The 115,343-nt window shown below is 39.7% G+C and carries 75 protein-coding genes and 41 pseudogenes (2 of these 116 running past the window's edge); 58 read left to right on the forward strand and 58 right to left on the reverse strand.

Features of this window, described 5'->3' with window-relative positions; genetic code table 11:
• The 5 genes and pseudogenes from E3U36_RS08790 to E3U36_RS08810 all read left to right on the forward strand — a co-directional run.
• Window positions 1-217: the 3' end of an IS5 family transposase gene (locus E3U36_RS08790; RefSeq protein WP_180816277.1), read on the forward strand. 707 nt of this gene lie to the left of the window's left edge; only the last 217 of its 924 coding nucleotides appear in the window; its start codon lies off the left edge, out of view; it ends in the stop codon at window positions 215-217.
• Window positions 218-270: 53 nt separating this feature from the next.
• Window positions 271-564: pseudogene (pstA, locus tag E3U36_RS08795) on the forward strand (phosphate ABC transporter permease PstA); the annotation flags it as partial.
• Between the two features lie 38 nt (window positions 565-602).
• Complete coding sequence (gene pstB, locus E3U36_RS08800) at window positions 603-1,379, forward strand: phosphate ABC transporter ATP-binding protein PstB (RefSeq protein ID WP_180817602.1); 777 nt, start codon at window positions 603-605, stop codon at window positions 1,377-1,379.
• Window positions 1,380-1,393: 14 nt separating this feature from the next.
• On the forward strand, window positions 1,394-2,113 hold the full coding sequence (gene phoU / locus E3U36_RS08805) for a phosphate signaling complex protein PhoU (RefSeq protein ID WP_180816278.1): 720 nt from the start codon (window positions 1,394-1,396) through the stop codon (window positions 2,111-2,113).
• 163 nt (window positions 2,114-2,276) lie between these two features.
• Window positions 2,277-3,111: pseudogene (locus E3U36_RS08810) on the forward strand (transporter substrate-binding domain-containing protein).
• An 82-nt stretch (window positions 3,112-3,193) separates the two neighbouring features.
• Here E3U36_RS08810 and E3U36_RS08815 read toward each other — a convergent pair.
• A pseudogene (locus tag E3U36_RS08815) lies at window positions 3,194-4,117 on the reverse strand (IS5 family transposase).
• A gap of 119 nt (window positions 4,118-4,236) precedes the next feature.
• On the opposite strand from E3U36_RS08815, the pseudogene E3U36_RS08820 reads away from it, so the two are divergent.
• From E3U36_RS08820 to hemN, 7 genes and pseudogenes are all read left to right on the forward strand, one after another.
• A pseudogene (locus tag E3U36_RS08820) lies at window positions 4,237-4,973 on the forward strand (amino acid ABC transporter permease).
• 1 nt (window position 4,974) lies between these two features.
• Window positions 4,975-5,709 (forward strand): annotated as a pseudogene (locus tag E3U36_RS08825) (amino acid ABC transporter permease).
• Window positions 5,710-5,940: 231 nt separating this feature from the next.
• Window positions 5,941-7,269 carry an NCS2 family permease gene (locus E3U36_RS08830; protein ID WP_180816280.1) on the forward strand — a complete coding sequence of 443 codons (1,329 nt, stop codon included), beginning with the start codon at window positions 5,941-5,943 and terminating at the stop codon, window positions 7,267-7,269.
• 267 nt (window positions 7,270-7,536) lie between these two features.
• The gene (locus E3U36_RS13265; RefSeq protein ID WP_180817603.1) at window positions 7,537-7,731 is read left to right on the forward strand and encodes a GTPase-activating protein; all 195 of its coding nucleotides are present in this window, start codon (window positions 7,537-7,539) and stop codon (window positions 7,729-7,731) included.
• Between the two features lie 85 nt (window positions 7,732-7,816).
• On the forward strand, window positions 7,817-8,740 hold the full coding sequence (locus E3U36_RS08840) for an IS5 family transposase (RefSeq protein WP_180815966.1): 924 nt from the start codon (window positions 7,817-7,819) through the stop codon (window positions 8,738-8,740).
• 61 nt (window positions 8,741-8,801) lie between these two features.
• Window positions 8,802-8,999, forward strand: a complete 198-nt coding sequence (locus E3U36_RS08845) for a GTPase-activating protein (protein WP_238337437.1) — start codon at window positions 8,802-8,804, stop codon at window positions 8,997-8,999.
• A gap of 268 nt (window positions 9,000-9,267) precedes the next feature.
• Window positions 9,268-10,641 carry an oxygen-independent coproporphyrinogen III oxidase gene (gene hemN, locus E3U36_RS08850; protein WP_180816281.1) on the forward strand — a complete coding sequence of 458 codons (1,374 nt, stop codon included), beginning with the start codon at window positions 9,268-9,270 and terminating at the stop codon, window positions 10,639-10,641.
• A 45-nt stretch (window positions 10,642-10,686) separates the two neighbouring features.
• Here the strand turns inward: hemN and glnG are convergent.
• The 5 genes and pseudogenes from glnG to E3U36_RS08875 all read right to left on the reverse strand — a co-directional run.
• Window positions 10,687-12,114, reverse strand: a pseudogene (glnG, locus tag E3U36_RS08855) (nitrogen regulation protein NR(I)).
• Window positions 12,115-12,123: 9 nt separating this feature from the next.
• Window positions 12,124-13,163 (reverse strand): annotated as a pseudogene (gene glnL, locus E3U36_RS08860) (nitrogen regulation protein NR(II)).
• Between the two features lie 148 nt (window positions 13,164-13,311).
• Complete coding sequence (gene glnA / locus E3U36_RS08865; RefSeq protein WP_180816282.1) at window positions 13,312-14,721, reverse strand: glutamate--ammonia ligase; 1,410 nt, start codon at window positions 14,719-14,721, stop codon at window positions 13,312-13,314.
• Between the two features lie 380 nt (window positions 14,722-15,101).
• Window positions 15,102-16,025 (reverse strand): annotated as a pseudogene (locus E3U36_RS08870) (IS5 family transposase).
• 69 nt (window positions 16,026-16,094) lie between these two features.
• Window positions 16,095-16,583: pseudogene (locus tag E3U36_RS08875) on the reverse strand (DUF3748 domain-containing protein); the annotation flags it as partial.
• 134 nt (window positions 16,584-16,717) lie between these two features.
• On the opposite strand from E3U36_RS08875, the gene E3U36_RS08880 reads away from it, so the two are divergent.
• Window positions 16,718-17,347 (forward strand): trimeric intracellular cation channel family protein, encoded by a 630-nt coding sequence (locus E3U36_RS08880; RefSeq protein WP_180816283.1) that lies wholly within the window; start codon window positions 16,718-16,720, stop codon window positions 17,345-17,347.
• Window positions 17,348-17,380: 33 nt separating this feature from the next.
• Here E3U36_RS08880 and E3U36_RS08885 read toward each other — a convergent pair whose 3' ends face one another.
• The 3 genes and pseudogenes from E3U36_RS08885 to E3U36_RS12760 form a co-directional block, all read right to left on the reverse strand.
• Window positions 17,381-17,677, reverse strand: a complete 297-nt coding sequence (locus E3U36_RS08885; protein WP_180816284.1) for a hypothetical protein — start codon at window positions 17,675-17,677, stop codon at window positions 17,381-17,383.
• Between the two features lie 12 nt (window positions 17,678-17,689).
• Window positions 17,690-18,178, reverse strand: coding sequence for a hypothetical protein (locus E3U36_RS12755; RefSeq protein WP_238337557.1), 489 nt, complete (start codon window positions 18,176-18,178; stop codon window positions 17,690-17,692).
• Window positions 18,152-19,006: pseudogene (locus E3U36_RS12760) on the reverse strand (NAD-dependent DNA ligase LigB); the annotation flags it as partial. The gene E3U36_RS12755 and the pseudogene E3U36_RS12760, both read right to left, overlap by 27 nt.
• A gap of 84 nt (window positions 19,007-19,090) precedes the next feature.
• On the opposite strand from E3U36_RS12760, the gene E3U36_RS08900 reads away from it, so the two are divergent.
• From E3U36_RS08900 to recG, 6 genes are all read left to right on the forward strand, one after another.
• Entirely contained in the window at window positions 19,091-20,014 is a 924-nt protein-coding gene (locus tag E3U36_RS08900) for an IS5 family transposase (RefSeq protein WP_180816287.1), read from the forward strand.
• A gap of 452 nt (window positions 20,015-20,466) precedes the next feature.
• Complete coding sequence (gmk, locus tag E3U36_RS08905; RefSeq protein WP_180816288.1) at window positions 20,467-21,090, forward strand: guanylate kinase; 624 nt, start codon at window positions 20,467-20,469, stop codon at window positions 21,088-21,090.
• Window positions 21,091-21,141: 51 nt separating this feature from the next.
• On the forward strand, window positions 21,142-21,417 hold the full coding sequence (rpoZ, locus tag E3U36_RS08910) for a DNA-directed RNA polymerase subunit omega (protein ID WP_180816289.1): 276 nt from the start codon (window positions 21,142-21,144) through the stop codon (window positions 21,415-21,417).
• Between the two features lie 19 nt (window positions 21,418-21,436).
• Window positions 21,437-23,554 (forward strand): bifunctional GTP diphosphokinase/guanosine-3',5'-bis pyrophosphate 3'-pyrophosphohydrolase, encoded by a 2,118-nt coding sequence (spoT, locus tag E3U36_RS08915; RefSeq protein WP_180816290.1) that lies wholly within the window; start codon window positions 21,437-21,439, stop codon window positions 23,552-23,554.
• Between the two features lie 3 nt (window positions 23,555-23,557).
• The gene (gene trmH, locus E3U36_RS08920) at window positions 23,558-24,277 is read left to right on the forward strand and encodes a tRNA (guanosine(18)-2'-O)-methyltransferase TrmH (RefSeq protein ID WP_180816291.1); all 720 of its coding nucleotides are present in this window, start codon (window positions 23,558-23,560) and stop codon (window positions 24,275-24,277) included.
• Between the two features lie 4 nt (window positions 24,278-24,281).
• Window positions 24,282-26,363, forward strand: a complete 2,082-nt coding sequence (gene recG / locus E3U36_RS08925; RefSeq protein WP_180817605.1) for an ATP-dependent DNA helicase RecG — start codon at window positions 24,282-24,284, stop codon at window positions 26,361-26,363.
• Between the two features lie 73 nt (window positions 26,364-26,436).
• On the opposite strand, the pseudogene gltS reads toward recG, so the two are convergent.
• The 3 genes and pseudogenes from gltS to E3U36_RS13005 form a co-directional block, all read right to left on the reverse strand.
• Window positions 26,437-27,216: pseudogene (gltS, locus tag E3U36_RS08930) on the reverse strand (sodium/glutamate symporter); the annotation flags it as partial.
• Window positions 27,217-27,295: 79 nt separating this feature from the next.
• Window positions 27,296-28,219, reverse strand: coding sequence for an IS5 family transposase (locus E3U36_RS08935; protein WP_180816293.1), 924 nt, complete (start codon window positions 28,217-28,219; stop codon window positions 27,296-27,298).
• 300 nt (window positions 28,220-28,519) lie between these two features.
• Window positions 28,520-28,642 carry a hypothetical protein gene (locus E3U36_RS13005; RefSeq protein ID WP_255479074.1) on the reverse strand — a complete coding sequence of 41 codons (123 nt, stop codon included), beginning with the start codon at window positions 28,640-28,642 and terminating at the stop codon, window positions 28,520-28,522.
• Between E3U36_RS13005 and E3U36_RS08940 the strand changes: the two genes are divergently transcribed.
• Complete coding sequence (locus tag E3U36_RS08940; protein WP_180816122.1) at window positions 28,636-29,559, forward strand: IS5 family transposase; 924 nt, start codon at window positions 28,636-28,638, stop codon at window positions 29,557-29,559. The genes E3U36_RS13005 and E3U36_RS08940 overlap by 7 nt on opposite strands.
• Before the next feature lie 118 nt (window positions 29,560-29,677).
• Window positions 29,678-31,258: pseudogene (locus E3U36_RS08945) on the forward strand (Na/Pi cotransporter family protein); the annotation flags it as partial.
• Between the two features lie 94 nt (window positions 31,259-31,352).
• On the opposite strand, the gene E3U36_RS08950 reads toward E3U36_RS08945, so the two are convergent.
• Window positions 31,353-32,375: an IS5 family transposase gene (locus tag E3U36_RS08950; protein WP_180816294.1), complete on the reverse strand. Its 1,023-nt coding sequence runs from the start codon at window positions 32,373-32,375 to the stop codon at window positions 31,353-31,355.
• Here E3U36_RS08950 and E3U36_RS13010 point away from each other — a divergent pair.
• The gene (locus tag E3U36_RS13010) at window positions 32,369-32,491 is read left to right on the forward strand and encodes a hypothetical protein (protein WP_255479074.1); all 123 of its coding nucleotides are present in this window, start codon (window positions 32,369-32,371) and stop codon (window positions 32,489-32,491) included. The two genes, E3U36_RS08950 and E3U36_RS13010, sit on opposite strands and share 7 nt — an antisense overlap.
• A gap of 300 nt (window positions 32,492-32,791) precedes the next feature.
• Window positions 32,792-33,715: an IS5 family transposase gene (locus tag E3U36_RS08955; RefSeq protein ID WP_180816295.1), complete on the forward strand. Its 924-nt coding sequence runs from the start codon at window positions 32,792-32,794 to the stop codon at window positions 33,713-33,715.
• A 295-nt stretch (window positions 33,716-34,010) separates the two neighbouring features.
• Here E3U36_RS08955 and rsmC read toward each other — a convergent pair whose 3' ends face one another.
• The 6 genes and pseudogenes from rsmC to pepQ all read right to left on the reverse strand — a co-directional run bounded on the left by rsmC (window position 34,011) and on the right by pepQ (window position 40,360).
• Window positions 34,011-35,027, reverse strand: coding sequence for a 16S rRNA (guanine(1207)-N(2))-methyltransferase RsmC (gene rsmC / locus E3U36_RS08960; protein WP_180816296.1), 1,017 nt, complete (start codon window positions 35,025-35,027; stop codon window positions 34,011-34,013).
• Between the two features lie 310 nt (window positions 35,028-35,337).
• Window positions 35,338-36,261, reverse strand: a pseudogene (locus E3U36_RS08965) (IS5 family transposase).
• A 118-nt stretch (window positions 36,262-36,379) separates the two neighbouring features.
• Window positions 36,380-36,907 carry a menaquinone-dependent protoporphyrinogen IX dehydrogenase gene (gene hemG, locus E3U36_RS08970; RefSeq protein WP_180816297.1) on the reverse strand — a complete coding sequence of 176 codons (528 nt, stop codon included), beginning with the start codon at window positions 36,905-36,907 and terminating at the stop codon, window positions 36,380-36,382.
• Window positions 36,908-36,934: 27 nt separating this feature from the next.
• Window positions 36,935-38,386, reverse strand: coding sequence for a Trk system potassium transporter TrkH (gene trkH, locus E3U36_RS08975; RefSeq protein ID WP_180816298.1), 1,452 nt, complete (start codon window positions 38,384-38,386; stop codon window positions 36,935-36,937).
• Window positions 38,387-38,416: 30 nt separating this feature from the next.
• Window positions 38,417-39,028, reverse strand: a pseudogene (locus E3U36_RS08980) (IMPACT family protein).
• Window positions 39,028-40,360: pseudogene (gene pepQ, locus E3U36_RS08985) on the reverse strand (Xaa-Pro dipeptidase). Before pepQ ends, E3U36_RS08980 begins: the two co-directional pseudogenes overlap by 1 nt.
• 269 nt (window positions 40,361-40,629) lie before the next feature.
• Here pepQ and fadB point away from each other — a divergent pair.
• Window positions 40,630-42,878 (forward strand): annotated as a pseudogene (gene fadB / locus E3U36_RS08990) (fatty acid oxidation complex subunit alpha FadB).
• Here fadB and E3U36_RS08995 read toward each other — a convergent pair.
• On the reverse strand, window positions 42,865-43,788 hold the full coding sequence (locus E3U36_RS08995; protein WP_180816299.1) for an IS5 family transposase: 924 nt from the start codon (window positions 43,786-43,788) through the stop codon (window positions 42,865-42,867). The pseudogene fadB and the gene E3U36_RS08995 overlap by 14 nt on opposite strands.
• Window positions 43,789-44,464: 676 nt before the next feature.
• Between E3U36_RS08995 and rsmE the strand changes: the two are divergent.
• The 4 genes and pseudogenes from rsmE (at window position 44,465) to ruvX (ending at window position 47,349) form a co-directional block, all read left to right on the forward strand.
• A pseudogene (rsmE, locus tag E3U36_RS09005) lies at window positions 44,465-45,198 on the forward strand (16S rRNA (uracil(1498)-N(3))-methyltransferase).
• Window positions 45,199-45,207: 9 nt separating this feature from the next.
• The gene (gene gshB, locus E3U36_RS09010) at window positions 45,208-46,173 is read left to right on the forward strand and encodes a glutathione synthase (protein ID WP_180816300.1); all 966 of its coding nucleotides are present in this window, start codon (window positions 45,208-45,210) and stop codon (window positions 46,171-46,173) included.
• 193 nt (window positions 46,174-46,366) lie between these two features.
• Window positions 46,367-46,930 carry a YqgE/AlgH family protein gene (locus E3U36_RS09015; protein ID WP_180816301.1) on the forward strand — a complete coding sequence of 188 codons (564 nt, stop codon included), beginning with the start codon at window positions 46,367-46,369 and terminating at the stop codon, window positions 46,928-46,930.
• A complete protein-coding gene (gene ruvX, locus E3U36_RS09020) occupies window positions 46,930-47,349 on the forward strand; it encodes a Holliday junction resolvase RuvX (protein ID WP_180816302.1) in 420 nt (139 codons plus the stop codon). Before E3U36_RS09015 ends, ruvX begins: the two co-directional genes overlap by 1 nt.
• A 54-nt stretch (window positions 47,350-47,403) precedes the next feature.
• Here the strand turns inward: ruvX and E3U36_RS12765 are convergent, their stop codons facing one another.
• The gene (locus E3U36_RS12765) at window positions 47,404-47,619 is read right to left on the reverse strand and encodes a hypothetical protein (protein WP_238337438.1); all 216 of its coding nucleotides are present in this window, start codon (window positions 47,617-47,619) and stop codon (window positions 47,404-47,406) included.
• On the opposite strand from E3U36_RS12765, the pseudogene E3U36_RS09025 reads away from it, so the two are divergent.
• The 5 genes and pseudogenes from E3U36_RS09025 (at window position 47,512) to hemW (ending at window position 51,357) form a co-directional block, all read left to right on the forward strand.
• Window positions 47,512-48,150 (forward strand): annotated as a pseudogene (locus E3U36_RS09025) (YggS family pyridoxal phosphate-dependent enzyme). The gene E3U36_RS12765 and the pseudogene E3U36_RS09025 overlap by 108 nt on opposite strands.
• Before the next feature lie 45 nt (window positions 48,151-48,195).
• Window positions 48,196-49,017: a pyrroline-5-carboxylate reductase gene (gene proC / locus E3U36_RS09030; protein WP_180817607.1), complete on the forward strand. Its 822-nt coding sequence runs from the start codon at window positions 48,196-48,198 to the stop codon at window positions 49,015-49,017.
• Between the two features lie 17 nt (window positions 49,018-49,034).
• A complete protein-coding gene (locus tag E3U36_RS09035) occupies window positions 49,035-49,622 on the forward strand; it encodes a YggT family protein (protein ID WP_180816303.1) in 588 nt (195 codons plus the stop codon).
• Window positions 49,623-49,637: 15 nt separating this feature from the next.
• Window positions 49,638-50,231 carry an RdgB/HAM1 family non-canonical purine NTP pyrophosphatase gene (gene rdgB, locus E3U36_RS09040; protein WP_180816304.1) on the forward strand — a complete coding sequence of 198 codons (594 nt, stop codon included), beginning with the start codon at window positions 49,638-49,640 and terminating at the stop codon, window positions 50,229-50,231.
• A complete protein-coding gene (gene hemW, locus E3U36_RS09045; protein WP_180816305.1) occupies window positions 50,224-51,357 on the forward strand; it encodes a radical SAM family heme chaperone HemW in 1,134 nt (377 codons plus the stop codon). The genes rdgB and hemW overlap by 8 nt, the downstream gene beginning before the upstream one ends.
• A gap of 65 nt (window positions 51,358-51,422) precedes the next feature.
• Here the strand turns inward: hemW and E3U36_RS09050 are convergent, their stop codons facing one another.
• The 5 genes and pseudogenes from E3U36_RS09050 to kefG form a co-directional block, all read right to left on the reverse strand.
• The gene (locus tag E3U36_RS09050; protein WP_180816306.1) at window positions 51,423-51,692 is read right to left on the reverse strand and encodes a hypothetical protein; all 270 of its coding nucleotides are present in this window, start codon (window positions 51,690-51,692) and stop codon (window positions 51,423-51,425) included.
• Between the two features lie 33 nt (window positions 51,693-51,725).
• Window positions 51,726-52,475, reverse strand: a complete 750-nt coding sequence (locus E3U36_RS09055) for a T3SS effector SopD family protein (RefSeq protein WP_180816307.1) — start codon at window positions 52,473-52,475, stop codon at window positions 51,726-51,728.
• Between the two features lie 425 nt (window positions 52,476-52,900).
• On the reverse strand, window positions 52,901-53,854 hold the full coding sequence (locus E3U36_RS09060; protein WP_369412938.1) for an IS5 family transposase: 954 nt from the start codon (window positions 53,852-53,854) through the stop codon (window positions 52,901-52,903).
• Window positions 53,855-53,924: 70 nt separating this feature from the next.
• Window positions 53,925-54,818: pseudogene (locus E3U36_RS09065) on the reverse strand (monovalent cation:proton antiporter-2 (CPA2) family protein); the annotation flags it as partial.
• Between the two features lie 2 nt (window positions 54,819-54,820).
• A complete protein-coding gene (kefG, locus tag E3U36_RS09070) occupies window positions 54,821-55,369 on the reverse strand; it encodes a glutathione-regulated potassium-efflux system ancillary protein KefG (RefSeq protein ID WP_180817608.1) in 549 nt (182 codons plus the stop codon).
• Window positions 55,370-55,485: 116 nt separating this feature from the next.
• Between kefG and E3U36_RS09075 the strand changes: the two genes are divergently transcribed.
• Window positions 55,486-57,420 (forward strand): ABC transporter ATP-binding protein, encoded by a 1,935-nt coding sequence (locus tag E3U36_RS09075; RefSeq protein WP_180816308.1) that lies wholly within the window; start codon window positions 55,486-55,488, stop codon window positions 57,418-57,420.
• Window positions 57,421-57,518: 98 nt separating this feature from the next.
• On the opposite strand, the gene E3U36_RS09080 is transcribed toward E3U36_RS09075, so the two are convergent.
• A complete protein-coding gene (locus tag E3U36_RS09080; RefSeq protein WP_180816309.1) occupies window positions 57,519-58,382 on the reverse strand; it encodes an SIS domain-containing protein in 864 nt (287 codons plus the stop codon).
• A 258-nt stretch (window positions 58,383-58,640) separates the two neighbouring features.
• On the opposite strand from E3U36_RS09080, the pseudogene murQ reads away from it, so the two are divergent.
• Window positions 58,641-59,551, forward strand: a pseudogene (murQ, locus tag E3U36_RS09085) (N-acetylmuramic acid 6-phosphate etherase).
• A gap of 24 nt (window positions 59,552-59,575) precedes the next feature.
• Window positions 59,576-61,038 (forward strand): annotated as a pseudogene (gene murP / locus E3U36_RS09090) (PTS N-acetylmuramic acid transporter subunit IIBC).
• A 31-nt stretch (window positions 61,039-61,069) separates the two neighbouring features.
• Here murP and E3U36_RS09095 read toward each other — a convergent pair.
• Window positions 61,070-61,672, reverse strand: coding sequence for a LysE family translocator (locus tag E3U36_RS09095; RefSeq protein WP_180816310.1), 603 nt, complete (start codon window positions 61,670-61,672; stop codon window positions 61,070-61,072).
• Window positions 61,673-61,772: 100 nt separating this feature from the next.
• Between E3U36_RS09095 and E3U36_RS09100 the strand changes: the two genes are divergently transcribed.
• From E3U36_RS09100 to E3U36_RS09110, 3 genes and pseudogenes are all read left to right on the forward strand, one after another.
• The gene (locus E3U36_RS09100) at window positions 61,773-62,747 is read left to right on the forward strand and encodes a hydrolase (protein ID WP_180816311.1); all 975 of its coding nucleotides are present in this window, start codon (window positions 61,773-61,775) and stop codon (window positions 62,745-62,747) included.
• Between the two features lie 3 nt (window positions 62,748-62,750).
• Entirely contained in the window at window positions 62,751-62,969 is a 219-nt protein-coding gene (locus tag E3U36_RS09105; RefSeq protein WP_180816312.1) for a YheU family protein, read from the forward strand.
• Between the two features lie 99 nt (window positions 62,970-63,068).
• Window positions 63,069-63,785, forward strand: a pseudogene (locus E3U36_RS09110) (phosphoribulokinase); the annotation flags it as partial.
• Between the two features lie 53 nt (window positions 63,786-63,838).
• On the opposite strand, the gene E3U36_RS09115 reads toward E3U36_RS09110, so the two are convergent.
• Window positions 63,839-64,762, reverse strand: coding sequence for an IS5 family transposase (locus E3U36_RS09115; RefSeq protein ID WP_180816314.1), 924 nt, complete (start codon window positions 64,760-64,762; stop codon window positions 63,839-63,841).
• A gap of 75 nt (window positions 64,763-64,837) precedes the next feature.
• Between E3U36_RS09115 and E3U36_RS12770 the strand changes: the two are divergent.
• Window positions 64,838-65,014, forward strand: a pseudogene (locus E3U36_RS12770) (phosphoribulokinase); the annotation flags it as partial.
• A gap of 547 nt (window positions 65,015-65,561) precedes the next feature.
• Entirely contained in the window at window positions 65,562-66,194 is a 633-nt protein-coding gene (gene crp / locus E3U36_RS09125; RefSeq protein ID WP_180816316.1) for a cAMP-activated global transcriptional regulator CRP, read from the forward strand.
• A 316-nt stretch (window positions 66,195-66,510) separates the two neighbouring features.
• Here the strand turns inward: crp and E3U36_RS09130 are convergent.
• The 4 genes and pseudogenes from E3U36_RS09130 to E3U36_RS13015 all read right to left on the reverse strand — a co-directional run bounded on the left by E3U36_RS09130 (window position 66,511) and on the right by E3U36_RS13015 (window position 68,979).
• Window positions 66,511-67,388 (reverse strand): annotated as a pseudogene (locus tag E3U36_RS09130) (IS5 family transposase).
• Window positions 67,389-67,465: 77 nt separating this feature from the next.
• Window positions 67,466-67,816 carry a DUF488 domain-containing protein gene (locus E3U36_RS09135; protein WP_238337439.1) on the reverse strand — a complete coding sequence of 117 codons (351 nt, stop codon included), beginning with the start codon at window positions 67,814-67,816 and terminating at the stop codon, window positions 67,466-67,468.
• Between the two features lie 190 nt (window positions 67,817-68,006).
• Complete coding sequence (locus E3U36_RS09140) at window positions 68,007-68,582, reverse strand: aminodeoxychorismate synthase component II (protein ID WP_180816317.1); 576 nt, start codon at window positions 68,580-68,582, stop codon at window positions 68,007-68,009.
• A 268-nt stretch (window positions 68,583-68,850) separates the two neighbouring features.
• The gene (locus tag E3U36_RS13015; protein ID WP_255479075.1) at window positions 68,851-68,979 is read right to left on the reverse strand and encodes a hypothetical protein; all 129 of its coding nucleotides are present in this window, start codon (window positions 68,977-68,979) and stop codon (window positions 68,851-68,853) included.
• Here E3U36_RS13015 and E3U36_RS09145 point away from each other — a divergent pair.
• On the forward strand, window positions 68,973-69,896 hold the full coding sequence (locus E3U36_RS09145) for an IS5 family transposase (RefSeq protein WP_180816318.1): 924 nt from the start codon (window positions 68,973-68,975) through the stop codon (window positions 69,894-69,896). The genes E3U36_RS13015 and E3U36_RS09145 overlap by 7 nt on opposite strands.
• A gap of 271 nt (window positions 69,897-70,167) precedes the next feature.
• On the opposite strand, the gene E3U36_RS09150 is transcribed toward E3U36_RS09145, so the two are convergent.
• Window positions 70,168-70,887, reverse strand: a complete 720-nt coding sequence (locus tag E3U36_RS09150) for a M10 family metallopeptidase C-terminal domain-containing protein (RefSeq protein WP_180816319.1) — start codon at window positions 70,885-70,887, stop codon at window positions 70,168-70,170.
• Window positions 70,888-70,982: 95 nt separating this feature from the next.
• Here E3U36_RS09150 and E3U36_RS12775 point away from each other — a divergent pair, with 95 nt between their 5' ends.
• Window positions 70,983-71,141 (forward strand): hypothetical protein, encoded by a 159-nt coding sequence (locus E3U36_RS12775; RefSeq protein ID WP_238337440.1) that lies wholly within the window; start codon window positions 70,983-70,985, stop codon window positions 71,139-71,141.
• Window positions 71,142-71,227: 86 nt separating this feature from the next.
• Here the strand turns inward: E3U36_RS12775 and icd are convergent, their stop codons facing one another.
• On the reverse strand, window positions 71,228-72,478 hold the full coding sequence (icd, locus tag E3U36_RS09155) for an NADP-dependent isocitrate dehydrogenase (RefSeq protein ID WP_180816320.1): 1,251 nt from the start codon (window positions 72,476-72,478) through the stop codon (window positions 71,228-71,230).
• Window positions 72,479-72,617: 139 nt separating this feature from the next.
• On the opposite strand from icd, the gene rluE reads away from it, so the two are divergent.
• The 6 genes and pseudogenes from rluE to E3U36_RS09185 all read left to right on the forward strand — a co-directional run.
• Window positions 72,618-73,247: a 23S rRNA pseudouridine(2457) synthase RluE gene (rluE, locus tag E3U36_RS09160; RefSeq protein ID WP_180816321.1), complete on the forward strand. Its 630-nt coding sequence runs from the start codon at window positions 72,618-72,620 to the stop codon at window positions 73,245-73,247.
• A pseudogene (locus E3U36_RS09165) lies at window positions 73,240-73,682 on the forward strand (NUDIX domain-containing protein). Before rluE ends, E3U36_RS09165 begins: the two are co-directional and overlap by 8 nt.
• Before the next feature lie 89 nt (window positions 73,683-73,771).
• Entirely contained in the window at window positions 73,772-74,881 is a 1,110-nt protein-coding gene (gene mnmA, locus E3U36_RS09170; protein WP_180816322.1) for a tRNA 2-thiouridine(34) synthase MnmA, read from the forward strand.
• Complete coding sequence (gene hflD / locus E3U36_RS09175; RefSeq protein ID WP_180816323.1) at window positions 74,878-75,504, forward strand: high frequency lysogenization protein HflD; 627 nt, start codon at window positions 74,878-74,880, stop codon at window positions 75,502-75,504. The genes mnmA and hflD overlap by 4 nt, the downstream gene beginning before the upstream one ends.
• Before the next feature lie 21 nt (window positions 75,505-75,525).
• A complete protein-coding gene (gene purB / locus E3U36_RS09180; RefSeq protein WP_180816324.1) occupies window positions 75,526-76,896 on the forward strand; it encodes an adenylosuccinate lyase in 1,371 nt (456 codons plus the stop codon).
• A 175-nt stretch (window positions 76,897-77,071) separates the two neighbouring features.
• Window positions 77,072-77,326: pseudogene (locus E3U36_RS09185) on the forward strand (response regulator); the annotation flags it as partial.
• A gap of 24 nt (window positions 77,327-77,350) precedes the next feature.
• On the opposite strand, the pseudogene E3U36_RS09190 reads toward E3U36_RS09185, so the two are convergent.
• Window positions 77,351-77,716: pseudogene (locus E3U36_RS09190) on the reverse strand (winged helix-turn-helix domain-containing protein); the annotation flags it as partial.
• Window positions 77,717-77,746: 30 nt separating this feature from the next.
• Here E3U36_RS09190 and E3U36_RS09195 point away from each other — a divergent pair.
• Window positions 77,747-79,106 (forward strand): annotated as a pseudogene (locus E3U36_RS09195) (ATP-binding protein).
• A 59-nt stretch (window positions 79,107-79,165) separates the two neighbouring features.
• Window positions 79,166-80,293, forward strand: a pseudogene (locus tag E3U36_RS09200) (ribosomal protein uL16 3-hydroxylase).
• 74 nt (window positions 80,294-80,367) lie between these two features.
• Here E3U36_RS09200 and pepT read toward each other — a convergent pair.
• The 5 genes and pseudogenes from pepT to lolC form a co-directional block, all read right to left on the reverse strand.
• Window positions 80,368-81,618: pseudogene (gene pepT / locus E3U36_RS09205) on the reverse strand (peptidase T).
• Between the two features lie 107 nt (window positions 81,619-81,725).
• Window positions 81,726-82,547, reverse strand: a pseudogene (cobB, locus tag E3U36_RS09210) (Sir2 family NAD+-dependent deacetylase).
• A 92-nt stretch (window positions 82,548-82,639) separates the two neighbouring features.
• Entirely contained in the window at window positions 82,640-83,887 is a 1,248-nt protein-coding gene (gene lolE / locus E3U36_RS09215) for a lipoprotein-releasing ABC transporter permease subunit LolE (RefSeq protein WP_180816325.1), read from the reverse strand.
• A gap of 2 nt (window positions 83,888-83,889) precedes the next feature.
• Window positions 83,890-84,594, reverse strand: coding sequence for a lipoprotein-releasing ABC transporter ATP-binding protein LolD (gene lolD, locus E3U36_RS09220; RefSeq protein WP_180816326.1), 705 nt, complete (start codon window positions 84,592-84,594; stop codon window positions 83,890-83,892).
• Window positions 84,587-85,789 carry a lipoprotein-releasing ABC transporter permease subunit LolC gene (lolC, locus tag E3U36_RS09225; protein ID WP_180816327.1) on the reverse strand — a complete coding sequence of 401 codons (1,203 nt, stop codon included), beginning with the start codon at window positions 85,787-85,789 and terminating at the stop codon, window positions 84,587-84,589. The genes lolD and lolC overlap by 8 nt, the downstream gene beginning before the upstream one ends.
• Window positions 85,790-85,984: 195 nt before the next feature.
• Here lolC and mfd point away from each other — a divergent pair.
• Window positions 85,985-89,423, forward strand: a pseudogene (mfd, locus tag E3U36_RS09230) (transcription-repair coupling factor).
• Window positions 89,424-89,508: 85 nt separating this feature from the next.
• On the opposite strand, the gene E3U36_RS09235 reads toward mfd, so the two are convergent.
• Window positions 89,509-90,813 (reverse strand): NAD(P)/FAD-dependent oxidoreductase, encoded by a 1,305-nt coding sequence (locus E3U36_RS09235; protein WP_180816328.1) that lies wholly within the window; start codon window positions 90,811-90,813, stop codon window positions 89,509-89,511.
• A gap of 357 nt (window positions 90,814-91,170) precedes the next feature.
• Window positions 91,171-92,025, reverse strand: a pseudogene (locus E3U36_RS09240) (IS5 family transposase).
• A gap of 212 nt (window positions 92,026-92,237) precedes the next feature.
• Here E3U36_RS09240 and E3U36_RS09245 point away from each other — a divergent pair.
• Window positions 92,238-92,534: pseudogene (locus E3U36_RS09245) on the forward strand (helix-turn-helix domain-containing protein); the annotation flags it as partial.
• Between the two features lie 54 nt (window positions 92,535-92,588).
• Here E3U36_RS09245 and E3U36_RS12780 read toward each other — a convergent pair.
• From E3U36_RS12780 to E3U36_RS09255, 3 genes and pseudogenes are all read right to left on the reverse strand, one after another.
• Entirely contained in the window at window positions 92,589-92,999 is a 411-nt protein-coding gene (locus E3U36_RS12780; RefSeq protein WP_238337441.1) for a transposase, read from the reverse strand.
• Window positions 92,974-93,228, reverse strand: a pseudogene (locus E3U36_RS12785) (transposase); the annotation flags it as partial. The gene E3U36_RS12780 and the pseudogene E3U36_RS12785, both read right to left, overlap by 26 nt.
• A 64-nt stretch (window positions 93,229-93,292) precedes the next feature.
• Window positions 93,293-93,781 carry a hypothetical protein gene (locus tag E3U36_RS09255; RefSeq protein ID WP_180816330.1) on the reverse strand — a complete coding sequence of 163 codons (489 nt, stop codon included), beginning with the start codon at window positions 93,779-93,781 and terminating at the stop codon, window positions 93,293-93,295.
• Between E3U36_RS09255 and E3U36_RS09260 the strand changes: the two are divergent.
• Window positions 93,775-94,629: pseudogene (locus E3U36_RS09260) on the forward strand (IS5 family transposase). The gene E3U36_RS09255 and the pseudogene E3U36_RS09260 sit on opposite strands and share 7 nt — an antisense overlap.
• A 45-nt stretch (window positions 94,630-94,674) precedes the next feature.
• Here the strand turns inward: E3U36_RS09260 and E3U36_RS09265 are convergent.
• Together E3U36_RS09265 and glyA are read right to left on the reverse strand one after the other, a co-directional pair.
• Window positions 94,675-95,688, reverse strand: coding sequence for a 3-phenylpropionate MFS transporter (locus tag E3U36_RS09265; protein WP_238337443.1), 1,014 nt, complete (start codon window positions 95,686-95,688; stop codon window positions 94,675-94,677).
• Window positions 95,689-95,829: 141 nt separating this feature from the next.
• Complete coding sequence (glyA, locus tag E3U36_RS09270; RefSeq protein ID WP_180816331.1) at window positions 95,830-97,083, reverse strand: serine hydroxymethyltransferase; 1,254 nt, start codon at window positions 97,081-97,083, stop codon at window positions 95,830-95,832.
• Window positions 97,084-97,371: 288 nt separating this feature from the next.
• Between glyA and hmpA the strand changes: the two are divergent.
• Window positions 97,372-98,584 (forward strand): annotated as a pseudogene (gene hmpA / locus E3U36_RS09275) (NO-inducible flavohemoprotein).
• Between the two features lie 109 nt (window positions 98,585-98,693).
• On the opposite strand, the pseudogene glnB reads toward hmpA, so the two are convergent.
• The 6 genes and pseudogenes from glnB to purL form a co-directional block, all read right to left on the reverse strand.
• Window positions 98,694-99,033: pseudogene (glnB, locus tag E3U36_RS09280) on the reverse strand (nitrogen regulatory protein P-II).
• 15 nt (window positions 99,034-99,048) lie between these two features.
• Entirely contained in the window at window positions 99,049-100,671 is a 1,623-nt protein-coding gene (locus E3U36_RS09285) for an NAD+ synthase (protein WP_180816332.1), read from the reverse strand.
• 29 nt (window positions 100,672-100,700) lie between these two features.
• Entirely contained in the window at window positions 100,701-102,038 is a 1,338-nt protein-coding gene (glrR, locus tag E3U36_RS09290) for a two-component system response regulator GlrR (RefSeq protein ID WP_180816333.1), read from the reverse strand.
• Window positions 102,035-102,880, reverse strand: a complete 846-nt coding sequence (gene qseG, locus E3U36_RS09295; protein ID WP_180816334.1) for a two-component system QseEF-associated lipoprotein QseG — start codon at window positions 102,878-102,880, stop codon at window positions 102,035-102,037. The genes glrR and qseG overlap by 4 nt, the downstream gene beginning before the upstream one ends.
• Window positions 102,880-104,319, reverse strand: a complete 1,440-nt coding sequence (locus E3U36_RS09300; RefSeq protein ID WP_180816335.1) for a sensor histidine kinase — start codon at window positions 104,317-104,319, stop codon at window positions 102,880-102,882. The genes qseG and E3U36_RS09300 overlap by 1 nt, the downstream gene beginning before the upstream one ends.
• Before the next feature lie 868 nt (window positions 104,320-105,187).
• A pseudogene (gene purL / locus E3U36_RS09305) lies at window positions 105,188-109,076 on the reverse strand (phosphoribosylformylglycinamidine synthase).
• 266 nt (window positions 109,077-109,342) lie between these two features.
• Between purL and mltF the strand changes: the two are divergent.
• A complete protein-coding gene (gene mltF / locus E3U36_RS09310; RefSeq protein ID WP_180816336.1) occupies window positions 109,343-110,794 on the forward strand; it encodes a membrane-bound lytic murein transglycosylase MltF in 1,452 nt (483 codons plus the stop codon).
• Between the two features lie 31 nt (window positions 110,795-110,825).
• On the opposite strand, the gene tadA is transcribed toward mltF, so the two are convergent.
• Complete coding sequence (gene tadA, locus E3U36_RS09315) at window positions 110,826-111,308, reverse strand: tRNA adenosine(34) deaminase TadA (protein WP_180816337.1); 483 nt, start codon at window positions 111,306-111,308, stop codon at window positions 110,826-110,828.
• Between the two features lie 291 nt (window positions 111,309-111,599).
• Here tadA and E3U36_RS09320 point away from each other — a divergent pair, with 291 nt between their 5' ends.
• Together E3U36_RS09320 and E3U36_RS09325 are read left to right on the forward strand one after the other, a co-directional pair.
• Window positions 111,600-111,959, forward strand: a complete 360-nt coding sequence (locus tag E3U36_RS09320; RefSeq protein WP_180816338.1) for a hypothetical protein — start codon at window positions 111,600-111,602, stop codon at window positions 111,957-111,959.
• 173 nt (window positions 111,960-112,132) lie between these two features.
• Window positions 112,133-113,035 (forward strand): phosphoethanolamine transferase, encoded by a 903-nt coding sequence (locus E3U36_RS09325; protein ID WP_180816339.1) that lies wholly within the window; start codon window positions 112,133-112,135, stop codon window positions 113,033-113,035.
• A 314-nt stretch (window positions 113,036-113,349) separates the two neighbouring features.
• Here the strand turns inward: E3U36_RS09325 and E3U36_RS09330 are convergent.
• The 3 genes and pseudogenes from E3U36_RS09330 to arcB all read right to left on the reverse strand — a co-directional run.
• Window positions 113,350-114,273 (reverse strand): annotated as a pseudogene (locus E3U36_RS09330) (IS5 family transposase).
• A gap of 120 nt (window positions 114,274-114,393) precedes the next feature.
• Window positions 114,394-115,053 carry an isoprenoid biosynthesis glyoxalase ElbB gene (gene elbB, locus E3U36_RS09335; RefSeq protein ID WP_180817610.1) on the reverse strand — a complete coding sequence of 220 codons (660 nt, stop codon included), beginning with the start codon at window positions 115,051-115,053 and terminating at the stop codon, window positions 114,394-114,396.
• Between the two features lie 237 nt (window positions 115,054-115,290).
• Window positions 115,291-115,343 (reverse strand): annotated as a pseudogene (gene arcB / locus E3U36_RS09340) (aerobic respiration two-component sensor histidine kinase ArcB) (it continues 2,175 nt past the right edge of the window).

The raw sequence follows: 115,343 nt of genomic DNA on the forward strand, positions 1-115,343 counted from the left end.
TCAGCGTCTGAGCAGGAGTAATGATATGTGGAAAAAGAAAGTGGGTTATCACCGGCGTTCAGTGGCAGAAACAGCAATGTTCCGCATAAAAACTTTGCTGGGTGGCCATCTGAGGATGCGTGACTATGAGGCTCAGGTAGGTGAAGCAATGGCGATGGTCAAAGCGCTGAACCGTATGACGTTGTTGGGTATACCACACAGCGTCAGGATCGGATAACAGGTGTAGCAGAGGGAGCCATCCTGGCGGCTAATTCTGATTTATTCAACAAAGCCTCAATTACCTTAAAAGCGTCTGTTTCAGGGATTATTACCGGAGTATTACTCGCCATTGCGAGAATTGCTGGTGAGACTGCGCCTTTGTTGTTTACTTCACTTTCCAATCAGTTCTGGAGTACAGATCTCAGTGAACCGATTGCTAATCTTCCAGTAACCATATTTAAATTTGCGATGAGTCCATTCTCAGAATGGCAGCAATTGGCTTGGGCAGGTGTTTTATTGATTACTTTATGTGTTTTGTTAATCAATATCTTAGCGCGTGTATTATTTGCCAAGAAAAAATATTAGTTCTTTAGTAACAGATGACAAACTTAAGAGACAAATTGATGATTAAAGTTAATGACATGGCAGAAGGTAAAATTCAAGTTCGTGACTTGAATTTCTACTATGGCAAATTCCATGCGCTAAAAAACATTTCATTAAATATTGCAGAGAATAAGGTAACGGCTTTTATTGGTCCTTCAGGCTGTGGTAAATCTACCCTGTTACGTACATTTAATAAGATGTTTGCGCTTTATACTGAGCAGTATGCTGAAGGTAAAATTTTGGTGGATGGCACTAATATTTTGACCGATGAACAAGATATTGCGTTATTGCGCGCCAGAGTAGGTATGGTTTTTCAAAAACCAACACCATTTCCGATGTCAATCTATGACAATATTGCTTTTGGGGTGCGTTTATTTGAAAAACTTTCTCGCGCTGAAATAGATGAACGTGTTCAATGGGCGTTAACTAAAGCTGCCTTTTGGGATGAAACGAAAGATAAACTTTCGCATAGTGGCTATAGTTTATCAGGCGGTCAGCAGCAACGGTTGTGCATTGCTCGTGGCATCGCGATCCGGCCAGAAATATTACTATTAGATGAGCCTTGTTCAGCACTTGACCCTATCTCAACAGGACGTATTGAAGAGTTGATAAGTGAACTGAAATCGGAATATACCGTGGTAATGGTCACACATAATATGCAGCAAGCCGCACGTTGCTCCGACTATACAGCATTTATGTATTTAGGTGAGCTGATTGAATTTAATAATACAGATACTTTGTTTACCACACCTACAGTAAAACAGACTGAGGATTATATTACTGGCCGCTACGGTTAATATAGGGTATTATAATGGATAATCTAAATTACAACAAACATATTTCTGGCCAGTTTAATGCTGAGTTGGAGCATATTCGCACTGAATTAATGAAAATGGGTGGGTTGGTAGAAGAGCAACTTAAAAATGCCATTGAAGCTTTACATAACCAAGATCAGAATTTGGCAAAAAAAGTGATAGAGGATGATCAAAAAGTCAATATTATGGACGTGGCGATTGATGAGGCTTGTGTGCGCATTATTGCTAAGCGGCAACCGACTGCCAGTGATTTACGTTTAATTATGGCGATTTCAAAAACCATTGCTGAGCTTGAACGTATTGGTGATGTTGCTGATAAGATTTGTGAGGTTGCGTTGGAAAAGTTTTCTGAGCAACATCAATCGTTACTTGTTAGTCTGGAAGCTTTAGGCGGGCATACTATTCAAATGTTACATAATGTGTTGGATGCATTTGCCCGTATGGATCTGGATGCGGCAATTGGCGTTTATCTTGAAGATAAAAAGGTTGATGAAGAGTATGAAGGTATTGTTCGCCAACTGATGACTTATATGATGGAAGATCCTCGCACGATTCCTAGTGTATTAACAGCGTTGTTTTGTGCGCGCTCTATTGAGCGAATAGGTGATCGTTGCCAAAACATTTGTGAATTTATTTTCTATTATTTAAAAGGGCAAGATTTCCGGCATTTAGGTGGGGATTTTGTAGAAAAAATGCTAACTAAGGGTGGTCATTAACGCGCATTTCAGCGATTATTGAATGATTATTTTTAGCTCATGGTTATTCCTTTTTGGAATAACCATAGATTTTTATATTATTTCATGTTCTAACTGTGAATTGATAATTTGACTCTAATAAACATAAATATACAAAAATTTGACAGTACAAGGTAATAGTGAAATGAAATTCAATCTTATTGCAACTGTATTATCTGTCACATTAGCATTGGTTACCGGGTTGGCAAAAGCAGATAAATTGGAAAGTATCAAAAAAGCCGGTGTGGATCCGTATTGCTGTTTTTGATAGTAATCCTCCCTTTGGTTTTATTGATGTTAAAACTAAAAAATTGGTGGGTTATGATATTGATATTGATATTGCAGAAGCGATTGCTAAAGATTTTGGTGTTAAATTAGTATTGCGTCCAACTAATCCAGCGAATCGAATACCGCTATTGACAGCAGGTAAAGTGGATCTGATTGGTGCTAATTTTACCATCACCAACGAACGTGCTAAACAAGTTGAGTTTTCAATTCCTGATTTTGCTACTGGGCAGAAATTTATCGCACGTATTGGGGTATTAAAAATGGCTGATGATATTATTCCTTTGCGTATCGGTGCAGATAAAGGAACCGTGCAGGAAATTACTCTACGTGAACGATATCCTAATACTAAAGTAATATCTTACGATGACACCCCGCCGCTTGCTTTTGCTGCATTACGAAATGGTAATGTACAAGCTATTACGCCAGATGATGCCAAACTGATTGGTGTATTGGGTAACTTACCGGCAAAAATTAAAGCAGATTATGAGATCTCACCTTTTAGTCTTACACGTGAATATCAGGCATTAGCAGCGGCTAAAGGTGAAACGAATTTGATTAAAGCGGTAAATAATACTTTATTGAAATTAGAAAAAAATGGTCAGGCAGAAATAATTTATAATCGTTGGTTTGGTCCAGAAACTAAAGCAGCACTACCTCGTGGTGATTTTAAATTTGCACCATTAGAAAAGTAAAAAGATATTATTTTTAATAAAAATACGGCTTTGTTGAATAAATCAGAATTAGCCGCCAGGATGGCTACCTCTGCTACAGCTGTTATCCGATCCTGACGCTGTGTGGCATACCCAACAACGTCATACGGTTCAGCGCTTTGACCATCGCCATTGCTTCACCTACCTGAGCCTCATAGTCACGCAGCCTCAGATGGCCACCCAGCAAAGTTTTTATGCGGAACATCGCTGTTTCTGCCACTGAACGCCGGTGATAACCCACTTTCTTTTTCCACATATCATTACTCCTGCTCAGACGCTGATTCGCCACCGCATGGTTACGTTCATGGTACTTGTCCGGCCAGTATTTCGCTCCGCTTCGCGGCGGGATAAGGGGCCTGATTTTCTTTCTTAGCAACGCATCGTGGCAGTAACAGGCGTGATAAGCACCGTCTGCTGACACTTCCCTGATTTTCCGGTGGGTTTGGTTAATCAGGCCCGGCAGTGCCTGCGCATCTGTCGTTCCGCTGAGCGATAAGTCGGCACAGATAATCTCATGATTCACACTGTCTGCTGCCAGATGAAGCTTGCGCCACACTCTTCGTCTGTCAGCCCCATGCTGCCTAACTTTCCATTCACCTTCGCCAAAGACCTTCAGACCGGTACTGTCGATGACCAGATGCGAGATTTCACCACGCGTTGGCGTTTTTATGCTGATGTTGACGCTCTTTGCTCGTCTGCTGACCAGCGAGTAATCCGGACAGCACAGCGGCTAAGACATGAGTTTAAAAATCGAATCAACGAAGCCCTGTAATGCCCGTAGCGACAGGTTAAACACACGCTTCATCATCAGGACAGTGGTAACAGCCATATCGCTGTAGTAAAGCGGCCGGCCACGACCTTCAGGCGAAGAACTGTCAGTCCATCCAGCGATGGCCGACTCATCAAGCCAGACCGTCAGGGAACCGCGTTGTCTGAGTGCCTTGTTGTACGCGGGCCAGTTGGTAATTTTAAACTTTTGCTTTGCCATGGGGACCTGATGTTGAAACGAATTTAGCGATCAGCTCCGCCAATCACCTAAAAGTTCGATTTATTCAACAAAGCCTAAAAATACCTAAATGAGTGCTTCATCATAAATAGGTTGCATAAATGTTTGAACATTTTTTCTCTAGCCAGCTATTAACCCCTGAATATCTTGATTGGATTTGGCAGGGCTTGCTCATTACTATTTGGATCTCATTTTGTGCCATAGTCGCCTCAACCCTGCTAGGGTTTGTGGTCGTTGCTGCTATAGATAGCCATACCGTATTTTTGCGTTGGTTAGCAATTAGTTATATTTCACTATTTCGTAATACGCCATTATTAATACAGCTTTTTTTTGGTACTTTGCTGCTGGAACGATATTACCAGAATCAGTTATGCAATGGCTAAATACACCACATCAGCTGGCTATTCTCGATATTAATCTCGCATGGCCATCATTTGAATTTTTGGCAGGTGTGATTGGCTTAACTCTCTAATCTACGCCTTTTATTGCTGAAGAATTAAGAGCCGGTATTTATGGTGTAAAGCAAGGACAAAAATTTGCTGCATTAGCATTAGGTTTATCTGGCTGGCAATCCATGCGTTATGTGGTTTTACCCCAAGCGCTAAAAATCGCAATGTCGCCTTTATTGGGGCAGTATATGAATATTGTAAAAAATTCTTCCCTAACTATGGCAATTGGTGTTGCGGAGCTTTCTTATGTTGCTCGTCAGATTGAAAGTCAAAGTTTACAAACCTTTACGGCGTTTGGTGTGGCGACAATTCTTTATATTGCCATTATTGCCCTGATGGAAGCTTGGGGACAATGGCGTCAGCAGCGTCTATTAATAAAGGGATATTAACATGGATTTTACAGTGATTGCTGAAAATTGGCGCTATCTGTTATTTGGTACATTTCCTGATGGCCCTTTAGAAGGTGCAGCACTGACTCTGTTAATAAGTTTATTAGCAGGAATTATCTCTATTTTTCTCGGTATTGCTGGTGGAATTTCATTGGCGATGTTAAATGGTTGGTCGGCAAATTTACTGGCAGCTGTGTTAGGTTTTTTTCGGGCTATACCTGTCATCATGTTAATTTTCTGGAGTTACTTTTTATTACCTGTTTTACTAGGTACGGATATTCCTGAATTGACGACCGTAATTTGTGCTTTAGCTTTGATCACATCAGCTTATTTAGCCCATGGAGTAAAAGCAGGTATTTTGGCTATAGGTCAAGGGCAATGGCAAGCGGGGATGTCGCTAGGTTTTACCCGTTGGGCGGTATTGTGGAATATTATATTGCCACAAGCGTTACGGATTATGATCCCCTCTTTTATTAATCAGTGGATTGCATTAATTAAAGATACTTCATTGGCTTATATTGTGGGAGTGGCAGAATTATCATTTTTAGCCACTCAAATAAATAATCGAGAAATAATTTATCCAATGGAAATTTTTCTATTTGTTGCTTGAATCTATTTCATTATGTGTTTTTCACTTGAGCTGATAGCAAATCAAATCTTACGTCGTTTAGAAAAAAATCGGTCGTCACAGGCTCTATTATCAGGCAAGCAACCAAATCAGTTGGTTTGTTTCTAGTGCCTTTTTAGAGGTAAGTGAAAGATTGGTAACATGAGTGGTTGATTCGTTGGTATTTATATCACTCTCTTTTTGATTCCACGAAGCCTTATTTCAACGTAATGACTGTGTTGAATATTCATTCGCATAATTATGTCAGATATTGTTTTCCTTTTTCTGTTTTATAATTAACTATTTGGATTAATTTTATTGTAGGATGGAGCAAAAAAACTTTTTTATTAGGCTAAATATATGAACAAAACAGATCCGATCAGACGACAGAGTCTGCTTCAGCGCATGTTTAAATTACATGAACATGGCACGACAGTTCGAACAGAAATCATTGCCGGATTGACGACGTTTTTGACAATGGTTTATATCGTTTTTGTTAACCCACAAATTCTATCAATGGCGGGAATGGATATTAAAGCTGTTTTTGTCACTACCTGCCTGGTTGCAGCGTTAGGTAGTATTATGATGGGGCTCGTCGCCAATTTACCGGTTGCTGTTGCTCCTGCGATGGGATTAAATGCCTTTTTTGCTTTTGTCGTTGTTGGTGCTATGGGCTATTCCTGGCAAGTGGCTATGGGAGCAATTTTCTGGGGAGCAGTTGGTTTATTTCTTTTAACACTTTTTCATATTCGCTACTGGATCATTGCGCATATCCCTTTAAGCTTACGGGTTGGTATTACCAGTGGTATTGGTTTATTTATTGCCATGATGGGATTGAAAAATGCTGGCATAATTGTTGCTAATCCAGATACCTTGGTGGCGATTGGTAATTTTTCTCAATCGAATGTGTTATTGGGGATCTTGGTATTTTTTATCATTGTCGTGTTAGCGGCGCGCAATATTCATGCTGCGGTGCTTGTTTCTATTGTGATCACCACGCTGATTGGGATGATTATCGGTGATGTCCAATATAATGGTGTTTTTGCGCTACCACCTAGCATCATGACGGTTGTTGGACATGTTGATATGATTGTCTCATTAGATATTGGTTTGTCTGGCATTATTTTCTCTTTCATGCTGATTAACCTGTTTGATTCTTCAGGAACCTTAATTGGTGTTACCGATAAAGCGGGTTTGGCTGATAAGACAGGTAAATTTCCGCAGATGAAACAGGCGCTTTATGTTGATAGTTTAAGTTCGGTCGCAGGCAGCGCAATGGGAACATCTTCAGTAACTGCCTATATTGAAAGTAGTTCTGGAGTTGCGATAGGTGGACGTACTGGATTAACCGCAATTGTGGTTGGCGCGCTATTTTTATTAACAATTTTTATTTCACCGCTAGCTAATATGGTACCCGTCTATGCAACAGCTGGTGCACTGATCTATGTTGGTGTCTTAATGACATCGAGTATAACACGTGTTGCGTGGCATGATTTAACCGAGTCAGTACCCGCTTTTATCACAGCGGTTATGATGCCTTTTAGTTTTTCCATCACTGAAGGTATCGCGTTAGGTTTTATTGCTTACTGTGTCAGGAAAATAGGAACAGGACGGTGGCGTGAAATTGGTTTGGCAGTCGTTATTGTTTCGCTGTTATTTATTGCAAAAATTATTTTGGTTGATGTGTAATAGCATTGATAAATAACTGAATAATTTATTTACATTACTTCGATAATTATTATATCGAAGTTTTTATTTATTCTAATTTTACCGTATCTAGTATAAGTCATCCACATATCATATTATTGTGTTAAATATAGAATTGAAAATCAGCAATGAGAGAAAACCCGTTATGTCGGAGCATAAGAAAAAAGCAGCTAATAAGATGAAAAAAAATCGTGAATAGCTAAACTTAGCCAGTCGTGAACGAAAAAAACAGAAAAAAAGCACGGCCATATAGAAGGTAGTCGTTATCAAGAAAGATCTAATGCACAAAATAACAATTATCCATCAATGGATAAAGATCCGCGCATTGGTAGTAAGAAACCGATCCCTCTACTCATAGATGCTAAAGAAGAAAAAGCCTTAAATACCAACAAGCAAAAAATAAACAAGGTAGAAAAATCAATATTATCACCCGCAGAAGAGTAGGTATTATTGGGGCTTTGTTGAATAAATCGAACTTTTAGGTGATTGGCGGAGCTGATCGCTAAATTCGTTTCAACATCAGGTCCCCATGGCAAAGCAAAAGTTTAAAATTACCAACTGGCCCGCGTACAACAAGGCACTCAGACAACGCGGTTCCCTGACGGTCTGGCTTGATGAGTCGGCCATCGCTGGATGGACTGACAGTTCTTCGCCTGAAGGTCGTGGCCGGCCGCTTTACTACAGCGATATGGCTGTTACCACTGTCCTGATGATGAAGCGTGTGTTTAACCTGTCGCTCCGGGCATTACAGGGCTTCGTTGATTCGATTTTTAAACTCATGTCTTTGCCGCTGTGCTGTCCGGACTACTCGCTGGTCAGCAGACGAGCAAAGAGCGTCAACATCAGCATAAAAACGCCAACGCGTGGTGAAATCTCGCATCTGGTCATCGACAGTACCGGTCTGAAGGTCTTTGGCGAAGGTGAATGGAAAGTCAGGCAGCATGGGGCTGACAGACGAAGAGTGTGGCGCAAGCTTCATCTGGCAGCAGACAGTGTGACTCATGAGATTATCTGTGCCGACTTATCGCTCAGCGGAACGACAGATGCGCAGGCACTGCCGGGCCTGATTAACCAAACCCACCGGAAAATCAGGGAAGTGTCAGCAGACGGTGCTTATGACGCCTGTTACTGCCACGATGCGTTGCTAAGAAAGAAAATCAGGCCCCTTATCCCGCCGCGAAGCGGAGCGAAATACTGGCCGGATAAGTACCATGAACGTAACCATGCGGTGGCGAATCAGCGTCTGAGCAGGAGTAATGATATGTGGAAAAAGAAAGTGGGTTATCACCGGCGTTCAGTGGCAGAAACAGCGATGTTCCGCATAAAAACTTTGCTGGGTGGCCATCTGAGCCTGCGTGACTATGAGGCTCAGGTAGGTGAAGCAATGGCGATGGTCAAAGCGCTGAACCGTATGACGTTGTTGGGTATGCCACACAGCGTCAGGATCGGATAACAGCTGTAGCAGAGGGAGCCATCCTGGCGGCTAATTCTGATTTATTCAACAAAGCCTATTATTGGAAAATGATGAACGTCTGGCCCCGTTATTAACTGATCTTGAAGAAGGTAAAACATTGGCCAAAGATGAAATGACTTATGTCGATAGTAAATTGGATCGCATTGATACTTTACTAAAAATAGTTGGTATTGAGCTTGATGACGAAGAAGATGATGATAAACCAGATGATATTATGCGGCTTTTAAAAGGGAAGTAAGCATTGTTTGTTTCAACTATTTAATAGTAAAAATGGGTGTTACTGCCTAATAAAATAGTAATATTTATTACTGATTAATCATAAATAATTTATTAATAATTATCTTTGATTATCAATATTACTGATCTTAAATAGTTTGATTAATTGGATGATTATTCCATTTACATCATCTTATGATAATATCTCATCAGTTAAGATAGTGGCAGCAAATACAGTAATGTGAGTCTGGCTATAAGATAGCAGATAGTTATTATTGAAGGATAAAAATATGTCAGAGCAGGGTATTATTTGGGATCTTTCCCTCATTCAAAAATATAACTATGCTGGGCCCAGATATACCTCTTATCCTACTGCGTTAGAATTTAATCAACACTACAGTGATAGTGATTTTGCTATTGCTGCCAGTCGCTATCCTGACAGACCGCTGTCTCTTTATGTACACATTACGTTTTGTCATAAACTGTGCTATGTCTGTGGCTGTAATAAGTTGGTTACTCGTCATAAACATAAAGTAGATAACTATCTGCTGATTTTAGCAAAAGAGATCATAGAACAAGCGAAATTATTTACTAATCGTACTGTTACCCAAATGCACTGGGGCGGTGGGACACCAACCTATTTGAGTAAATCCCAGATCAGCCAACTATTGGCAATGTTGAAATCACAGTTTCATTTTGCCACTGATGCCGAAATATCAATTGAAATTGATCCGCGAGAAATAGAATTGGATGTTATTGATCACTTGCGCTACGAGGGTTTTAACCGCTTGAGTATGGGCGTACAGGATTTTAATAAACAGGTACAGCATTTAGTTAACCGCCAGCAGGATGAAGATTTTATTTTCGCTTTGATTCAACGAGCCAGAGGCACGGGGTTTATTTCTACCAGTATCGATTTGATTTATGGTTTACCGAAACAGACAGCGGAAACGTTTGCTTTTACTTTAGAGCGAGTATTAGCCCTTTCGCCTGATCGTTTAAGTGTGTTTAATTATGCCCATTTACCGGCTCTCTTTGCTGCACAACGCAAAATAAAACCGCAAGATTTACCGACAGCGGAACAAAAACTGGCTATTTTGCAGCAAACGATTTTCACCTTAACACAAAATGGTTATCAATTTATTGGTATGGATCATTTTGCTAAACCTAACGACGAACTGGCTATTGCACAACGTAATGGGGTTTTACATCGTAATTTTCAGGGCTATACCACTCAGCAAAACTGTGATCTACTCGGACTTGGCGTGTCAGTAATTAGCATGTTAGGCGATCATTATGCACAAAATCAAAAAGATTTAAGCGCCTACTATCAGGCCATTGAAAATCATCAACATGCATTGTGGAAAGGTTTATCTTTGACACAGGATGACTGTATTCGACGTGATGTCATCAAAACTTTGATCTGCAATTTTCATTTAGATTATGGTCAAATTGAAGATTGCTATCAGATTGATTTTAAAAATTACTTTTCTGCAGATTTACAGTTATTACAACCGATGATAGCAGATGGTTTGGTGATTGTTGGTCAAAGACAGCTACAAATTACCCCTAAAGTCCGATTATTAATTCGTAATATATGTATGTGTTTTGATATTTATTTGCGCAACACAATGCGTCAATGCCAATTTTCACGTGTGATTTAGTTGGTTACAGAGAATAGTCTAGCTGTACATTTCAGCTCTTTTTTACTACTCGATACCAAATTCTTTCAATTTACGCGTAATAGTATTTCTCCCCCAGCCGAGTAAGCGAGCGGCTTCTTGTTTATGGCCTTTGGTATGGATTAAAGCGCATGCAAGCATTGTACGTTCCATCTGCGGTAAAACTTCCTGTAGTAAATTCTGTTTATTATTTTCGAGGGCGGTTTTTGTCCAATTGGCAAGTGGATCAAGCCATATTTCGTTATTTGCCGCAGGTTTCTTTTTAGGCGAATAGAGAAATTGTTGATTTTGTTGCAAATCGCTTGGCAGATCTTGCGGCAATATCACTTGGCTGGAAGACATAACTGTAAGCCAACGACAGACGTTTTCTAACTGGCGTACATTACCCGTCCAAGGTAAAGACATTAAGATAATTTCTGTCTGTGGTGCCAAAATTTTGATCTCGACGCCAAGTTCTTGTGCTGTTTGGCGTAAAAAATGGCTGGCCAAATGTGGAATATCTGCAGTCCGTTCACGCAATGGTGGAAGCGGAATGCGGATCACATTGAGGCGATGAAAGAGATCTTCTCTAAATTTTCCTTCTTGTACTAGTTGCTCAAGGCATTGATGGGTTGCGGCAATAATACGGACATCAACTTTAATCGGTGTATAACCACCAACCCGATAAAACTGGCCTTCTGCCAATACGCGTAAAAGGCGAGTTTGTATATCAAGTGGCATGTCACCAATTTCATCGAGGAAAAGTGAACCACCATGCGCTTGCTCGAAGCGCCCTTGCCTGACCTGACTGGCGCCAGTAAAAGCGCCTTTTTCATGGCCAAATAACTCAGATTCAATCAGATCTTTAGGGATAGCCGCCATATTTAACGCAATAAAAGGCCCTGCTGCTTTAGGACTATGGCGATGAAGTGCATCCGCAATTAACTCTTTACCAGTGCCTGACTCACCATTAATAAGTACACTAATCGAGGAGCGGGATAAGCGACCGATAATTCGATAAACTTCCTGCATGGCTGGTGCTTCACCAATAATCTTGGTGACAGGAGCGGCCGAAAAAGAATTTGATCCACGACTCGATTGTTGATTGCGATAATAATTAAGTGCGCGTTCAACCAACGATATCGTTTCGTCAATATCAAAAGGTTTTGGCAAATAATCAAAAGCACCTTGTTGATAGGCATTAACTGCGGTATTGAGATCTGAATGGGCAGTCATAATAATAATCGGTAATTTAGGATGACTTTGTTTAAGTCTTGTCAGTAATTATAATCCATCGTTTTCTGGCATATGGATATCAGAGATTAAAACATCCGGACAGGTTTTCTCTAATGCAGTCAGTACACTTTGAATATCTTCAAAACTGCGACATTCCATGTTGGCATTATTTAACGCTCGTTCTAAAACCCAACGAATGGCATTATCATCATCAATGATCCACACCGTAACTTTTTGCATATCAGTTACCTAATTCTTAATAGGAAGATAAATCGAAAATTGTGTATCGCCAGTCCAACTGGAAAATTCGATCCTGCCAGCATGCTGATCAATAATATTTTGTGCAATTGAGAGTCCTAAACCATTGCCACCTTTACGATGACTGACCCTTGGATAAAACAGCGTGTCTTGTATTTGTGACGGGATGCCTGGACCATTATCTTCAATATCGATCCGGGCAGCAAGTCGATACGTTTTTCCATGTAATGTCACTCGAAATGCGGTGCGAGTCCGTATAATCAAGGTTCCGCCGTTTTCTTCCATTGCTTGTATCGCGTTTTGGCTTAAATTGAGTAATACCTGTTCAATTTGTTCCGGATAGTGTGCAAATTCAGGTAAACTGGGATCATAGTCTTTTATTAGTTTAATATTTTCCGGTAGTGTCAGTGATATTAAATGGTAAGTACGCTCAACAACTTGATGAATATTCTGTTTTGTTTTTGCGCCAGGATGTTGGGGTCCAAGTAGACGATCAACTAAATTACGCAAGCGATCGGCTTGCTCAATAATAACTTGGGTATATTCCAACTGATTAGAATTAGAAAGGGTTTTGCCTAACAGCTGAGCTGCTCCACGTAAACCACCTAATGGATTTTTTATCTCATGAGCTAAGGTACGGATTAACTCACGTGATGCGCTTTGTAATGATTGTTCTTGATCTAAACGGCGATGGTGATTGACTGGCGAAAATTCTAACAAAATAAAGCATGGTGAAATGGGCTGCGCACTGATAGTCACGATATAAGAGTGATTATTAATAACCAGAGTAACGTCATTATCGGTAAAGCTTAGATTTGTTTTTATTTTTTTTGCATTAAATCCATATTAAGCGAACAATAATCAAACAGTACTGGTAGCGGTGTACCTAGTAATTTTCTTGGGCTAGCTAAAAAAAATTGGCGGCTAGCATGATTAGCGTAATGGATAATGAGTTCATTATCGAGTAATAGAATATTATGCAATAAACAATCTAAAATATGATCGCCAATTGGTAAATTATCAATTTTCACTTGGTCTTACTCCTGCACCTTTTTAGTGCATATTAACATATTTGAGTATAAACCAAGAGTTTTTGTTCAATTTTCATGCAAAAAAACCTCATCAAAAGATGAGGTAAATATTACAATACAACAAAAATACTCAGCGGAGAATGGCTTATCAAACGCTGTAGTATATTTCGAACTCTAATGGGTGAGGTGCCATCCGAATACGTTGAACATCACCTTTTAATAAATTGATATAAGCATCGATCGTTTCATCAGTAAATACTTCACCCCGTTTCAAAAACTCCCGATCAGCATCCAATGCCTGTAGTGCTTCTTCCAGTGAACTGGCAACGGTTGGGATCTCTTGTGCTTCTTCTGCTGGTAAATCATATAAATTTTTGTCCATCGCTTCACCCGGATGAATTTTATTAATAATTCCATCGAGACCTGCCATCAATTGTGACGCAAAGGCTAAGTACGGATTGGCAGCCGGGTCTGGGAAACGAACCTCAATACGCGATGCCCTAGGATTAGCAATGATTGGAATGCGAATAGAAGCTGAACGATTACGTGCGGAGTAAGCCAACATTACAGGTGCTTCAAAACCTGGCACCAGACGTTTATAAGAGTTGGTGGTTGGATTAGTAAAGGCATTTAAAGCTCGCGCATGTTTAATAATACCTCCAATATAATAAAGTGCCATTTCAGATAACCCGCCATATTTATCACCGGCAAACAAGTTGCTGCCATTTTTTTCCAGTGACATATGACAGTGCATACCAGAGCCATTATCACCCACTAGTGGTTTTGGCATAAATGTTGCTGTTTTACCAAAAGAATGGGCAATATTGTGCACCACGTATTTGTATATTTGTGTTTCATCGGCCTTTTTAGTCATGGTATTAAAACGGGTAGCAACCTCGTTTTGGCCTGCGGTGGCAACTTCATGGTGGTGTGCTTCAACAATTAATCCCATTTTCTCCATGGTGGAACACATAGCGGAGCGCATATTTTGTGAAGAGTCGACGGGAGGGACAGGAAAATAACCACCTTTAACGCTTGGCCGATGACCTTTATTACCATCTTCATAATGTGCGCCAGAATTCCAGGCTGCTTCAACATCATCGATATGATAATAAGCACCAGAAATATTGTTACCAAAGCGAATATCGTCAAACACAAAGAATTCAGGTTCAGGTCCAAATAATATCGTATCTGCAATACCGCTACTACGTAAGAAATTTTCGGCGCGTTTAGAAATTGAACGAGGATCTCGTTCGTAGCCCTGATGAGTGTGGGGCTCTAGGATATCACAGTGAATAATTATGGTTGAATCACTAAAAAAAGGATCTAATACTGCCGTCTCAGGATCAGGCATAAGCATCATATCTGACTCATTAATTCCTTTCCAACCGGCAATTGACGAACCGTCAAACATTTTACCTTCTTCAAAGAAATCTTGGTTAATTTTGTGAGCAGGGATAGTGATATGCTGTTCTTTACCTCTGGTATCGGTAAAGCGTAGATCAATATATTTAACATGGTGCTCTTTGATCATGGATAAAACATGCTCAACAGACATAAAGATTCTCCTGATTGGATCCTATTTTGAACATAGCGCCAAAAAGTTTTACTATAGTTAATTATTATGCGAAAATCATGCCAAATTTTTATAACTGATAATAGATGCTTTTTTAATGATTTATTAGTAAATAATCATAAATCGAATAATAAACTGCACCATTATTGTGCAAAGCGGATGCTATTAAAGCACAATCATGGTGCGGTAGTCGAAAAAAGATAGAGCTGGTCTTATTTTATTCCCAATTTAGTAGTTTATTTTTTCAAGCAAAAATGGGATATCATTTGTGAAAGTAATTCAATTGTCGGTTTTATATATTTAAGTGGCTTTGTTGAATAAATCAGAATTAGCCGACAGGATGGCTCCCTCTGCTACAGCTGTTATCCGATCCTGACGCTGTGTGGCATACCCAACAACGTCATACGGTTCATCGCTTTGACCATCGCCATTGCTTCACCTACCTGTGCCTCATAGTCACGCAGCCTCAGATGGCCACCCAGCAAAGTTTTTATGCGGAACATCGCTGTTTCTGCCACTGAACGCCAGTGATAACCCACTTTCTTTTTCCACATATCATTACTCCTGCTCAGACGCTGATTCGCCACCGCATGGTTACGTTCATGGTACTTGTCCGGCCAGTATTTCGCTCCGCTTCGCGGCGGGATAAGGGGCCTGATTTTCTTTCTTAGCAACGCATCTTGGCAGGAACAGGCGTCATAAGCACCGTCTGCTGACACTTCCGTGATTTTCCGGTGGGTTTGGTTAATCAGGCCCGGCAGTGCCTGCGCATCTGTCGTTCCGCTGAGCGATAAGTCGGCACAGATAATCTCATGATTCACACTGTCTGCTGCCAGATGAAGCTTGCGCCACACTCTTCGTCTGTCAGCCCCATGCTGCCTGACTTTCCATTCACCTTCGCCAAAGACCTTCAGACCGGTACTGTCGATGACCAGATGCGAGATTTCACCACGCGTTGGCGTTTTTATGCTGATGTTGACGCTCTTTGCTCGTCTGCTGACCAGCGAGTAGTCCGGACAGCACAGCGGCTAAGACATGAGTTTAAAAATCGAATCAACGAAGCCCTGTAATGCCCGGAGCGACAGGTTAAACACACGCTTCATCATCAGGACAGTGGTAACAGCCATATCGCTGTAGTAAAGCGGCCGGCCACGACCTTCAGGCGAAGAACTGTCAGTCCATCCAGCGATGGCCGACTCATCAAGCCAGACCGTCAGGGAACCGCGTTGTCTGAGTGCCTTGTTGTACGCGGGCCAGTTGGTAATTTTAAACTTTTGCTTTGCCATGGGACCTGATGTTGAAACGAATTTAGCCATCAGCTCCGCCAATCACCTAAAAGTTCGATTTATTCAACAAAGCCCCGGATCATACTCATGCATCACGTGATCATTATAGGTAAAACTCAGCCTGCTATTATCTGAACTAAAGACATGGACATGCGTGCCTCCTCTCAATGCACCTGCTAAAAAAGGAGGCGTAATACACATGGCCTAAATATTTTCTGTAATATTAGGGGCCATATCGTTGACAATTACACCTCGACGATGATGAAAATCGGAATGCCAATTTTTATCGGGATTTTCCGGGTCATGAATAAAAGCATATCTGGGTGGATTTTCACTACTTACCGTAACAACACCAACATACGCGCCATTTTTCGCGCCATAGATCTGTTTTTGTTGTTGCGTGTTAATATTAACTGTTTCTATCGTTAACCTAGTAAAAGAGGCACTATTTGGCAGTACATCAAAAACTAGCCACTGGCTATCTGATGTCCATACGTTTATATTTGTCAATTGATGATTACGTTTATCCAAAGTAATCTGCTGTTCTTGATAAAACATTTTATTATCCGCACTCTTTTATGGTGAACGATAAAAAATAATATAATTCTGTGAGCATGACAAAAATATTAGTCAATACTTTATTTTTATAATACAACTTTAAACCTTAAGGGTTATCGTATCTAAAAATCATTATGTTACTTAGCATACTTTATATCATTGGTATTACAGCTGAAGCTATGACAGGTGCTTTAGCCGCAGGCCGTCGTAAGATGGATGTTTTCGGTGTTATTATTATTGCATCAGCAACCGCAATTGGCGGCGGTTCTGTACGCGATATTTTATTAGGAAACTATCCTCTTGGTTGGGTTAAACATCCTGAATATATTGTCATTGTTGCTTGTGCGGCAGTGGCAGTTATAGTTATTACTATCTGGCTGGCGCCAATGATGAAACATTTACGACGTTTATTTTTAATTTTGGATGCGATTGGTCTTATTGTCTTTTCCATTATTGGCGCTCAAATAGCGCTCGATATGAATTATAGTTATATTATTGCCGCTATTGCAGCCGTCGTCACGGGTGTTTTCGGTGGCGTACTGCGCGATATGTTATGTAATACAATTCCGATGGTTTTTCAAAAAGAGATATACGCTGGCATCTCCTTTGCTACAGCATGGCTTTATATCGGATTAATACTACATACTCCACTACCTAAAGATATGGTTATTATCATCACCTTAATCGCTGGTTTAACCGCACGTCTACTTGCCATTCGTTATCGATTAGGATTACCAGTATTCAATTATGAACATAATGATTAAGATCTACATATATCTAATTAAATCAGTAACTTTTTACTTAAACTGATTATCATTGGTAAATCCATTTATATTAATTTGGCGCAAAATTTTTACAAGCTGTTTAACATCTTTATGCTCAATAAACTGCGCTAACTTTTTCTGTTGTTTACGAGATAAAATATCACTATTTATCTCTTTAGATGATAAATCATCCCAACAGGTTATTTTGCTAAAAAGCTTTTCTGGTAAAGGAACTCCAAGCCCTTTTAACCAATTAGAAAAAGGCTGTTTTTGAGCTGATAAAAATTGTTGATAAATAGATTTTCCTTTAATGGCGTTAAACATTGCCACTTCATTGATTTGTTACAGGGTTAAAGTAGCCCAATCTATTAAATTGGTTATTTTTCCAGCTCTTATTAATTCTAACCAGCCTTTTTCATTGATCCCTTGCATTTTAAGCTGTTTTGCCAACCAAACTAAGCGAGCAACAAATTGACTTTCGCATCTCATTGAGTAATAGAAGCAGCTTAATGGATGATAATTTTTTTGCTCTGGTACGGACAGCATTTTCTGCTGTTTAATTCGCCAAACAATTTTGTCAAATTTCTGGATCACATGACCAGATAATGATATTTGTATCGTGTCTCCAGGCAAAATTTTCATCCCTTGCCAACGGTTTAATGACCCCATACTAATATGCAGGATCTGTTTTCCATCAATTTCCACGGGTAAAACAACAATGACAGGATTGATTTTTCCGGTTCTGCCTATATTAAATTTAACGGTTTTAACTTGAGCAACCTTATGTGGTGTCGGATATTTCCAGGCAACAGACCAGTTATTTATGCCCACTTGCAAATATTGGCCTAAAGTATAGGGGAGTTGTTTTAATACAATACCATCTGTTGCAAAAGGCATTGGTTGATTGTAATAATAGCGTTGCCACTGTGTAATTTGATCAACACTACTGACCAAATGAGAATAGCGTTTCGTTAACGGAAAACCCCAACTTTCTAATTGTTCAAATTGTGTTTGCATATTCGATGGCCCATTAGGCCAACTCCAAACAAATATTCCAATTTGTTTCTCTTGTAGAACCAATAAATTTTTTCGCATTAACCAGCCGGCAACTTTGTTACGAGCATTAGCGCCACCCATAATGGCTTGTTAGTGACCAGACTGATACCAAAATAGTTCACCTTGTAATATTAATTGAGAGGCATGATTTGGGATTTTTTTGGGAATTGCGGGCAGAAAATCAGCTTTTTTAGACCAATCAATCCCTTCTACACCATTACCCCGACTAATTAATGCAGCCAATTTACCCTTTCGATAAACCAATGTAACAGACACACCATCGACTTTAGGTTGTAAACAAACTTCATAACGACCCGCTATCCATCTAGCGACTTCATCAACGGTTATCTTTTTTAAGCCAGTATGAGCAACTGGATGAACTTTTCTTCCTTTAACGGGTAAAGAAAGCGAATGAATTTTATCTATCGGCTGATGAAGGCAATTTGACCAATGTTTCCATAACGCATAAATTTGATCATAAGTTTCATCATTAACCAAACTTTGACCATTAATATAATATGCTTTATTCCATCTTTTTAATTTTGAATTAACTGCTGTAATTTCCCTATGCAAAACTAATTCAGGCCAATCAGGGCATTGCATGCTTTTCGCGGCTTTGTTGAATAAATCGAACTTTTAGGTGATTGGCGGAGCTGATCGCTAAATTCGTTTCAACATCAGGTCCCCATGTCAAAGCAAAAGTTTAAAATTACCAACTGGCCCGCGTACAACAAGGCACTCAGACAACGCGGTTCCCTGACGGTCTGGCTTGATGAGTCGGCCATCGCTGGATGGACTGACAGTTCTTCGCCTGAAGGTCGTGGCCGGCCGCTTTACTACAGCGATATGGCTGTTACCACTGTCCTGATGATGAAGCGTGTGTTTAACCTGTCGCTCCGGGCATTACAGGGCTTCGTTGATTCGATTTTTAAACTCATGTCTTTGCCGCTGTGCTGTCCGGACTACTCGCTGGTCAGCAGACGAGCAAAGAGCGTCAACATCAGCATAAAAACGCCAACGCGTGGTGAAATCTCGCATCTGGTCATCGACAGTACCGTTCTGAAGGTCTTTGGCGAAGGTGAAAGGAAAGTCAGGCAGCATGGGGCTGACAGACGAAGAGTGTGGCGCAAGCTTCATCTGGCAGCAGACAGTGTGACTCATGAGATTATCTGTGCCGACTTATCGCTCAACGGAACGACAGATGAGCAGGCACTGCCGGGCCTGATTAACCAAACCCACCGGAAAATCAGGGAAGTGTCAGCAGACGGTGCTTATGACGCCTGTTACCGCCACGATGCGTTGCTAAGAAAGAAAATCAGGCCCCTTATCCCGCCGCGAAGCGGAGCGAAATACTGGCCGGACAAGTACCATGAACGTAACCATGCGGTGGCGAATCAGCGTCTGAGCAGGAGTAATGATATGTGGAAAAAGAAAGTGGGTTATCACTGGCGTTCAGTGGCAGAAACAGCGATGTTCCGCATAAAAACTTTGCTGGGTGGCCATCTGAGGCTGCGTGACTATGAGGCTCAGGTAGGTGAAGCAATGGCGATGGTCAAAGCGCTGAACCGTATGACGTTGTTGGGTATGCCACACAGCGTCAGGATCGGATAACAGGTGTAGCAGAGGGAGCCATCCTGGCGGCTAATTCTGATTTATTCAACAAAGCCGCTTTTCGCTATTGATGAGTTTATATTTAGCAAAATCAATAATAAAAAAAAGCTCTGACGATAGTAGACTGAAATTAAAATAAAAGATCTCATAATCAGCAGCATCCATGCATAAATTTAATCATCTATTTATTTCATTCACGAAAAATACTTTCAATATACAATTCCCATGATTGGGAAGTAGTAAATAGAAAATAATTATGAAGATATTTATGAATCATTTTTTCTCAAAGCACTTTGCAAAAATGGTAATTATTTTCAAAAATAATTCAGATCTTTCATTAAAAATGTTACTAAAGCTGTATGTTACTGATTGCATGTGTATACTATTCAAGAGCTTTTGTACTTTTTAAAAAATTTTTATTAATTAATTAGCCTATTAATCAAGAAATCATCATGATCCAAGGAACGTTATATATCGTGTCTGCCCCAAGTGGTGCAGGTAAATCGAGTCTTATTCAGGCTTTATTAAAAACTCAGCCTTTATATGACACACAAGTTTCTATTTCGCATACCACTAGAGCGATACGCCCTGGTGAAAAAAACGGTGAACATTACTATTTCATTACTGAAAGCAAATTTCAGCAAATGATTGAGCATAATTATTTTCTTGAATATGCCTGCGTTTTCGGCAATTATTATGGAACTTCCCGGGCAGTTATTGAAAAAATTATTAATAGCGGTGTCGATGTATTTTTAGATATTGATTGGCAAGGCGCACTGCATATTCGCCAAAAAATGCCTTCCGCTCGCACTATTTTTATCTTACCGCCTTCTAAAAATGAGTTACTACGCCGGTTACGTGGTCGCGGGCAAGATAGCGAAGAAACGATTAACCAGCGGATGGCACACGCGGTCGCTGAAATAAAACATTATAACGAATATGATTACATTATTGTTAATGATGATTTCAATACTGCATTGGGAGATTTACAATCTATTATTCGATCTGAGCGTCTACGTTTAGAACGTCAGATTCAGCGACATAATACTTTAATTAATAAATTATTGGCAGACTGAGTAAAGGTTCAGTATTATATCCGGTCATTTCTTTATCTTTGGAGTCATATTATGGCACGTGTAACAGTTCAAAATGCAGTAGAAAAAATTGGTAATCGTTTCGACTTGGTTTTAGTGGCGGCACGGCGTGCGCGTCAATTACAAATTAATGGTAAAAATCCTTTAGTTAAAGAAGAAAACGATAAGGTCACTGTTATTTCACTGCGCGAAATAGAATCAGGGTTGATTAATGCTCAAATTCTTGATGTCCGCGAACGTCAAGAACAGCATGAGCAAGAGGCGGCAGAAATGCAAGCAGTGTCCGCTATTGCTGAAGGTCGTCGTTAACTGAAAAGGTAGGCCTGCCTTGTACCTGTTTGAAAGCCTCAATCAAATCGTTCAGGACTATCTGCCAAAAGAGCATATATCGTTACTGAAACAAGCTTATCTTGTCGCCCGGGAGGCACATGAAGGCCAAACCCGTTCAAGTGGTGAACCTTATATTACCCATCCAGTCGCGGTGGCATGCATTTTAGCGGAAATGCGTTTAGATCATGAAACATTAATGGCCGCATTATTACACGACATTATCGAGGATACCCCGACAACTTTTCAGGATATAAAACAGCTTTTTGGTAAAACCGTTGCTGGCCTGGTTGAAGGGGTATCAAAACTCGACAAACTCAATTTTCGTGATAAAAAAGAAGCTCAAGCAGAAAATTTTCGCAAAATGATTATGGCCATGGTGCAAGATATCCGTGTCATTTTAATCAAACTCGCCGATCGAACGCACAATATGTGTACTTTAGGTTCCCTTCGTGCTGATAAGCGCCGCCGAATCGCGAGAGAAACATTAGAAATTTATAGCCCGCTGGCACATCGTCTTGGTATTCATAATCTCAAAACTGAATTGGAAGAACTAGGCTTTGAAGCGTTCTATCCCAATCGCTACCGAGTTATTAAAGAGGTTGTAAAAGCCGCTCGTGGTAACCGAAAAGAGATGATACAAAAAATCTTGGCAGAAATTGAAGGTCGATTATTGGAAGCCAAGATCCCTTGCCGAGTATGTGGTCGAGAAAAACATCTCTATTCAATATATCGCAAAATGCACCTGAAAGAGCAACGCTTCCACTCAATTATGGATATTTATGCCTTTCGGATTATTGTTAAAGACGTTGATACATGTTATAGCGTTCTTGGGCAGGTACATAGTTTATATAATCCTCGGCCAGGGCGAGTGAAAGATTATATTGCGATCCCAAAAGCAAATGGCTATCAATCTTTACATACATCAATGATTGGCCCACATGGCGTACCTATTGAAGTACAAATTCGTACCGAAGATATGGATCAAATGGCAGAAATGGGTGTCGCTGCTCACTGGGCATATAAAGAACAAGGAGAATCTAGCACAACCGCTCAAATGAGAGCACAACGCTGGATGCAAAGCCTATTAGAACTTCAACAAAGTGCAGGTAATTCTTTTGAATTCATCGAAAGTGTAAAATCAGATCTTTTTCCTGACGAAATCTATGTTTTTACCCCCGAAGGTAGAATTGTCGAATTGCCTACTGGCGCAACCCCAGTTGATTTCGCCTATGCTGTTCATACCGATATAGGTCATGCTTGTGTTGGAGCCCGCGTAGATCGCCAACCCTATCCTTTGTCTCAATCGTTAAATACCGGGCAAACCATAGAAATTATTACCGCACCTGGCGCAAGGCCAAACGCAGCTTGGTTGAATTTCGTTGTTAGTTCCAAAGCCAGAGCAAAAATACGCCAATTACTTCAAAACGTTAAACGAGAAGATTCAATTAGTTTAGGCCGCCGTTTACTAAACCACGCTTTAGGCAATGGCAACAAACTGGGCGATATTCCGCAAGAGAATATCAATAAAGAATTAGTAAGAATGAAACTTCACTCAATTGATGATTTGCTCGCTGAAGTTGGCCTTGGCAATACCATGAGTGTCGTTGTAGCGCATAATTTGTTAGGTAATGCTAGTATAAATAACGTTATCACAGATAATAGTGATAGCCGTAGTAAACTACCAATCAAAGGAGCAGAAGGGGTATTAATTACCTTTGCTAAATGTTGTCGCCCTATCCCCGGTGATCCGATTGTTGCTCATATTAGCCCTGGTAAAGGTTTAGTTATACACCATGAGTCTTGCCGTAATATTCGAGGCTATCAAAAAGAGCCTGAGAAATTTATGCAAGTAGAGTGGGATGAGGGCGTTAATAACAACTTCATTGCTGAAATTAAAGTCGATATGATCAATCACCAAGGGGCATTAGCTAATTTAACAGCAGCAATTAATAGTGCAAATTCTAGTATTCAAAGTATGAATATCGAAGAGAAAGACGGGCGTGTCTACTGCGCATTTATTCGCTTAACCGCTAAGGATCGTATTCAATTAGCTAATATTATGAAAAAAATCCGTATCATGCCTGATGTCTTACGCATCAGCCGTAACCGGAACTAAGTTATGAATTCAAAACGTTATGCTCGCATTCGTCAAGTGATCGCCATGCGCCAACCTGATCTGACGGTTTGTCTTGAAAATGTTCATAAACCACATAATATTTCTGCCGTGATCCGTACCGCTGATGCGGTTGGAATACCACAAATTCATACAATCTGGTGTAAAAATAACAGCAAAAGCTTATCTGCAGCAGCAGCCGGCAGTAATCATTGGGTAAAAGTAAGGACTCATGCCTCTATTGAACATGCAATTTCTACCTGTAAAGCTGCGGGCATGCAAATCTTAGCCGCTCATCTTACCAACCAAGCGATCGATTTTCGTCAAATAGATTATAATCAAACTACCTGTATCATCTTGGGACAAGAGCGAGCGGGCATTTCCAAACAAGCTCTCGCACTGGCTGATCACAATATTCATATTCCGATGATGGGTATGGTACAGTCATTAAATGTCTCTGTGGCTTCTGCTTTAATTCTTTATGAAGCGCAACGGCAAAGACAAAATGCCAATATGTATGACAGCCTTTTTAGTCAGCTATCAGAAGAAGAGCAACAGGCGTGGCTTTTTGAGGGCGGTTATCCGGTATTAGCCACCGTTTCAAAACATAAAGGACTTCCCCGACCACTAATTAATGAACATGGCGAAATTGTTGCCAGTGATGCATGGTGGGCAGCTATGCAATCGTCTAAAGTACCAGGTAAAAAACGCACTCTGGAGAACTAACCGCATGAGGGGGAAATTACTTGATGCTATTCCATTAACATCATTAAACGGTGTTGGTGAAACGCAAGCAGAAAAGCTCAATAAAATGGGACTTCGTACTATCCAAGATCTCCTCTTTCACCTACCTTTGCGTTATGAAGATCAAACTCAGCTTTATGCGATTAGTGAAGTTCAACCGGGTAACTCTGTGACTGTAAGCGGCGAAATATTACAAACTAAAATCGCATTTGGACGTAAGCGAATGATGACCAGCCAAATTAGTGATGGCTCAGGAACATTAACCCTGCGGTTTTTTAACTTTTCTACCGCTATGAAAAATAGTCTGGCAGTCGGCAAATACGTCGTCGCTTATGGTGAAATCCGGCGAGGTAATTTAGGACCAGAAATTATTCATCCCGAATATAAAATAAAACCTAATGCCGAACATATTGAGTTACAAAATACATTAACACCCATTTATCCAACAACTGAAGGGATACGTCAGATAACTTTACGCAAACTTATTGCTCAAGCGTTAACGCTACTTGATACTTGTGCGATCAATGAGTTGATCCCGACGCCATTTAATCGAGGATTGATAAGTTTACCACAGGCTATTCAAACACTTCATCGCCCGCCGCCCGATATCCCTCTGGATCTACTGGAAAAGGGTAAGCATCCGGCGCAACGTAGATTAATATTTGAAGAGTTATTAGCCCATCAACTAAGTATGCTAACGGTTCGGAGTGAAACACAACAATTTTCCGCCCAGCCATTACCAGCAGAAGAAAAATTAAAACATCAATTACTGGCACGGTTACCTTATTCTCCAACCAAAGCCCAACAACGAGTTGTCAGTGAAATTGAAGCAGATCTGGCTAAAACAAGCCCTATGATCCGTTTAGTGCAAGGCGATGTTGGTTCAGGTAAAACATTAGTGGCGCTCTTTGCCGCAATTCGTGCTATCGCACATGGTAAACAAGCAGCACTCATGGCACCTACCGAATTATTAGCAGAACAGCATGCCAATACTTTTCGCCAATGGCTAGAACCACTTGGTATCCAAGTAGGTTGGTTATCAGGAAAACAGAAAGGAAAATCCAGACTGAGTCAACAAAAAGCGATTGCTCAGGGTGAAGTCGCAATGATAATTGGTACTCATGCCATTTTTCAACAACAAGTCGAATTCAACGCCTTAGCATTAGTGATCATTGATGAACAACATCGCTTTGGTGTACATCAACGTCTGGCGCTATGGGAAAAAGGTCAGCAACACGGCATTTATCCTCATCAGCTAATCATGACAGCAACGCCGATCCCACGTACGCTCGCGATGACAGCTTATGCGGATCTGGATAATTCAATCATTGATGAACTACCTCCAGGCAGAACTCCTGTCACAACAGTTGCCATTCCTGACACCCGCCGCAATGAAGTTATTCAACGAGTAAAACAGGCCTGCCAGATAGAAAAACGACAAGTTTATTGGGTATGTACATTAATTGATGACTCTGACGTGCTTGAAGCACAAGCCGCTCAAGCAACACAAGAAGAACTAACGCGCCTATTGCCTGAATTAAATATTGGTTTAGTTCATGGACGGATGAAATCGGTAGAAAAACAAAACGTGAGGGCAGATTTTACTGCCAATCAACTACAACTATTAGTCGCAACGACAGTTATCGAAGTGGGTGTCGATGTGCCAAACGCCAGTTTGATGATTATTGAAAATCCAGAGCGTTTAGGGCTTGCTCAGTTACATCAATTAAGAGGCCGGGTTGGCCGGGGGAGCATTGCCTCACATTGTGTTTTACTATATAAAACCCCACTCACTTACGCGACTAAATTACGTTTACAGGTACTTAGAGATAGCAATGATGGTTTTATCATTGCGCAAAAAGACTTGGAAATTCGTGGTCCAGGAGAGTTGTTAGGTACTCGTCAAACAGGAAATGCAGAATTCAAAGTGGCTGATTTAATGCGCGATCAAGACCTATTGCCTGAAATAAGAAATATCGCCCAATATTTGCAACAACATTATCCCAATCAAACCAATGCGCTGATTGAACGTTGGTTACCTGAACGTTCACAATATAGCAACGCTTGAGTTAATTAACGATTACTTGCTAAGGCAAAAACCGCTAAATATTAGCGGCTCAGTTATATTAATTACATTTCTACTATCCATTCATTATTGGCGTTGAAAAAATAGGTAGCCATAGATAAAATTTAATCACTAATGCATTAATAATATCGATAAAGAAAGCACCAACTATTGGTACCACAAGAAAAGCCAAATGAGAAGGACCACACCTTTCTGTTACAGCTTGCATATTAGCAATTGCTGACGGCGTTGCCCCTAAGCCAACACCACAATGACCGGCTGCGAGGACTGCAGCATCATAATTTTTACCCATAACTGGAAAGGTAACAAAAATAGCATAAAAACCCATCACAATCGCTTGTATTATCAAAATGATGAGCATTGGTATGGCTAACGAAGCAAGTTCCCATAGTTTTAAACTCATTAATGCCATCGCCAAAAAAAGTGACAAACTAACATTACCTAAAACTGAAACCGCGCGATCAAATACGCGGTAGAAACCAACCCAGGATAAGCTATTACTGAAAATCACTCCGGTAAATAAAACACAAACAAAAGTAGGTAAAGTAAACTGATAACTGTCCAATAGCCATTGCGAAACCAATTTACCCACCACCATACAAATCGCAATCATGGCTAATGTTTCTATTAACACTAAAGAACTTATTACTCGTCCAGTTTGTGGCTTTTCAAATGCCATAGGAGTTTCTTTATCATCCTCTGAATTTTGGCTTACTGCTGGTGTTTTCATATTACGAACCAAGAAGCGCGCTATCGGGCCGCCAATCAATCCACCAAATACTAAACCAAATGTTGCACAAGCCATCGCAACTTCAGTTGCACTCTGAAAACCATAAGATAGTTTTTAAGAGTATTTTGGGCTTTGTTGAATAAATCAGAATTAGCCGCCAGGATGGCTCCCTCTGCTACAGCTGTTATCCGATCCTGACGCTGTGTGGCATACCCAACAACGTCATACGGTTCAGCGCTTTGACCATCGCCATTGCTTCACCTACCTGAGCCTCATAGTCACGCCGGCTCAGATGGCCACCCAGCAAAGTTTTTATGCGGAACATCGCTGTTTCTGCCACTGAACGCCGTTGATAACCCACTTTCTTTTTCCACATATCATTACTCCTGCTCAGACGCTGATTCGCCACCGCATGGTTACGTTCATGGTGCTTGTCCGGCCAGTATTTCGCTCCGCTTCGCGGCGGGATAAGGGGCCTGATTTTCTTTCTTAGCAACGCATCGTGGCAGTAACAGGCGTCATAAGCACCGTCTGCTGACACTTCCGTGATTTTCCGGTGGGTTTGGTTAATCAGGCCCGGCAGTGCCTGCGCATCTGTCGTTCCGCTGAGCGATAAGTCGGCACAGATAATCTCATGAGTCACACTGTCTGCTGCCAGATGAAGCTTGCGCCACACTCTTCGTCTGTCAGCCCCATGCTGCCTGACTTTCCATTCACCTTCGCCAAAGACCTTCAGACCGGTACTGTCGATGACCAGATGCGAGATTTCACCACGCGTTGGCGTTTTTATGCTGATGTTGACGCTCTTTGCTCGTCTGCTGACCAGCGAGTAGTCCGGACAGCACAGCGGCAAAGACATGAGTTTAAAAATCGAATCAACGAAGCCCTGTAATGCCCGGAGCGACAGGTTAAACACACGCTTCATCATCAGGACAGTGGTAACAGCCATATCGCTGTAGTAAAGCGGCCGGCCACGACCTTCAGGCGAAGAACAGTCAGTCCATCCAGCGATGGCCGACTCATCAAGCCAGACCGTCAGGGAACCGCGTTGTCTGAGTGCCTTGTTGTACGCGGGCCAGTTGGTAATTTTAAACTTTTGCTTTGCCATGGGGACCTGATGTTGAAACGAATTTAGCGATCAGCTCCGCCAATCACCTAAAAGTTCGATTTATTCAACAAAGCCGTTTTTTTGTGGAAAGAAAACATCAACCATAAACTAAGCTCACAAATTATTATATTTATGGTGAAAATTGACGAAGTGTTTTATATTAAATTTATTCTATGAAATTTTATGAAAAACACTTAATCAAAATATCAAATAATTTTGATGAAAACTATATTTTAGTAAAAAATAAGATAAATAATGAAAAAAGATTATTTGAAGAAACTGACCATTATAAAAAAATAATTAATAATAGAAAATTAACAGAAATCGATTTAGATGAAAATGGCTTTGTTGAATAAATCGAACTTTTAGGTGATTGGCGGAGCTGATCGCTAAATTCGTTTCAACATCAGGTCCCCATGGCAAAGCAAAAGTTTAAAATTACCAACTGGCCCGCGTACAACAAGGCACTCAGACAACGCGGTTCCCTGACGGTCTGGCTTGATGAGTCGGCCATCGCTGGATGGACTGACAGTTCTTCGCCTGAAGGTCGTGGCCGGCCGCTTTACTACAGCGATATGGCTGTTACCACTGTCCTGATGATGAAGCGTGTGTTTAACCTGTCGCTCCGGGCATTACAGGGCTTCGTTGATTCGATTTTTAAACTCATGTCTTTGCCGCTGTGCTGTCCGGACTACTCGCTGGTCAGCAGACGAGCAAAGAGCGTCAACATCAGCATAAAAACGCCAACGCGTGGTGAAATCTCGCATCTGGTCATCGACAGTACCGGTCTGAAGGTCTTTGGCGAAGGTGAATGGAAAGTCAGGCAGCATGGGGCTGACAGACGAAGAGTGTGGCGCAAGCTTCATCTGGCAGCAGACAGTGTGAATCATGAGATTATCTGTGCCGACTTATCGCTCAGCGGAACGACAGATGCGCAGGCACTGCCGGGCCTTATTAACCAAACCCACCGGAAAATCAGGGAAGTGTCAGCAGACGGTGCTTATGACGCCTGTTACTGCCACGATGCGTTGCTAAGAAAGAAAATCAGGCCCCTTATCCCGCCGCGAAGCGGAGCGAAATACTGGCCGGACAAGTACCATGAACGTAACCATGCGGTGGCGAATCAGCGTCTGAGCAGGAGTAATGATATGTGGAAAAAGAAAGTGGGTTATCACCGGCGTTCAGTGGCAGAAACAGCGATGTTCCGCATAAAAACTTTGCTGGGTGGCCATCTGAGGCTGCGTGACTATGAGGCTCAGGTAGGTGAAGCAATGGCGATGGTCAAAGCGCTGAACCGTATGACGTTGTTGGGTATGCCACACAGCGTCAGGATCGGATAACAGCTGTAGCAGAGGGAGCCATCCTGGCGGCTAATTCTGATTTATTCAACAAAGCCAATTAGTTGTAGACAAATAGCATGGATAATTAATGTTAACATTAATTGAATTATTATGATCAGTGGCTTTATTGGTATGGGGCACATATATTGTCCGAACTGGTCTTATGCGAGTTTTCGGTAGCGATTTACGCCGAATATTAGGCAAAAGTATCGGTAAAAAATCGCGCGCATTTTTGGCGGGTATTGGTGTCACTGCTTTAGTACAAAGTAGTAATGCGACGGCATTATTAGTTATTTCTTTTGTGACACAAGGGTTAATTTCTATCACGCCAGCTATGGTTATTATGTTGGGTGCTGACGTCGGTACTGCGATAATGGCCCGGGTGTTAACTTTTGATTTGGCATGGTTATAACCATTGTTAATTTTATTTGGTGTTATTACTTTTCTTAGTCAGAAAAAAATCGTTCTGGTCAATTAGGGCGAGTTGCGATTGGCCTAGGTCTGATTGTATTAGCTTTAAAGCTTATTGTTGGTTCAGCAACACCAATTACTCATGCATCCGCTATCCAAGCAATTTTTACCTCTTTAAGCGGTGATACCATTTTAGCACTACTAGTTGGTGCGGTATTTGCTATGTTCACCTATTCCAGTCTGGCAGCGGTTTTGTTGACAGCAACATTAAGTGTAGCCGGACTCGTACCGCTTTATATTAGCTTCTCGATTGTTATTGGCTCTAATATCGGTAGTGGTTTATTAGCTATGATAGGTAGTAGCCAGCAAAGAGGATCGGCACGGCAAGTGGCTTTAGGCAGTTTATTATTCAAGCTTATTGGTGCAATAATGATTGTACCCTGGATTAAACCATTAGCTGCTTGGATTGGTCATTATAATTTTAATGCCTCTGAAGTGGTGATCTATTTTCATGTATTTTATAATTTACTGCGTTGTTTAGTAATGCTGCCATTTGTCGAATTCATGTCGCGTTTATGCCAACGTCTTATTCCTATTTCCCCTGTAGAGGTCGAGGTTTTTGCACCTCGTTATTTAGACAAAGCGGCGTTGGAGACACCGTCATTAGCGATTGCCAATGCGGTAAGAGAGACACTACGTATGGGGGATATTGTTGAGCAAATGGTTCAACGTTTGGCTGAAAGTTCTAAAGGGCAATAAAATACAGCGGCGTTATATTGTACACCTGGAAGAAGAGATCGATATGCTACATAGTAGTATTAAACTCTATTTGGCTCAAATTCAGCAAAATCAACTAGGGGAAGCTGCTTCTCGTCGCTGGGCTGAAATTATTGATATTGCTTTGAATTTACAGCAATCAGCCACCATCATTAATCGTATGGCAACAGAAGTGGTTAAAAAAATATTTGATAAGCAACATTTTTTCTCCCCTGCCGGTACTAAAGAACTGAATACTCTTATGGAACGATTACAAAATAATTTGAGTTTAGCTATGTCGGTATTCGTATCTGGAGACATAGATAATGCGCGTCGATTACGAAGAGCTAAACATCGATTCCGATTATTAAATCAACGTTATGCTTATGCGCATGTTGAGCGCCTACATAAGCTAAATGTACAAAGTCTCGATACCAGCAACTTACATGTTAGTTTACTTGGGGATATGAAAAGATTAAATTCGCTTTTTTGTGCTATCGCTTATCATGTATTAGAAGATGTAAGTGAAAACCGCGCTGAACAAATTAATCCTGAAAGTGATAAAAATATGGCTTTGTTGAATAAATCAGAATTAGCCGCCAGGATGGCTCCCTCTGCTACAGCTGTTATCCGATCCTGACGCTGTGTGGCATACCCAACAACGTCATACGGTTCAGCGCTTTGACCATCGCCATTGCTTCACCTACCTGAGCCTCATAGTCACGCAGCCTCAGATGGCCACCCAGCAAAGTTTTTATGCGGAACATCGCTGTTTCTGCCACTGAACGCCGGTGATAACCCACTTTCTTTTTCCACATATCATTACTCCTGCTCAGACGCTGATTCGCCACCGCATGGTTACGTTCATGGTACTTGTCCGGCCAGTATTTCGCTCCGCTTCGCGGCGGGATAAGGGGCCTGATTTTCTTTCTTAGCAACGCATCGTGGCAGTAACAGGCGTCATAAGCACCGTCTGCTGACACTTCCCTGATTTTTCGGTGGGTTTGGTTAATAAGGCCCGGCAGTGCCTGCGCATCTGTCGTTCCGCTGAGCGATAAGTCGGCACAGATAATCTCATGATTCACACTGTCTGCTGCCAGATGAAGCTTGCGCCACACTCTTCGTCTGTCAGCCCCATGCTGCCTGACTTTCCATTCACCTTCGCCAAAGACCTTCAGACCGGTACTGTCGATGACCAGATGAAGCTTGCGCCACACTCTTCGTCTGTCAGCCCCATGCTGCCTGACTTTCCATTCACCTTCGCCAAAGACCTTCAGACCGGTACTGTCGATGACCAGATGCGAGATTTCACCACGCGTTGGCGTTTTTATGCTGATGTTGACGCTCTTTGCTCGTCTGCTGACCAGCGAGTAGTCCGGACAGCACAGCGGCAAAGACATGAGTTTAAAAATCGAATCAACGAAGCCCTGTAATGCCCGGAGCGACAGGTTAAACACACGCTTCATCATCAGGACAGTGGTAACAGCCATATCGCTGTAGTAAAGCGGCCGGCCACGACCTTCAGGCGAAGAACTGTCAGTCCATCCAGCGATGGCCGACTCATCAAGCCAGACCGTCAGGGAACCGCGTTGTCTGAGTGCCTTGTTGTACGCGGGCCAGTTGGTAATTTTAAACTTTTGCTTTGCCATGGGGACCTGATGTTGAAACGAATTTAGCGATCAGCTCCGCCAATCACCTAAAAGTTCGATTTATTCAACAAAGCCATTTTCATCTAAATCGATTTCTGTTAATTTTCTATTATTAATTATTTTTTTATAATGGTCAGTTTCTTCAAATAATCTTTTTTCATTATTTATCTTATTTTTTACTAAAATATAGTTTTCATCAAAATTATTTGATATTTTGATTAAGTGTTTTTCATAAAATTTCATAGAATAAATTTAATATAAAACACTTCGTCAATTTTCACCATAAATATAATAATTTGTGAGCTTAGTTTATGGTTGATGTTTTCTTTCCACAAAAAAACGGCTTTGTTGAATAAATCGAACTTTTAGGTGATTGGCGGAGCTGATCGCTAAATTCGTTTCAACATCAGGTCCCCATGGCAAAGCAAAAGTTTAAAATTACCAACTGGCCCGCGTACAACAAGGCACTCAGACAACGCGGTTCCCTGACGGTCTGGCTTGATGAGTCGGCCATCGCTGGATGGACTGACAGTTCTTCGCCTGAAGGTCGTGGCCGGCCGCTTTACTACAGCGATATGGCTGTTACCACTGTCCTGATGATGAAGCGTGTGTTTAACCTGTCGCTCCGGGCATTACAGGGCTTCGTTTATTCGATTTTTAAACTCATGTCTTTGCCGCTGTGCTGTCCGGACTACTCGCTGGTCAGCAGACGAGCAAAGAGCGTCAACATCAGCATAAAAACGCCAACGCGTGGTGAAATCTCGCATCTGGTCATCGACAGTACCGGTCTGAAGGTCTTTGGCGAAGGTGAATGGAAAGTCAGGCAGCATGGGGCTGACAGACGAAGAGTGTGGCGCAAGCTTCATCTGGCAGCAGACAGTGTGACTCATGAGATTATCTGTGCCGACTTATCGCTCAGCGGAACGACAGATGCGCAGGCACTGCCGGGCCTGATTAACCAAACCCACCGGAAAATCACGGAAGTGTCAGCAGACGGTGCTTATGACGCCTGTTACTGCCACGATGCGTTGCTAAGAAAGAAAATCAGGCCCCTTATCCCGCCGCGAAGCGGAGCGAAATACTGGCCGGACAAGTACCATGAACGTAACCATGCGGTGGCGAATCAGCGTCTGAGCAGGAGTAATGATATGTGGAAAAAGAAAGTGGGTTATCACCGGCGTTCAGTGGCAGAAACAGCGATGTTCCGCATAAAAACTTTGCTGGGTGGCCATCTGAGCCTGCGTGACTATGAGGCTCAGGTAGGTGAAGCAATGGCGATGGTCAAAGCGCTGAACCGTATGACGTTGTTGGGTATGCCACACAGCGTCAGGATCGGATAACAGGTGTAGCAGAGGGAGCCATCCTGGCGGCTAATTCTGATTTATTCAACAAAGCCTAAAAATATATAATTAGTTATTCATTAAATAATAATTGAAACACCAATGACAGAGAGATGATTTAAATCGTTATCTTCATCGGACTTTGTCATTTGAAAATGAATTATTTATGCTAAATAAAGTTGCAATTAAATATTGTTACCGACTTCCATTTTCATCTCTCATTCACTTAAAACGAAAGTGGTAACAATGTTATTTAAATAATTAATTATTTTGCTAAAAACTTATCGTATCAGATTTAACGAAATTTGCTGGCTTGAGAAACCTTGAATTTACCTGTTTGAGCAAGTATTTCATGGCGACCAAACGCTTTATCTAACCAATCTGGATAAGGTAAGAAGGCATTGGCAACCATTCTAAATTTTCCACCTGGTTTTAGATGATTTGATGCTTGTTTGATGATTGCTTCAGCGGCTGAATAATCCGTTTTTAATCCATCATGAAACGGCGGGTTGCAAATTATCCAGTCGTAGCTATCTTCAATCGCAGAGTAGATATCACTTGCTGTAACATCGCCAGTTAAGCCATTTATTTTTATGGTTTCAATAGAAGATGTGACCGCCGCAGCATGAGTATCGCAGAGAGTTAATTTTATGCCAGGGTTTCTCTTGCCAATAACCGTTGCAAGTACACCGGAGCCGGATGCGATATCTAATAATTTACCCTTGATAGGTTTATCAAATGTAGAAAGAAGTAGTTGACTACCGGCATCCAGCGCTTGTTGACTAAATACGCCAGGTAGGGTTTTGATAGTTATATCAGCGACCTTATAGAGATTCCACCAATCATTTAAATGAAAGTGTGGTTGTTTTTCTAGCTGGCAATAATAGAGACTACAACGCCGTGCTGCATCAATTTTGCGTACACTGCCTATTTCTTCTAGAATTTTATTGGCGCTATTTACACCACTACGATTTTCACCAACAATAAAAATATCACTACTTACTGGTAAAACTGAGCAAATATTGTGTAGTTGAAAATGGGCTTCTTGCTTGTTTTTAGGCCAAAAATAGATCAGTGTATTAAATTGTCTCGCCACTGTTTTTTCAAGCGTTAAGTCATAATGGGCTTTTTCGCCTAGCGCTTTGTTAAATGATAACCAGTAGTGATATTGATTAGTTAAAATATGTAAAATTTCAGCGCTCCTTTCAGCGCTAATATTATCTTGTAAGTTACCAGCGATTAAAACACGACGGCCGATAAAGTATTCATCATGGCGTAAAATCACTTCACTAGCGGGCGTCAGTGAAGACATAAATGTTGGCTCCTGTATTAGATTAGGTTTCCTTTTATCAACTATAAAAGGAAAATATTCGCCGTAAGCGTAAAAATATCGCTCATAGGATCGTAAATTTTGATAAATTTGTGAGATATGAACTTATTATCGCGATTGTATCACTATTATTAGATTTCAATCCAATGGTTACTTGTTATCTACTATTTAGTGATCATATTGTTTCTTGATAACTTAATAATTTGTCTATTTACCCTATTTATTTGCAGTTTAGAGGCTTTGTTGAATAAATCAGAATTAGCCGCCAGGATGGCTCCCTCTGCTACACCTGTTATCCGATCCTGACGCTGTGTGGCATACCCAACAACGTCATACGGTTCAGCGCTTTGACCATCGCCATTGCTTCACCTACCTGAGCCTCATAGTCACGCAGCCTCAGATGGCCACCCAGCAAAGTTTTTATGCGGAACATCGCTGTTTCTGCCACTGAACGCCGGTGATAACCCACTTTCTTTTTCCACATATCATTACTCCTGCTCAGACGCTGATTCGCCACCGCATGGTTACGTTCATGGTACTTGTCCGGCCAGTATTTCGCTCCGCTTCGCGGCGGGATAAGGGGCCTGATTTTCTTTCTTAGCAACGCGTCTTGGCAGTAACAGGCGTCATAAGCACCGTCTGCTGACACTTCCCTGATTTTCCGGTGGGTTTGGTTAATCAGGCCCGGCAGTGCCTGCGCATCTGTCGTTCCGCTGAGCGATAAGTCGGCACAGATAATCTCATGATTCACACTGTCTGCTGCCAGATGAAGCTTGCGCCACACTCTTCGTCTGTCAGCCCCATGCTGCCTGACTTTCCATTCACCTTCGCCAAAGACCTTCAGACCGGTACTGTCGATGACCAGATGCGAGATTTCACCACGCGTTGGCGTTTTTATGCTGATGTTGACGCTCTTTGCTCGTCTGCTGACCAGCGAGTAGTCCGGACATCACAGCGGCAAAGACATGAGTTTAAAAATCGAATCAACGAAGCCCTGTAATGCCCGTAGCGACAGGTTAAACACACGCTTCATCATCAGGACAGTGGTAACAGCCATATCGCTGTAGTAAAGCGGCCGGCCACGACCTTCAGGCGAAGAACTGTCAGTCCATCCAGCGATGGCCGACTCATCAAGCCAGACCGTCAGGGAACCGCGTTGTCTGAGTGCCTTGTTGTACGCTGGCCAGTTGGTAATTTTAAACTTTTGCTTTGCCATGGGGACCTGATGTTGAAACGAATTTAGCGATCAGCTCCGCCAATCACCTAAAAGTTCGATTTATTCAACAAAGCCTGTACAACATTTAACGCAGACATAGCCATTTTTAATCAAATTTTTATTTAAGCGCATTAAATTCACGCGCAAAGTATTCGACTTTTTGCCAATCAGTATATTCAACCTCTTTAGTTGTATTCGTTTCTCCACCTGTTATTTTCATAATAAATTGGATCATAATACGATCTAACCATTTATACTGGGGATAACGTAGTGCTCCTGCAAACACATTAGTAATAGTTGGTTGCCACGGAATTTTAGCTAAAAATTTACGTACATAAACATTTGTGTCAGGTGTATCTTTGCCCTGTTTTCTGGCCGTTAAATTAACGCCAAAAAATGCACTTGGCATAGTATTCAACTCTTTTTGGTGATTTTGCACAAAACTCAACACTGCAGGATTAAAATGACCATAACGGATTGAAGCACCGACTAATACTTTTTGGTATACAGAAAGATTAAAATTTTTATCCATATTTAAATCTCTAACATCACATTGCTTACCTTCTTGACGTAAATATTCAGTAATTTTAAGTATTATTTTTTTAGTCTGACCATTTTCACCAGAATAAAGTAGCAAATAGCTCATGTGTTACCTATAACATTATATAAATGATTATTCCCGCCAAAAGGTTGGAGTGAAAAGAACAAGTAAAGTGAACACTTCCAATCGACCAAATAACATAGTGACTATTAGGATCCATTTTCCCGTTGGATTCATGGTAGTAAAGTTTTCAGCTACCGAGCCTAATCCTGGCCCTAAATTATTCAGTGTTGCCGCAATTGCGGCAAAAGCTGAAAACTCATCTACACCGGTAGCAATTAACAATAATAAACTTATAATAAAAACCAATGCATAAGCAGAAAAAAAACCCCAAACAGCTTCAATAATACGTTCAGGTAATGCCCTGGAGCCTAATTTTATCGTGTAAACAGCATTTGGATGTACTAACCGTTTTAACTCCCGTGAACCCTGCAAGAATAATAGTAAAATTCGAATAACTTTTAATCCACCTCCGGTTGATCCTGCACACCCACCGACAAAAGCAGCACAAAGTAACAATATCGGTAGAAAAAGCGGCCAATTTGCAAACCCATCGGTACTAAAACCGGCTGTTGTTGCGACAGAGACAACCTGAAAAAAGGCTTGATCAAATGTTTGTAATAGAGAGTCATAAACTGAATGATATAGAAGTACTAACGTACAAATGATTATCAAAACTATTTGAAAACCGATAAATACTCTAAATTCAGGATCACGCCAGTAAATTGTCAGACTACGACCAGATAATACGGCAAAATGAAGACCAAAATTACAGCCAGAAATCAGCAAAAAAATAGCAATAATGGTATTAATAGCAGGGCTATTAAAGTAGCTAATACTTTGGTCATGAGTAGAAAATCCACCAATAGCTACAGTAGAAAAACTATGGGAGATAGCATCAAAAACATCCATGCCAGCGCCCCATAATGCTATCGCGCAGACTATAGTAAGCAAAACATAGATTAACCAAAGTGTCTTTGCCGTTTCTGCAATCCTTGGACGCATTTTATTGTCTTTAAGTGGGCCAGGCATTTCTGCCCGATAAAGCTGCATTCCACCTACACCTAATAAAGGTAATATGGCTACCGCTAAAACAATAATTCCCATACCACCTAACCACTGTAGCATATGTCTATAAAAGAGTATTGCTTTGGGTAAAGTGTCTAACCCAACCAATGTGGTTGCTCCAGTTGTTGTTAAACCGGAAAAAGATTCAAAAAAAGCATCGGTAACCGACAGATGAGGACGATCAGAAAAAATAAAAGGTAGTGCTCCAACACTACCTAACACGGTCCAAAAAAGGGCGACTATCAGAAAACCTTCTTTAGGTTTTAGATCATGTCGATTATTTCTATTTGGTATCCATAGTAACAATCCGATAATTAATGCCGCAACAAAAGTTTGGCTAAAGGCGCGCCCTGCTCCATCTCGATAAATCAATGCCACTATGCCGGGAATAATCATAGTGACAGAAAATAAGATAACAAGTAGCCCAACAATTCGGGTTATTGCTCGAAAATGCATGAGTGGTTCCTTGAGAATCTAGTCATAACATTAAGATTTAGGGGTTAAATTTAATGCGCCTCTACTTAAATTACGTAATTTATCCGCAAACTTTTGTTCAACATTGATAGGTAGTGAAATTTCTAATATCACATTTTCACTATATTCTCGCTATAGGATCTGCCCTGCTGATTGTTGTATTAATTGCTCAATCATTTTTATATGCACATATTCACAATGTATTAAATAATATTTTTGTAGCACTTTTTGCTGGGTGTTTAAGAGGTTAAGTGCATGTTGAACACTGTTACCATAAGCTCTAACCAAGCCCCCAGTTCCCAATTTAATACCGCCAAAATAACGCACCACAACGACAGTAATTTCACCAATATGGCTAGCTAATAACTGAGTGATCATCGGCTTACCTGCCGTTACTGTTGGCTAATCATCATCGGAAAAGCCTAATTTTTGGCAATCATCAGGCCTACCAGCAACATAGGCCCAACAATGATGGCGAGCATCAGGGTATTTATGTTTGATAGTTTGGATAAAATTTTTTGCTGCTGCAATTCCATCAGTATGTTCCAAATAAGTAATGAAACGGCTTTTTTTAATCTCTTCGGTAACAACAACCGACTCTGCGGGTATCAAATCAGCATTCATTATTTTAAATGTAAATTACGTGTCATATTTTCAACTTTATTCTCATATATGATGATATTATCTTCGATACGAATACCACCATAGGGCATAAAGGACGCAATTTTAGACCAGTTAAAATATTTACTAAACGATCCTTCGCGCCAAGGAGCTAATAGTGTCTCGATGAAGTAGAGACCAGGTTCAATAGTTAATACCATACCAGGTTGTAAGATCAGAGTACAACGTAATAAAGGATAACATTCTGGTGCAGCCAAAGACTCTCCCGTTTCATCCTGCATCAATCCACCAACATCATGAACTTGTAATCCCAAAAGATGGCCTAAGCCATGCGGGAAAAATGGTGTTGTAAGCCCTTTTTCTATCATTGTCTCTACACTGATATTGCAAATAATGCCATGATCTAGCAATAAAGATGCAATATGTTGATGCATCTGTTGATGATATTCAGTATAGCGAATACCGGTTTTAATTGTATCGATCAATATCTGCTGTTTACTATCCAAGCCTTTAATCAAATTAGCAAATTCATCATTATTTTTAGCCGCATAAGTACGCGTAATATCTGCGGCATAACCGGATATGCAGCGCCCGCATCAATTAAAAAACTATACATTTTCTTTGGTGGCTGATACTTCAATTTAGTGTAGTGGAGTACTGAAAAATTTTCATTGAGTGCAATAATATTACTGTATGGCACGTCGATATCTCGCTGACCTGTTGCCTGCAATTAACTAACATTAATATCAAATTCACTCGCTCCCTGATAGAAATCCTCACTAGCGGCATGATGACCAGCTATTGCCATTTTCTGCGCTTGTTGTAAGCAACTCAATTCATAATTGGTCTTATAAGCCCGATGAAAATGAAAATAATCTAATACCGATTTGCGATTAATATTAATCGATGAAATACCTAATTCTTTAGCTAGATCAATAGATTCACCAATATAACCAGTATGTTTTTTATCTAACTGAAATAACCATTTTTTAATATCATTAGCCTCCTTTAAATGGAACAACTCAAACTCTTTTAGCCAAAAGCTGTCCGGTAGATGATCAATACTATGCCAATAATCAATTGGAGAATAAAACCACAGTTTAGGTTTTCTAACTCCATCAACTAATAACCAACAATGGGCAACTTGAGTAATAGGTAGCCAAGCTTTGAAATGTGGATTAGCTTTGAATGGATAATGGTAGTCATCAAGAAAAACGTCTTTCGGCTCTCCAGAATGGATAAGTAGGCATTCAATTTATTATTTTTCAAAACATTCTGGGTACGTTGCTGTAATGTTTTAATATGTTCTTGATATTGACTAGCAAAATTTTCCATTTTTAGTTCACCTGTTATTTTTATCTCTAATATTCAGCAAAATATCAGATTAAATATTATCATTAATTTAATAAATGCTTTTTCCCAACTAAAGTGTCTCATTTTTATCAATAAAAACAAATAAGTAAGTATTAGCGCGGTTTTCAATAACCCATAGAATTTGTTGTGATCAGGCTAGCATATTTTTTATACTTAATTTGCATTTTTTTAACAAAAAAATCACACCGCTAATCCATGGTCGTACCAGATGAAAATCATAGTAGAACAGTATGCTCTATCAAAGTAATACTATTCAGGTTGATTGGATAAAACACGGTATCGCAAAATTGGTATTTAATTCGCCAAATACCATTAATAAATTTGATTCAGAAACCGTTGATTCACTAAAAAAAGCTATTGATTCACTGGAAAACAAAAAGATCCTAAGTCAATTAAAAGGGCTTATTCTGATTTCACAAAAACCCACTTTTATTGTTGGTGCAGATATTAAACAATTTCTCTCGCTATTTAATGCACCAAAGTCACAACTTCAACAATGGCTTCATTTTACTAACAGCATCTTTAATCGTATCGAAGACCTACCCATTCCAACCGTAACCGCGATTAATGGTTACGCTTTGGGAGGAGGCTGTGAGTGCGCATTAGCAACAGATTACCGTATCGCTACACCCGATCTTAAAATTGGTTTACCAGAAGTTAAACTGGGTATTATGCCTGGGTTTGGTGGTTCAGTGCGGCTACCGCGCTTAATTGGTTTAGATAATGCACTACAAATGATCACCACAGGAAAAGATATCGATGCCGAAACCGCTTTAAAAAATGGCCTGATTGACGCGATTGTGGCCAAAGAACAGTTACTAAATTCAGCACTGGTACTATTGGAAAATGCGATTTCCAGCAGATTAGATTGGCAGCAAGTACGGCAATCTAAAACCCAACCTTTAAAACTGAATAAAATAGAACAAACGATGAGTTTTAATGTCGCAAAAGGTTTAGTCATGAAAGCGGCAGGCTCACATTACCCAGCACCATCGAAAGCGTTAGAAACTATCGAAAAAGCGGCCAATTGTGGACGTAAAGAAGCGTTATCATTGGCAACCGAAGCTTTCATTCCACTGACTGACAGCCCTGCAGCGCATGCTTTAATTAGAGTTTTTCTCAATGATCAATATGTTAAAAATTTAGCTAAACATAGAAGCCAATCCATTGAAGCCCCCATAAAAGCTGCCGTTGTTGGCGCTGGTATCATGGGTGGTGGTATTGCTTATCAATCAGCACGTAAGGGTATACCTATCATAATGAAAGATATTAATGAAAAATCTCTTCAGTTAGGTATGAATGAAGCCGCTAAATTGCTAAATAATCAATTTGCACGTAAGCAAATTTCAGCGCTGGAGATGGCGAAGATATTATCTTCAATTACTCCAATGATAAATTACGCTGGAATTGAAAATGCGCAAATTATTGTCGAAGCGGTGGTTGAAGATCCAAAGGTCAAAACGGTCGTTTTAGCCGAAACAGAAAAATTATTAAATCAAAATGCTCTATTAGCCTCCAATACTTCAACTATTCCCATCACAAAATGAGCTAGTGTTTTACAGCGGCCGGAAAATTTCTGTGGTATGCATTTTTTTAATCCTGTTCATCGAATGCCATTAGTGGAAATCATTAAGGGCGAAAAAACTAGCACCAAAACTATCGATATGATAACTGCCTATGCGAATAAAATGGGTAAAACAGCTATCATCGTCAATGATTGTCCAGGTTTTTTTTTAACCGTGTACTATTCCCTTATTTATCTGGCTTTAATTTACTATTACAAGATGGTGCTGATTGTTATCAAATCGATAAGATCATGGAAAAACAATTTGGCTGGCCGATGGGGCCGGCTTATTTAATTTATGTTATTGGTATTGATACCGTGCAACACGCCCAACAAGTTATGGCTGACAGTTTTCCAGAACGTATGGCAAAAATTGATCAAGATGCTATTACTGTTCTATTTAATCATCAGCATTTCGGCCAGAAAAATGGCGTTGGTTTTTATCAATACTTTAGCGATAAAAAATGAAAAATACAGAAACAACGCGATCCTAAAATTAAAGACTTACTAAGCAAAATTGGCGCTACTAGCAAACAATTTACTGAGCAAGATACTATCATGCGCCTGATGATACCGATGATTAATGAAGTCGTTCGTTGTTTAGATGAACACATTATTGCTAGTCCTGCAGAAGCCGATATTGCCCTGGTATACGGTTTAGGTTTTCCGCCATTTCGAGGTGGTGCGGTCTGCTATCTTGATAATTTCGGTATCCAAAATTTTATCGAAATGGCGGAAAAATATGCCTATTTAGGCCCTTTATATGCCATTCCTGACAGTTTAAAAAACAAAGCAGAAAAACAAGCAAGTTATTATCCAACGCCAGAAAAAATCACCTTCAACAGGGCTTTGTTGAATAAATCAGAATTAGCCGCCAGGATGGCTCCCTCTGCTACAGCTGTTATCCGATCCTGACGCTGTGTGGCATACCCAACAACGTCATACGGTTCAGCGCTTTGACCATCGCCATTGCTTCACCTACCTGAGCCTCATAGTCACGCAGGCTCAGATGGCCACCCAGCAAAGTTTTTATGCGGAACATCGCTGTTTCTGCCACTGAACGCCGGTGATAACCCACTTTCTTTTTCCACATATCATTACTCCTGCTCAGACGCTGATTCGCCACCGCATGGTTACGTTCATGGTACTTGTCCGGCCAGTATTTCGCTCCGCTTCGCGGCGGGATAAGGGGCCTGATTTTCTTTCTTAGCAACGCGTCGTGGCAGTAACAGGCGTCATAAGCACCGTCTGCTGACACTTCCCTGATTTTCCGGTGGGTTTGGTTAATCAGGCCCGGCAGTGCCTGCGCATCTGTCGTTCCGCTGAGCGATAAGTCGGCACAGATAATCTCATGATTCACACTGTCTGCTGCCAGATGAAGCTTGCGCCACACTCTTCGTCTGTCAGCCCCATGCTGCCTGACTTTCCATTCACCTTCGCCAAAGACCTTCAGACCGGTACTGTCGATGACCAGATGCGAGATTTCACCACGCGTTGGCGTTTTTATGCTGATGTTGACGCTCTTTGCTCGTCTGCTGACCAGCGAGTAGTCCGGACAGCACAGCGGCAAAGACATGAGTTTAAAAATCGAATCAACGAAGCCCTGTAATGCCCGGAGCGACAGGTTAAACACACGCTTCATCATCAGGACAGTGGTAACAGCCATATCGCTGTAGTAAAGCGGCCGGCCACGACCTTCAGGCGAAGAACAGTCAGTCCATCCAGCGATGGCCGACTCATCAAGCCAGACCGTCAGGGAACCGCGTTGTCTGAGTGCCTTGTTGTACGCGGGCCAGTTGGTAATTTTAAACTTTTGCTTTGCCATGCGGACCTGATGTTGAAACGAATTTAGCGATCAGCTCCGCCAATCACCTAAAAGTTCGATTTATTCAACAAAGCCTTGCATGGCATTAAACAGCAACGCTAACAAAAGTAATGGATAGACTAATAAATCTGGCAAATATCCTGTCTGATGATCAATAAACCCAAGTAGTACGCTAAACCAAACGAAAAAAGTAAAATCACTATATGGCTAAGATCTGTGATCAGCAAAAATATGATAGTGAAAGGAATAAAAAGAGTAATAAAAAGGAGATATCTACTAGGTGAGTCATGCTATCTATAATTAAATAGATAAAGGGGTAAATAACTAACTAATAAATGGCTTAATGGTAATAAAATAATTGTTATAACAAATGCTTGAATCAACAGCCAATACGAAAAAGTGGTGAGCCATGTTGACATCTTCAAATTCCTTTTTGAAAAAACCGCATTATTCACTCAGCATTCTTTTCCAATATCCATAAATAAAAAAACAATGCTTTATAACAGTTCTACAATAAATATTAACAATAATCCGGTTGTAAGCGAATTTTTGCGAATTTGTACGCAAAATAAAAAAGGAAAATCAATAGATAGCGAGACAGCTTGCTAGTTTATTTTCCCATCTTTATTATAGGCACAATATTTTGCTAGCATCGAGTTTATAAGGAAGCATGGCTATGCGAGTTCCTCGGATCTATCATCCTGAACCATTAGAATCAGGCGCAATAATACGATTAAGCGATAAATGCCACTAACCACGTTAGTCGAGTTCTACGTATGAGTGTAGTACAAAATATTGAGTTATTTGATGGCAGTAATTCTATTTTCATAGGGCAAATACTTGAGATTAATAAAAAGTCAGTTAAAGTCCAACTCGGGATGGCGACAACTGCAAACAGAGAATCCCCTTTAGATCTCCATCTTGGACAAGTTATTTCTCGTGGGGGAAAAAATGGAATTCACTATTCAAAAATCAGTAGAACTGGGCGTCAATATCATTACTCCTCTTATTTCTGAACGCTGTAATGTTAAATTAGAGCCTGGGCGACTCAGTAAAAAGCTACAACAATGGCAGAATATTGCCATTTCTGTTTGCGAACAATGCGGACGTAACAAAATCCCCTTAATTCGTCCAGTTATGCCTCTTGAAGCTTGGTGCACAGAAAAAGATGATGCATTAAAAATTAATCTCCATCCTAAAGCCCAATCAAGTATTAATACACTGCCCGCTGCGGTATATAAAATTAGGTTACTCATTGGCCCAGAAGGTGGGCTTTCGCCAGATGAAATCATAATGACAACTAACTACCAATTTACTAATATCCTACTTGGGACTCGGATATTAAGAACAGAAACCACTGCGTTAACTGCAATCACAGCATTACAAGTCCGCTTCGGCGATCTTGGTTAAGGAGACAAAATGTTCAAATTAGGTATTGTGATGGATCCCATCTCAACCATAAAAATTAAAAAAGATAGTAGTTTCGCTATGCTATTAGAAGCACAACGCCGTGGATATGAAATTCACTATATGGAAATGGACGATCTCTATTTATTACAAGGTGAAGCTTACGGACATACCAGACAACTGATCAAAATCAAACAAGATACTGCACAATGGTATCAATTTGGTACTGAACAAGATATTGCTTTGAAAAATCTTGATGTTATTTTAATGCGTAAAGATCCTCCCTTTGATACTGAATATATTTATGCCACGTATATTCTTGAAAGGGCAGAATATGCGGGTAGTCTAATTGTCAATAAACCGCAAAGCCTGAGGGATTGTAACGAAAAATTATTTACCGCCTGGTTTCCTCAATTAACACCTGATACGTTAGTAACCCGAAATAATAAAAAACTGCGAGAATTTCATCAAAAACATGGTGATGTCATCTTTAAACCTCTAGATGGAATGGGTGGCGCATCGATTTTCCGTTTAAAGAAAGAGGATCCTAATGCCAGTGTCATTATTGAAACATTAACTCAACATGGCCAGCGCTTCTGTATGGCTCAGGATTACTTACCTGCTATCAAGCAAGGTGATAAACGGGTGTTGGTTGTCGATGGTGAACCAGTTCCTTATTGCTTAGCTCGTATTCCTGCTCAAGGTGAAACGCGAGGAAATTTAGCGGCAGGAGGATATGGTGAAGCAAGACCATTGACAGAAAGTGATTGGAAAATTGCCAGAACGGTAGCACCTATATTAAAGGAAAAAGGATTAATTTTCGTTGGCTTAGATATTATTGGTGATCGCTTAACCGAAATTAATGTTACAAGTCCTACCTGTATACGTGAAATTGAAGCAGCATTTTCGGCTATATCAATTACAGTTATGTTATTTGATGCAATAGAAAAACGACTGGCTGCAAAAACAGTAAATTAACCACAGCTAACACTACAGTTAACTGAATAATAATATAGGATACTATAAATGTTTTCTATTGTTATAAAATATTAATATCTTACAGTCAGCCGAAAATAAAATTTAAACAATCGCGAATGTGCTTCATTAATTATTTTTTAACTTTTAATTCAGGTATATTTTATTGATAATTCAGGAAAATAAGTTTAATAATATGAATTTACAAAACCACTTTCTCATTGCCATGCCAACGTTATTAGATCCGTATTTTCAAAAGTCGGTGGTTTATATCTGTGAGCATAATGAAAAAGGTGCTATGGGTCTCGTTATCAATAGACAAATCGAACAAATTTCAATCAATAGCATATTAAAAAATTTAAACATTAAAACGACAGAATACGATCATATAACTGAATTAAGTCAACCGGTTTTTTCTGGTGGCCCGATCGCAGAAGCTCATGGTTTTATTTTACATTCGCCAAAAAATAGTTTTAGTTCTACCTTAAAGCTTTCTGATGAAATTATGATCACAACGTCAAAAGACATTCTCGAAACTTTAGGCACTACCAAACAACCAGAAAAAACACTTATTGCCTTGGGATATTCAAGCTGGGAACAAGGGCAAATGGAAAAAGAGATAATGGAAAATAGTTGGCTAACCGCCAAAGCAAATAGCAATATCATTTTTCACACCCCCATTTCTGAACGTTGGCGTGAAGCCGCTGCTTTAATTGGGATTGATATCTTTAATATTTCAAATCAAGCGGGTCATGCATAATGGCAAACAGAACAATTATTGCTTTTGATTTCGGTACACTGAGTATAGGTATCGCCATTGGGCAGGAAATTACAGCAACTGCACGCCCTTTAACTGCAATAAAAGCAAAAGATGGTAAGCCCAACTGGTTAGACATTGAAAAAATAATACAAGAGTGGCAACCTGAACTGGCTATCGTTGGACTTCCTCTCAATATGGACGGAACAGAGCAGCCAATAAGTAATCAAGCCCGTAAATTTGCTAATCGTCTGCATGGGCGCTTTGGTATCCAAGTTACATTACACGATGAACGCTTAACAACAATAGAAGCGCGAGCACAACTATTTAATCAGGGTGGCTATCGGGCGTTCAATAAAATTAAGATTGATTCCATTTCTGCTGTCATTATTTTAGAAAGTTGGTTTGAACAACATGCTTAATCATCATAATGACAATAAACTGTCACGCACAGCCGTGACAATGAAATTATACTTTTATCCTATTTCATTTTCATTTTCATTTTCATTTTCATTTTCATTTTCATTTTCATTTTCATTTAGCATACAATCCAACAAAATCTGGTTAATGTCAAAAATCGCATTATACAAGCGGCCAAAAAATATCATCGAGAGCCCAAAGGTATTACTCTGCTGGCCGTCAGTAAAACTAAATCTTGTGATGCAATTCAAGAGGCTATCGATGCGGGGCAATACCAGTTTGGTGAAAATTATCTGCAAGAAGGGATAGAAAAAATCGCCTATTTTAGTAACAAACAGGATTTAATATGGCATTTTATCTGCGCGCTACAATCCAATAAAAGTCGATTAGTAGCAAAGCATTTTGATTGGTGTCATACTATTGATAGATGAAAAATAGCACAACGATTAAATAATCAGCGTCCGATAAATAAAGCGCCACTAAACGTGCTAATCCAAATTAATATCAGTGATGAAGTAAGTAAATCAGGTATCACACCAGCAGAGTTAGATAAATTAGCGGCTGAAATTGTATTATTACCAAACCTAAAATTACGTGGTTTAATGGCAATTACAGCGCCAAATAATGAGCTTAGCCAACAGATGTCAATTTTTCGTAGCATGGAAAATTTATTCAATCAGGTAAAAAAACAATATCCAGATATTGATACACTTTCAATGGGCATGACCGCAGATCTTGATATTGCAATTGCTTGTGGTTCAACATTAGTCAGAATTGGCACAGCTATTTTTGGTTCCCGATAATGAATCAATTTGAAAATCAAGGCAATCAATAAAAGGAGCAATATAATGCAACAGCGAAAAATTACCTTTATCGGCGCTGGGAATATGGCTCACGCGATTATTGCCGGATTAATTTCAGCTGGCTATCCGGCAAATAACATCACAGTCTGCTCCCCCACCAGCAAAAATCGCGATCAACTGGTAAAAAAATATGGCATACATGGAAAAAGCGATAACGGTGATGCAAGCAAACATGCAGATGTTATTATGCTTGCTGTTAAGCCCCAGATTATGGAAACTGTTTGTCAATCACTAAAAGAACAGGTTAATTTTGCCAATAAACTGGTTTTGACCATTGCCGCTGGAATTCCGGTGAAACGTTATCAACAATATCTCGCGCCTAACATAAGTCTGGTGCGTGTTATGCCTAACACGCCATCTCTAGTAGGCCAAGGTGTTAGTGGTTTGTATGCCATGGCTTCAGTATCAGAGAATGATAAAACTTTTGCCACAGAACTAATGGCAAGTGTTGGCAAAGTTTTCTGGCTGACTAACGAAGCCGCAATTAATGATATTATTGCCGTTACTGGTAGTGCACCTGCTTACTTTTTCCTATTTATGGAATTAATGCAACAGGAGGCTGAACGGCTTGGTTTTGATAGTAAAACAGCAAGAGAGCTGGTTTTATATACCGCCCAAGGTTCTGCTGCTCTGGCGGCAACCAAATCAGATCTCTCTTTTGCGACATTAAGAGAACAAGTGACTTCGAAAGGCGGCACTACGGCTAAAGCCTTAGAGCAGTTTTATCAAGCTAATTTATCTCAAATTGTCACCAACACAATGCGTGCTGCAATCCGCCGCGCTGAAGAAATGGAAAAACAATATTGATTTATCAGGATAATTAAATGCAATTTTTAACTTTTATCGTACCAACCATTATTCAACTATACATTATTATTTTATTGCTACGAGTTTGGATGCAATGGGTCAGAGCGGATTTCTATAATCCATTTTCCCAATTTGTGGTCAAAACAACTCAACCAATTGTAGGGCCCTTAAGGCGCTTTATTCCTGCCATTGGAGCTATTGATACCGCAACTTTATTGGTCGCTTATATTCTTACCATAGCCAATATTCTTTTTGTCATGTGGGCAACGAACACCCTCGCTTTAATCAGCATACTGCTATTACCTATTAGCTTTATTCAATTATTAACTTATGCCGGCAAGTTAGTTTTTTGGCTGATCTTAATTCGAGCTATTCTTAGTTGGATAAGCCAAGGGAGTAATCCTATTGATTATATGCTTATGCAATTAACTGAACCTTTAATGTCACCTATTCGTCGTATTATCCCTGCTATGGGCGGGTTAGATTTCTCAGCCATGATTGTAATGCTGATTTTGATTGCTTTAAATTATCTGCGCCTGGATATTCTGCTATTCATTGATCCGACTATTACCAGCATACTCTATTCAGTTGGCTATTTAATGTAATGGTGAGCAAATTTCATGCATAAAGTGGTATTAGCAACGGGTAATGCCGGCAAGGTAATTGAATTCACTGAACTGTTAAAAAAGTGTAACTTAAATATTATTGCCCAAACTGAGTTAGCTATTAGTGCAATTGAAGAAACTGGGCTAACTTTTGTTGAAAATGCGATATTAAAAGCACGCCATGTGGCAAAAGCCTCTGGTTTCGCGGCCATTGCCGATGATTCAGGCCTTTCGGTTAATGCGTTAAAGGGTGCGCCGGGGATCTATTCAGCTCGCTTTGCCGGTGAAAATACATCTGACGAAGAAAATTTGCACAAATTGTTATCCATCCTGAAAGATATTCCGGACAACCAACGCCAAGCTCAATTCCATTGTGTACTCGTTTATCTGCGCCATTTTGCCGACCCAACACCGATTATATGTCACGGTATATGGCAAGGTGTGCTAACCCATGAACCTAAAGGTAGCAACGGTTTTGGTTATGATCCGATTTTTTATGACAGCAAACTAAAACTTACCGCAGCTCAATTAACCAAAGTGCAAAAAAATGCAGTATCGCATCGTGGGCAAGCATTAAAAATGTTATTAGGATCTTTAACTAATGCTTAAATTACCGCCATTGAGTCTGTATGTGCATATTCCCTGGTGCGTGCAAAAATGCCCTTATTGTGATTTTAATTCACATGCACTAAAAGGTGAGTTGCCCCAACAAGAATATGTCACACATCTACTAACTGATCTTCAAGCTGACCTTGCACTGATAAATGGTCGTCAAGTTAAGAGTATTTTTATTGGTGGCGGTACACCCAGTCTACTCGACGCTAAGGCAATGCAATCTTTGCTTGATGGTATTATACGTCAAAGATTATCGCTGGCAGCTGATGCCGAAATCACCATGGAGGCAAATCCTGGTACCGTTGAGGCTGAACGTTTTAGCCAATATCAACCAGCTGGCATTAATCGGATTTCTATTGGAGTACAAAGTTTTGCTGCCGATAAACTCACAAGATTAGGCAGAATACATGGCCCCGAAGAAGCTATCCAAGCCGCTTGTCTGGCTTCAGAATTAAATTTACGTAGTTTTAATCTTGATCTAATGCATGGTTTACCTGATCAGTCACTTGAACAGGCACTTTCTGATCTGAAACAAGCAATTGATTTATCTCCGCCCCACATTTCTTGGTATCAATTAACGATTGAACCGAATACCAATTTTGGCTCCTGCCCGCCAGTATTACCTAATGATGATGCGCTGTGGGAGATTTTTTCAGAAGGACATCAGCTACTTAATAAAGCCGGATATCAACAATATGAAATATCTAGTTATGCCAAGCCTGGCTATCAGTGTCAGCACAATTTAAATTATTGGCGTTTTGGCGATTATCTAGGAATTGGCTGTGGCGCACACGGAAAAATCTCTTTTGCCGATGGTCGTATTTTGCGAACAATGAAAACGAAACATCCCCGTTGCTATCTATCGGGGAACTATCTCTATCAGCAAAAGGAAGTAAACCAACCAGATAGGCCTTTTGAATTCTTTATGAATCGTTTTCGCTTGCTTGAGGCAGTACCAAGACAGGATTTTATTGATTACACCGGTTTAGCGGAAAATGTCATTCGTCGTCAACTTGATAACGCGCTGGAGCAAGGTTATATCACAGAAACAAAATTGAGCTGGCAGATCACCGAACAAGGCAAATTATTTCTCAATTCTTTGTTAACACTATTTTTATAAAGCCATTTACATCCCATTTAGGGTGGGATGTAAATGACGGCATCTTATTCTACTTTTCTAATCAACTATACTCTTTTATCTACTATAGTATTTCTATGCTTACCATCTGCATCATCGATATCAGTTTGAGGAATGCTAAATAATTTACCTAATGTCGTATCACCAATAACCTGTTCATTTAGTGATTGAATAGTTTCCGCATTGATAAGAGGACTTTTATTTTCAATTAGAATCTTAATGGGATCATACCTACCATTCGGCCAATCAATGGGATTACCCTTTGTCAGACTCTGAATGAAAATATCAATATGAGGAGCTACTGCATACTTTAGCATGGTATTTTGCCCAGTACGATTATTACCTTGTAATCACAATTCTCTCAAATTCTGATAATTTCCACTTTGCAATGCATTCTTTAAAAGAGCACCTCTAAATTCACCGTGTAAATTATCTCTATTAGAAAATTCTAAACTTCCCTCTTTGAAGCGGGCAATAAATTTTGCTGAATCAGCAACTTCTTCGATTGCACAAAAATTTTTATGGCTATACTTCGGGTTGTCTAGGTCTTTTTCAAGCTGCTGGCGTATTTTTTCATTATCACTCATACATTGGATACTAGCACTGATATAGTCATCATTACTATCATTTCCACTACCAAAAATATCAGGGTTATCAGATATATATTGGCGAAAAGCCATACCTGTCATAACTGCACAAAAAGCTCCATAAGAAGTGGTTGGACTATCAACTATCTCATTAGCTTGATATACAGTATGTTCTGCGATCTGTAATCGATAATTCCATTTACTGTATACATTAGGTGGATCAGCATCAATGGTAAAATCTTTTTTGTGTTCAGGTTTGGCTAAATCAATCAATCGTTCAAATTTCAGTAGTTGTTTATTTGGTGAAGTATCATGGCATGCCGGCTGATTAATATGATCAAATAATATCTCTATTGCTTGCCGCTTCACGCCACCGTGAAAAAAGTCTTTAATCCGATCCCATAACCCCATATTTTGCGCTTCAGCCAATGTTTCTGCATTCATAACGCGATTAAGTCGACTTTCACTAAAGTTATAATTGTAATTATTGCCTAAATTCAATATGGTAGACATGCATTGTACTCCTATCAAAAACAAATTTTTTAGTAATTTATTTCATATAACAGGTTTGCTTGTTAAGTTTTATACTTAATATTCTATTTTTGTTGAAAGCAATCACTAGAAAAACTGTTTATTTAACGATAAGCATTATTATGCCTACAAACTATACTAATTTTTAGGATTGCTATATCGGGTATTACACTGATTTTTGTCACTTTCATATCCCAAGTACAGCGACATTTATTTTGTCAGACTAAATTTAGCTAAAATGAAAAATGGGAATATTGAGATTAACCTGACTAATATCTGCAACAATAACAGATAAAAACCATATTAAACTTTATTGATTGGATAAATCTCGATCAAATTAAAAGCTTAATTTAGTAATAACTTGGTTAAATTGCACGCTTAAAATAAAATATATGATAGTTTAAAAATTATTTCAACTCATTTAATAGATCAATACGAAGCTGCTCCATATGGGCAATTTTATGACAAACCTGTTGACCAAACTGGCGAAAATTATTTTCCTGCTTTTTCCATTCTAATTCTAAATCCTGCTGTAATCCGCTTCGTCCACCCAGCAAAGTTTTTATGCGGAACATCGCTGTTTCTGCCACTGAACGCCGGTGATAACCCACTTTCTTTTTCCACATATCATTACTCCTGCTCAGACGCTGATTCGCCACCGCATGGTTACGTTCATGGTACTTGTCCGGCCAGTATTTCGCTCCGCTTCGCGGCGGGATAAGGGGCCTGATTTTCTTTCTTAGCAACGCATCGTGGCAGTAACAGGCGTCATAAGCACCGTCTGCTGACACTTCCCTGATTTTCCGGTGGGTTTGGTTAATCAGGCCCGGCAGTGCCTGCGCATCTGTCGTTCCGCTGAGCGATAAGTCGGCACAGATAATCTCATGAGTCACACTGTCTGCTGCCAGATGAAGCTTGCGCCACACTCTTCGTCTGTCAGCCCCATGCTGCCTGACTTTCCATTCACCTTCGCCAAAGACCTTCAGACCGGTACTGTCGATGACCAGATGCGAGATTTCACCACGCGTTGGCGTTTTTATGCTGCTGATGTTGACGCTCTTTGCTCGTCTGCTGACCAGCGAGTAGTCCGGACAGCACAGCGGCAAAGACATGAGTTTAAAAATCGAATCAACGAAGCCCTGTAATGCCCGGAGCGACAGGTTAAACACACGCTTCATCATCAGGACAGTGGTAACAGCCATATCGCTGTAGTAAAGCGGCCGGCCACGACCTTCAGGCGAAGAACTGTCAGTCCATCCAGCGATGGCCGACTCATCAAGCCAGACCGTCAGGGAACCGCGTTGTCTGAGTGCCTTGTTGTACGCGGGCCAGTTGGTAATTTTAAACTTTTGCTTTGACATGGGGACCTGATGTTGAAACGAATTTAGCGATCAGCTCCGCCAATCACCTAAAAGTTCGATTTATTCAACAAAGCCCACCGAAGACTATTTCTAATAAATGTGACCAAAGGATGGCTAAATTAAGCGACATGCCAACAGAAATAAAAAATAAACCGAGTAGCAAACCTTTAAAAGGTTCTATTGTGATCTCCAGCTCATGACGAAATTCAGTATCAGCCAGTAGTACACCCGCCATAAATGTGCACAACGCCATAGAAAAGCCGAGTTTTTCCATAAAAAAAGCCGCACCTAATACGACAAGCAACGAAGCGGCAGTAAATATTTCATGAATACCTGACTTAGCAACCAGATGAAATAATGGCCGTAATAAATAGCGCCCTCCTACCCATAAACCAACAAAGGCAACCACTTTTAGTCCAATTCGATACCAATCGCTATCAGCCGGTCCACTGGCAAGAAATCGAATAAGTGCCAATATCGGGATCACTGCCATATCTTGAAAAAGTAAGACAGAAAAACCCAATCGCCCACTTTCTGTATTACTCATGTTCCTTTAATGTATAATCTGTAAGGCAATTGCCGTTGATGACATCGCTAAACCTAGCCAACCAACTAGTGCTGCTTGCCAAGAAAAATGAATAATAATCAGTAAACCGGTAAATACTGCGGCTGTTATGATCACCTGAGCGGTGCCAACAACAAAAATTGAATGCCTTAATGTCCATACTTTAACTGGATTAAGTCCCAAGCCAATTAAAAACATCAAAAAAACCACGCCTAATGCAGCGAAATGCATCATTTCATCAACATTTCGGATAAACCCCAGCACAAATGGCCCAATGACAATACCAGTTAATAAATATCCTAATACCGCCCCTAGCCGAATTTTTTGGGCAATAGGTACCATAATGACACCCGCCAGTAGGAATATCATAATAGAACGGAATGAACTAAATTCTTCCATAATTATAAACCTCCATGCTCGAAGGGTGATTTTAGCCAATCACGATAGGCTTTTGCACACTCCTGCATGTCTTCATGCGACTGCCTTCTTGCCATATAGATAATCACCGGTGATAACCATTGCATTTCACACATTAAAGCAATAAGTTCAAAAGGACGTAACAATTCAGTTAACGGAAAACGGTTATAACCATCATATTGATAAGCTTCCTGAGGCTCTCCGGTAGTAATAACCGAACGCCAATATTTGACTTTAAGTTGTTTACTTTGCTCACAAACAAAATTTCGCGTTAATACTCTATCAAACCACTCTTTCAAAAGAGATGGACAACTATAGGTATAAAGCGGATGCTGAAAAATGATAATTTCATGCTGACAAAGCAACTTCCGTTCATAACTGGCATTAATAAAATAGTCCGGATAAGTGCCATATAAATCATGGATCACAACATTGTCTAAATCCTGAACATATTCAATGAGCATCTTATTCGCCACAGATTCAGTCGGTTCAGGATGGGCATAGATAATGAGAATCTTGGGTGGTAGCGATATAATTAGCTCCTCAAAAGCGTGCCAGAAGCACAATTTTTAGTTAACATACACACCAAAGGCCATTTATATTCTTTAAAATTATAAATGATTTAATATATTATCAAGATACGGTTTATATGATTGTATTTTCTGCGCTACAAATGCGCTGTGGTATTAGGGTTTTACTAAACAGTGCAACAGCTTCTATCACACCAGGCCAAAAAGTGGGCTTAATTGGCAAAAATGGCTGTGGAAAATCGACTCTATTTTCGTTAATCAAAGGTGACATGCAACCTGAAGCAGGAAGCATTACTTTTCCAACAACTTGGGCTCTCGCTTGGGTCAATCAAGAAACACCTGCGCTAAAAAAATCCGCCATTGAATATGTGATTGATGGCGATCACGAATACCGCAAATTAGCAAAACAACTACAACTAGCAAATGACAAAAATGATGGCCATGCTATTGCATTAATACATGGTCAACTGGATGCTATCAATGCTTGGAGTATTCGCGCTCGTGCTGCTAGTTTATTACATGGTTTAGGTTTTTCACCATTACAAATAGATGAACCTGTCAGCGCCTTTTCCGGCGGATGGCGGATGCGACTAAATCTGGCACAAGCTTTAATTTGTCGTTCTGATATATTATTACTTGATGAACCAACTAACCATTTAGATTTAGACGCGGTTATTGGGTTAGAAAAATGGCTTAAAAATTATACCGGCACACTGATCCTGATTTCCCATGATAGAGATTTTCTCGATCCTATCATTGACAAAGTGCTGCATATCGAACAAGAAAATTTATTCGAATATACCGGTAATTATACTTCCTTTGAGCAACAAAGAGCGACTAAACTGGCGCAAAAACAAGCACTTTACGAAAACCAACAAGAAAAAGTTAACCATTTAAAAAAATATATTGATCGTTTTCGTTATAAAGCAACAAAAGCTAAACAGGCACAGAGCCGGATCAAAATGTTAGAGCGTATGGAACTAGTTGCCCCCGCCCACATTGATAACCCATTTCACTTTTCTTTTCGAGCACCAGATTGTTTACCTAATCCCCTGCTTAAAATGGAAAAAGTTAGCGCTGGCTACGGCGATAAAGTAATCTTAAAATTAATTAAACTCAATCTGGTTCCCGGCTCAAGAATTGGTTTACTCGGCCGTAACGGGGCAGGTAAATCAACCTTAATCAAGTTACTGGCTGGTGACCTATTACCCCAACAGGGGGAAATTTCCTTAGCGAAAGGCATTAAACTCGGTTATTTCGCACAACATAAATTAGATGATCTGCGCCTGGATGAGTCGCCATTACAACATCTTTACCGCCTTGCTACGCAAGAAACTGAACAACATTTGCGCGACTATCTTGGTGGCTTTGGCTTTAAAGGCGACAAAGTAAATGAGCCATGTATGCATTTTTCCGGCGGGGAAAAAGCGAGGTTAGTATTAGCCTTGATTGTCTGGCAACGGCCCAATCTTCTGCTGCTAGATGAGCCAACTAACCATCTAGATTTGGATATGCGACAGGCATTAACAGAAGCATTGATTGTATTTGATGGTGCCTTAATTGTTGTGTCCCATGATCGCCATTTACTGCGCTCAACAACAGATGAATTTTATCGCATTCATCAAGGTCAGGTTGAACCTTTTGCTGGTGATCTGGACGACTATCAAAAACGGTTAACCGAACATAATAAACAACAGCACCAACAAATTCGTCAGGAACAGTTACAAGATAAGATGCTATCAGCTAACTTAACTGCCCAAGATCGTAAAGAACAAAAACGACGTGAGGCAGAATTCCGCCAACACACGCAGCCAATCAGAAAACAGTTATCAATGTTAGAACAAAAGATCACAAATCTATCTAATCAATTAGCTCAAATTGAACAAAAACTGGCTGATCGTGATATTTATAACCACAATCGTAAATCTGAACTCAATAATTACCTAAAACAGCAAACTGAAACAAAATCGACATTAGAGGAAAACGAAACCGAGTGGCTAGCACAGCAAGAAACTCTGGAAAATATGATAAAAGAGTTCGAATGTAAGGCATAATTCGATTCAAGACAGATTTTTTTAACAATATAATAAAACGTAACTAAGCGCAGCTGGCATTAATGAGGCTACGCTTAGCCTCATCGTGCCGTCAGTCACTATTCATCTAATTTGTTGATCATTAAACGGGCATTTATGACTAATGAACGGGCTTTTACCTCCCGTTTTTGTAATAGCGCCAGGAATAACAAATCGGTCAACGTATTTTGGGCGGCACGAGAAGAAATTGACGAACTTCGCCATTCATTTTCACCAGCGATACTTTCCAATACATAATCAGCTAACTGCACTAATGGTGTCTGTTGTTTATTACCAACAATGGCAATTACTTTCGCTCCCTGCTGCTTAGCTATTGCTGCCGCTTCGCAAATATTTTTTCGCTTTCCACTAAATGAAATAGCAATCTGAATATCTTTTGCAGTAAGGGTTAGCTCTGTTGTTATTTGAACGTGGTGGTCTAAATCAACAAGAGTAGTAATACCTATTTTTTGCAATTTATAATAGAGATCTTTTGCCACTAATCCTGACCCAACAATGCCAACAATTTGTACTCTTTGGGCATGATTGACCAATGTGGCAACTTTGTTAAAAATCTGATAATTAATTCGCCGAGTTGTTTCGGTAACCGAATCAATTTTTTCTTGCGCCAGTTTCTGTGCAATAACCATCAAACTATCGTTACTGGCAATCTGATTATGAATAACTTTATGTGATTGCTCAGTAAGTACTTGCTTACGTCCTAACTCTTCACTAATAGCCAGTTTTAAAGCCGGAAATCCCTTGACACCAACTTTCTGGCTAAATTTAACAATTGCTGATTGACTGACACCTATTTGTTCCGCTATTTGTTGTGATGAAAGCAGTAATACCGCTTGTGGTTGTTCAAGAATAAAGGTGGCGATTTTCTGCTGATTTAACGCTAATTGAGGTAACAACCATGAAATTTTACTCAATATGGCCATACTATACTGAAGACTATTCATAATATTCGGATCACCAGATTAAAATAATTATGATAAATTATTCCTATTTTATTATTTATTATTCTAATAAATTAATGGCTGATTAAACAATAAATTAGCTAACATAATATTATTTTCATTTTTCTCTTATTCCCTTGTCACCATGAAATAAGAATAGATCGCTTTGTGATCAATAACACATATAAAGAATAAATAATTCCTTAATATCTCCCCAAAATGACATATAGGAAACATTCGATGACATTAGATCTTAATAAAATGGTAACAGAAAGCCCCAATCCAGCTAGTAACAGTATAGATACATTATCAACCTTAGAAATGTTGAAAATCATTAACCAGGAAGATAAAACAGTGCCGATTGCTGTTGAGCAGACACTAACTGAAATTGCGCTTGTTATTGACAAAGTTGCCTATGCTTTTCAACATAATGGTAGATTGTTTTACAGCGGTGCTGGCACTTCAGGCCGTTTAGGCATTTTAGATGCAAGTGAGTGTCCACCAACATATGGCAGCCCTCGTGACATGGTAATCGGCCTAATTGCTGGTGGACACCAAGAAATTCTTCAAGCGGTAGAAAACGCTGAAGATAATCCGCAGTTTGGGGCTGATGATCTTAAAGCGTTTAATTTCAATCAAAAAGATGTTTTAGTTGGTATCGCCGCAAGTGGCAGCACACCTTATGTAGTGGGGCGATGAACTACGCTAAAACGACAGGCGCAACTGTTGCCTGCATTAGTTGTAATCCTAACAGTGAAATGGTCAACATAGCAGATATCGCAATAATACCGATTGTCGGCCCTGAAGTAATTACTGGCTCCTCACGAATGAAAGCCGGCACGGCACAAAAATTAGTCCTTAATATGATCAGTACAGGTGCTATGATACGGACTGGAAAAGTATACGGTAACCTGATGGTAGATGTAGAAGCAACCAATGCTAAACTTATTGAACGTCAAAAGCATATTGTCATGGCTGCAACAGAGTGTGATCGAACAACAGCAGAACAAGCCCTTATTGCATGTAATAACCATTGTAAAACCGCTATCGTTATGATCCTTACCGGCTTAAATGCCCAACAAGCTAAACAAACACTAGCTGACAATGATGGTTTTATTCGAGCCGTCTTAAAACAGCAAACTGGCTATTAATAATAGTTTTACAGGAAAAGTACCATGGCAAAAATAACTAATGAAATGTTAAGTCAGCTACTGGTGGCTATTGGCGGCGCTAAAAATATTATTCAGCACGGCAACTGTATGACACGCTTACGCATAACGTTGCATGACATACAATTAGTTGACAAAAATCGCCTCAAACAAATTCCCGGTGTGTTAGGAATTATCGACAGTGATAAACAACTACAAATTGTATTAGGCCCAGGTAATGCTCAAACAGCTAGCGACATGATGAAACAATTATTAGCAAACAGCTCTGAGACAGAAACAATATTACCCACTAAAAATGATTTGCAAGAAATTGCCGCCGACAACAAAAAACAATTAAAAACTAAACAAACCAGTGGCGTTAATACATTTTTATCCACTTTTGCCACTATCTTTACCCCACTCATACCGGGTTTTATTGCCGTTGGTTTATTACTTGGCTTTGCAACAGTGGTCAACCAAATATACTATCCAGCCGGTCTGCCAACTGAGGCAACGCAACAGACTTTTCTTGTTCATTTAATACTTTATATGTCTGTCTTTAGCAAAGGCCTTTATGCTTTTCTAGGGATCTTGATTGGTTACAATACGCAAAAAGTTTTTGGTGGTTCAGGGATTAATGGTGCCATTATTGCGTCACTTTTTATTTTGGGCTACGATCCACACGCCACAACAGGCTTCTTCTCCAATATGAGTACCTTTTTCAATTACACCATTGATCCTCAAGGTAATATTATTGGTATTCTACTTGCTTGTATTTGTGGTGCCTGGATTGAACGACAAATCAGAAAAATTATTCCCGCCAATTTAGATATGATACTGACTTCCGCAATCACATTGCTGATTGTTGGCGCCATTACTTACACGATTATTATGCCAATAGTTAGCTATGTATTTATTGGTATGTCTTGGCTATTTATTCACTTAAATGGCAATCCATTTGGTACCGCTATATTAGCTGGTCTATTTTTGATCGCTGTTGTTTTTGGTGTACATCAAGGTTTTATTCCAGTTTATTTCGCTTTAATGGAAACACAAGGGTTTAATCCTCTTTTCCCGATCCTGGCTATGGCAGGTGGTGGTCAAATTGGTGCAACATTAGCGCTCTATATCAAAGCAGCCAAAAATTCTGGCTTACGTAATCAGATACGGGGGGCAATTATCCCGGGTTTATTAGGTATTGCTGAACCTTTAATCTATGGGGTAACTTTACCGCGCATTAAACCTTTTATAACCGCTTGTCTTGGCGGAGCCGCTGGTGTTTTTTTATCGGGTTAGTTGACTGGTTGGGTGAACCAATTGGCCTCAACTCGGTTTTAGGCCCATCTGGATTAATTGCTATTCCACTGATGACATCTACAACCGGGATTTTTAGCGGTATACTTATCTATATTGCTGGCTTACTGATTTCCTATTTATTCGGTTTTATTTTTACCTATTTGTTCGCTAGTAAAAATGTCGATTTAAGTTAATGCAAAAAAGGGACATCCCTTTTTTGCATCGCTATTGCAACCAAATAAAAGGGATACAAGCAATTGTAAAAATACTCATTGTAATATTAAAAATAAACCAAGCATTACGCCCACGAAGCAGGATGCCGGTTAAAGAACCAAAACCAACCCAGACAACACCACCGATTAAATTGACAATCAACATAACAAAACTTATGATCAAAATCGAGTTAGCATAGTTATCAGCAACACTATAACTACTAACCGCACCTAAGCCCATCATCCATGCTTTAGGATTCAGGAATTGTAATAAACTCCCTTGATACCATTTAATTGATTTAGCAACTTTGGACTCTGTATTAAGTTGCATATGGTGGGATGTAGCGAGTTTCCAAGCAAGCCATAATAAATATAAACTCCCAACAATTTTCATTATAATTTGTAGCACCGGCGAAAGCAGTAAAAGAACAGCAAGGCCAGCAGCAGAAATAAATAAAATACTCTGGATACCTAATATTACGCCGAACATTAAAGGTATTGAACGCCGCAAACCATACTGAACACCTGATGACGTAAATAATAAATTATTTGGCCCAGGAGTAATCGCCACAATGAATAAAAAAGTAAATAACGCAAAAATCAGCCCATAACTCATTTAAGATCCTTTGATTAACTATTATTAATCTTTTTTTAATATTAAAAATAACAATATATTATCAGAATATATGTAGAATTAATTATTTAGATTTACAATTATGAGTAAAAATTTTCAACCAATAAATTGGGCTAAAAATCCTCATTTACAAACACTACTACCCCGTATTGTCAGGAAAAAGCCGCAAATCAAACCGTTATGGCAACGCCTAGAATTACCTGATGGCGATTTTATTGATCTCGCTTGGAGTGAAGATCCTCAATCTGCGAAGCATAAACCTCGACTGGTCATTTTTCATGGCTTAGAAGGCAGTTTTAGAAGCCCATATGCTCATGGCATGTTAGAAGCGACTAAAAGACGAGGATGGCTTGGTGTAATTATGCATTTTCGTGGCTGTAGTGGAGAACCGAATCGACAAAAACGCATTTATCATTCCGGTGAAATTACCGATGCCCGCTACTTCCTCAAATGGCAGAAAACGATTTACGGTCAAGTACCAATTGCCGCGGTTGGCTACTCACTTGGTGGTAATATGTTAGCTTGCTATTTAGCAGAAACCGGACAATATGCTGATGTTAATGCAGCAGTCATTGTTTCCGCCCCTTTAATGTTAGAGCCTTGTTCAATTCGTTTAGAAAAAGGGATTTCGCAATTCTATGAGCGTTATTTACTAAACGGCCTTAAACGTAATGCAACACGCAAACTCATTCGCTACCCAGGTTCATTACCGCTTAATTTGCTACAACTAAAAAAGCTAAAACGGCTACGTGATTTTGATAATGTCATCACGGCGAAAATACACGGTTTTAAAGATGCAGCGGATTATTATCATCAATGTAGTGCTCTGCCTCGGTTACCGAATATCCATGTGCCAACACTAATTATCCATGCAAAAGATGATCCTTTTATGGCGCCTGAAGTTGTACCTGATATCAACCAATTACCCGCTAATATTGAGTATCAAATGACAGAACATGGTGGCCACGTTGGGTTTGTTAGTGGCACATTAAAACAGCCTAAAATGTGGCTTGAGCAACGCATACCTGATTGGTTAACCACACATCTGGAGCCGTAATTTATGATCATTCCATGGCAACAGCTAGCAGCAGATACTTTAAATAATTTGATTGAAAGCTTTGTGGTACGAGAAGGAACGGATTATGGTAAAGATGAGAAAACGCTGGAAGAAAAAGTTGAGGATATTAAGCAACAATTACGATTAGGAAGTGTTGTGCTTGTCTGGTCTGAATTACATGAAACGATAAATATTTTGCCAAAAACACAATTACATTATTAAATAACTGTATACATCGCTATATAAAAAGAAATTTTACGTCATTGTAATTAATGTGTTAAAACATTGTGTTATCTGAATGCGTAATGGAAGCCACTTATTATGTCAGCTAATCATCCGATCATTGCAGTAACAGGCTCCAGTGGTGCGGGCACCAGCACCACCAGCCTTGCATTTCAAAAAATCTTTACTCAGTTAAAGCTTTCGGCAGCAACCATTGAAGGTGATAGCTTTCATCGTTATACTCGCCCTGAAATGGATGTTGCTATTCGTAAAGCTAAGGAACAGAGTCGTCATATTAGTTATTTTGGACCTGAATCCAATGATTTTGGTCTGCTTGAACAAAGTTTAATCGAGTATGGCGAAAAAGGGACTGGAAAACGCCGACGCTATTTGCACACCTACGATGAAGCCGTCCCTTACAATCTTCAACCTGGGACTTTTACACCATGGGAAGCATTACCTAAAAATACCAATATACTATTTTATGAAGGGTTACATGGTGGGGTTGTAACATCAAAATATACTGTCGCTAAACATGTAGATTTGTTAGTCGGTGTTGTGCCTATTGTTAATCTTGAATGGATCCAGAAACTAATTCGTGATACATCAGAAAGGGGTCATTCAAGAGAAGCTGTGATGGATTCAGTTATCCGCTCAATGCGAGATTACATTAAATATATCACCCCACAATTTTATCGTACCAATATCAACTTTCAACGTGTTCCAACCGTTGATACCTCTAACCCCTTTGCCGCTAAAGCGATTCCTTCACCAGATGAAAGTTTTATAGTGATCCGATTTAATGGTCTGACCGGCTTTGTTGAATAAATCAGAATTAGCCGCCAGGATGGCTCCCTCTGCTACAGCTGTTATCCGATCCTGAAGCTGTGTGGCATACCCAACAACGTCATACGGTTCAGCGCTTTGACCATCGCCATTGCTTCACCTACCTGAGCCTCATAGTCACGCAGCCTCAGATGGCCACCCAGCAAAGTTTTTATGCGGAACATCGCTGTTTCTGCCACTGAACGCCGGTGATAACCCACTTTCTTTTTCCACATATCATTACTCCTGCTCAGACGCTGATTCGCCACCGCATGGTTACGTTCATGGTACTTGTCCGGCCAGTATTTCGCTCCGCTTCGCGGCGGGATAAGGGGCCTGATTTTCTTTCTTAGCAACGCGTCGTGGCAGTAACAGGCGTCATAAGCACCGTCTGCTGACACTTCCCTGATTTTCCGGTGGGTTTGGTTAATCAGGCCCGGCAGTGCCTGCGCATCTGTCGTTCCGCTGAGCGATAAGTCGGCACAGATAATCTCATGAGTCACACTGTCTGCTGCCAGATGAAGCTTGCGCCACACTCTTCGTCTGTCAGCCCCATGCTGCCTGACTTTCCTTTCACCTTCGCCAAAGACCTTCAGACCGGTACTGTCGATGACCAGATGCGAGATTTCACCACGCGTTGGCGTTTTTATGCTGATGTTGACGCTCTTTGCTCGTCTGCTGACCAGCGAGTAGTCCGGACAGCACAGCGGCAAAGACATGAGTTTAAAAATCGAATCAACGAAGCCCTGTAATGCCCGGAGCGACAGGTTAAACACACGCTTCATCATCAGGACAGTGGTAACAGCCATATCGCTGTAGTAAAGCGGCCGGCCACGACCTTCAGGCGAAGAACTGTCAGTCCATCCAGCGATGGCCGACTCATCAAGCCAGACCGTCAGGGAACCGCGTTGTCTGAGTGCCTTGTTGTACGCGGGCCAGTTGGTAATTTTAAACTTTTGCTTTGCCATGGGGACCTGATGTTGAAACGAATTTAGCGATCAGCTCCGCCAATCACCTAAAAGTTCGATTTATTCAACAAAGCCGGTCTGACCCAGATCGATTTTCCCTATCTTTTATCCATGCTACACAATTCATTTATTTCTTCAATGAACACATTGGTTGTTCCAGGTGGAAAACTAGGTTTAGCATTGGAGTTAATTATGACCCCATTAGTAAAAAAGCTTGTCACTAATAAAAAAATTATCCATAAAATAAGCTAACAACACAGCATTATATTTTTACTTATATCAATTTTTTATTCTTATAACCATTTTAAAGTTCAAACTATGCATAAAATTATCTTTTCCGTATATCATAATAATCGCGGTAATATTTTCTGGTTAATTATTTAATAACGTAATTATATTATAATGTTAATATTTATTTTTGCTATAATTTGATAACTTATGAAATAATATATTATTTCTGTTTAATTTTGAAATGTAATATTTACTTTGTCATACTTATTAATAAACACAATAAAACTAATCAACTTATTGCTAAAATATGGATTATTTGGTCTATACAACATGACTGAATCGAGACAGCAGAGACAGGATGCTTTTATTATGCTACAAAGCAAAAGCACATTTATAGTATGGTTAAGATCAATACCAAAAATTCCGAATCAATATACCCTATAGTTAATATTAACTTTTCCAAACTAAACAAGTTAGTATGCTATGTTAGAATTTTATAAGATAAGCCAGCCTTATGAAGATTGGTATTTTCATATTTAGGCTGCAATAACATTAGAGGATTAAGCGAATGGTTTTCGGCAAACCACACACAGACCCGACTCTTGAATGGTTTTTGTCACACTGCCATATTCACAAATATCCATTCAAAAGCACTCTTATTCATCAGGGCGAAAAAGCAGAAACACTTTATTATATTGTAAAAGGTTCTGTTGCTGTTTTGATTAAAGATGAAGAAGGAAAAGAGATGATCCTTTCCTATCTGAATCAGGGGGACTTTATTGGTGAGCTTGGATTATTTGAGGAAGGGCAAGAGCGAACAGCTTGGGTTAGAGCTAAAAGCGCCTGTGAAGTCGCTGAAATCTCTTATAAAAAATTTCGCCAATTAATACAGGTAAATCCAGATATTTTGATGCGATTATCAGCACAAATGGCTAAACGCTTACAAACAACTTCTGAAAAAGTTGGTAATCTAGCTTTTTTGGATGTTACAGGCCGTATTGCGCAAACATTATTAAATTTAGCAAAACATCCTGACGCGATGACGCATCCAGATGGAATGCAAATTAAAATAACTCGCCAAGAGATAGGTCAAATAGTAGGATGCTCACGTGAAACAGTGGGACGTATCCTAAAAATGCTAGAAGATCAAAATCTGATTTCTGCTCACGGTAAAACCATTGTCGTTTACGGTACACGTTAATATTCTATAAACCAGTACCTACTTTTATGTAGTGTATTGGTTTTATACACTTATTTATTGTTATTAATATACAATTAAATTATGAATATATAATTACAATAGTAATAAAAAATCGAATAGCTGAATAATTATGCAACTTTCATATGATATTTGAAATTAAAAATAACCGAACTATCTATCATAAAATTTACTATATAGTCAGAGTATAATAATCAAACCTTATGAAGTTTATTTTCCAAAAACGATTTTAATACTACCGCGGCTTTGTTGAATAAATCAGAATTAGCCGCCAGGATGGCTCCCTCTGCTACAGCTGTTATCCGATCCTGACGCTGTGTGGCATACCCAACAACGTCATACGGTTCAGCGCTTTGACCATCGCCATTGCTTCACCTACCTGAGCCTCATAGTCACGCAGCCTCAGATGGCCACCCAGCAAAGTTTTTATGCGGAACATCGCTGTTTCTGCCACTGAACGCCGGTGATAACCCACTTTCTTTTTCCACATATCATTACTCCTGCTCAGACGCTGATTCGCCACCGCATGGTTACGTTCATGGTACTTGTTTTCTTTCTTAGCAACGCGTCGTGGCAGTAACAGGCGTCATAAGCACCGTCTGCTGACACTTCCCTGATTTTCCGGTGGGTTTGGTTAATCAGGCCCGGCAGTGCCTGCGCATCTGTCGTTCCGCTGAGCGATAAGTCGGCACAGATAATCTCATGAGTCACACTGTCTGCTGCCAGATGAAGCTTGCGCCACACTCTTCGTCTGTCAGCCCCATGCTGCCTGACTTTCCATTCACCTTCGCCAAAGACCTTCAGACCGGTACTGTCGATGACCAGATGCGAGATTTCACCACGCGTTGGCGTTTTTATGCTGATGTTGACGCTCTTTGCTCGTCTGCTGACCAGCGAGTAGTCCGGACAGCACAGCGGCAAAGACATGAGTTTAAAAATCGAATCAACGAAGCCCTGTAATGCCCGGAGCGACAGGTTAAACACACGCTTCATCATCAGGACAGTGGTAACAGCCATATCGCTGTAGTAAAGCGGCCGGCCACGACCTTCAGGCGAAGAACTGTCAGTCCATCCAGCGATGGCCGACTCATCAAGCCAGACCGTCAGGGAACCGCGTTGTCTGAGTGCCTTGTTGTACGCGGGCCAGTTGGTAATTTTAAACTTTTGCTTTGCCATGGGGACCTGATGTTGAAACGAATTTAGCGATCAGCTCCGCCAATCACCTAAAAGTTCGATTTATTCAACAAAGCCTACTACCGCATTATTATGATGTTCGTCTTTGCTAGAAAAAAAAGTATCAAACAGTCCGATTTTACTTTAAGCAATAAATGTTGCCAACTATCAGGATTATTTTCTAATTCTTCAAAATAAAGTCGCTTAAATTGAGTAAAATTTGCTGGATATTTATGAAACCATTTTCTTAAATCATTTGATGGAGCAACATTTTTATTCCATTCATCATAGCGAAGATCTTGTTTTTTAATACCCCTTGGCCATATCCTATCAACCAATACCCGATAGCCATTATTACCGGTTTTATCCGCATAAATAAGTTTACAAATTATCATCTTTGTACCATTTTTTGATAATAAAAAATTTAACAAAAATTTCTTTTATTATGTTTAATAGTAGTCCTGTATCGATGATAAATACAAAAAACATATTTACTTTCTATATACTGCTTTTCCCCTATTGAGATTTACATTTCAAGCAAAATAAAACCTATTTTTCCAACGTTGATAGTTATACTTATCATTGAAATAAATAGCCAGACATGATCTAATTTGTAATAAATTAATACTTTAGAAAATTATTTAATAACTCATGTCCTTGCTCACTCAAGATGCTTTCTGGATGAAATTGGACGCCCTCAATAGGTAGTGTTTTATGCCGAATACCCATAATTTCATCAATATTTCCATCATGTAGCGTCCAGGCAGTAACCTCAAAGGTAGCGGGTAAAGTTCCGGCATCAATCACCAAAGAATGGTAACGAGTAACCTGTAATGGACGATTTAATCCTTTAAAAATACCTTGCTGGTTATGATGAATTGTAGATACCTTGCCATGCATTACTTCTCTCGCTTTGACAATTGAAGCACCAAAAGCCTGACCAATCGCCTGGTGACCAAGGCAAACCCCCAAAATTGGGATCTTACCGGCAAAATATGAAATTGTATTTAGTGAAACACCCGCCTCATTAGGTGTACATGGACCCGGTGAAATAACTAAATGTGTCGGCGCTAATGTTTCTATCTCCGAGATAGTTATTGCATCATTACGTTTAACTACAACATCAACTCCTAACTCACACAGATATTGATAAAGGTTATAGGTAAACGAATCATAGTTATCAATTATCAAAAGCATAACTGGCTATCCAAATGATTTTTATAGTAATAATTCCTTGATGATGAACTTTATTATTAAGGCAAATTGTACTGATTATTATACCATAACAATAACGTGGGCTATCATACCATAACCGTAGAAAAAAATGGCTTACAAAAATCAATCAAAATGTTTCATTTTAATAAATAAACACAATAATTATAAATGAGAATAATGATAAAGGATTACTATAAACTATTATAAACTTCGTTATAATATTGACCATAAGGTTTTAAATTATTTGATGTTATTTCGTTATTTCGATAAATTTCACCAATATATTTAGTTGCTTCAGGCTTTGTTGAATAAATCGAACTTTTAGGTGATTGGCGGATCTGATCGCTAAATTCGTTTCAACATCAGGTCCCCATGGCAAAGCAAAAGTTTAAAATTACCAACTGGCCCGCGTACAACAAGGCACTCAGACAACGCGGTTCCCTGACGGTCTGGCTTGATGAGTCGGCCATCGCTGGATGGACTGACAGTTCTTCGCCTGAAGGTCGTGGCCGGCCGCTTTACTACAGCGATATGGCTGTTACCACTGTCCTGATGATGAAGCGTGTGTTTAACCTGTCGCTCCGGGCATTACAGGGCTTCGTTGATTCGATTTTTAAACTCATGTCTTTGCCGCTGTGCTGTCCGGACTACTCGCTGGTCAGCAGACGAGCAAAGAGCGTCAACATCAGCATAAAAACGCCAACGCGTGGTGAAATCTCGCATCTGGTCATCGACAGTACCGGTCTGAAGGTCTTTGGCGAAGGTGAAAGGAAAGTCAGGCAGCATGGGGCTGACAGACGAAGAGTGTGGCGCAAGCTTCATCTGGCAGCAGACAGTGTGACTCATGAGATTATCTGTGCCGACTTATCGCTCAGCGGAACGACAGATGCGCAGGCACTGCCGGGCTTGATTAACCAAACCCACCGGAAAATCAGGGAAGTGTCAGCAGACGGTGCTTATTACGCCTGTTACTGCCACGATGCGTTGCTAAGAAAGAAAATCAGGCCACTTATCCCGCCGCGAAGCGGAGCGAAATACTGGCCGGACAAGTACCATGAACGTAACCATGCGGTGGCGAATCAGCGTCTGAGCAGGAGTAATGATATGTGGAAAAAGAAAGTGGGTTATCACCGGCGTTCAGTGGCAGAAACAGCGATGTTCCGCATAAAAACTTTGCTGGGTGGCCATCTGAGGCTGCGTGACTATGAGGCTCAGGTAGGTGAAGCAATGGCGATGGTCAAAGCGCTGAACCGTATGACGTTGTTGGGTATGCCACACAGCGTCAGGATCGGATAACAGCTGTAGCAGAGGGAGCCATCCTGTCGGCTAATTCTGATTTATTCAACAAAGCCTATAGCGACCATAAATATCCGAACACAGTTCAAAGTCACAAACTACAATCAAATAGCCAGCAGCAAAAACAGCAGTTGTGCGCCCCATAAAAAAGAGCGGCTTATTGCCACCCATAATGATTGGGATAATCTTGTTATCCTATTTTAATTTCTTATATAAACTGTAAATTTTATAACTTCTGGTAAAATTCTGGTTGTTATATTTTAGAAGTTCCTTAAGTCACGATATCCGCTATAGGATTAATTTCTCCGATAATTTCTATTAGAAAGTCCGCTTTTCCATCTCCATTATAATCAAGCATTAGGCTGGTTAAATTTTCTGATTGATTATAATGAACTATCATTTCATTTTTTTGGTTAGAAAAGTGATTTACTTGCTTAATTTCGATAGTATTACCTTTAATTTTACTAAGGGCAGAAATATCAATTGTATCGCTACCAGTCTCAAAATCGATTATTTTATCTGGCGAATCGAACATCGAATCATCTATTTGATAATAAAGAAAAACATCCTTTCCGCTGCCACCTGACAGGTTATCGCCTCCTTCATTACCATTAATGACATCATTTCCATCATCACCATATATGCTATCGTCTCCTTTACCACCTGATATGCAATCGTTTCCTGCATGACCACTAATGACATCATTTCCATCATTACCATATATGATATCGTCTCCTTTACCACCAGATATGTTATCATTTCCATTTCCACCATAAATGGTTTCTCCTTTTTCAGTACCAGAAATGACATCATCTTCTTGGCCACCTAATATCGCATCATTTCTTAAAGTACAAAGGGCACCAGCTTCTCTATTATTAGTCACAATTCTCATGTGATCTTCTAAACAACTATCGAATATGTCGTTTGTTATTGTTCTACCTAACAAGTTCACATTGCTAACATTATGTTTATTTTCTGAATTAAATGTCATTGAATATTATTCCTATTTATCGATAAAATTTAAATTACATAAGTAATATGAAGTCAAAATTAAAATTTGGCATGTTGGAAAATTGTTAATAACTAATGATTAAAAATTCAACAATAAGAGTGTGTGCTGCACAAAAAAACCGATCATTTTTGCGCGCCATTACAAAATCTGATAATGGTAGATTAGCTATTATTTTTTACCGAAGGAATCAGCAAGAATATCGTGGAAAAGAGTGGCAAATCATTACCGTCTAATTGTTCAGTTTTAGGGAACAAAACAATAGCTCACAAATTAAATGGGAACCGTTAAGTTCCCGTGATTAATTCAGCAAAGCATAAAATTACATATGATTGATCACTGCATCACCAAACTCACTGCATTTCAATATTTTAGCACCTGGCATTAAACGCTCAAAATCATAGGTGACGGTTTTGGCAGCAATCGCCCCTTGCATGCCTTTAATAATTAAGTCAGCGGCTTCTGTCCAACCCATATGGCGTAACATCATTTCAGCGGACAGGATAATCGAGCCTGGATTGACTTTATCTTGACCTGCGTATTTCGGTGCTGTTCCATGGGTTGCTTCAAATAGTGCACAACTATCGCCTATATTGGCGCCTGGGGCGATACCAATTCCCCCAACTTGGGCCGCTAATGCGTTAGAAATATAATCGCCATTAAGGTTCATACAAGCAATAACGTCATATTCAGTTGGCCGCAACAAAATTTGCTGTAAAAACGCATCAGCCATCACGTCTTTGATAATTATATCTTTACCCGTCTCTGGATGCTTAATTTTCATCCATGGGACACCATCAAGTAATTCACCACCAAATTTTTGTTGTACTAACTGGTATCCCCAATCTTTAAAGGCACCTTCAGTGAATTTCATTATATTGCCTTTATGCACTAAAGTGACCAATTTACGATTATTTTGGATATCATACTCAATTGCTGCTCGTACTAGCCGCTTAGTTCCTTCTTCTGAACAGGGCTTGATACCGATACCACAATTAGTTGGAAAACGAATTTTATTTACTCCCATCTCATCTTGCAGAAATTGAATTACTTTATCTGCCTCAGAGCTGCCTGCTTTCCATTCAATACCTGCATAAATATCTTCAGAATTTTCGCGAAAAATCACCATATCAGTCAATTCTGGCTGTTTTACTGGGCTAGGAGTACCTTGATAATAGCGCACTGGTCGTAAAAAAATATAGAGATCGAGTTGCTGTCGTAAAGCAACATTTAAGGAACGGATCCCGCCAACAACAGGTGTCGTTAATGGCCCTTTAATAGACACATGATATTGTTGGATCAAATCTAGTGTTTCAGCGGGTAACCATACATCCTTACCATAAATTTGAGTTGATTTTTCACCAGTATAAATCTCCATCCAAGAAATCTTTTTATCACCGTGGTAGGCTTTTTTTACTGCTGCATCAACCACTTTTAACATCACCGGAGTAATATCAGCACCAATACCATCCCCTTCAATATAAGGAATTATTGGATTATTAGGGACATTAAGCTTACCTGTTGCAAGTGTAATTTTTTCACCTTGTTGAGGAACAACTACTTTGCTTTCCATCAATCTCTCCTTTTATTATCTTAGCGCAATACCTGTTAACTTATGGTAAGAATATTGCATGGTACTTGAATAATGTTTCGACGCCAATGTTTGCTAATTTAAGGTATAATAAGGATCTAATTTTTTATTAATCATTGCTATGACAAATCTGCAGCATAAAAAGAGCAAATCAAAACAATATCATGACAAAAATAGCGCAAATTTTGTCAAACATATGATCAGTTCACGTAAAATATTACTCTTTAATCAACCGTTCGATGTATTGTCACAATTTACTGACCAAATTGGTCGGCAGACATTAAAAAATTATATTCCTATCACCAATGTCTATGCTGCTGGGCGTTTAGATCGCGATAGCGAGGGTCTGTTAATACTCACTAATGATGGCCAATTACAAGCCAAATTGACCCAACCAAACAATAAAATGGAAAAAATTTACTATGTGCAAGTTGAAGGTATACCGGAATCAACCACATTACAAAAATTTTGTCACGGTTTACTATTAAAAGATGGTATGACCAAGCCAGCAAAAGCTGAACTTGTGGCTCAACCCGACTGGCTTTGGCCACGTCATCCTCCTATACGCACAAGAAAAAATATTCCAACCTGTTGGCTAAAAATTACCTTATCAGAAGGCCGCAATCGACAAATACGTCGTATGACCGCCAGCATAGGGTTTCCAACCTTACGATTGATTCGCTATAGTATGGCTAATTTTCAATTAGGTAACTTACAGCCAGGTGAGTGGAAGGAGGTCGATTTTGTTTAAACCACACGTTACGGTTGCTAACGTCGTTCACGTTAAAGGTAAGTTTTTAATTGTAGAAGAAATTATTAATAATAAATCAGTCTGGAATCAACCAGCTGGACATTTAGAAGCTAACGAAACTATTTTTGCTGCCGCGAGCTATATTAGGAAACCGGTATTAATGCACTGCCCCAGCAATTAATAACAATCCATCAATGGATAGCCCCTGATGGCTGTACTTTCCTGCGGTTTCTTTTTCTGATTGAACTGGATGAGATGCCTAAAACCTCACCACAAGATAATGATATTCACCAATGTTTATGGCTTACTGCTGATGAAATATTATCCAGTCCATGCCTGCGCTCGCCTTTAGTAGCAGAAAGCATCCGCTGCTTTATCAGTCGAGAATTTTTCCCGTTAACATTAATCGACCCTTATCAATTTCATACAGGCTAATAGAGATTAATCCTTATGCTACTATGGTGCAACTTGCCACTGCATGTTAAAATATTTGTGTTTATGTTTACCAGCAATGAGATTTATTCATGTCAGATAGCCAGTTAAAAAAAGTCATCGTTGGTATGTCCGGTGGCGTTGACTCATCCGTATCCGCTTACCTATTGAAACAACAAGGTTATCAGGTTGCCGGTTTGTTCATGAAAAACTGGGAAGAAGACGATAATGATGAGTATTGCTCAGCAGCTACCGATCTTGCCGACGCGCAATCGGTATGCGATAAACTCGATATAGAACTGCATACCGTTAATTTTTCCGCCGAATATTGGGACAATGTTTTTGCCCATTTTCTTGCTGAGTATAAAGCTGGCCGCACACCGAATCCTGATATTCTATGTAATAAAGAAATTAAATTTCAAGCATTTCTAGAATTCGCAGCGCAAGATCTGGCAGCAGACTATATTGCCACCGGCCACTACGCTCGACGCAAAATTGTTGATGGTCGCCATCAACTATTGCGTGGTTTGGATAACAACAAAGATCAGAGCTATTTTCTTTATGCGTTGGATCAAGCTCAACTAGCACAAAGTCTTTTTCCAATCGGTGAACTGGAAAAATCAGCCGTTCGCCGTATCGCTGAGGACGTTGGTTTAATTACCGCCAAAAAGAAAGACTCAACAGGAATTTGTTTTATTGGTGAACGAAAGTTTCGTGACTTCCTCGCTCGCTATCTGCCAGCTAAACCAGGTAAAATTATAACAGTTGATGGCAAAATTTTAGGTGAACATACAGGTTTAATGTATCATACGTTAGGTCAACGTAAAGGATTAGGTATTGGTGGTGTAAAAGAAGCAAACGACGATCCGTGGTATGTTGTCGATAAAGATATTAAAAATAATCAGCTAATTGTTGCCCAAGGCCATAACCACCCACGTTTGATGTCCACAGGACTTATCGTCCAACAAATTCATTGGATTAATCCACCAGCGTTAAACGAAGCCAATCAATATACAGTTAAAACCCGTTATCGACAACCAGATATCCCCTGCACAATTAAGCCACTTAGTGACAATAAAATCGCCGTGCAATTTGACTACCCTATTGCAGCCGTTACACCTGGCCAATCAGCAGTTTTTTATCAAGGTGAAATTTGTTTAGGCGGTGGCGTCATTGAAACACGTATTCAGGAGTCAATGTGAGCAAAAATTTTTATGATATTACTCTTGCATTTGCCGGTATTTGCCAAGCATGTCGTCTAGTTCAACAATTGGCTCATGAAGGTAAAATTGACGATAATACGGCAGAAGTAATGATTAATAGCACCCTAAATATTAATCCAACATCCACATTAGCGGTTTATGGCAATAGCGAGGCAAATCTTCGTGTTGGTTTAAATACTTTACTTGCTATACTTACCGCTTCAAATAATACGCTTTCCTCCGATTTAACCCGCTACTTATTAAGTCTCATTGGCTTAGAACGACGACTAAGAAAAAAGCTATCGGCTAGTGATGAACTTAAACGACGTATTGAATTACTTCAACAGCAAAAAAATTATTTTGAACCTATGTCCAGCGGTATTTTTAATGCGCTGGCAGGAATTTATGTAGATGTTATTAGCCCTATTGGCCCACGTATTCAGGTAACAGGTTCTCCCGACATGCTGCAAAATAGCTCGATACAAGCTAAAGTACGCGCATTACTTTTTACTGGCATTCGTAGCGCCGTTCTCTGGCAACAAGTCGGTGGAAGCCGCCTACAATTAATGTTTTCGCGACAACGTTTGATCACTCAAGCAAAAGAAATTCTTGCTCATTGTTAATAAATTTGGGAGTCACTACCAATGGAATTATCTTCACTGACTGCTGTATCGCCAATTGATGGCCGCTACAGTGATAAAGTCAGTCTATTACGTCCAATTTTCAGTGAATTTGGTTTACTGAAATATCGTATACAAGTAGAGGTACGCTTGCTACAAAAATTAGCAGCATGTGCTGACATTAAAGAAGTACCCGCATTTAGTGCCGAAGCAACGTCTTATCTTGAGCAAATTGTCGCTAACTTCAATGAAAATGACGCCATTCAGATCAAACAAATTGAACAAACAACTAACCATGATGTAAAAGCGGTTGAATATTTTCTAAAAGAAAAAATGGCAGCCATGCCTGAACTTGAAAAAGTGGCTGAATTTATTCATTTTGCCTGTACCTCTGAAGATATTAATAATCTGTCCCATGCCTTAATGCTAAAAATCGCCCGTGACCAAGTGGTTCTTCCTCAATGGCGCAAAATCATTAATAGCCTAAAAGAGATGGCGCGTCTTTATCGCGCATTGCCGCTACTATCAAGAACCCATGGTCAACCCGCGACGCCGACGACGATAGGTAAAGAGTTTGCTAATATGGCTTATCGTATGGAGCGGCAATATCAGCAACTTGAGCAAATCGAAATTTTAGGCAAAATTAATGGTGCGGTGGGTAATTATAATGCCCATTTATCCGCTTATCCTGATATAAACTGGCATCTGTTTAGCGAACAGTTTGTTACTTCGTTAGGTATCAAATGGAATCCGTTCACAACCCAAATTGAACCCCACGACTATATTGCTGAACTCTTTAATTGTATTGCTCGTTTTAATACCATTTTGATCGATTTTGATCGAGATATCTGGGGTTATATTGCCCTTAATCATTTCAGACAAAAAACTGTCGCTGGTGAAATTGGTTCATCAACCATGCCACATAAAGTTAACCCGATTGATTTTGAAAATTCTGAAGGTAATCTTGGACTAGCCAATGCCTTATTAAATCACCTGGCGAATAAGTTACCGATTTCACGTTGGCAACGTGATCTCACTGATTCAACGGTATTACGTAATTTAGGGGTCGGCATTGGTTATGCATTGGTAGCCTATGAAGCGACATTGAAAGGCTTGAGTAAATTAGAAGTTAATGAGCAGAATTTACAAACTGAATTAGATGCTAATTGGGAAGTGCTGGCTGAAGCTATTCAAACTGTTATGCGCCGTTATGGAATTGACAAGCCTTATGAAAAACTAAAAGCTTTAACCCGCGGCAAACGCGCTACAGCAGGCGACATCAAAGCATTTATTGATAGCTTAGATTTACCACAAGCAGAAAAAAATCGTTTAAAAACAATGACGCCAGCCAACTATATTGGGTATTCAGTCAATCTGGTGGACCATTTAAAATAACATTAATAGGTGAGTAATATTGATTGCTCACCCTACTTTTTCGTTTAATTAGCCAATCAAATCACATAATTATTTTCTTTTCATTCAGTAATATCTTGCCGTCATCCAGCTATCCTTCTAACATAGGATTTATTACTACTTTTTCTAGTAGATTTATTCAGAAATTGAGGTTGTTATGCGGATATTAATTGTAGAAGATAATGCGCTTTTACGTCACCATCTAACTGTCCAGTTAAAAGAGACCGGTCATCAAGTTGATGCAGCAGCAGATGCTAAAGAAGCCGATTATTTTTTACAAGATGGTAATCCCGATATTGCAATTGTTGACTTAGGATTACCGGGTGAAGATGGATTAAGTATGATCAGGCGTTGGCGGCAGGACAACATTAAATTGCCTATTCTAATATTAACCGCTCGTGAACGGTCACAATGACATCATTAGGCCACGCTTGCATAATTTTTTTCTTAATCGTCCCATTAAAACATCAATAGTATGGCTTTCGCGTAATTCTGCATCCGGATAAAGCTGGCGCATTAATGACTCTTTACTCACTACTTTACTATTATTGCGCATTAAGGTTTCTAAAATAGTATATTCAAATGCGGTGAGTTTGATATTTTTATCTTTAATAGTGAATTCTTTACGTGACATATCAATAATAAAATCAACTAGTTGAAGTATTTGCGAAGCAAGTCCGCTGTTACGGCGCATTAATGCTTGAACCCGTGCTAAAATCTCCTCCAGATGAAAAGGTTTTGTCACATAATCATCGGCACCACTATTTAAGGCAACCACTTTTCCTTGCCAGCGTTCGTGGGCAAGGTTATCGCTTTGACGCAGAACATTCAGATGATACAATTTAATTTTTTAAAACGCAAAAAAACCTTTTCGTTGCGAACACGTTTTTTACTCGCAACTTCGGGGATAATATTAGCATTGACACTTTCATATGGTGCCGTTGCAATCGTTTGCTATTTAGTTAGTTTTGATAAAACAACCTATACCTTACTAAGTAGTCAAAGTAATCTATTTTATAGCTTGGCGCAATGGCGTAATAATAAGTTAGATATCCAGGTCCCAACTGATTTTACCTTAAATGCCCCAAGCCTTTATTTTTATTTATAATCAACAAGGTGAAATTTTGTGGCGACAACGCCATATTCCTGCGAATGAAAACGCCATCGAAAAAGAGTGGTTAAAAAATGATGGATTGTACGAATTAGATACCGATTTAAATACCACTCGTGAATTAATTAAAGTCTCACCTAACGGCAGTAAACCGGCGCAAAAAGTGACTTATATTAAAGATAAATATTCCTCTTTAACTCACTCAGTTTCTGTCAACCACTATCAGGCAACTAAAAATCTGCCGCAACTTACTATTGTTGTAATAGATACTTTACCTTTAGATCTACAGAAAACTGGATTAGTTTGGGAATGGTTTGGTTATGTTATATTAGCCAATTTTATTCTGGTTATTCCGATGCTTTGGCTAGTAACTTGAATAAGTTACTAGTAAATGAACAAAAACGCTATACCAAATATCGAACTACACTTGCTGATTTAAGCCACAGCCTAAAAACCCCATTAGCTGTATTACAATCAACCCTCCGTTCTCTGCGCTCAAGCAAACAAATGACCATTGAACAAGCCGAGCCTATCATGCTGGAACAAATTGGCCGAATTTCACAACAAATAGGCTATTATTTGAATCGTGCAAGCATACATAGTGAAGATCATTTCGCAATCCGAGAAATTTCTTCAGTTTCTGCCTTATTAGATAATCTATGCAGTGCCTTAACCAAAGTATATCAACAAAAAGGCGTCAATTTGACTCTCGATGTCTCGCCTGAAATTACTTGGATAGTTCAACCGATAGATTTCATGGAGATTATGGGTAATATTATTGAAAATGCTTGTAAATATTGTCTTGAATGTGTCGAAGTTAGCGCTAGTAGCACTGAAAATTCATTAACCATTATCGTCGATGATGATGGTCCTTGTGTTGCTGAAGATAAACGAGATTTGATTTTTTTACGCGCGCGGTCAACGTGTTGATACTCTACGGCCAGGACAAGGTTTAGGGCTCTCTATTGCAGCTGAAATTATTGAACAATATGACGGATATATTGCTATTACTCATAATCCATTAGGTGGAGCACGCGTGGTTATAACTTTTAGACAACAATCGCTCATGACAGATAGCTGATAGCACTAACACCATTTTCTTATTTTTAATCTTACAAAATAAATATGCAAAATAAAATAATTAACTATCAACTTAACATCAATTGGCCAGATTTCATCAAAAATTATTGGCAAAAAAGGCCGTTATTAATTAAACAAGGATTTACTAATTTTATTGATCCTATTTCAGCTAATGATCTAGCTGGATTAGCAATGGAAGATGAAGTGGATAGTCGATTAGTTAGCTTCCAGGATGGAAGTTGGAATGTCACTCATGGCCCTTTTGATAGCTATGATCAATTGGCTAAAACAGGATGGTCACTGCTAGTACAAGCCGTTAACCATTGGCATTATCCATCGACTGCTTTAATAGCGCCCTTTCGTGTTTTATCTGATTGGCGAATTGATGAGTTAATGGTTTCTTATTCTGTTCCAGCAGGTGGCGTTGGCCCCCATATAGATCAATATGATGTTTTTATTATTCAAGGTCTTGGCCGCCGTCATTGGCGAGTAGGTGAAAAAATTGCACTAAAACAGCATTGTCCACATCCAGATCTACTCCAGGTAGAGCCTTTTGCTGCCATTATTGATGAAAAACTTAAGCCTGGCGATATCCTTTATATCCCACCAGGCGTCCCCCATGAAGGCTACTCCATTGAAACTTCACTTAATTACTCAGTCGTTTTTAGATCACCGACTAGCCGTGCATTATTTAGTAGTTTTGCCGATAATCTTATCGCTAATGACTTAGGTAATTATCATTATAGCGATCCAGATATAGCGACACGTGACAATCCTGCTATGATCTTGCCAACATAATTATCTGAAATGCAACATATAATGCAACAATTGTTTGCTCAACCACATATTTTTAACCATTGGTTTGGCACATTTATCTCTCAGTCTCGTCATGAGTTAGATATCGCGCTGACTGAGCCATCCTATACTGTTGAGCAAGTTATCCAGCTTCTTTGTCAAGGAAATACCCTTTACAAACTTAATGGCTTACGTACCCTGAATGTTGCGGATCAATACTTTGTTAATGGTGAACAATTAATATCGCCTAAATTAAACATAACAGCTATTAATATACTTTGTGAAAAACAGGAAATTCACGCTGATATGCTAGGCAACGCATTGAATAACAAGGATTGCATGCAATTAGTCACTAAACTAATTAATGATGGATATTGGTATTTTAACAATTAGAATTGTTTAACCTGTATATAATAAAACATGTTGGCTGAACTAGTTGATAATTTTATTTTGCAGGTTAATCATCATTAGTTCGCAGCAACTTGATCAAATTTAACATATTGCACCGTTAATGCCACAATGCGAACAATCACATCAACTGCCTGCTGCATACCTTCTAATCAGATAAATTCATCTTTACTATGCAAATTATATCCGCCAGTAAAAATATTAGGACAAGGTATGCCATAAGCGGCTAACAATTCCCCATGGGTAATATCTCGATTCAGTTGCACATTAGGTTTTATATTACAGTCAATCATTGCTTGCTTGGCAATATCAATAACATGTGGATACTTGCAAACCACTTTATTCATGTTGTAACAAATGTCATCAACCGTCAATTCAATGTAACAATCAGGATGCAGATCTTTTCCCTGTTCTTCCGCAATTTGGAACATAGCTCGCTTACGTTTGGCGAAGTTTTGTTCATCAAAATCACAAATAATATAATTCATTTCAGTCTTTTCTACTGTGCCTTTAATACAACTCAGATGATAAAAACCTTGATCCATTATTGAATAAGTTGCTATTTCTTGGCTTGGGATCTTATTATGAATGCGGGTAGCCAATGTTCAAGCATTTACCATACCCTCCTTGGAACTCTCCTTTAGCATCCCTTTACCGATAATTTTTATCCTCACATTCGCGATATTAAAATTTTCATATTCAAGCCCACCAATCCCCCTACCAACCAAATTATAAGCCCACTGAGCATTCAATTTTTTTAAATCGATGTTATTTGCTCCGAGACCTATTTTGGCATCGGATGTAAACACAATATAAATGTCACCATGAGGAATATTTTGCTGTATTAGATGAGTTATCGCCGTCATAATTTCAGCAATACCTACCTTATTTTCTGCCCCTAATAACGTTTTACCATCACCAGTAATTATTGTTTTACCTATCATTTCATGCAAAATGGGAAACATTACTGGCGATAACACCACATTGCCAATACCCAATGCGATATCACCACCACGATAATTTTCAATCAGTTGTGGCTTAACATTTTTACCAACAAAATCGGGTGAAGTGTCAAGATGGCAAATAAAGCCAATCGCAGGAACCGGATGTTCAATATTGGCAAGCAGCTTCGCCATTAAACAGCCGTTTTCTAGCAACTCGCTAGTAGAAACTCCTAGATCTGTCAGTTCGGTCAATAATAACTTTGCTAATTTTGCATGGCCTATACTGCTGGGCTTAGATTTAGTGTAGCTCTTTGATTGAGTATTAATCGCACTATATTCCCCAAAACGCTCTAAAAGCCTATCCATTTCTCTTCCCCCAATGAGCTATACCGCATTATGCGAAAGAAATTAATGACAATTATTGCGTCAAATCAATTTTAGCAGATATATTAATAAAATGCATTATTACTTAATCATACTTTGAGCTCTGCAAGTAGCCCGCTAATATATTTTTCAACAATTTTTGTGGCAGCACCATAATGTTTTTCATCAAACTGGCTTTCAACCTGACTGGGTTCAAGATTCAATTCAACGGTATGTGCACCAGCAAGTTTAGCTTCATGTACAAACCCAGCGGCAGGATAAACATGTCCCGATGTACCAATTGCGACAAAAATATCCGCTGATGATAAAGCCTGATAAATCACCTCCATACCTAGTGGCATTTCACCAAACCAGACAATATGGGGACGCAAAGGTTGAGGAAATTGGCAACAGTGACAACGATCATCAGTTGGTAGATCTCCTTTCCATTCAATAACCTGACCTGATTGACAGCAGCGAGCTTTTAATAATTCACCATGCATATGAACAATGCGTCTACTACCCGCTTTTTCATGTCAGTTATTGATATTTTGCGTAACTAATAAAAAATTATCACCCAGAAAATGTTCTAATTTTGCTAAAGCATGATGGGCTGCATTGGGTTTTATATCTGCTTGCTGTAATTGATAACGCCGCTGATTGTAAAAACGTTGTACTAATTCTGGATCTCTAACAAAACCTTCAGGTGTTGCAACATCTTCAACCAGATGTTCTTCCCATAAACCATCAGTTGCGCGAAAAGTGCGAATTCCAGACTCAGCTGAAATCCCGGCGCCGGTTAATACGACAATTTTTTTTGTTTTCATCTTATCAATCAACTGTTTGTCTCGGTAAAAAAGGCAACAACGAAATCTTTGTCGATGTAAGTTTTTCTTTTTACGTAACTTTCTAATTCGACAATAAAACCGCATCATTGGACAGTATCCTTTTTCATGCTAAACGACCCATTACTTTCAATCAAACCATCGCCTCTTTTAGATAATGACAGCAAAAACAACAACGGTTATTGCACACTTAAAATTCGCGCCGGATCTATTTTTGTTGCCCGTTTAGCTGGATACCCACTTGCAAGTAAACTTAAAATTAATGTTGTTAACATGACATAAAATACATCGGTAATATGGAGCTCAGAGGGTAAAAAATCGATAAAATAAACATCACCTGATAAAATAGGATGACCAACAATACTTTCTATACATTTAATGATAGTCGTTAAATGTAGTGATATAAAAATCCCGACTAACATACCAATAAAACAACCCACCATTCCCGTTATTAATCCATACCATAAAAAAATAGCACGAATAAAACTATCTTTAGCACCGAGTGTTCTCAACACCGCAATATCGGTGCTTTTATCTTTCACTGCCATTACCAGCGTAGAGACAATATTAAAACAGGCGACACCAATTACCAAAATCATGGCCAGATACATGATGCCACGCACCATTTGAATATCGTTATACATATAAACATAATCAGCTATCCAACTTTTAATAGTGACATAATGGCCAGTATTTATTCCGGCATCGTAAACCACTTTATCGGCACCAAAAACATCATTCACACTGATCTGAAAACCAGTAACACCATCACCATAGGCTAAATATTGCTGCGCATCTTGCAATGGCACAATTGCCAGCTGATGATCTAACATACCATTTAATTTGAATACGCCAATAACCGTGACACTAATTCGATTCGGTTGCTGGATACGTAATTTATCATCATGATTAGGGATCATGATGGTAATATGATCCCCAGGCGAAACTTTTAATGTTTCTGCCACACCTTGACCTAAAATAATTTCGTTATTACCTGGTTTTAATTTTTGCCAGGCATCATTCAAGATAAAATCAGGTAACGAACTAACTGATCGCTCTGACGATAAATCAACACCGGCTACCTGGATCGCCTTCAATGCGTTCCCCTTTTCGAGCAACCCAGTAAAATTAATATAAGGTGATACATCAACAACCCCTGGTGTTTGTCGAACCTTAGCTAAATCAGCTTGCCAATTTAAATAAGGCTGATTGACTGCCGCAATTTGTCCATGAGGGACAACTGAAAGTATGCGATTTTTTAATTCACGTTCAAAACCATTCATTGCACTTAAGCCAATAATCAACACTGCAACGCCAAGCACAATACCCAGTGTAGAAATAATCGAGATCAGTGAAACCAAACCAGCTCTTTTTTTACCTCGACTAAAACGAAGTGCAATTTTTAAGGCAAGGGGTAATCCCGCCATAATCATTGCACTCCTATTAAGCTCGGATCATCCTGTAAATAGCCATCCCTCATTTCCAGCTGACGAGTTAAACGACCGGCAAGTCGCAAATCATGAGTTACAACTAAAAATGCCGTCCCTTTTTGTCGATTAAGATCCATTAATAAATCAAAAATGACATCTGCATTATGTAAGTCCAAATTACCGGTCGGTTCATCCGCCAGTACTAAAGCAGGTTCATTAACAATTGCCCTAGCAATTGCAACTCGCTGCCGCTCACCGCCAGATAATTCAGCGGAGCGATGATTAACTCGATGCGATAAACCTACTGCTGCTAACATCTCATTCGCTTTTTGCTGCGCTTTCACACGTGCCATTCCACCAATTAATAACGGCATCATTACATTTTCCAACGCAGTAAAATCCGGTAATAAATGATGAAATTGATAAATAAACCCCAACTTCTGATTGCGTAGTTCAGCTCGCCCATTGGTAGAAAGTGAGCTGATTTTTTTACCATCAAAAATGACATAACCGCTAGTTGGCGTATCTAATCCACCCAATAAATGCAGTAGCGTACTCTTGCCAGAGCCTGAACTACCCAGAATTGCCATCATTTCACTTTTTTTGATTGAGAAGGAGATATTTTTAAGTACATTAGTCGAAATTTTGCCATCTTGATAACATTTACAGAGGTCCTGGCAAACTAATAGCGGAGAATTATTCATAACGTAAAGACTCTGCAGGTTGAACGGTGGCTGCACGGCAAGATGGATAAAGGGTGGCCAATAATGAGATAGCGATTGACGATAAAGCAATTAATATAATACGAGCAGGATCAATAGATATCGGTAATTCGATTCCTTTAGCCAATAAACCTAACATAGGCATAATTATATTAATCTGGCTTGCGATAAATAGACCTAATAATGTTCCAATGATGGTACCAATGATGCCTGCTCCTGCTCCCTGTAACATAAAAATAGCCATAATCTGGCCCCGCTTTAAACCTAATGTTTGCAAAATAGCCACTTCAGACTGTTTTTCCATAACCAATAATGAAAGTGAAGTAACAATATTAAAGGCGGCCACGGCAATAATGAGACTCAATAATAATCCCATCATATTTTTTTCCATTCTCATTGCCTGAAAAAACTGACCCTTTCGTTCGCGCCAATCCTGCCATACCATACCTGCTGGTAACGTCTGTTGACTCAAGCTATCAACGGTTAAAGGTGCCTTAAGATAAAGTCGCCAACCCGTAATATTACCGATCGGATAACGCATTAATCTTGCCGCGTCCTGTTGATTAACCAATAATTCGCTATTATCGGATTCACCTTCGGTAGCAAAAAAACCGGCTACCGTGAATAAACGCTGGCTGGGTATTCTGCCCATTGGCGTAAGTTGACTAACACCTGGGACAATTAATCTCAATTGATCCCCCCTCTTTAGCTCAAGCTGTTCAGCCAACTTTACGCCTAAAATAACGTGGTAACTACCGGCAGTTAATACTGAAGGATCAACATCTTGCAAATGATTTAACAACGGCTCGGTTAACTCTTCATCAACACCAATCATGACCGCAACCCCCACATTTTGGCTGCTTTGCAATACAACATCACTCTCTACAATTGGGACAATGCTTTCGATTCCTTCTAGATAGGTTACATTTTTTGCTGGATATTGATTGAGATTTAGATTACCTTTAGGTGTCGTTAAAATAGCCTGTGGCATATATGCTAAAATACTCTGCTGCAATGAACGTTCAAAACCATTCATAACAGCAGTGACGGTAATTAATGCCATAACGCCTAATGCAATGCCAATCGTAGATAAACTCGATACGAACCGACCAAATCGGTCGCATGTTCGTCCACGCATGTAACGTAGACCAATATAAAAGATAACAGACTGAGACATGAAATCCGATATACCTCTGTTGCCAAAGCAAAGTGTTTGGCGATAATAAAGAGTAGCGTCACTGAATGGAACCACCCTAAGCCAAAGTTTTACGATTTTTTATATCTAACTTAACAGATTAGACTATTTTTCGTTTGTTTTAGTGTCAACAAAACAATTATTACAATTTCTATCAATGAGAATTAATTAATCATTATGCCGGCAAAATATTATTACCAACTACCCAAAAAGCAAGGTGATACACGCCATTTGGGATGTCTAATTGGCGCGGCAGCCGCTGTTGAGTGTGCTGATATTGTCGAACGCTATCAGGGTCTTGTCGTTTTGATCACTCAAGATACGCATAATGCCTTAAAATTATGTGATGAAATACAACAATTTTCACAAAATTCAGTGACAATGTTTTCTGATTGGGAAACACTACCTTATGATAGTTTTTCACCACATCAAGAAATTATTTCTGCGCGCTTAGTCAATCTTTATCGACTACCAACCTTAGCAAAAGGTTTGTTAATTGTTCCGGTTAATACATTAATGCAAAAAGTTTGCCCTGCTGATTTCCTAATCAGCAATGCACTGGTCATGCATAAAGGCGACAAGCTCTCACGTGAAAATTTGCGTAACAATCTTGATAAAGTCTGTTACCGACATGTTGAACAAGTACTCGAACATGGTGAATATGCTACTCGTGGAGCGTTACTTGATCTCTTTCCAATGGGCAGCGATAATCCATATCGGATTGACTTTTTTGATGATGAAATTGATAGCTTAAGAACTTTTGATGTTGATAGTCAACTAACTATCAGCGAAGTTGAGCAGATAAATCTACTGCCTGCTCACGAATTCCCAACAGATGATAAAGCTATTGAGTTATTCCGTAGCCAATGGAGTGAACATTTCGACGTACGGCTTGATCCTGAGCATATCTATCAACAAATTAGTAAAAAAATAATGCCAGCGGGAATTGAATATTGGCAACCTCTTTTTTTCAATCAACCACTATCTTCTTTATTTGACTACTTGCCTGCTAATACTTTATTGATCACGCAAGATTTAGCAGCGGCGGCTAATAGATTTTGGGCTGACACTTATCAGCGCTATGAGAGCCGAAATGTTGATCCCATGCGTCCGCTACTACCGCCTGATACACTTTGGCTAAATAGCGAGCAACTTAATCACGCCCTTAAAACTTGGCCACGTATCAAAATTTCAGTTGAGCCGGTCGGTCAAAAAGCAGGCAACACTAACCTACCCTACCTAGCTTTACCTGATTTAAGTATCAGCCAGCAAAATAAAGCCCCACTTGATAAACTGGAGCAGTTCATCAAAAATTTTGCTGGCCGAATTATTTTTTCTGCAGAAAGTGCCGGACGGCGTGAAACTGTACTAGAGCTATTAGCACGGATAAAAATCAACCCTATTAAGATTAAAATGCTGCGTGAAGCCAATAACCCAGGCTTTTATATCACCATGGGCAGCTGAGCAGGGTTTTACTAATCAGGATCAACAAATAGCTCTTATTTGTGAAAGCGATATTTTCGGTAAACGGGTTATTCAACGTCATACTGAACAACGTAAACCAATTAATACCGATTTATTGATCCGTCATCTGGCAGAGTTACGCCCCGGACAACCGGTTGTTCACCTTGAACATGGGTTTGGACGTTATCAAGGTTTAACCACTTTAGCCGCAGGAGGTATTCAAGCTGAGTACTTAATGCTGACTTATGCAGGCAATGATAAACTTTATGTTCAGGTTTCATCGCTAAATTTAATTAGCCGTTATAGTGGAGGCAGTGATGAAAGTGCACCACTACATAAATTAGGTGCTGATGTTTGGACTAAAGCGAAACAAAAAGCAGCTGAAAAAATTCGTGATGTGGCGGCAGAACTGTTAGATTTTCATGCTCAGCGTAGCATAAAGCCAGGTTTCGCTTTCAAGCACGATAAAATACAATATCAGCTATTTTGCCAAGGTTTTCCTTTCGAAACAACCGTTGATCAAGAACAGGCAATTAATGCCGTTTTAAGCGATATGTTTCAACCTATTGCCATGGATTGCTTAGTTTGTGGTGATGTCGGCTTTGGTAAAACCTAAGTAGCGATGCGAGCAGTATTCCTGGCAATAACCAATAATCAACAAGTTGCCGTGTTGGTACCTACAACGCTATTGGCGCAACAACACTTCGATAATTTTCGCGACCGTTTTGCAAACTGGCCAGTACGGATTGAAATGCTGTCACGCTTTCGTAGTAACAAAGAGCAGCAACAGATTATCAACGTAGCGGCTGAAGGAAAAGTGGATATCTTAATTGGTACCCATAAATTACTGCAAAATGATATTAGTTGGAAAACACTTGGGTTATTAATTGTTGATGAAGAGCATCGCTTCGGGGTTCGCCATAAAGAATTAATTAAATCGATGCGAGCTAATGTTGATATTCTAACATTAACGGCAACACCTATTCCTCGAACCCTTAATATGGCAATGAGTGGCATGCGTGATCTGTCGATTATTGCCACTCCGCCTTCTCGTCGATTATCGGTTAAAACCTTTGTTCGTCAATATGATGATTTAATTGTGCGGGAAGCAATTTTGCGTGAAATATTACGGGGTGGACAAGTTTACTATCTGTTTAATGATGTAAAATATATTGAGAAAGCCAAAGAGCGTTTAGAGTCGCTGGTACCTGAAGCGCGTTTTGTAATTGGCCATGGTCAAATGCGCGAAAGTGAGCTGGAGCGGGTAATGACCAATTTCTATCGACAACGGTTCAATGTATTAATTTGCACCACCATTATTGAAACCGGAATCGATATTCCTACCGCTAATACTATTATTATTGAACGGGCAGATCATTTTGGTTTAGCGCAATTACATCAACTGCGTGGCAGAGTTGGCAGCTCTTATCATCAAACTTATGCTTATCTTTTAACACCACACCCGAAAGCTATGACGGGTGACGAGCAAAAACGGCTTGAAGCGATCGCAGCACTAGAAGATCTTGGTGCTGGCTTTGCATGGGCTACCCATGATCTAGAAATTCGCGGTGCTGGCGAGTTGCTCGGTGAAGAACAAAGCGGACAGATGACCACCATCGGATTTACACTTGATATGGAACTGCTAGAAAACGCCGTTGAGGCTTTAAAGCAAGGCAAGGAACCTTCTTTAGAACAACTTACCAGCCAACAGACTGAAATTGAGTTAAGAATGCCGGTACTACTGCAGGATGACTATATTCCCGACGTAAATCTCCGATTATCGTTTTATAAAAGGATTGCCAGCGCCAAAAATGACAATGAGCTGGATGAGTTAAAAATTGAACTTATTGATCGTTTTGGTAGCCTGCCTGATGCAGGCAAGCAGTTACTACAATCTACTGCCATTCGGATGCATGCACAAGCATTAGTCATTAAACGAATAGAAGCTCATGAAAAAGGCGGATTTATTGAATTTAGTGAACAAAATAAAGTAAGCGCGAATTTTCTTATCGCGTTACTGCAAAACTCAGCTGATATTTATCGTCTGGATGGGCCTAATAAATTGAAAGTTGTTAAACCACTAATCAATTATGCTGAAAGGCTCACTTTCGTCAGACAATTAATAACTGATTTTCAGTCACACCAAGTATAAATTAACTCATCGCTTCTTATTTTGATTACAGTAAGAAGCAATGGTTAATATCAAATTTGCTATTATTAATGGTGATCGGCATAAATTAATGTAATTTTAATCTAGGTCGAATAATAAGATTAATACTACCCACTAACATCATCAATCCGGTTTTAATATAACCATGTAACGCTATTTGATGCATACGATAAAGTGAAATATAGACGATACGAGCGATTTTCCCTTCAACCATCATATCACCGCGCACTAAATTTCCCATTAGGCTGCCAACCGTACTAAAACGAGACAATGAGACTAAAGAACCATGATCTTTATAAACATACTCTTGCAACGCTTTATGATCGAGTAATGCCAGGATATTTTTATAACACAAAGTGGCCATTTGATGTGCAGCTTGGGCGCGAGGAGGCACAAATCCACCCTCTTTTTTAGGGCAAGATGCGCAATCACCAATAGCGAAAATAGCATTATCTAGCGTCGTTTGTAGTGTTGATTTAACGACTAATTGGTTAATTCGATTAGTTTCTAAGCCACCAATTTGGTGCATAAAATCAGGTGCTTTAATACCCGCAGCCCAAACCATAAGATCGGCGTTAATTTTTTCTCCCGATTTAGTGTTAAGGCCATATCTATCCGCACTAGTTACCATGGTCTGTGTTAAAACACGAACACCCAATTTGGTTAATTCATGATGTGCAGCTGTTGAGATCCGTACCGGTAATGCCGGTAAAATACGTTCTCCAGCCTCAACCAGGGTTACATTAAGCGCTTCCTTATCCAAGCCTTCAAAACCATAACTGGTTAATTGCTCGATAGCATTATAGAGTTCAGCAGAAAGTTCCACCCCAGTTGCGCCACCACCAACAATGGCGATATTAATCTTATCATCCGGTTTGTGTCGCACCGAATAACTTAGAAATAAATTTAACATTTCGTCATGAAAACGATGTGCTTGCTGTGGGTTATCCAGAAAAATACAATGATCTTTTACGCCGGCGGTACCAAAATCATTAGACACACTGCCTAACGCCATCACTAAAATATCAAAATTTAATTGCCGCTCAGGAACTAACAATTGGCCTTCATTATCATGTATCTCTGCAAGCGTAATGGTTTTATTTTCACGATTAATATTTGTCAAACAACCTAATTGAAAATGAAAATAGTGATTACGGGCATGCGCCAAATAACTCAGAGCATCTACTCCATCATCTAAAGAGCCGGTCGCAACTTCATGCAGTAAAGGTTTCCATAAATGGCTTTGATTGCGATCAACTAATATAATCTCAGCTTTATTCTTGCGTCCTAATTTATGCCCCAACTTGGTTGCGAGTTCTAATCCTCCTGCCCCACCACCGACAATGATAATCTTGGTTTTTGGCGTCATCATAACTACCCTATCCTAAAATAATTTTTTGTTATTTAAATAAATTTAACAATTAGCTTCAAACAGCATAATTTTTCAAAAAAAGTTTATTTTGCCAACAGAATAACATAGTTGATTATTTGCTCATACCTAAATTCATTAAAATCAATTTAGCTGGTTATTTTTACATCATTACAATTAATAATGAGTGAAACAAAATACTGCGACTATTTACAATAACCAAAACTCACTATCTAATTTCTATTTATTAATAATAGTGTTTATATGGTTGTCGCAACACTAAAATCTGCCTCAACATTAAAGGGGCTTTGTTGAATAAATCAGAATTAGCCGACAGGATGGCTCCCTCTGCTACAGCTGTTATCCGATCCTGACGCTGTGTGGCATACCCAACAACGTCATACGGTTCAGCGCTTTGACCATCGCCATTGCTTCACCTACCTGAGCCTCATAGTCACGCAGGCTCAGATGGCCACCCAGCAAAGTTTTTATGCGGAACATCGCTGTTTCTGCCACTGAACGCCGGTGATAACCCACTTTCTTTTTCCACATATCATTACTCCTGCTCAGACGCTGATTCGCCACCGCATGGTTACGTTCATGGTACTTGTCCGGCTAGTATTTCGCTCCGCTTCGCGGCTGGATAAGGGGCCTGATTTTCCGGTGGGTTTGGTTAATCAGGCCCGGCAGTGCCTGCGCATCTGTCGTTCCGCTGAGCGATAAGTCGGCACAGATAATCTCATGAGTCACACTGTCTGCTGCCAGATGAAGCTTGCGCCACACTCTTCGTCTGTCAGCCCCATGCTGCCTGACTTTCCTTTCACCTTCGCCAAAGACCTTCAGACCGGTACTGTCGATGACCAGATGCGAGATTTCACCACGCGTTGGCGTTTTTATGCTGATGTTGACGCTCTTTGCTCGTCTGCTGACCAGCGAGTAGTCCGGACAGCACAGCGGCTAAGACATGAGTTTAAAAATCGAATCAACGAAGCCCTGTAATGCCCGGAGCGACAGGTTAAACACACGCTTCATCATCAGGACAGTGGTAACAGCCATATCGCTGTAGTAAAGCGGCCGGCCACGACCTTCAGGCGAAGAACTGTCAGTCCATCCAGCGATGGCCGACTCATCAAGCCAGACCGTCAGGGAACCTCGTTGTCTGAGTGCCTTGTTGTACGTGGGCCAGTTGGTAATTTTAAACTTTTGCTTTGCCATGGGGACCTGATGTTGAAACGAATTTAGCGATCAGCTCCGCCAATCACCTAAAAGTTCGATTTATTCAACAAAGCCATTATTAGCCTAAGTGCTTTTATCTTAAAGAGCTGTAAAAAGGTATTCTTTTTGAATTTCTGTGTCAGCTATAAATTATTAAATAGATATTTAAGTTTTTTCTATTTGATATTTAAGATTGAAGTGGAGTAATTATTATGTTTTTCTCAAGAAAGTTAGAAGCTTTTATGGCAGTTTTTGAACAAGATTCATTATGTAAAGCGGCGAGAATATTGCACCGCACGGCGCCCCCTGTCGCAAAATCAATTAAAGATTTTGAGGCCGTATTAGGTAAGACGCTGTTTAAAAGGAAAAAATCCGGCATGACTTTAACAAAGGAAGGGCAAGAACTTTATAATGATTTAAAAAATTTATATTTGCAGGAAAAAGAAATTACCAAAAGATATGTTGGTAACGAATTTCGTAATGTGGTTAATATTTATTATGACTGGGGGCTTTGTTGAATAAATCAGAATTAGCCGACAGGATGGCTCCCTCTGCTACACCTGTTATCCGATCCTGACGCTGTGTGGCATACCCAACAACGTCATACGGTTCAGCGCTTTGACCATCGCCATTGCTTCACCTACCTGAGCCTCATAGTCACGCAGCCTCAGATGGCCACCCAGCAAAGTTTTTATGCGGAACATCGCTGTTTCTGCCACTGAACGCCGGTGATAACCCACTTTCTTTTTCCACATATCATTACTCCTGCTCAGACGCTGATTCGCCACCGCATGGTTACGTTCATGGTACTTGTCCGGCCAGTATTTCGCTCCGCTTCGCGGCGGGATAAGGGGCCTGATTTTCTTTCTTAGCAACGCGTCGTGGCAGTAACAGGCGTCATAAGCACCGTCTGCTGACCAGCGAGTAGTCCGGACAGCACAGCGGCTAAGACATGAGTTTAAAAATCGAATCAACGAAGCCCTGTAATGCCCGGAGCGACAGGTTAAACACACGCTTCATCATCAGGACAGTGGTAACAGCTATATCGCTGTAGTAAAGCGGCCGGCCACGACCTTCAGGCGAAGAACTGTCAGTCCATCCAGCGATGGCCGACTCATCAAGCCAGACCGTCAGGGAACCGCGTTGTCTAAGTGCCTTGTTGTACGCGGGCCAGTTGGTAATTTTAAACTTTTGCTTTGCCATGGGGACCTGATGTTGAAACGAATTTAGCGATCAGCTCCGCCAATCACCTAAAAGTTCGATTTATTCAACAAAGCCCATTAAAGGTAGATAGATAAGTGATTAAATCGATACTGCTATTTTCGCTTTTATTGTCAAACGCAGCCATGAAATCAATTAAACCATTAATTTGTTCATTATTAAGCGGTTCATTAAGTCCAATTCCAGCTTTAACAGTAATATTTTGTTGCTCATAATCTTCAATCAATATGCCAGATAAACTATCCGAAGAGAGGTATGAGCGATTGCCGTTATGATCAACAATCTGATAATCAGCGATCTTTTTATCCTGCAAAATAATGGTATCTTTGCCACCACTGTTAATAATTTTAATATGGCCATTAAGCTGATTAATGAAAATAATATTGTTACCTTTTCCTGCCGTCAAGGTGACATTTCCACTGGTCGTGATAAGAATATCATCGCCATCACCACGGCTTTGTTGAATAAATCGAACTTTTAGGTGATTGGCGGAGCTGATCGCTAAATTCGTTTCAACATCAGGTCCCCATGGCAAAGCAAAAGTTTAAAATTACCAACTGGCCCACGTACAACAAGGCACTCAGACAACGAGGTTCCCTGACGGTCTGGCTTGATGAGTCGGCCATCGCTGGATGGACTGACAGTTCTTCGCCTGAAGGTCGTGGCCGGCCGCTTTACTACAGCGATATGGCTGTTACCACTGTCCTGATGATGAAGCGTGTGTTTAACCTGTCGCTCCGGGCATTACAGGGCTTCGTTGATTCGATTTTTAAACTCATGTCTTAGCCGCTGTGCTGTCCGGACTACTCGCTGGTCAGCAGACGAGCAAAGAGCGTCAACATCAGCATAAAAACGCCAACGCGTGGTGAAATCTCGCATCTGGTCATCGACAGTACCGGTCTGAAGGTCTTTGGCGAAGGTGAATGGAAAGTCAGGCAGCATGGGGCTGACAGACGAAGAGTGTGGCGCAAGCTTCATCTGGCAGCAGACAGTGTGACTCATGAGATTATCTGTGCCGACTTATCGCTCAGCGGAACGACAGATGCGCAGGCACTGCCGGGCCTGATTAACCAAACCCACCGGAAAATCAGGCCCCTTATCCAGCCGCGAAGCGGAGCGAAATACTAGCCGGACAAGTACCATGAACGTAACCATGCGGTGGCGAATCAGCGTCTGAGCAGGAGTAATGATATGTGGAAAAAGAAAGTGGGTTATCACCGGCGTTCAGTGGCAGAAACAGCGATGTTCCGCATAAAAACTTTGCTGGGTGGCCATCTGAGCCTGCGTGACTATGAGGCTCAGGTAGGTGAAGCAATGGCGATGGTCAAAGCGCTGAACCGTATGACGTTGTTGGGTATGCCACACAGCGTCAGGATCGGATAACAGCTGTAGCAGAGGGAGCCATCCTGGCGGCTAATTCTGATTTATTCAACAAAGCCGGTGAAAAGGTAAATGTTCATAAACAAAACCTACCACAATTGTCACTAGCGCTAAACCACCTCCTAGTCCAAATGCCGAATAAAATGCTTGCAGCGGAATAATTTCACCTTCGCTACGTGCACTAATAAAACGCATTGCCGCTAGATGACAAACAGTAAAAGTACCACTATGTAAAAGTTGGCTAACTATCAGTATTGGTAAAGTGGTAAAATAGGCCATTAATCCCCAACGAACAACCGCGCAACTAGCTGATAACAATAATAATCCACTTACCTGCCAATGACGGAAAAGGACATGGCTAAAGGTAAACACAATCACTTCAGCAACAATACTTAAAGACCATAACAGGCCAATAATACCATCGGAATAACCCACTTGTTGCCAATAAATTGAAGAAAAACCATAATAGGCAGCATGAGAAGCTTGTAATAAAGTAATGCACAGTAAAAAACGCCAGACTGCGCTATCGGCTAATAATTGCTTCAATGATATAGTTGTATTAGCTATTTGGCGATAAGTGGCTTTAGGCATAACTGTAGGTTGTAATAACATCGTCAACAACATAATGATTATACTGACAAGTAATGCGTAAATAATTATTTTATGTCCCCCGCTATTCGCTAAATAACCGATCCAAGAAGCGCTAATAATAAATGCAATCGAACCCCAAAACCTTAATTTTCCATAATCAAATGTTAACTGTTTTTGCCAAGTAGCGGCTAACGCATCGGTTAAAGGTATCATCGGTGAAAAGAATAGATTGAAAGCCAACATGATAAATAATAACCATAACCAATGTGAACTTACGGTAAATCCAACAGCAAACAGCAGCGTTAAACCAGCAAATAGACGCAAAGTCGTAATTAGGTGATAGGCTCGTTTCACTATCGGTGCGATCATTAAAGAACCAATAAAACGAGCGGTAAGGCCGGCGGCTAGCAAGATAGCAATTATATCAGCCTCAAGTCCTTCACCATTTAGCCAAATCGCGATAAAAGGCAAAAAAATAAGTGAAATAATCTAAAGCAAGCCAACGTGTTGATGGAATAATCATTATTTATTCCCATTTGATTATCGATGTAAAAAGCCCGTTTCAGTTAACAACTAAAACGGGCCGAAACGGATGACTAAATTTTAACTTATTTATGCATAAACAGGAAACTGTTGGCAAATCAACAATACTTTTTGTTTTACATTTTGGATCACGCTTTCATCATCAATCTTATCCAAAATATCACATATCCAATTGGCCAATTCAGCCGATTCTTTTTCTGTAAAACCACGACGAGTAATGGCGGGTGAACCAATACGAATACCTGAAGTAATAAATGGGCTCTGAGGATCATTCGGTACACCATTTTTATTAACGGTAATATTAGCGCGACCCAGCGCAGCATCTGCCTCTTTACCTGTGATCCATTTATCCACTAAATCTAATAAAAATAAATGGTTTTCAGTTCCACCAGAAACAACCTTGTAACCACGTTTGATGAAAACTTCCACCATTGTTTTCGCATTTTTAGCCACTTGTTGTTGATAAGTTTTAAATTCAGGCTCCATCGCTTCTTTTAATGCAACCGCTTTGCCAGCAATAACATGCATTAATGGGCCACCCTGAGCACCAGGGAATACGGCAGAATTTAGTTTTTTGTAAAACGCTTCATCACCACCTTTAGCCAAGATCAAACCACCACGAGGGCCCGCTAAAGTCTTATGGGTAGTGGTCGTCACGACATGTGCATGAGGAACAGGGTTAGGATAAACGCCAGCAGCGATCAAGCCAGCGACATGTGCCATATCAACAAATAAGTAAGCCCCAATACTATCTGCAATTTGACGCATTTTAGCCCAGTCAACCACGCCTGAATAAGCAGAAAAACCGCCAATGATCATTTTAGGTTTATGTTTTTGTGCCTGAGTGGCTATATCGTCGTAATCAATTTTACCCTCTTCATCGATACCGTAAGGAACGATATTATAAAGCTTACCAGAAAAATTGACGGGTGAGCCATGGGTTAAATGTCCACCATGTGCCAAATTCATACCTAATACCTTATCACCAGGTTGCAATAAAGCCATATAAACAGCAGTATTAGCTTGTGAACCTGAGTGTGGCTGAACATTAGCAAAATCCGCATCAAATAGAGTTTTTGCTCGATCTATAGCGAGTTGTTCAACAATATCAACATATTCACAACCACCATAATAACGTTTACCAGGATATCCTTCGGCGTATTTATTCGTAAGTTGAGAACCTTGAGCCTGCATAACTCTTGGACTGGTATAATTTTCTGAAGCGATTAACTCAATATGCTCTTCCTGACGCTTAACTTCATTTTCCATTGCCTGCCATAGTTCTTGATCATAATCTGCAATATTCATTTCGCGCTTTAACATTTACTTCTCCTGACTCAGCCACATTTTAAATCTTTATTCAACTAAATGAATATCACACAGTGTAAACTCTTTTAGCTAACTGAGATATCCCAAAAATAAAAAATTACGCAAACGATTGCCACATCCTAATTATCAAATAAAAACATTTCTCAATAGCGATTTTATTGCCAATTAAATATGCTAATTCAATCTAAGTTTTACAATTAATTATTTACTTTTAACATTAAACAATTTAAGTTGCATATGAAATGCAACTTATAAACTCTGGCCAAAACTTAGGAACTTTATATGATAGATACTCAAACTATCGCGACCGTCAAATCAACTATTCCTCTTATTGTCTCCACCGGCCCTAAATTAACCGCTCATTTTTATCAGTGTATGTTTTAACATAACCCTGAATTAAAAGATATTTTCAACATGACTCATCAAATTAATGGTGAACAAAGAGAAGCTTTATTCAATGCCATTTGCCTCTCTGCCAGCAATATTGATAATGTTTCAGCCTTACTGCCTGCCATTGAAAAAATCGCCCAAAAACATGCCAGTCTGAATATAAAACCTGAACATTATTCGATTTTTGGTCAACATCTATTGCATACCATCGATGAGCTATTTCAGCCTGGAAAAGAAATTATTGATGCCTGGGCTAAAGATTTTAACGTGCTAGCCGATATCTTTATTAACCGTGAAGAGCAGAACTACCAAACAAATGAAGAGCGTATCGGAGGTTGGCGAGGTTTACGTCATTGCAAAGTGGCTAAAAAGATCCCGCGCAGCGAAACGATCACCAGTTTTCAATTTATTCCAGAAGATGGTAATGAAGTAGTCGATTTCCGCCCAGGACAATATTTAACTATTTACCTACAGGATAATGAAAAACTCACTAATCAACAAATTCGGCAATATTCATTAACCAATGCACCTAATGGCAAAAGTTATTGTATCGCTGTAAAACGTGAAGAAAAAGGAAGTGTGTCAAACTATCTTCATAATGAGATAAAAGAAGGTGACATCGTCAAACTGGCACCACCATGCGGTGATTTTTTTCTCGCCGTTAATGCCGATACACCAGTAACACTAATTTCAGCCGGTGTCGGCTTAACGCCGATGATAAGTATGTTGGAAAAGTTACATCAGCAACAATATAAAGCACCACTGAATTGGCTACACGCGACAGAGCATGGTGGACATCAATCACGCCTTTGCTAATGAAGTAAAAAATAAATTAACCGATTTTACTCATGGCTTCAGTGCCGTTTGGTATAACAATCCACGAGAGCAAGACAGACCACAAGAACAGTACCAATACCAAGGGTTAATGGAGCTGTCAAAAGTAAAAGAGCAGCTTAATCTTAAAAATATGCATTATTACTTCTGTGGTCCAGTCAACTTTATGCAATTTATTGCCAAACAGTTGCTCGCCATGGGTGTAAATACCAGTCACATCCACTATGAGTGTTTTGGACCACATAAAGTTATTGAGAGAAATGAACAATAATAATTAAAACCCTCACTAAAACCAGGGGAAGTGGTAACAGGTGGAACAAAAAGTTACAGATTCCATATCAACTCCTTTGTAACTTTCAACCATCTGTTACCCTTTAAAATCAAATAGCCGCTTCATCCTGCTCGCCGGTTCTAATACGGATCACATGAGCAATATCATAAACAAAAATTTTACCATCACCAATTTTTCCCGTTTGTGCCGTCTATATTATCGTTTCGATACAACTGTCAACAATATCGTCCGGAACAACAATTTCAATTTTTACTTTAGGCAAAAAATCAACCATATATTCTGCACCACAGATAAAGTTATGTATGACCTTTTTGGCGGCCAAACCCTTTTACTTCCGTCACTGTCATTCCGGTTATGCCGACATCTGCTAAAGCTTCTCTTACATCATCCAACTTGAAAGGTTTGATAATTGCATCAATTTTTTTCATCAAATTATCCTATTATCACCAGTTTTTACGACCAAAAGCCGAAGTAATTGGGTAACGCCTATCCTTGTTGAAATTTCGCATTGTAACGCGCGGACCTATCGGTGCCTGACGCCGTTTATATTCATTAATATCAACTAACTTGATCACTTTACGAACTGTTACTTCATCAAATCCAGCCGCAACTAATTCACTGACCGATTTATCCTGTTCAACATAACCTTCCAGGATCGCATCCAATACAGGATAAGGGGGTAAATTATCCTGATCGAGCTGCCCTGGCGCTAGCTCAGCAGAAGGCTGCCGTTCGATCACGCGCTGAGGGATGATTGGTGAAATCGTATTTCGATACTTTGCTAGCTCAAATACTAACATCTTTGGTACATCTTTAAGCACCGCAAACCCGCCGGCCATATCACCATAAAGAGTAGTATAACCAACGGCGGACTCACTTTTGTTACTGGTCGTTAATACTAAACGGCCACACTTATTAGATATTGCCATCAGAATGATAGCCCGACAGCGAGCCTGTAAATTCTCTTCGGTTGTGTCGGGCGCCATGCCGATAAATAATGGTGACAAACCTGCCATAAATGCATCATACATAGCTTCAATAGATATTATCGCAAATTCAATATCTAACAATGCTGCCTGCTCTTTGGCATCATGGATACTCATTTCAGCGGTATATTTGAAAGGCATCATTACTGCCTGAACTTTATCTTTACCTAAAGCATCTACTGCAATAGCCAAGGTTAAAGCCGAATCAATTCCGCCTGATAATCCCAAAATAACGCCAGAGAATCCATTTTTATTAATATAGTCACGGGTTGCCATGACTAATGCTTCATAAACCTGGGCTATCGGTGATAAAGTTTCTGCTGAATTAGCCACTGGCAGTGGTTCATCATCACTAAATTTACACTGGAGAACTTGCTCAGCAAACTGCGCTAAATAATGCGTTCTCTCACCCTTGCCATTGAATACTTTTGAGCCGCCATCAAAGATGAGCTCATCTTGTCCACCAACCTGGTTTAAATAGACAATTGGTAATTGGGTTCTTTGGCAGTGTGATTTTAATAATGTCCAACGAATATGCGGCTTTTCACGATTGTAAGGTGAAGCATTAATGATAATGAGGACATCAGTGCCTTGGGCTTTAATTGCATCAACTGGCTCATCAAACCAGACATCTTCACAAATTAAAAAACCTAACTTGTAACCTTTAAAAGGTATTACACAAGTTTCGTTAGCTGAATGAAAATAACGCTTTTCATCAAAAACACCATAATTAGGCAATTGTTGCTTAAAATCTTGCGCCACTAACTGCCCCTGCCAGAAAAATGACAATGCATTATAACATTTTTCATTTTGCCAGCATGGATGACCAACAACAATGGCGATATTTTGACTAGCGTCTTTCATACGATCAAGCTGTTTGCTACAGCGTTGGTAAAAATCCGGCCGAAAAAGTAAATCCTCTGGCGGATAGCCAGTTAAAGCTAATTCCGAAAACAGAATAAGATCTGATCCCTGTAACTGTTGAGCCTTAGCTTCCTGCAACATGCGTTCACAGTTGCCTTCAATATCACCTACCAGCCAATTTAATTGTGCTAGTGCAATATTCAGCGTTCGGTTCATAAAATTTCATTCTCCAGACATAATAAAAATTATTCTTTAAAATCATTAGCATCCAGTTTATGCCTGGCTAATAATTTATAAAACTCCGTTCGGTTTCGACCTGCCATACGCGCGGCATGGGTAACATTACCTTTTGTCATTTGTAACAATTTACGCAAATAATTAAGCTCAAATTGATTGCGAGCCTCAACAAAAGTAGGTAATGCAGTATTCTCGCCTTGCAGCGCCTGAATGACTAATGCTTCACTAATAACCGGCGCGGTTGTTAATGCAACACACTGCTCAATAACATTCACTAATTGCCTTACATTACCCGGCCAATTTGCCACCATTAAGCATTTCATTGCATCCCTCGATAGGCTACGCACAAAAGGTTTATGACGCTTTATTGATTCCCTTAACAAATGATTTGCTAATAAAGGGATATCCTCCGAACGCTCATTAAGGGTAGGAATTTTGATATTTACCACATTCAAACGGTAATATAGATCTTCCCGAAATTCATTTTTTTCCATTGCCTTTGGTAAATCACGATGGGTCGCTGAAATAATTCGAACATCAATATCCAAATCACGGTTACTGCCTAAAGGCCGCACTTTACGTTCTTGTAAAACCCGCAATAGTTTCACTTGAAGAGACAAAGGCATATCACCAATTTCATCGAGAAATAGTGTCCCACCTTGCGCAGCGAGAAATAGACCTTCACGATGTGTAACCGCACCGGTAAAAGCGCCCTTGGCATGACCAAACAGCTCCGATTCTAAAAGCTGCTCAGGTAAAGCCCCACAGTTAATTGCAATAAAGGATTTTTTAGCTCTAGGACTAGCACGATGAATTGCTCGTGCCAACACTTCTTTACCAGTACCACTTTGCCCATTTATTAATACACTAACATCAGATTGCGCCACCATACGTGCCTGTTCTAATAAACGAAGCATTATCGGGCTACGAGTGACAATTTCCTCACTCCAATTTTCATTAGAAACGGAAATTGACATAGCTAAGGCTTCACCAATCGCTTTATAGAGAGCATCACGATCAACTGGCTTAGTGAGAAAACTCGATACCCCTCTTTGTGTTGCCGCTACCGCATCAGGGATTGAACCATGCGCCGTTAAAATCATGACCGGCATGCCTGGCTGCTGTTTCTGTATCTCCGCAAAAAGTGCCATGCCATCCATTTCATCCATACGCAAATCACTGATAACCAGATCAATTTTATCTTTTGCTAGAATTTTCAAGGCATCCACACCATTCTCTGCGGTAACCACCTTAAATCCTTCACTAGTCAAACGCATACCCAATAATTTCAATAGACCGGGATCATCATCTACCAATAATAGATTGGCTGATTTATGCACTGTCATTGGGGATTTTCTCCGCTTTTATCAACCTGATGAGACTCTTTAATCACATCTTTCGTTTTCGGCTCTGCGCTATTTGCTGTTGAATTGGTACTGCTTGTATCCATTTTTCCACTTGAAACATTTTGTTCCTGCTGTTTGCGTGAAGAAAGTTGTCGTTCAATATCGGTCAGATTTTCCAACTTACGTGAGACAATATTTAATTCATAGGTTAGATGAGCGTTTTGTTCAGCTAAACGATCTAGTTTATTATCGCTCTCTTGTTGTAAACGTAAATATTTAGCATTTGCTTCTTCAACATTAACAATCTGAATTTGCTTTTCACGCCATAATTCTAACAGTGGGCGAATAGGTGAAGGGAACTGCAAACTATAACTATTCAAATTATCAATCACTTTACGCCGGGCAGTGACGGTTGGCTCTGCGACATCGAGTAAAATACTATGTCGAAAAACATTTTGCCAATTAATTAAATGAATCGTGTTAGCCATCAAAGCCGCTTGCTCTTTATTCAATCGATTAGCACAGTCAACAATTCTCAACCAGTAAAGCGGATTATCTGAAGCATTCTCACTATCTATATTACATATTTTTTCACAAGTAACATAGCGATAATCTGTTATACGTTCTTCTATTGGTATCGATTCATTTATCATATCCAGTGGTACTGGATGGTGATATTTACTACAAGCTATTAATAAAAAAGGTAAAAGAAGTGTTGTTAACTTCACTTTCCATTTAGTGGAAAAAAATCCCCCACAACTTAGCTTCGCAAATGCAATATGCCATGTTTTCCGCATTATCCCTGCGTCTATTAGGGTGTTGTAATTAGACCAATTTGGCATTATTCATACTCTGTGGTTAGTGGTAGCTCAATACGAAAACAGACATCAGCAAACTGACAATCAATAAGCAACAATTGACCATTCATTCTTTTAATACAATCTTGGGCAATGCTTAATCCTAATCCGCTCCCTTTTACTGCCCCTTTACGCAATAAAGATCCTTGAAAAAAAGGTTCATAAATCATATTTTGTTCAGATTCTGGGATAGGTGTTCCTGTATTAGCGATATCGATTTGGAGTTTATCATCAGTTTCATTGCTTATTATCCAGATCTTACCCGATTCAGAACCGTAGTGCACTGCATTAGAATAGAGATTATCAATCACTCTTGCCAAAAAAGTTGGCTCTGCACAGCAATGAGTAATATTTAAATCAATTTCAGTTTGAATATTTTTAGCTCTAGCCGTTAAATTATTTGAGGAAACGACATTGGCCACTAACTTGGTTAAATCAATTTGCTGAATCAGTGCTGGCCCATCGGCTAACTGACGATTATAGTCTAATAATTGCTCAATGAGTTGTTGCAAATGTTTACTACTATTATCCAAAATAGCGACAACCTCTCTTTGATCTAAAGTCAAAGGCCCTGCTACTTCATCAGCTAATAGTTCAGCCCCTTCACGCATACTGGCTAAAGGTGTCTTTAATTCATGAGAAATATGACGTAAAAATTCGTGCCGTTGTGATTCCAACCAGCTCAGTCGCTCACTTAACCAAACAATACGCTGAGCTAATGAACGTAACTCACTAGGGCCCTTAAAACGTTCAAGTCTGGTGAAAAGTGTTCCTCCTGCCCCAAGATGATTAATCATACGCTCAATAGCTTTAACCGGACCAATAATCATTCTAGTAAACAACACAACTAATAATACACTCAATAAAAACACAATTAGCGTTTGCCAACCAAAATATTGACCTTTTTCAGCAATTGCATTCTGCAATTGCGTACCTCGTCCAAATACAACATCACGTGTTAATTGTACTAACTGATTGTTGGTAACCGAAAAACGTTCAAGTGCCTCCGCCATTGCCGGGATAGGTGAGTTATTTTCGCATTTTAAATCGAAGAGATCTTCCAGTAAGGTTTGAATAGTCGTGATTTGGTTTTTATCAGGCAAAATAGTCATTTGGCGAGCTAGCATCTCACTATATTCTTGCCATTTTTTCTTATATAAAGCAGCAAAAGTTTGATCGTTTAACACACAGTATTGACGATAGCTACGCTCCATTTCAAGCGCAGTACTCGTCATGATTTCACTGCGCCTAGCATCAAGCAAAGTGGTTCGGTTGATATCAGCCGCTTGATTACTCAATTGATCTAAACTTTGATAGGCCTGGTATGCCAATATTAATAATGGCAAAAGAACCAATAAAAAAGCCATCACCACCAGTTGGCGTAGTGAACGCGGAAAAGAATGCCACTTATTCAAAGAAATCATCTCATTACCTATTCAAACTATTATGGTAACAGAACTTATATTCGATAGTGAATTTGCATGCCGATTTAATAAAAAATTTCTAATTTTATTATTATGAGAAAAACAGTCTTTTAATCACCAAAATCGAGGGTAACATTTTAATTAATAAGGGAATAAGGCAAGGAGAGTAAATAATATTCATGCGCTTAAGCAGCAATAAATACTTTATTAAATAATTCACTGCGCCCCACCGATATTGGCGAGGAGAGCAGAGAATTTTTAATAGATGGTGCCTCACTCCACGTGTCGCCCGATGTTTGATAAAGCTTGTTTATAAGCAAATATCATGCTGCTGGACGGTAGGCACCTGACTTTTGGCATCATTCCTGGCTTATGTGGTGTGCATCCCTCTATATTGGGACCAACATAAAAAGTTGAATGATCTACTACCCAATATAGTATGTACCTTATATGCCAACTTTTTAAAAATTTTATTAACTTATTGAAATTTAATGTAAAATAAATTTCTTAAGCATTTAAAATGGTTTTTCATTAAATTTAATGCCATGATTTTTAATAAAAATGTCGCCTATTAGCGACATTTCATTAAGTGAATAAAATATTAACAAAAAATCATAAAATTAAATGTCTCCAATTAGAGACAACTTATTTTTATCACTTAGCTAATGAACGACAGTTATAAGATTTAATAAGCAAATTTAAATAATTTTAATAATAATCAACATCAAATTTCAGCTAAATTTAGCTCATAATGAAATTTATTTTTACTTATTTTCAATCAACCGCTCAAAAATTACATTTTATCTCCTATGACTACCCAAGTTTTTATCACTTTAATTAGCCATAGGGAAAAATATTTATATCAATATCAACCCAGCTGCCGCCGCGCATTACGAAAAATACGCATCCAGGGGCTATCTTCGCCCCATTCTGGCGGATGCCATGAATGGGTAACTGTACGAAATACTCGCTCCGGATGGGGCATCATGATAGTCGCCGCCCATCTAAGCTGGTCACTGCAGTAATACCATTAATCGATCCATTTGGATTTGCTGGATACTGTTGAGTAACCTGACCATAATTATCAACAAAACGTAGCGCAACTAAATGATTTTTTTCCAACTGGTCAAGATGCGCAATGTCTCGCATTTCAACTTGACCTTCACCATGAGATACCACTATTGGTAGCTGATAATCAGCCATATCTTGTAAAAATAGTGAAGGACTTTCCATCACTTTGACCAAACTAAAACGCGCTTCAAAGCGTTCTGAACGATTACGTACAAATCGTGGCCAATGTTCAGCACCTGGAATCAACTGGTTGAGATTAGACATCATTTGACAGCCATTACATATGCCTAATGATAAAGTATCAGAACGAGTAAAAAAGCCTGCAAATTCGTCACGTACGCGTGAATTGAATAAAATTTATTTTGCCCAGCCTTCTCCCGCACCCAATACATCACCATAAGAAAAGCCGCCACAGGCAACTAATAGCTGAAAATCAGCGAGTGTTACCCTGCCTGCTAACAAATCACTCATATGCACATCAATGGCAGTAAAACCTGCACGGTGAAATGCGGCCGCCATTTCAACATGAGAATTGACACCCTGTTCACGTAAAACAGCCACTTTAGGTGACGTGGTTTCATAATATAAGGCGCTGCAATATCATCTGCTGGATCAAAGTTTATTTTTACATTCAATCCAGGATCTGTCAGATCTTGTTTAGCCTGATGTTCTTGATCTGCACACGCAGGATTATCACGTAAACGTTGCATTTGCCAGGTAGTCTCATCAGCCCACCATAAACGCAATTGGCTACGTTTTTCACGATAAATTTCTCTATCGTGACTATTGATAGTAACAATATCGTCTTTAATTGCTGTACCAAGATACAGTACACACCCAGCCAATCCATGCTCGGCCAAACATGCTTCCACCATTTCCCTATCCGCTTGCTTGACCTGAATGACTGCCCCTAATTCTTCGCTGAATAAAGCAGCAAGAATATCTTTATAATAATAACCGATATCAATATCTAACCCACAATGACCGGCAAATGCCATTTCTGCTAATGTAACAAATAGGCCACCATCGGAACGATCATGGTAAGCTAATAATTTTTGTTCTTTTGTAAGCGCCTGAATTGCATTAAAGAAACCGGTTAATAATTTAGCATCACGGACATCCGGGGCATGATCACCTATTTGCCGATATACCTGTGCAAGTGCTGAACCTCCCAATGCATTATGACCTTGCCCGAGATCAATTAATAATAATGCATTATTTTGATCACTTTTCAGTTCAGGTGTAACCGTCAGACGAACATCCTCAACCCGGGAAAAAGCGGTAATAACCACAGAAAGCGGCGCCGTCATTTCACAAATCTGTTCGCAATTATGCCAGGTGGTCTTCATTGACATCGAATCTTTACCAACTGGGATAGTTAAACCTAATGCCGGACATAGCTCTTCTCCAATAGCCTTCACCGCTTGATACAAACTGGCATCTTCACCAGGATGTCCCGCTGCTACCATCCAATTAGCGGAAAGCTTCACCCTTTTTAAGTCCTGAACATAAGCAGCAGCGATATTGGTCAACGCTTCTCCAACCGCCATCCGGCTAGATGCCGCATAGTTCAATAGCGCAATGGGTGAGCGCTCACCGATCGACATAGCTTCGCCATAATAATTTTCTAAACTAGCTGTCGTGACCGCACAATCAGCAACCGGGATCTGCCAAGGGCCAACCATTTGATCGCGGGACACCATTCCGGTAACACTGCGATCACCAATTGTAATCAGAAAAGTTTTCTCTGCTACTACTGGCAAATGTAATACCAGTTTAACTGCTTCGGTTAAGGTTATCATTTCTCGATTAATCGGCTTACCGGCAGCAAATTTAGAACTAACATCACGTAGCATTTTAGGCGTTTTACCTAACAAAATATCTAGCGGCATGCAAATAGGCTGGTTAGTAAAATAACTATCATTAAGAACAAGATCGCGATTTTCCGTCGCTTCACCAACAACAGCATATGGCGCGCGTTCTCGACGACAGATAGACTCAAATAGGGGAAGTTGTTCAGGTAAAACAGCTAATACATATCGCTCTTGAGATTCATTGCACCAAATCTCACGAGGATCCATGCCTGGTTCATCATTCAATATTTGACGTAGTTCAAATATTCCGCCTCGATCAGCATCATTCACTAACTCAGGCATAGCATTAGAAAGGCCACCAGCACCAACATCATGAATAAATAGAATCGGATTATCAGTTCCCAACTGCCAGCACCGATCAATAACCTCTTGACAACGACGCTCCATTTCAGGGTTATCACGTTGCACCGAAGCGAAATCAAGATCAATATCAGACTGCCCTGAAGTAATCGATGAAGCTGCGCCACCTCCCAGCCCAATATTCATCGATGGGTCACCTAATACGATTAATTTAGCGCCAACTGGAATATTGCCCTTTTTAATATGTTCTGCCAGAATATTACCTATACCGCCTGCTAGCATAATCGGTTTGTGGTAACCACGTAATTCTGCTCCATTATGACTATTCACTAGCTCTTCATAAGTGCGAAAATAACCTAATAAAGCTGGTCGGCCAAATTCATTATTAAAAGCGGCGCCACCCAATGGCCCATCAAGCATAATATTAAGCGCACTAACAATACGCTGTGGTTTGCCAAAATGTTGTTCCCATGGTTTTTTAAAACCTGGAATACGTAAGTTAGAAACAGCAAATCCAACTAAACCGGCTTTAGGCTTTGCACCACGCTCTGTTCCCCCTTCATCACATATTTCTCCACCTGAACCGGTGGCAGCACCAGGCCAAGGAGAAATAGCTGTTGGGTGGTTATGGGTCTCTACTTTCATCAAAATATGAGCATTTTCATGATGATAATCATATTTGCCGGTTACTGGATCAGGAAAAAAACGCCCAATATTCGATCCTTCCATTACGGCAGCGTTATCTTTATAAGCTGATAAAATATAATCTGGCGTTTGTTGATAAGTATTTTTTATCATATTAAACAAAGAATTAGGTTGTGATTTACCATCAATAACCCAACTGGCATTAAATATTTTATGCCGACAATGTTCTGAATTAGCTTGCGCAAACATATAGAGTTCAACATCCGTTGGATCCCGTTCTAATGTTTCGAAGGCATACATTAAATAATCAATTTCATCTGTAGCTAACGCTAACCCTAATTCAATATTTGCCAATTAAAGTGCACGACGACCGTTTTTTAATATTTCTATCGTCACCATTGGTGCCGGCTTATGGTGCATAAAGAGTGATTCTGCTTGCTCGAAAGAAGTCCAAACAGTTTCAACCATCAGATCATGTAAAATGACAGATAAATCATCCAATTGTGATATATCCAATGGCGAGGAATAAATAATATAATAAGCAATTCCACGCTCAAGCCGGATAACCTGCTGTAATCCACAGTTATGAGCAATATCCGTTGCCTTTGAAGACCAGGGTGAAATAGTGCCTGGTCGAGGAGTAACCAAGAGTAACTGGCCAGCAGGCTGTTGCTCAGTTAATGAAGGACCATAATGAAGCAATTGACTTAGTTTTTGTCGATCATCCTGATTTAATGGCGCACCAAGTTCAGCAAAGTGTACATATTCAGCATAAATGTCAGTAACCGGTAGTTGCTTCTGGCATAGGGAAAGAAGCTTAGTAATGCGAAATGTCGATAAAGCGGGTGAGCCACGCAGAATTTCCATAGTAATATATTCTCTTAACTTATAAAGCTGGCCTGAAGGATATGTATCAGGAAAACTGGAAGGCTATTATAAATCATCATGACCCAATACGAAACAGTTTGCGTGCACATTTATCACGCACCCGCAAATGTTAAAGATATGTAAAATAGATTAAATTAAGTTGCAAATTCTACTTTTGTTAAGCATAATGTTCGGCTATTAAAAAATTGGCCATAATTTTGTCATTTTAATTAAGAAAATATGTTTAACTAACGAGATATAACCATTTGATTAATATTAGAATTAATTATCTTGTTATCGTTATTGTCTCTATAATTTCTGTTGGTGTCATTACACTTAATATTGAGTGGCCCAACCAGCAGCAAGACCAGGTGAAGAGAATTATTTCTCGCGGTGAATTACGTGTAAGTACTATTAATTCACCCCTTATGTCCTTTAACGATAAGCAAGAAGCAAGCGGATTTGATTACGAACTGACTAAACGCTTTGCCGATTACCTTGGCGTAAAGCTACGTATCAATGTACGTTCAAATATCAATCAACTTTTTAATGACCTTGAAAACGGTAATAGTGACTTTATTACTGCAGGACTTCTTTATAATGAGAAGCGCCTCGATAAAGCACAGCCTGGCCCTGACTACTATACCGTTTCCCAGCAGCTAATTTATCGCAAAGGGGTAAGTCGTCCACGCTCTTTGAACGATGTAAAAGGAAAGTTTGTCGTTGCCACTGATTCAGTAAACGCTAATACGCTGCAACAGTTGAAGCAAAAATATCCAAATCTTGCATGGGAAGAAACCAGTCATTATAATGCGACTCAGTTATTGCAACTGCTAGCTGAAGGGAAAATTGATTATACCTTAGAAAATTCTATTGTCGTCGCTATGCAGCAACGTATTCATCCAAACATTGCTGTCGCTTTTAATGTTAGCGACGATCATAGCCTTAATTGGTATATGAAACACTCAAAAGATAATAGTCTAAATGCAGCAATGTTAGACTTCTTCAATAAAAGTAATGAAGAAGAATTTTTAACACGTTTAGATGAAAAATATTTTGGGCATGTTGCTACTTTTGACTATTTTGATACGCTTTCTTTTATTACTGCAATTAATAAAATTTTGCCCACATATAAGCATCTATTTAAAAAATACGCAGAAGATATAGATTGGCGTCTACTAGCAGCAATTTCCTGGCAGGAATCACACTGGGATCCACTAGCCACATCACCCACCGGTGTTCGTGGTTTAATGATGCTAACAGTACCTACTGCACAAACTATGGGTGTGTCAGATAGGCTGGATCCAGAGGAAAGTATTAAAGGTGGAGCCGCTTACTTGCAATATCTGATTTCGCGCTTACCAACTACTATTGCGCCTGATGATCGTATTTGGTTTGCCTTATCGGCCTATAATATGGGGTTGGGACATATGCTTGATGCCAGGAAACTGACACGCATACAAGGCGGAGATCCAGACAGTTGGTTAGATGTAAAAACCAGACTGCCGCTACTTAGCAAGAAAAAATATTTTACTAAATTAACCTACGGTTATGCACGTGGCTATGAAGCCTATCGCTATGTGGAAAATATCCGCCGTTATCACCAAAGTTTGGTGGGTTACCTACAGAATAAGGAAATGAATCAAAATATGCAGCTCGCCGCAAGGGATCCGCTATTATTCTCTAGAACCAGCAGCAAAGAAAAAAGTAGTGACTAATTTGGCTATTCATTACAAACAGTATTAGCTTCTATTTCCTGGCCAATTTTTTTTCTGCTCGCCGTTGTTGAAAAAAAACACTTAACATCGTCGAACATTCATCGGCCAAAATCCATCCCAATACCAGAATACGATGATTCATATCCGGATGATTAAAAACATCAATAATTGAACCAGCAGCGCCAGTTTTTTGATCAGAGGCGCCATATACCAAACGACCGATGCGCGCATGGATCATAGCTCCGGCACACATAATACAAGGCTCGAGTGTCACATAAAGCGTCGTATTGAGTAAGCGATAATTTTGTAAAGATTGACCCGCTGCCCGCAAAGCTAAAATTTCCGCATGAGCAGATGGATCATGAGACAAAATAGGATGATTACAACCTTCTGCAATCAATTCATCTTCATGTACTAATACCGCGCCAACAGGAATTTCACCTTTTTTTTGAGCATTTTTGGCTAGTGAAATAGCTTTTCGCATCCAATAAACATCTTTTTGGGCTTGATCCACGAATAAAAACCTCAAATATTAATTTAATATCGCAAAAATAATTATAAGATAATATCAAGTTATGATTTAATAACTCTTTAATACTAATTAATAGCCATCTCATACAATAAATAACATCAATAAATCACCCCAAAAATCACTTATGTTATTAATAAAATTAACTAATTCAACTTTGTGTATCGTTGCATTAAGGGTAATCACTGATCTAAATCGGATATAATAAATGATAATCGAAATTTTTTGCTGAAAATATCGCTACTTATTATATTATTCAGCCTAATTCATTACGCTATGGGTTACCCACCAAGACTAAACTATACAGCTGGTATCGTCGCATTGCTAATCGTTATCAATCAGTTACGAATAATATATAGTGGATTCATTATTATATTCACCATTATTGCAGCGCTATATTTTCCAATTAGGCTACTTTATGGTACTCCCTCACTAACCATAGCAACATCAGTTACTTATACCAATTTAAATGAAGCAATAAAATTTATTAGTAATATTCCATACTATCTTTATGCTGGATCATTATTTATTTTACTGTTCGGCTTTTTCTGTACAACATTTAAGCTTAAAACCGGTAACAAAACAAAGATTGGTGCTTTTATTACCTTTTTGGCGTTTCTTCTATATGGCCCTTAAAAGATTATAAAGAAACGGGTGAATTCGATATTTTACATAGCGGTTATCCAAAAATCAAATTTGTCAAAGACTTCAATAGTGCCAAGGAAGAAACCAATAAACTTTTTAGTTTACTTGCGCAAACAGATGACTTCCAGCCAAACAATAGTGCCACGCCATTTGATACCTATGTTATGGTGATTGGTGAAAGCGCTAGACGCGATTTTATGCACGTTTATGACTTTCCAATTAATAATACCCCATTTATGGATAGCGCTAATGGTATTCTATTCAACCATTATATTTCAGCCGCTTCATCAACTATTCCATCATTAACCAGCTCCCTGACCCAAGCACCCAAATTAGCCAATAGCGTTATTGCGCTGGCAAAAAAATGGAGATTTACTACCTATTGGTTATCAAATCAGGGAGCTGTTGGTATCTACGCCACACCGATTGCCTCTATGGGGAAAAAAGCAGATCATTCGTTTTTTCTGAAAAGAGCAAGTTATAATAGTAAAGAGACCTATGATGATGAATTACTGCCACAAATTGCAACAGCAATCAAAGCTCCTCAGGCCAAAAAATTCATTATTGTTCATTTAATTGGTAGTCATCCTCGCGCTTGCGCAAGGACTAATGATCACTATGAAACTTTTTACAAAAGTGAAGAGATTTCATGCTATATACAGAGCATAAAAAATACTGATCAACTGTTAGCAACAATTCATCAATATTTAACCGACAGCCAATCAAAATGGACAATGATCTATTTTTCTGATCATGGCCTCGGTTTCGTCAATAAAAACAACCGGAGTGACCTAAAACTTACTCATAATTATCAATACCGTCAGGATTATGAAGTACCACTATTTATTAGTTCTTATAATTCTAACGAACGGCAGTACATTACTGCTGCTAGAAGTGGAATTAACTTTTTAACTCTATTTTCTGAATGGTCAGGCATTGACGATCCCAGTATTGGCCATTCCTGTCATATGATTTCAAACGATATTTGTCATCAACAAAATAGTGTTATTGACTTTAATAATAAACGAATTGACTATACAAAATTACCGTCAGATATGGCACCATGACATTATGCCAAATAGCAAATAGCAAATAGCAAATAGCAAATAGCAAATAGCAAATAATGCAAATAAGGCAAATAATGCAAATAAGGCAAATAAGGCAAATAAGGCAAATAAGGCAAATATTGTGGTTATAGCATGATAATTTGTTATCTGAAGTATAAAATATACTGCGTTTATTCACGGCTTTAGCTTAATAATAAATGCAGTTTTGACTAATTTAATGATATAAGTAATATTTTAAATAGAGCTTAACATGTCACTGGCTTTGTTGAATAAATCAGAATTAGCCGCCAGGATGGCTCCCTCTGCTACAGCTGTTATCCGATCCTGACGCTGTGTGGCATACCCAACAACGTCATACGGTTCAGCGCTTTGACCATCGCCATTGCTTCACCTACCTGAGCCTCATAGTCACGCAGCCTCAGATGGCCACCCAGCAAAGTTTTTATGCGGAACATCGCTGTTTCTGCCACTGAACGCCGGTGATAACCCACTTTCTTTTTCCACATATCATTACTCCTGCTCAGACGCTGATTCGCCACCGCATGGTTACGTTCATGGTACTTGTCCGGCCAGTATTTCGCTCCGCTTCGCGGCGGGATAAGGGGCCTGATTTTCTTTCTTAGCAACGCATCGTGGCAGTAACAGGCGTCATAAGCACCGTCTGCTGACACTTCCCTGATTTTCCGGTGGGTTTGGTTAATAAGGCCCGGCAGTGCCTGCGCATCTGTCGTTCCGCTGAGCGATAAGTCGGCACAGATAATCTCATGAGTCACACTGTCTGCTGCCAGATGAAGCTTGCGCCACACTCTTCGTCTGTCAGCCCCATGCTGCCTGACTTTCCATTCACCTTCGCCAAAGACCTTCAGACCGGTACTGTCGATGACCAGATGCGAGATTTCACTACGCGTTGGCGTTTTTATGCTGATGTTGACGCTCTTTGCTCGTCTGCTGACCAGCGAGTAGTCCGGACAGCACAGCGGCTAAGACATGAGTTTAAAAATCGAATCAACGAAGCCCTGTAATGCCCGGAGCGACAGGTTAAACACAAGCTTCATCATCAGGACAGTGGTAACAGCCATATCGCTGTAGTAAAGCGGCCGGCCACGACCTTCAGGCGAAGAACTGTCAGTCCATTCAGCGATGGCCGACTCATCAAGCCAGACCGTCAGGGAACCGCGTTGTCTGAGTGCCTTGTTGTACGCGGGCCAGTTGGTAATTTTAAACTTTTGCTTTGCCATGGGGACCTGATGTTGAAACGAATTTAGCGATCAGCTCCGCCAATCACCTAAAAGTTCGATTTATTCAACAAAGCCCCCTTTTTAACCAATGCCATAATAATAGTAAGTAAACTAACATAACTAACGACTTGCCAGTTCAATTACTTTTTTAACTAATTTATTAATTCCTTGCCATGCTTCATTTGGTGATGATGCCAACATATAAGCGGGTGTTGTTATTACGTTATTATCTTCATCAACCACAATATTATCAAAGGAACAAATAATATGTGTTCCTCCCATTTGTTCTATTTGGGCAATAGTTTTTTTATAATTGCCTATTGTTAACTTTACCGCTTTATTTAAAATTTTAGGTAACATAACAGGCGCAATACACATCAATCCCATGGGCTTACCTTGTTGGTGAATTTCGCGACAAAATGTTAATAAATCTTTATCTATTTCACAATCACTTCCTTTAATAGCAAAATTAGATAAATTTTTTGCCACCCCAAAACCACCAGGAATAATGACTGCACTAAATTTTTTTGCATCAGCAGATGATAAAGGTGCTATTTTCCCACGTGAAATACGTGAAGACTCTACCATTATGTTCCTTTTTGCTTGATTTGTTTCTTCATTTATATGATTAATAACACCTAGTTGCTCTCTATTAGGTGCAAAAAAACATATTTCAACATCATTTTCACTCAAAGATAACATAGTAAGTACTGATTCGTGAATTTCACTGCCATCAAATACACCACATCCGCTTAAAATTACTGCAATAGGTTTCCATATTTGACTTCATTTGTAGTAGATTGTTACTAATTCATTTAATGTGATAACATGGAACTTGCTCACAAATTTTAATGAATCTTGTAACAAAAACGATTATATTTGTTATGTTGATTGGCTGACAGAAAATACAGGTTCCTATTTTACTCACCATCTATATTTATGCATATCATAATTGGTGAGTAAAAACGATTTCCCTGGTATTGGCGCAATATTCGCGCACCCCAACTTCGGTTGGGGTTATTTTTTTTGAGCGACGACTAACCATCGTTTCAAAACTTTAACATCTTTTT

Origin of the sequence: Arsenophonus endosymbiont of Aphis craccivora (genome assembly GCF_013460135.1) — a bacterium.
Classification (GTDB): domain Bacteria; phylum Pseudomonadota; class Gammaproteobacteria; order Enterobacterales; family Enterobacteriaceae; genus Arsenophonus; species Arsenophonus nilaparvatae.

What these genes read in the sequence shown, in the direction of transcription:
- glnA (WP_180816282.1), bottom strand. Translation starts at nt 14,721, where the DNA reads ATGTCTGTTGAGCATGTTTTATCCATGATCAAAGAGCACCATGTTAAA.
- E3U36_RS08955 (WP_180816295.1), top strand. Translation starts at nt 32,792, where the DNA reads ATGGCAAAGCAAAAGTTTAAAATTACCAACTGGCCCGCGTACAACAAG.
- glyA (WP_180816331.1), bottom strand. Translation starts at nt 97,083, where the DNA reads ATGTTAAAGCGCGAAATGAATATTGCAGATTATGATCAAGAACTATGG.
- proC (WP_180817607.1), top strand. Translation starts at nt 48,196, where the DNA reads ATGCAACAGCGAAAAATTACCTTTATCGGCGCTGGGAATATGGCTCAC.
- purB (WP_180816324.1), top strand. Translation starts at nt 75,526, where the DNA reads ATGGAATTATCTTCACTGACTGCTGTATCGCCAATTGATGGCCGCTAC.
- E3U36_RS09050 (WP_180816306.1), bottom strand. Translation starts at nt 51,692, where the DNA reads ATGCTAAAGTATGCAGTAGCTCCTCATATTGATATTTTCATTCAGAGT.
- rsmC (WP_180816296.1), bottom strand. Translation starts at nt 35,027, where the DNA reads ATGTCTTCACTGACGCCCGCTAGTGAAGTGATTTTACGCCATGATGAA.
- E3U36_RS09140 (WP_180816317.1), bottom strand. Translation starts at nt 68,582, where the DNA reads ATGCTTTTGATAATTGATAACTATGATTCGTTTACCTATAACCTTTAT.
- E3U36_RS09105 (WP_180816312.1), top strand. Translation starts at nt 62,751, where the DNA reads ATGATCATTCCATGGCAACAGCTAGCAGCAGATACTTTAAATAATTTG.
- recG (WP_180817605.1), top strand. Translation starts at nt 24,282, where the DNA reads ATGAGGGGGAAATTACTTGATGCTATTCCATTAACATCATTAAACGGT.
- phoU (WP_180816278.1), top strand. Translation starts at nt 1,394, where the DNA reads ATGGATAATCTAAATTACAACAAACATATTTCTGGCCAGTTTAATGCT.
- pstB (WP_180817602.1), top strand. Translation starts at nt 603, where the DNA reads ATGATTAAAGTTAATGACATGGCAGAAGGTAAAATTCAAGTTCGTGAC.
- gmk (WP_180816288.1), top strand. Translation starts at nt 20,467, where the DNA reads ATGATCCAAGGAACGTTATATATCGTGTCTGCCCCAAGTGGTGCAGGT.
- icd (WP_180816320.1), bottom strand. Translation starts at nt 72,478, where the DNA reads ATGGAAAGCAAAGTAGTTGTTCCTCAACAAGGTGAAAAAATTACACTT.
- hemN (WP_180816281.1), top strand. Translation starts at nt 9,268, where the DNA reads ATGTCAGAGCAGGGTATTATTTGGGATCTTTCCCTCATTCAAAAATAT.
- E3U36_RS09150 (WP_180816319.1), bottom strand. Translation starts at nt 70,887, where the DNA reads ATGACATTTAATTCAGAAAATAAACATAATGTTAGCAATGTGAACTTG.
- E3U36_RS08995 (WP_180816299.1), bottom strand. Translation starts at nt 43,788, where the DNA reads ATGGCAAAGCAAAAGTTTAAAATTACCAACTGGCCCGCGTACAACAAG.
- crp (WP_180816316.1), top strand. Translation starts at nt 65,562, where the DNA reads ATGGTTTTCGGCAAACCACACACAGACCCGACTCTTGAATGGTTTTTG.
- E3U36_RS09145 (WP_180816318.1), top strand. Translation starts at nt 68,973, where the DNA reads ATGGCAAAGCAAAAGTTTAAAATTACCAACTGGCCCGCGTACAACAAG.
- mnmA (WP_180816322.1), top strand. Translation starts at nt 73,772, where the DNA reads ATGTCAGATAGCCAGTTAAAAAAAGTCATCGTTGGTATGTCCGGTGGC.
- E3U36_RS08840 (WP_180815966.1), top strand. Translation starts at nt 7,817, where the DNA reads ATGGCAAAGCAAAAGTTTAAAATTACCAACTGGCCCGCGTACAACAAG.
- E3U36_RS09115 (WP_180816314.1), bottom strand. Translation starts at nt 64,762, where the DNA reads ATGGCAAAGCAAAAGTTTAAAATTACCAACTGGCCCGCGTACAACAAG.
- hemW (WP_180816305.1), top strand. Translation starts at nt 50,224, where the DNA reads ATGCTTAAATTACCGCCATTGAGTCTGTATGTGCATATTCCCTGGTGC.
- E3U36_RS09015 (WP_180816301.1), top strand. Translation starts at nt 46,367, where the DNA reads ATGAATTTACAAAACCACTTTCTCATTGCCATGCCAACGTTATTAGAT.
- trkH (WP_180816298.1), bottom strand. Translation starts at nt 38,386, where the DNA reads ATGCATTTTCGAGCAATAACCCGAATTGTTGGGCTACTTGTTATCTTA.
- E3U36_RS09080 (WP_180816309.1), bottom strand. Translation starts at nt 58,382, where the DNA reads ATGGCCATATTGAGTAAAATTTCATGGTTGTTACCTCAATTAGCGTTA.
- lolE (WP_180816325.1), bottom strand. Translation starts at nt 83,887, where the DNA reads ATGGCGGGATTACCCCTTGCCTTAAAAATTGCACTTCGTTTTAGTCGA.
- E3U36_RS08950 (WP_180816294.1), bottom strand. Translation starts at nt 32,375, where the DNA reads ATGGCAAAGCAAAAGTTTAAAATTACCAACTGGCCCGCGTACAACAAG.
- E3U36_RS09100 (WP_180816311.1), top strand. Translation starts at nt 61,773, where the DNA reads ATGAGTAAAAATTTTCAACCAATAAATTGGGCTAAAAATCCTCATTTA.
- qseG (WP_180816334.1), bottom strand. Translation starts at nt 102,880, where the DNA reads ATGCCAAATTGGTCTAATTACAACACCCTAATAGACGCAGGGATAATG.
- E3U36_RS09285 (WP_180816332.1), bottom strand. Translation starts at nt 100,671, where the DNA reads ATGAACCGAACGCTGAATATTGCACTAGCACAATTAAATTGGCTGGTA.
- lolC (WP_180816327.1), bottom strand. Translation starts at nt 85,789, where the DNA reads ATGTCTCAGTCTGTTATCTTTTATATTGGTCTACGTTACATGCGTGGA.
- E3U36_RS09325 (WP_180816339.1), top strand. Translation starts at nt 112,133, where the DNA reads ATGGTGATTGGTGAAAGCGCTAGACGCGATTTTATGCACGTTTATGAC.
- E3U36_RS08900 (WP_180816287.1), top strand. Translation starts at nt 19,091, where the DNA reads ATGTCAAAGCAAAAGTTTAAAATTACCAACTGGCCCGCGTACAACAAG.
- E3U36_RS08880 (WP_180816283.1), top strand. Translation starts at nt 16,718, where the DNA reads ATGTTACTTAGCATACTTTATATCATTGGTATTACAGCTGAAGCTATG.
- E3U36_RS08935 (WP_180816293.1), bottom strand. Translation starts at nt 28,219, where the DNA reads ATGGCAAAGCAAAAGTTTAAAATTACCAACTGGCCCGCGTACAACAAG.
- E3U36_RS09075 (WP_180816308.1), top strand. Translation starts at nt 55,486, where the DNA reads ATGATTGTATTTTCTGCGCTACAAATGCGCTGTGGTATTAGGGTTTTA.
- E3U36_RS09320 (WP_180816338.1), top strand. Translation starts at nt 111,600, where the DNA reads ATGGGTTACCCACCAAGACTAAACTATACAGCTGGTATCGTCGCATTG.
- lolD (WP_180816326.1), bottom strand. Translation starts at nt 84,594, where the DNA reads ATGAATAATTCTCCGCTATTAGTTTGCCAGGACCTCTGTAAATGTTAT.
- gshB (WP_180816300.1), top strand. Translation starts at nt 45,208, where the DNA reads ATGTTCAAATTAGGTATTGTGATGGATCCCATCTCAACCATAAAAATT.
- hemG (WP_180816297.1), bottom strand. Translation starts at nt 36,907, where the DNA reads ATGAGCTATTTGCTACTTTATTCTGGTGAAAATGGTCAGACTAAAAAA.
- E3U36_RS08830 (WP_180816280.1), top strand. Translation starts at nt 5,941, where the DNA reads ATGAACAAAACAGATCCGATCAGACGACAGAGTCTGCTTCAGCGCATG.
- rdgB (WP_180816304.1), top strand. Translation starts at nt 49,638, where the DNA reads ATGCATAAAGTGGTATTAGCAACGGGTAATGCCGGCAAGGTAATTGAA.
- E3U36_RS08940 (WP_180816122.1), top strand. Translation starts at nt 28,636, where the DNA reads ATGGCAAAGCAAAAGTTTAAAATTACCAACTGGCCCGCGTACAACAAG.
- rpoZ (WP_180816289.1), top strand. Translation starts at nt 21,142, where the DNA reads ATGGCACGTGTAACAGTTCAAAATGCAGTAGAAAAAATTGGTAATCGT.
- E3U36_RS09060 (WP_369412938.1), bottom strand. Translation starts at nt 53,854, where the DNA reads ATGTCAAAGCAAAAGTTTAAAATTACCAACTGGCCCGCGTACAACAAG.
- E3U36_RS09300 (WP_180816335.1), bottom strand. Translation starts at nt 104,319, where the DNA reads ATGATTTCTTTGAATAAGTGGCATTCTTTTCCGCGTTCACTACGCCAA.
- rluE (WP_180816321.1), top strand. Translation starts at nt 72,618, where the DNA reads ATGACAAATCTGCAGCATAAAAAGAGCAAATCAAAACAATATCATGAC.
- trmH (WP_180816291.1), top strand. Translation starts at nt 23,558, where the DNA reads ATGAATTCAAAACGTTATGCTCGCATTCGTCAAGTGATCGCCATGCGC.
- E3U36_RS12775 (WP_238337440.1), top strand. Translation starts at nt 70,983, where the DNA reads ATGATTAAAAATTCAACAATAAGAGTGTGTGCTGCACAAAAAAACCGA.
- E3U36_RS09235 (WP_180816328.1), bottom strand. Translation starts at nt 90,813, where the DNA reads ATGATGACGCCAAAAACCAAGATTATCATTGTCGGTGGTGGGGCAGGA.
- ruvX (WP_180816302.1), top strand. Translation starts at nt 46,930, where the DNA reads ATGGCAAACAGAACAATTATTGCTTTTGATTTCGGTACACTGAGTATA.
- E3U36_RS09055 (WP_180816307.1), bottom strand. Translation starts at nt 52,475, where the DNA reads ATGTCTACCATATTGAATTTAGGCAATAATTACAATTATAACTTTAGT.
- E3U36_RS09095 (WP_180816310.1), bottom strand. Translation starts at nt 61,672, where the DNA reads ATGAGTTATGGGCTGATTTTTGCGTTATTTACTTTTTTATTCATTGTG.
- glrR (WP_180816333.1), bottom strand. Translation starts at nt 102,038, where the DNA reads ATGACAGTGCATAAATCAGCCAATCTATTATTGGTAGATGATGATCCC.
- E3U36_RS09035 (WP_180816303.1), top strand. Translation starts at nt 49,035, where the DNA reads ATGCAATTTTTAACTTTTATCGTACCAACCATTATTCAACTATACATT.